Source organism: Alcaligenes sp. WGS1538, from assembly GCF_043187505.1.
Taxonomy (GTDB): domain Bacteria; phylum Pseudomonadota; class Gammaproteobacteria; order Burkholderiales; family Burkholderiaceae_B; genus Alcaligenes.
Genome location: NZ_CP171109.1, coordinates 3,092,334 through 3,205,608, shown reverse-complemented (window position 1 = coordinate 3,205,608; position 113,275 = coordinate 3,092,334). Strand labels below are relative to the sequence as shown.

Sequence of the window (113,275 nt, the reverse complement as noted above, 5' to 3'; positions counted from 1 at the left end):
CCGTGGCCTTCAAGGAAGCGCTGGCTCCCGAGTTCAAGACTTACGCCGCCCAGGTGGTCAAGAACGCCGATGTCCTGGCCCGCACCCTGGTGGAGCGCGGCCTGCGCATCGTCTCCGGCCGTACCGAAAGCCACGTGATGCTGGTCGACCTGCGCGCCAAGGGCATCACCGGCAAGGTGGCCGAGGAAGCCCTGGGCAAGGCCCACATCACGGTCAACAAGAACGCCATTCCGAACGACCCCGAAAAGCCTTTCGTCACCAGCGGCATCCGCCTGGGCACGCCTGCCATGACCACCCGCGGCTTCACCGAAGCCGAGGCCGAGCAGACGGCTCACCTGATCGCCGACGTGCTGGACAACCCGCATGACGAAACCGTGCTGGCCGACGTTCGCCGCCGCGTGCACGAGCTGACCTCCAAGCTGCCCGTGTATTCCAAGTAATCAGCCCGGAGCGGGCCGCAAGGCCCGCGATCTTGAATGAAGTGTCCGTTCTGTCATCATGTCGATACCCAGGTGATCGATTCCCGCATCACCGAAGAAGGCGACGCCATCCGGCGGCGGCGCAAGTGTTCGGCCTGTGAACGGCGTTTCACCACCTACGAACGCTCTGAACTGAGCCTGCCCGTGGTGGCCAAGCGCAACGGCACGCGCATGGATTTCGATCCCGCGCGCCTGCGCGCCAGCATGGGCGTGGCGCTGCGCAAGCGTCCCGTACCCATGCAGCAGGTCGATGCCGCCGTGCAGCGCATCGAAGAAAAACTCCAGCTGACCGGCGAACGGGAAGTCTCTTCCGAGACCATCGGCGAGCTGGTCATGGCCGAACTCAAGCAACTCGACCAGGTTGCCTATGTGCGTTTCGCCTCGGTCTACAAAAGTTTCAAGGACATCCGCGAGTTCGTGCAGGCCATCGACGAAATGAACGAGCCCAGTCGGTCCTGAACAGGATTGCCGCCATGCTGGATCAACATGACTACGACTGGATGCGGCAGGCCCTGGCGCTGGCTCGGCAGTCGCTGTACATCACCGCTCCCAATCCCCGCGTCGCCTGCCTGATCGTGCGCGACGGCCAATTGCTGGCCAGCGGCGCCACGCAGCAGGCGGGCGGTCCGCACGCGGAAGTCATGGCGTTGCGCCAGGCCCGCGAGCGCGGCGTGGATGTGCGCGGCGCGACCTTCTATGTCACTCTGGAACCGTGCAGTCATCACGGCCGCACGCCGCCTTGCGCCGAGGCGCTGGTCGCGGCCGCTCCGGCGCGGGTGGTCGTGGCCATGCTCGATCCCAATCCGCTGGTGGCGGGCCGGGGGCTGGCCCGCTTGCGACAGGCCGGCATCGCTGTGGACGGCCCCTTGTGCGTGGAGCAGGCGCTGGAAATCAACGCAGGCTTCTTCGCCCGCATGACCCGCTCCCGGCCCTGGTTGTGGCTGAAGATGGCGGCCTCGCTGGATGGTCGCAGCGCCCTGTCCGACGGCCGGTCCCAATGGATCACCGGGCCGCAGGCGCGCGATGACGGCCATCATTGGCGCGCGCGCAGCTGCGTGGTGCTGACCGGCATAGGCACGGTGCAGGCCGACAATCCGCGCCTGAACGTGCGGGCTGTCGACACGCCGCGTCCGCCCATCAAGGCGGTGCTGGACACGCAGTTGAAGCTGGCTCCGCAGGCCGCCTTGCTCGACGGTTCGGTCTGCTGGGTCTTCAGCCACCGCCGCGATCCGCAGCGCGAGGCGCAACTGGCCGAGCGCAACGCCCAAGTCATCCACATGCCCCTGCGCGACGGCCATGTGGATGTGCACGCCGTGCTGGACTGGATGGCGGGGCAGCAGGTCAATGAAGTGCACGCCGAGGCGGGGGCGACCTTGTCCGGCGCCTTGCTGGACGCCGGCGTGGTGGACCAGCTGCTGATGTACGTGGCGCCCAAGGTTCTGGGCCAGGGCAGGGGCGTGGCCGATATCGCCGCCCTGTCGGGGCTGGACGCCGTGCAACCGTTTGAATTCACCGATCTGCGCCTGCTGGGACAGGATGCCCGCCTGCTGGCGCGCCAGCGCGACCATTGGGCGGCCTTGCTGCAGTCCGTGGGCGGCGCAGGCCGGTCCGATTGATCACGCACCGCAAGGTGCGGGGCGGCGACGCCCATTTTTTTCTGCGAGAGGCTTGTTGTGTTTACAGGTATCGTGGCCGCCGTAGGCCGAATCACCAAAGTCACCCCCCTGCTGCAAGGCCAGGAGGACGCCGGCGTGCGTCTGGAAATCGATGCCGGCGGCCTGCCCCTGGGCGAGGCGCGCCTGGGCGATTCCATCGCCATCCAGGGCGCCTGCATGACGGCCGTCGAACTGGGCGACAATTCCTTCGTGGTCGATGTCTCGCGCGAAAGCCTGAACCGCACGGTGGGGCTGGACCAGCCCGGCGAAGTCAACCTGGAGCACGCGCTGCGCCTGGGCGACTCCCTGGACGGCCACATCGTCTCGGGCCACGTGGACGGCGTGGGCACGGTCAGCCATTTCGAGCCCGTCGGAGAGTCGTGGGACCTGCGCATCCAGGCGCCGGTGGATATGGCGCGCTATTTCGCCTACAAGGGCTCGGTCACCGTCAACGGCGTGAGCCTGACCGTGAATCAGGTCGAGGACAACGCGCAGGGCTGCGAGATCCGCATCAACCTGATCCCGCATACCGTTCAGGTCACGACCTTGAAGAATCTGCGCGCCGGCAGCCGAGTCAATCTGGAAGTGGACACCATCGCCCGTTACGTGGAGCGCATGTTCAGCCTGCAGCAACGCGGCTGACGCTCGCCGGCAGGAAGGCCGCTTTCCGCCCGGGGGCGGCTGTTCAGGCGCGGACGCGCCCTGTTATTTGCACCATGTTCTGCTGGAGCTCAAACTTGGGCTTGCAAAGCGGGAATGAATACTGCTAATATTATGGACTTGGCATCAGATGCTTTGAAAGCAGCGCGCCAAGTCAGAATTAGGACAGGTGGCCGAGTGGTTGAAGGCGCACGCCTGGAAAGCGTGTATACGTGAATAGCGTATCGGGGGTTCGAATCCCCCCCTGTCCGCCAAAAAACTCTCCATATAAAACAAAAAAACCAGGGTTTGATGCCCGTCACTTTAATGACACACTTCTTCCAGCCTGTTTGCACGGATCACGGTACGCTTGCCTAGTGTTGGCTGAATTAAAATCAGGCGTTTCAGAACATACAAAAACCCGGCTTATGGCCGGGTTTTTTGATTTTCACTTTTTGAATAGGAAGGCTTTGATCAGCTTCACGGTCAAATAGGGAGACTCATGCAGAAAATGTGCTCATCTATGCCGACCTTGGCACTATCAGGCTTGCTGGCGGATCTGCCTGAAATGACATCGCGCCAGACGGAATCGTGGCCGTGGACAGGAGAAGCGCCTGCAACCGGCGCTGCGCGGTGCTTATTGGGCGTGCAGTTGCTCGCAAAGCCAGTCGGCAAAAACCTGCGCCCGAGGATCCTCGCTGAGGGGCTGCGGAGACAGCAGGTAGTAAGCCGAGCCGTCGGCTACGAACCCGTGCGGAGCGATCAACTGACCGCTGCGGATCTCGTCCTGCACCATCAGGCGCGAGACGATGGCAATGCCCTGGCCGGTAAGCGCCGCCTGGATGCAGAGGTAGAAGTGATCCAGCTGCAGTTTCGTCGCGTGTCGCGTGGACAGGCGGCTTACCCTGGCCCACGTGGCCCATGCCTGCGGCCGTGAGCTGGTATGGATCAGGACCTGGCCTCGTTCACCGAACGCATGCGGATAGCTTGGCTGGCATACGGGACCGATCATTTCATCGCATAGCCTGAGGCCACATACCGAGTCGGCCCAGTGGAAATCGTCTCGCCGTATGGCCAGGTCTATCCCCATCTTGAGGAAGTTCACCGGTCCGCCCGCTGTCATGAGGTGGATCGTTACTGCGGGATGCTGGGCATGAAATTGCCCAAGCCGCGGAATCAGCCATTTCATCGCGATCGTGGGTTCGCAGGAGACGACCAGGGCGTGTTCACGCTGCGTCTGCTGTAGCTGGTAGATAACGTCCTGCAGCCTATCGAACATCGGTGTCGTGACCTGCATGAGCTGGCGACCAGCAGGCGTCAAGAAAATAGCCCGATTGCGCCGTTCAAACAATTCCACTCCTAACGACTCTTCCAGTGCGCGCACTTGCCGGCTTATCGCCCCGTGTGTCACGTGCAGTAATTCGGCTGCTCGCACGAAGCTACCTGCTTGCGCGGCAGCGTCAAAGTAGCGAAACGCCAGCAGGTTTGAAATCTGCATCATTGATGAATTCTCACAGAAAATCGATAGCAATCATCGTTTTTAAATTGCGACGGCAGCATCAATAATAAAGCAGCATGATTTTGCGTGCAGGTGAAAAGCCTATTGATTTTTGGAGTCTCCATGAATATCCATGCTGCGCCGTTAGAAAAGGAAGTCACCAGACGAACGAATATCAGTCTCTCAAACTTTTTGCAGAATGTGTGCGTGAGTATCGCTCAAAAGAACTTCATCTTTTTGACGCAACCCGCAACGCAAGCCCTTCTAAATGTTTCGGGGTCCGATTGGAAGGCGTTCCAAGACAGCTGGAACAACCTGGAACAAGATATGTACATGAAAGATGGCGGCACCTATCGGTACCGTCGGCATGCCACATACAGCGTGGAGCCCTATGGCGCCCCTCGCTTAGAGCCGAAACAACCGCATTTTCAGACCCTGGACTACAACCCATTGAATGGTGGGGTCGCTCGCCACTTCGCACACATCGAAGAGGGCACGTTAAGCAATCCTGCTTTCCTATCCACGTTGGGCCTGTGCGCGACCTTGTTTGCAAGCATGGCGCCGTTCTATGCCTGGCACATCGAGGTGCACCAGTTCCGCATCGAGGCGCAACCACAGGGCGCATCGCCCACCCCCGAAGGCATTCATCGAGACGGCGTTGATTTCGTGTTCATGATGCTGATCAACCGCGTCAATGTGTTGCAGGGCAGCACCCGAATCTTTGATCTGCGGCGAGAACCGCTGGGCGAGTTCACGCTGACTCATCCGATGGAGGCGGCCATTGTCAACGATCACCATGTGATGCACGGCGTCACCCCGATCCTGCCCGAAACCGAAGATAAACCAGGCTACCGCGATGTACTGGTGATCACGTTCCGCAAGAAATAATTTCAACCTCTCCGGACAAGAAAATGCACGAACTCATTGCCGTTGCCACCATCACTATCTTGGCTGTAATCAGTCCAGGGCCCGACTTTGCCATGGTCACCCGCAATGGCTACTCATTCGGTCGCAAGATCGGCCTCATTTCCGCCTTGGGCATCGCAGCCGGGGTTCAGGTGCATGTGTTCTATACAGTGCTGGGGATTGCGGTGCTGATCACTCGATCACCCAGCCTGTTCCTGGCCATGAAAGTGGCCGGAGCCGCGTACTTGATGTACTTGGGCTACAAGTCCTTCACGAATCGCGCCCCCATCAAGACCGATTCGGCGCCAGGCCATATGCCCACCAACCGGCAGGCATTCGGCATGGGGTTCTTCACCAATGCGCTCAATCCCAAGACCATGTTGTTCGTGGTGGCCACATTCACGCAGGTCGTGGAGCCGGGAGCGCCGTTCTGGCTGAATTTCTCCTATGGCTTTTTCATGTCGTTTGCGCATTGGGCATGGTTCAGCATTGTGGCCATCGTGTTTTCCGAGAAACGCCTACGCGCCGCCATGCTGGCCAAGCAAAGGGCAGTGGATGTACTTATTGGCGCGGCGTTGTTCGGGCTTGGCGGCTCGCTGCTTTTCGCGAACTCAACCGTCTGAAAGGAATTGTCCGCAAGCCATGGGGGAAGACGTTCAATCTCTGTACGAAGACCTGAAAACGCGCCTGTTCCAGACTACCGCGCTGCGCCGGCTTATTGAAGCCAACGCCTATTTCAGCGCGCACGTCGAATCTGCATCACCTCAATGAAATAGTCTTCTGAATGAAGGCCGCAACCACCGCTGCCTTCGAACGGCTCATTAATGGGGTAGAGCAACATATGCTGGGCATCCAGCGTATCGACGGGGCAGAAGGCCCCGCCAGGTTCATTGTGCATATAAAAATCGCCTTGCGCGGCATGACAGTGCTCGCAGTGATTCAAGAAATACCTTGTCCCGGCGGTCCGGCTGTAGGCCTGCCGGTAATTCCGGGTGTACCGTTTCATATGAGCCAAGACAGTGGGCGGTAAGGCATCGATCATCGACACGATGCAGACCCCGCCTGGAGAGAACCAATATCCGGGGCCGTCATCATCCGCGGGTTCATAGGCCTCATGTTCAGGCGGCAACAAAAACGAGAATACGCGAGTCAGTCCCTTGCAGCGCCAGCAATGCGTGTGTGATTGCACGATGAAGTAGTGCATCGCCCGAATGTCGAATCCGGGCGACTGAGAGGTATCAGCATACGGGGCGGCTTCGGGCGGCAGCCAGTGGGCGAAAGGGGCGGGATCCACGCCGTCTGGCACATACCAAACCTTGTTTGCAAAGTCCCAGCGGGCCCCCAGTTCTTTGGCCAAGTCCTTTTGCATGAATGGCACATTCAAGTTGATGCGCGGCACCTTGCTGCTGCTCCTTCAATGCGGTTTGATGATTTCCTTTATGCACCGCTGTGCAGAGCCATTAATAGCCATTCGATCTTCTTCGGTCAAGGCCACACCGTGTCTAGGCAGTGGCGCAGGCCTGCTTGGAAGCTGCGGAGCGTCGAGCGATGAGAATGCCCGCGGCCACCAACGCAATGCCGGCATAGGTGGTCAGATGAATGGCGTCGCCGAACATCCAGGCCGCCCAGATCAGGGTTACCGGCGGTTCCAGGTAGACCAGGGCCGCGACCTTGGTGGCGGACATATCTTTGAGCAGGCGCCACAGGCTCAGGTACGCCAGGAAGGTAGAGAACACGGTCAACCAGATGATGGACACCCATACCGATGGTGTTGAAGGGACATGCAGCATTCCTCCAAAACCGCCGATGGCCGTCAACAGAATCAAGCTGGTTGCCGACTGCAGGAACAGAGGAAAGAACATGCCATCCTGGCTATGGCTGGATTCCAGCAATGCCTGGCGGCGCTGATATAAGGTGGCGATCGACAAGGTGATGGCCGACACCAATGGCAAGGCGTACACCCACAGGCTTAGGTGCGTGCTCGATAAGGCATATTCACCCGAGATCACCACACCCACGCCGGCAAACCCGACCAGCAAACCCAGCCACTCGCGCCGGCCGCTCTGTTCCTGCTGACTGATGTTGGTCATGGCGGCCGTGATGAGCGGTTGAAGCGCGGCAATGATCGCGGCGATGCCGGCCGGCAGGCCGTGTCGAATCGCGATATAAAGGCTGACCAGGTAGGCAAATTGCGACAGGAAGCCGATGACAGCGTTATAGCGTACCCGCTCCCAGTTCAGTTTGGCCAACTGGCCATGGATGAAGGGGAGCAGGCACAGGCACACGAGCAAGAAGCGCCAGAAAAGCAGGTTGATGGCGCCGGAATCATCGGTGCCGAGTTTGGCGCCGATGAACCCCGAACTCCAAGAAAGAACGAAAACAAGTTGGATCAACAATAAGCGCATAATGGCCCGCCATTCCATGTTTGTCGAAAATGGGCCAACGCAGCCTAATAGACCCGATTGATTCAGGCTCTACCAGAAAATAAAGTTGAGCCTGTGCAACTGACACCACCATATGGTTCTCAAATAATTCAGTCAATTTGAATTAATTTAAACAGTAATTCTGTTTTTGTGGATTATGGCAAAAAGCTTGGACATCAATTTGCTGCGCACTTTCCATGCGGTTGCGCGCTTCGGACGGTTCAAGACAGCGGCGGCCCACGTTCACCGCAGCGCGTCAGCCGTTACCGCGCAGATTCAAAAGTTGGAGTCCCGGCTAGGGCGAACGCTGTTCATTCGCAATAACCAAGGCGTCGAATTGACAAGGGCCGGCCGGCATCTGCTGGCCGACACACGGGAGTTCTTGCTGCTTCACGACAAACTGCTGGCTTCGATGTCGCCCCAGCGGATCGCGGGCAACATTCGTGTCGGCGTGCCGGACGGTTATGCCGCGCAGTTCGTGTCCGAATTTCTGCCACAGCTAATTGAGGCAAACCCCCGCCTGGAAGTTGAAGTCGAGGCTCGCTCCAGCGCTGAGTTGTTGGATATGTTTGCGCGTCAGCAGCTGGACTTAACGCTCGCCGTCAGTCGCCAAAAGTTGGATCAAGGCGAACTGTTGTTCATGACTCAACCGCAATGGGTAGCGGCCGCCCGTTTTGAGCATGACAAGCGATTGCCCGTGCCTGTCGCTTTGCAATTGCAAGGATGCCCCTACCGCGAAAGCGCCCTGCACGAATTAAAGGCTCATGACATCGAGTATCGGATCTTGCTTGAAAGCAGCAATTGGCAAGCCGTGGAAGCATGCCTGCGCAGCGGACTGGCTGTAGGCATCATGGAGCAAGCGTCTGGCGATATGGCCCTGCCGGCGCCCGCCGGCGTTCGGTGGCCTGCTTTGCTTGCTCATGGGGTCTATCTCCTGACAGACAGCGCACACCCGCTGGTGTTGCCCATTCGGGATATTGTCAAGACCACCTTCCGGACTGATGGCTGGGTTCCTGCGCGTTGAGGGGGCGAGAGGCGCCTTGCCCTTGCGGCCAGGCGATCGTCTCTGAAGTTCGTTTATGATAAAGCTGCCAAGGCTATCGGTGTGGCGCGGAAAACCAAGGCATTGTATTTTTCGAAAATGGTTCTTGAAATTTGATTCTCAATCGCTTTCCATTTTGATGAGTTTTGATAAGGAAGGACTCTCATGCGACCATCAGTTGCGCTCGACATGAACCGAAGTGCGGTGCGTGAAGCGGTAGGCCGCTTCCGCACGGCTAACCCTCGTGTCTTCGGCTCGGTGCTGCATGGTACCGACCAGGATGGTAGCGACATTGATCTGCTGGTTGATGCGCTACCTGGTGCTACGTTGTTGGATTTGGGTGATTTGGAAGAAGAGCTGAAATCGCTGCTCGGCGTGGACGTCGATGTGCTGACACCTGGCGACCTGCCGCCGAAGTTCCGCGCCAAGGTGCTCGCAGAGGCGCAGCCGGTATGAACGAAAATCGCTTGTCCGATTACCTTGACCACATCCAGCAGGCTGCAACCGATGCGTACAGCTTTGTGGAAGGGATGGGCAAGGTCGACTTCCTGGCCGACAAACGCACCCAACAGGCCGTCATCATGAGCTTTATTATCATCGGCGAAGCTGCCACTAAGGTGATGGATGGCTATGCCGCATTCACCCAGATGCATGTCGAGGTGCCATGGCGCAGCATGCGCAATATGCGTAATCGAATGGCCCATGGCTATTTCGATATCAACCTCGATGTGGTGTGGGAGACGGTACAGGAATGGCTGCCAGCGTTACTCCAGCAATTGCCCGCCGTGCGTCAGGCTGCTGATGATGTCATGGAGGCCATGCAAGAACGCGCCGATCGAGCACAAAACAAGCCATGCTGATTGGATATGCGCGCTCGGCGAACTGCACAAGCAAGGTGTCCAGCTTAAAGGCCTTGCCCGATTCCATTGACACCGGCGCGCCGTCTGGGGGCTGCTTCTTTCACGCCATGGGCGGTCTGGCCGAGATGGAGCGCGAATTGATTGTCGAGCGCACCCGCGCTGGCCTGGAAGTAACCAGGCAACTTGGCCGCAAGGGCGGTCGCAAGCCAAAGATGACCTATAGCGAGAATATGATCAAGGCGTGATTGCCAGGTTCATGCGCAGCGGACAGAGTTTACAGACACAGGCGCGCGGCACCGCTTTAGTTGGTGCTAGACAGTGTACGTCCATAAGCTTGTCCGCTGAGGATCATGGTTTAGTCAATCTGGAGCAAGCGTCTGGCGATCCGGCCCTGCCAGCGCCCGCCGGCGTTCAGTGGCCTGCTTTGCCTGCTCATGGGGTCTATCTCCTGACAGACAGCGCACACCCGCTGGTGTTGCCCATTCGGGATATTGTCAAGACCACCTTCCGGGCTGATGGCTGGGTTCCTGCGCGTTGAGGGGGCGAGAGGCGCCTTGCCCTTGCGGCCAGGCGACCGTCTCTGAAACTTGATCGCTGCGCTCAGAACCGAATCTGCAAATTCGCTTTGATGCCGTGGTCTCGGGCCGAGTCGCTGATCCGGCCTGCATAGCTCAGACCGAAGCGCGTGTTGCGCGTCACCGCCAGGTCAACGCCGAGATCGACGACGGCGCTGTCTTTGGCAACGGGCACGCCCGCCACGGTAAAGGCGTTGCCGGCCGAGAACGCATGTTGTGCCCGGGGCGTGACATCGCCCGTGGCGTGGCGCCATCCCGCCATGGCGCGCACAGTGCCTTCCACGGCGCCGATGCTGAGCGCGTGTTCCGCGCGCACGCCCAGCGTGCTGAACGTGGATTCTGTATTGGCGCTGTTTGCCGACAGCGCGGCGGCGTCTCCGTTCTCGCCGTAGCCATCGGTATGTAGACGCACATGGGACAGACTGGCGAACGGCTCCAGGCGCGTGGTTGTGTTCAGATCGATGCCGTAACCGAGCTCGCCAAAGGCCTGGAATGTACCACCGCCATAGTCGGCGCGAAGGCTGTCGTGCAGACCGGGGACGGCTACCGAACGCCGGGTGCGCATATCATGCCAGGAGTAGGCCAGGCCTGTGCGCAGTCCCAGGGCGCCCCGTTGGGTGCCGCCGTACATGCTCAGATGATAGTTGTCGCTTCGGCCGGATGAAGCTCGGCCGAACGCCTTGAAATCCGAATGGCTGTACCCGGCCAGGGCGCCCACGCGCCAACTGCCCAGCGCCTGATCGGCGCCGATCAGCATCCCGCCGACCTTACGATCCAGGCTGGCGGCGTTGTCGTCACTGTCGGTCGAGCCCCAGGAACCGAAGGCCTGCGACCAGACTACCGGCCCGTCATGGGAGGCGGACACGGGTTGCGCGGCGCCGTCCGCGCCGCGCGCGCTCACTGGAGCCCTGAATGCCCCAGGGGCTGCGAATGCGGCCCGCATACGATCCGTCGCGGCGTCGCGCACGAAGCGGCTGTCTTCGATCAGCGCTGTCTTGGCCGAGGCGTGGATCTCTCCCGAGAGCGCGTCGAGACTGGCGCGCACCCGCGCCGCATCGTCGGGCAGTTGCGCGATCGCGTCATACACTGCGTGGCCGGCGGCCAGGCCGATACTTTCAATGCCGTCAGCCGTGGCGCTTTGATTCTTGGTCAGGGCCAAGGCAGCGAAGCGGCGGTCGTTGCGTGTCAGTTCAAGGCCAATCTTGCCCGCTTCGTAATCGTAGTGCAGCGCAGGCGTCAGGAAAGCGAAGTCGGAGGTGACCGTATCGAACTTGCCCGACAAGGCGCCGCCTGTCGTCAGCAGGGTGTACGTCGAGCGCAGGTCGTACTGGCCGGTCGCGCCGAGGTGCGCTACCGAGCCGCCATGGATACCGGTGTCGCCCGTGACCCTCACCTGATCGCTGTCCTTGCCCTGCGGATCGACTTCCACCTCGAATCGCGATCCGTTCTCAAAGACCAGGTCGCCGTTCACCGTCAGCGTGCCGATGGAGTTGCCCGGCGCCAGCACGCCGCCCGAGGCCACCGTCGCCCTTGACCCGGCGCCCGAGCCGACTGTGCCCGAGCCTCCCAGCGTGGCGCCGGCCAGCACGTCCAGCGAGCCGCCCAGCGCGCCGTTGCCGTCGTGATCGCCGACGAGCAGAGTACCCGCTTTGACCGTGGAGCGGCCGGCAAACCCGGCGCTGTCTCCAGTCAGCAGCAGCGTGCCTGTGCCCTGTTTATGGAATTGGCCCGTGCCGCTGATAGTTCCGGCGTATGAGGCTGCCTGTATGTCATCCAGTACGAAGCGTCCATCGGTTCCAATGGCCACATCCCCCGAAAACCGGACGCCGGAACTGTTCAGATGGCCGGCCTCAAGTGCCCAGTCCAAGGTGTTGCGTCCCTCCAGGGTGAGCATGCCGAAGCCGACTTTGCGCATCAGGCCCGAGCCCGAAATAGCGCCGGCAAAGGTGCCGTCCGTCTGCTGGTAGAACGCGACTTCGCCATCATTGACGATGTTGCCGCTGATCGAGGCCGCATCGCCGATCAGCCCGCCTTCGCGCACCATCGTGTCGCCGTAGCGGTTCGTGCCGGTCAAATGCAGTGTTCCCGAGCCGGTCTTGATCAGGCTGCCCGGGCCGCTGATGGTCCCGGTCGCCGCCAGCGTCGTACCGGCGGCCACATCGAAGCCGCCGCGGCCCGCCAGGGTGATGGCCCGGCCGGTCGTCATACCGGCTGTCGTGGCCAGCGTGCCGCCATTCAGCAAGACTTCGCCGGTCGCCGCGCCCAGGTTGCCGTCTGATGCGATGGACACCTCACCGTTCAGGATTTGGGTGCCGCCCTCATAGCTGTTGTGTCCCGAGAGCACCAGCGTGCCGGCCTGGGTCTTGACGATGCCGCCGCTGCCGCTGATTTCCGCCGCAATCTCGGCGCGGTCGGCCAGCACGCGGATTTCCGAGCCATCGGCTCCGGTTTCGAGCTTGCCACCGCCTTCGAGGCGATAGCCTTCGTCGACGAATTGCAGGCCCGCAAAGCGCTGCGAGCCCTCGACCGAGATCGTGCCGCCGTCGAATCCGCCCGGCTGGTTCTTGAACACGGCGTGATTGCCCGCCCACGCGGTCGGCATCTCGCCGTCGGCATTGCGCCATTGAGTGCTGGCCGCGTTCCAGGTGCCGTCGCCGCCTTGCCAGTGTTGCAGCGTATCGTCGCCGATGGCCCCGACGAACAAATCAATGCGCTGGTTCCCGCTTTGAACTTCGTAATCGGCACCCGGAAGGGCCGGGACGCTGCCGAAGGCGAGGCCATTGCCGGAAAGCGATCCGGAATAGGTGATCAGGCGGTAGTAGCCGGGGCCGAGCGTGCCATCGGCCGCGCTGTCGCTTTGCGACAGGTTCAGCGTGCCATTGAGAACGAGGTCGCCATTGACGGTGATGCGATCGCTGATGCCGAGCAGCGCATCGCCCGCGCCGGATTTGCCCAGCTCATAGTCCAGCCTGGCCGCATTCGCCAGGATAAGCTTGCCGTTCACGGCCAGAGTTCCGATGGAGCGGCCCGGCGCCAGCGTGCCGCCGTCGGAGACGATCACGCTTGAAGCTGCGCCGGAGCCAATAGAGCCGGAGCCGCCCAGCCGGGCATGGTCCTCGACCCGCACCGAGCCTCCGAGGGTGTTGTCGACGATCAGGGTGCCGCCGGTGACATGGGTAAGCCCGTCGAAGGAGGCATTGTTCGCGTCAAGCGTGGTTACTCCCGCCCGGTGCAGGATCCGGCCACCGCCGGGGTTGCCGCTCGTCAGCCTGGCGGTGAATCGGTAGTTGGCCGAGGCGTGATCGAACACGAGTGCTCCGTCCCCCATGCCAAAGGTGATGCCGGATGTCGCCAGTGACCCAGCGTCGGCGCCTTCGCCGATGTGCAGGCTGCCGCTCGATCCCGCTTGCTCGGCAAGGACAATGCCGGAAAAACCCGTGTCCAGCGTACCGCCTTCCGTGAGGCTTACCCGCCCCTCGCCGTTCTGCCCAATGGTCAAACCCCACGTCGTCCAGGTCGAGCCGCCGCCGTGGATGGCAACCGCGCCCTGACTGCCTGCCGCGGCTCCGACACTGGTTTCCCGACTGACGACAGCGCCGCCGTTGGTCACATCAAGCGTCCCCCGGCCTTGATGACCCACGTTCAGTTTCGCCATGGACCAGCGGCTGCCCGCGCCGTCTACGCTCACGCGGCCAGCGGCGTGTTCTTCATAGCCGATGAGGCCATGTTCGCGGGTATTGCCCGCCCCAACGGTGACAAGGCCCGCGTCACGGATGGTCAGGCTGCCTTGGCCGCCGTCGCCCACGAAAAGATTCCGGGCAGTGGTCCATTGGCCGTTTGAGACGACGACCGCGCCCGAGCCATCGGGGACCTGGCCGATGTGGGTCATGCCGCCGGTAGCCATCGAGCCGCCTGTCTCGATCTTGAGGCGGCCCGCGACCCCTGCCGCTCGACCCACGACGAGAGTCCCGCTCTGCTCCCAATGCGCGCCGTTAGAGACCGACGCTTCACCGTCGCTGCCATGGCCAATAAAGGCGGCTGTGGAGGTACGGGCTTGTGCATGCTCGTCGATGACAAGCTCGCCTGTGCCGTCCGTGCCCACGGCCAGCAGACCTGAGTGCCATCGCGTATCTCCGCCATGAATCCGGAGCTTTCCATCTGCACCGCCTATCGTGGTTTGTCCGCCATAACGCAGCGAGCCGCCTTGTTCGATCGAAAGCGTGCCTCCCAAGACTTCCAGGGAGAAGGAGCCAGCGTTGCCCCACGAGGAGAGGTCGCTGTCTCCAGTCAGGTGCAGCGTTCCAGCGCCTTGTTTGGTCAAGCTGCCAAAGCTGGTGCTGAAATAATTACGCAGGTCAAACGAGCCGGCGAAGGTGCCGTCCTGCGCCTGATCGATCGTCAGGGATGGCATGCCGGTAGGGCCAAAAAGGACCGAACCGTCACCCGATAATGACGTGATGGTTGCCGTGTGGCGGTCGAGATCGAGGACGCCTTGCGCGCCGATCGCATAGCCGCCCCGGATGGCCTGGCTGGAGCCCGCCAGGATTTTTCCTCCCTCGATGACTGTGCCGCCTCGATAGCTGTTGTCGCCCGATAACACCAGCGTGCCGGCCTGGGTCTTGACGATGCCGCCGCTGCCGGTGATACCCGCTGCAATCTCGGCGCGGTTGGCCAGCACGCGGATTTCCGAGCCGTCCGCTCCGGTTTCGAGCTTGCCACCGCCTTCGAGGCGATAGCCTTCGTCGACGAATTGCAGGCCCGCAAAGCGCTGCGAGCCCTCGACCGAGATCGTGCCGCCGTCGAATCCGCCCGGCTGGTTCTTGAACACGGCGTGATTGCCGGCCCAGGCCACGGCAGCGTTGCCATCCTTGTTGAGCCATTGCGCGCTGGTCGCGTTCCAGGCGCCGTCGCCGCCTTGCCAGTGCTGCAGCGTGTCGTCGCCGATGGCCCCGACGAACAAATCAACGCGCTGGTTACCGCTTTGTATTTCGTAGCCGGCATCCGGAAGGGCGGGCACGGCGCCCAGGGCAAGGCCATTGCCGGAAAGCGATCCGGAATAGGTGATCAGGCGATAGTAGCCGGGGCCGGCCGCGCCATCGGCCGGATCACCGCTTTGCGAGAGATTGAGCGTGCCGTCCAGCGTCAGATCGCCCGTGACGTCGATCCGGTCGCTTACGCCCGCGGCCGGGGTGCCGGCGGTTCCCGAGCGGCCCAGTTCGTAATCGAGAATGGAGCCCGACGAGAGCCTCAGATCGCCGGCGACCGTGAGCGTACCGATTCCGCCATTGCCCGGCGCCAGGACTCCGCCATCGGCCACTGCCGTGTCGCCGACTGTGCCTGAACCGCCAAGCGTCGCGCCGGGATTGATCGTGAGCTGTGAGGAGCGGGCGATCGACCCCTCGACGATCAATGTGCCCGCATCGACAACGGTGGCTCCGTCGTAACGGTTGTTTCCCGCAAGCGTCAGCGTGCCGGCGCCGGCTTTGAGGAGGGTGCCAGCGTTCGAAAGCGGATTAGTAGCGCCGATAGCGCCGGTCAATGTGAGATCATGGCCGCCTTCGATTGTGAGACTGCTTATGGCGCCGTCGAAGAGCAAGTCATTGGCAAGAGTCACGGTGGTGTTGGAACGCAGAGTGGCGTTCGTGCCCCTCAATAACACCGCGCCCGTCGAGAGGGCCTGATTGTGGCCTGCTTCAAGCACAGCGTTTCCGAGGACTGTGTACCCGGCATAGGTATTGACGCCGTTCAGCACCAGCGTGCCGCCCTCTGCATAGAGGCCGTGGTTGAGGCTGCTGATTTGACCGTTAAGGACGAGAGAACCAGTTCCCCGCTTGTACAGCCGCCCCGATGGCGCAGTAATGTCGCCTTCGTAGATCGTGTCGGCTGCCTGATCGACCCTGATGTAGGTGCCGCCCATATTCAGCATGCCGCCGCTTCCCGAGAGGGAAGACATGGAAAGGTCAATACCTGTATCCGGATTCTTGTAGTTGGAGAGATCGAGCGTACCGCCGTTGATGACATAGGCGCCATTGTTCACAAAGGCGCCATATCTATCCGCGCGCAAGATTCCAGCCTCGACCGTCGTGGCGCCGGCGTATGTATTGGCGCCGGACAGGGTCAGGGTGCCGTGGCCAAGTTTTGTCAGCCCGCCGACGCCTGCCAGCGGCGCGGCGATGCCGATGTCGTGACCGTTGGTATCGATAAAGGCGCCCCCGACGTCGAACGTAATGTCGCCGGCATTGAAATTCTTAAAGAAGTCCGTCTGGGCGGCCGTCGCTCGCAAGGTGCCGCCATTGAACGAGACGTTGGCGGATCCTAGTCCTTTGCTGATTTGACCGGTTTCCAGCACGCCGCGGGCGCTATCCGTGCCGAAGAGATTGAGCATCCCCGAGCCGGCATGGCCCGTGCCGGGAACACCGCCCATGAAGACTTCAGACGCGCTGACCATCCCTTCGTCAGCGATGGTCAGCATTGCGGTGCCCAAATGTCCAAGAGTCAAATGCCCTGCGGCGCTTAGCGTGGAGCCGGCGCCTGTCACCATTGCCGTCCCGATTGCATCGGCCGCATTCACGCCGAGCGACACATAGCTCTGCGCGGATACAATGCCGCCATCCTGCACAAGGAGGTTGCCGTTGCCAAATTGTCCGACGTGGAGAGCCTGCCCGATGCTCAGAGATGAACCTTCACCGGTGACCGTGACGGTGCCGGTGCCATCTACGTAGCCGATAGTCGAAGGGCCGTCAGTAGTGACGATCCCGCCGTTTCGGATGGTCAAGGCGCCCTCGGATCCGCCGCCAATATCCAAGGCGCCAGTTACCCATGGACTCGGTTTGGTACCAGAGCTGGGGTGGGAGCCATCGACGATCTCATGGGCGCCGTTGTTGATGGTTTCAGCAAAGGCGGGATGAACGGCGGCCATCAGCGCCAGGGCGGCGACACCGGCCTGCAGCGTCAGCCTGCCAGGGCTTGCGCGGACCAGGGCTTTACGCTTGCCTTGTCCTCTCGCATGTTCTGATGCCACGCGGTATTGGCCCAGCGTGCGGTTAAAGATGATGCGGTAGATTCGATTCACGAGCGGCCCCTGGATGCTGCGGTATTGCGGTATGCCCACCGCTGCACAATCTATGGACCAAGTCTTCAACCCGGATGCGGACCCGCGCCGAGAAGCGGGTCATGTTGCCGGGTATTGCTCCGCGCCATGCAACAAGTAAGCTCTTGTAACGCGCACTATACGATCGTTCGCCCGACCGGGACCGTCACTGCATATCGTGTTGATCGTCGTTGCGTCTCAAGCGGTTCGATGGTGCGTGGAAAGTGATCGTGCTTCGGCTGGCGTCATGCCGAAGCGGCGACGAAACAGGCGGCTCAGATTGGAGTAGTCGTACAGTCCGCAGCGCTCGGCCAGCACCCGGATGTGGATGGCCCTGTCCTCGGTCTGGAGCAGGTGCACGAAGGCCTGCAGGCGTAGTTCCCGGACGTACCCTTGCACCGTCCATTGATGGTCGGCAAACAGGCGGTACAGCGTGGCGCGCGAGCAGCCCAGCGCGGCGGCCACGGCTTCGGGGCACAGATCCGGGTCGGCCAAGTGGCGTCGAATGTAGCGCTGCGCCGCCGTGATCAGGCCGGAGCCAAATGGTTCGGCTGCGCCGCGCAGCGTCGCGCAGGCGGCTTCTATCGCCGCCAGGGCAAAGGATTCGGACGCATTGAGCCATGCCGCCTGCTCATGCGGCGCCATCGTCGTCACCTGTTGTGGAAAACGTCGCAAATGATCACGTAGGAGCGGGGCCAGTCGTGATCGCGCCAGCGCCGTGTTGATGAACGCGGGCGATGGCGCGGGACCGGAGAAAAGCGATTGCAGCAGAGGACGGGGCAAGTCGAGCTGGATGAAGGAATGCCGGGAAAAACGCAGCGTGGTCTCGCGTGTTCCGTCGACCAAGAAGAAATCCCCGCTTTTCAGGATTTTCGCGTCCGCGCCTTTATATTCACACTGGACTTGCCCTTGCAGCATCAGGATCAGGCATAGTTCGTCACATATCAGGTTTTGTACCGCATGCGTCGTCAAGAAGAGATCCAGCCCATCGGCTTCGGTGTAGTGCATCTCGCCGGTCGCCGTGGCAAGAGACGTGGCTTCTCCGCGGAAATCCCGGCGCCGGGAAAGGTCATGCGAATCGACGGTGAAGTTGCGCACGACTTCGCCCGCCCAGAAATCAAAACGTTGTGCGGGCGGCAATGAATCAGTCGAAGTCTTTTGGAGCAGGAGCCGCTTGGGCCTTCCTTTGGAAAATGAATGCTGTTCGATAACGGCCTCCTTCCGGTATCGATGACGCCTTGGATGGCGGATGACGGGCTGACCGCCTTTGGTCTCGTTCTTTTTTACCGCTTTTTTATTAAAAATATATGCACTGGTCAATCATGGACGTCGTATGGGCCGGCCAGCGCCGGCTCCTTATCCGGCATGTATCCGATAGATGCAAATTTGATCCCGTTCCGAGGCCGGCATTACGATTATTTCGATGACCATAGGGACAGTCGAGGCCGTCTGCAGGGACAAGCTGCAACTGGTGATCTGGTCTACGCGGGAATCACCGCCGCCCTGGCGCGCGAGTACGCCGTGGACTATGGGTTGGGAGGGTATTCCGCCTTGCCGCCTGGAATACGCATGAACCTGGCCAGAGGCAAACCATTGCCCCCTGGAATCGCCAAGAGGGCAGTGCCGGGCTCTCTCTTGGGGCGCTTGCCGAGCTATCCAGGCTATGAATGGCGTATCGCCGGCACGGACCTGATTCTGATCTCCCTAAGTACAGCCCTTATCGCCGATGTTCTTTATGACGTTTTTGATTGACGTCGTGAGTCAAGCACGGGTACGCGCCACCGGTCGGTTCAAGTGATCATCCGGCCGGTCTTGAATCCGAACGCTTGGGCTGCAGTTCTATCCGCATTTCGCTATAGCTGCACATATGCAGCGAATTCGCTTCCTGCTACGATGTTCCGGCTTTTCAGGCCGGACCGCTCCCGTATTTCCTGGCGGCCTGTCTTCTCCGGATGTTCATCCGGCGCTTTTTATCGCTGAATGTGGAGTGCTCCCCATGGATGTCATTGAACCGTCTTTTGCGCTTGGCGCCATCGTGCATGCCGGCAAGGGCAGCGCGGATGCCGTGTTGCTGGATTTTGCGCAGCGGCTGAGCGCACGGGGGCTGGTCGTGCGCGGACTGGTGCCCGGGCCGCAGGCCGACCTTGGCGATTGCGCCGCCCGCACGGTACGCGACCTGGAGACCGGCGACATCTATCCCATAGGCCAGAACCTGGGCAAGCAGTCCGGCGCCTGCTGCCTGGATCCAGGCGCCTTGCTGGCGGCGGGCGTCGTCCTGCGGCGTGCGCTGGAAGGGCCCGCCGACCTGGTCATCGTCAATCGTTTCGGCATCCAGGAGGCGGCGGGCGATGGATTCTGCGCTGAATTCCTTGAGCTGATCACCCGCGGCTATCCGCTGCTGACGGTGGTTTCCCATTCTTATCTGCCGGCCTGGCGCGAGTTCACAGGCGGCATGGCCACGGAGCTGAACCCCGATGCCGAGGCCTTGCTGGCCTGGTTCGAGCGGATCAGGAGCCGACCGCCGACCGCAGCGGCGCCCAGCGCCAGTGCGTGAAGCTGCGCAGCAGCCATTCGGCGGGGCCGTACTGGAAGCGCTGCAGCCACAGGCGGCTGAGCAGGCACTGGCTCAGGTACAGCGTCAGCGCGATGGCGTAGGCGACCGATGAGGACACCCGGCCGATGAGCCCCAGTCCCACGCCGTAGAACAGGAAGACGCAGGCCAGCGATTGCAGCAGGTAGTTGGACAGCGCCATGCGACCGGCGGGCGCAAGCAGGAACCGCATGAATCCGCCAGCCGCGCCCTGGTAAGCTTTCAGGGCCAGGACGCAGTACAGGCCGACCAGCAGCGGACCGGTCAGGATGGTCAGGATCAGCGCGCCGCCTTCCCAGATCGTGCCGACCAGGAAGGTGGCGGCGTAGCCGTACAGCAGGGCGGCGGGCGCGCCAACGAGCACGCCCCAGAACGCCATGCGCCGCAGCCAGGGACGATAGGCGTCCAGATGCAGGAACAATTGGCGGCGGCCGGCGATCAGGCCCAGGCAGAACATGGCGAAGGCCATTGGTCCTTGCAGCGTGGCCATGATAGGCCAGGCCTCGCGCACCACGCGCAGGTTTTCAGCAAGTACGGACGGCCAGCCGCCCTGGTAGCGGCGGGTCTGCTCCTGGATGCCGGCCAGCAGTTCAGCGGCATCGGCGGAGCCTGCGGCCTCGAACAGGATCAGGCAGGTCCACAGCAGGGCCGTTGCCGTGACCACGCCGGCTGACAGCCAGGCCAGGGTGCGGTCGCCGCAGCGTCGCACGCCCAGAAGCAGCAGGCCCGCCAGGGCGTAGATCATCAGGATGTCGCCGATGTACAGCAAGATGGCGTGCAGCAGGCCGATCAGCAGCAGGCCCAGCAGCCGGCGCAGGAAGCTGCTCGAAAAAGAGCGATTCCGGCGTTCGGCCGACATCATCTGGATGGTGAAGCTGTATCCGAACAGTAATGAGAACAGCAGGTAAAACTTGGTCTCGAAGGCGGCGCCGACGATGTAGTCCAGCGCGCGGTCCAGCACGCCGGCGCTCATGGGATGGGGCAGGCCGGAACCATAAAAGGGCGAGGAGAACACCTTGACGTTCACCAGCAGTATGCCCAGCAGGGCAAAACCGCGCAGGCAGTCCAGGAAATCTTGTCGTTGCAGGGAGAAAGCGGCGGGCGTCACGATGGAAAAATCCAGTATCTGCGGGGGAGGCGGGACCAAACTGTTTTATAGTGCTGATCAGCGGGCCTGTTGCACTGACCGACCGTGCATCGTAGAGGACAGCCTTGAGGCAGGCAAACGATAAATTTTGAGCGTAATTGATTAGTTCTTCTTACTTGTCATGCTGAAACATTGGCCGGCCTTGAGCGCCTTGCGCGGATTCGAAGCGGCTGCCCGCCTGGGCAGTTTCCACAAAGCGGCGCAGGAGCTGCACCTGACCCAATCGGCTGTCAGCCAGCAGATCCGCAGCCTGGAGCAGTACCTCGAGCAGCCGCTGTTCGAGCGCATCGGACGCCGCATCGCCTTGACGGACGCCGGCGCGGACCTGCTCAGCACCACGCAGCAGCTCCTGCAGCAATTGGCGACCGGCATACGCCGGCTGGAGCAGTATCGCAAGCCGCACCAGGTCATCGTGAACACCACGCCGGCCTTCGCGCGGCACTGGCTGCTGCCCCGGCTGGACGCTTTCCGGGCGCAGTTTCCCGAGATCGACCTGTGGCTGCTGACCACCGACGAGCCGCCGGACATGGCCGAGCAGACCATAGACCTGGCCATTCGTGATGACATCGACGAGCAGCCGGCCTGCCACTTCCTACCCCTGCTGCAGGACAGGCTGTATCCCGCCTGCCACCCCCGCCTGCTGCAGGTGCCGGCCGCGCAGCGCTTCACGTTGCACGGGGAGCGCATCATGGACTGGGCGCAATGGCAATTGCAGGGCGGCGAGGACGTGGGCCAGCGCAGCGCGGGCCTGAACTTCTCCGATCCCGGCTTGCTGCTGGACGCCGCCTGCCAGGGTCTGGGCATCGCACTGGTCAGCGAATTGCTGGCCGGGCAGGCCCGATTGGACGGGAAGCTGGCGCCCCTGTCCGAGACACTGGTGCCGGGGCCGGTATGGAATTGCCTGCTGCACGTGGACAGCGAGCGCATGGCTGATGTGCGCCGTTTCCACCAATGGCTGGAGCACGCGCTGGGCGCGGCCCAGGCCTAGCCGGACGACGCGTACGCCGGCGCCGCGCCCGGCGGGCGCGCAGGCGTCCAGGCTCGCTATTTGCTGGAGGCGCACAGCGGCCTTGCCGGTGAAGGGCGGCCTTGTTCTGCCGTCCGCTGAAGAGATGCGGCATGAGGAGTCCCTGCACGGGAAGGCCGGTTCGGGGGGCGTCGCACGGCTTGTCCGCGTCGAGGCTTCATTGTGATCACGCCGCGTTTGGAGCACCGCCATGCCGGATTTGAGCGCATTGGACCTGGCTCGCGTGCAGTTCGGGTTCACCATCTCTTTCCATATCATCTTCCCGGCCATCACCATCGGCCTGGCGGCCTATCTGGCGACGCTGGAGGGCTTGTGGCTCTGGACGGGCAAGATGGTCTACCGCAACCTCTATCACTTCTGGTCGCGCATCTTCGCGGTGAATTTCGGCATGGGCGTGGTCTCGGGCCTGGTGATGGCGTACCAGTTCGGCACCAACTGGAGCCGGTATTCCGAGTTCGCCGGCAGCATCACCGGTCCTTTGCTGACCTATGAAGTGCTGACGGCCTTTTTCCTGGAGGCCGGCTTTCTGGGCGTGATGCTGTTCGGCTGGAACAAGGTGGGTCCGCGCCTGCATTTCTTCGCCACCCTCATGGTGGCCCTGGGCACCCTGGTTTCGGCGACCTGGATACTGGCCTCGAACAGCTGGATGCAGACGCCGCAAGGGCATGAGGTCGTCAATGGCGTGGTCGTGCCGGTGGACTGGATCGCAGTCATCCTGAACCCGTCCTTTCCCTATCGCCTGGCGCACATGGTGATGGCGGCCTTCATCGCCACCGCCCTGATGGTGGGGGCGTCGGCCGCCTGGCATCTGCTGCGCGGCAACCGCCGGCTGGAGGTGCGTCGCATGTTCACCATGGCCATGGGATGCCTGCTGCTGGCCGCGCCGCTGCAGATCTTCATCGGCGATCTGCACGGCCTGAACACGCTGGAGCACCAGCCCGCCAAGCTGGCCGCGATGGAGGGGCACTGGGAGAACGAAGCGGGGAAGGGCGCGCCGCTGGTCCTGTTCGGCTGGCCGGACATGCGGGCCGAGACCACGCGCTACAAGATCGAGATCCCCCGTTTGGGCGGCCTGATCCTGAGGCACGACTGGGACGGGCAATATCCCGGCCTGAAGGATTTCCCGCCCCAGGACAGGCCCCACTCCCCCAGCGTGTTCTGGACGTTCCGCATCATGGTGGGACTGGGCCTGCTGATGCTGGCGCTGGCCGTCTGGAGCGCCGTGGCGCACTGGAGGGGGCGGGCGCACGACTCCCCCGCCCTGGCACGCTTTGCCCTGTACATGGGGCCGGCGGGGGTGATCGCCATGCTGGCAGGCTGGTTCACCACCGAGATCGGCCGCCAGCCGTGGGTGGTTTACGGTCTGATGCGAACCGCCGATGCCGTATCGGATCATTCGGCGCAGACCTTGTCGGCGTCCCTGCTGGTGTTCCTGGTCGTGTATGCGGCCGTGTTCGGCACGGGGGCGGCCTATGTGTTCAAGCTGATCCGCCAGGGCCCGGATGCGCACGAGGTCCCGCCCGGCGGCGAGGCGCTCGACCAGCGCCCGGCCCGCCCCCTGTCCGCGGCCACAAGGAGTTGACGCCATGGGTATCGATCTTGCTCTGATCTGGTTCTTGATCATCGGCTTCGGTGTGATGATGTACGTCGTCACGGACGGCTTCGACCTGGGCATAGGGATGCTGTTTCCTTTCGTTCGCGACGCCGCCCAACGCGATGCCATGGTCAACACGGTGGCGCCGGTCTGGGACGGCAACGAGACCTGGCTGGTGCTGGGCGGCGCCGGCCTGATGGCGGCGTTCCCCAAGGCCTACTCCATCCTGCTCAGCGCCCTGTATGCGCCCGCCATCCTGATGCTGGTGGGCCTGGTCTGGCGGGGCGTGTCCTTCGAATTCCGCTTCAAGGCCGATGAGTCGCACAAGCCGTTCTGGGACAAGGCGTTCATGCTCGGCTCGTTCGCGGCCTCTTTTTCCCAGGGCCTGATCCTGGGCGCCTTCATCGAAGGTGTGCAGCCGCGCGCGGGCGGCCAGGGGGTCATGGACTGGCTCAGCCCCTTCGCGGTCTTCACGGGCCTGGGCGTGTCGGCGGCCTATGCCCTGCTGGGAGCGACCTGGCTGGTGCTCAAGACCGAGGGCGAGCTGCAGCGGCGCATGCAGAAGCTGGCGCGGCCCATCACCTGGGGCGTGCTGCTGGCGATCGCCGTCGTCTCGGTCTGGACGCCGCTCATCAATCCGGACGTGGCCCGGCGCTGGTTCAGCCTGCCCAACATGCTGTATTTCGCGCCCGTGCCCGTGCTGGTCCTGGCATCGGCCTGGAGCTTGTCGCGCCGGCTGCGCGGCACGCCCCAGTCCGGCCCGTTCGGCTGGGCGCTGGTGCTGGTCTTCCTGGGGTACTCGGGCTTTGTGATCAGCGTCTGGCCGAACATCGTTCCGCCTTCGCTATCCATCTGGGATGCCGCCGCGCCGCCGCAGAGCCTGGGTTTCACGCTGGTGGGCGCCTTGTTCGTCATTCCCATGATCCTGACCTATTCGGCCTGGGCCTATTACGTGTTCCGCGGCAAGGTGAAGACGGGGGAGGGCTACCACTGATGGCGGCGGGCGGACCATCGCGGCGGGCGGGTTTGCTGCGCAGGCTGGGCTGGCTGGTGCTGATCTGGGCGTGCAGCGTCGCCGCGCTGGGCGCGGTCGCGCTGTTCATTCGACTGCTGATGGGCCTGGCGGGCATGAGCCCCGGCTAGGGACGGGCGGCGGCGTTCCGGCAGCTGTTCCAAATTCAGGAATAGTGTTTTATATTTTTTGCGTGGTTGATGTTTCCGTGCCGCGCGCATGCGCGACGGTTTCCATTGTTCGGCCGGACAGGATGGGAAGCAATCGATGAAGCGCGAATATACCGCCGCCCATTGGGGCATTTATGAAATAGACCGCCAGGCGCCCGGGGGGCCGGATGTGCGGCCTCTGGAACAGGATCCCAACCCTTCGCCCATCGGGCAGGGCATGGTGCGGGCCAGCCTGGACCCGGCGCTGCGCGTACTGCGCCCAGCCATCCGCGAAGGCTGGCTGGAAGGACGGCGTCCGGCGCGGCGCGGCGCCGAGCCTTTTGTGCAGGTCGGCTGGGATCAGGCCCTGGAGCTGACGGCGGGGGAACTGCGCCGGGTCATCGCCGCACACGGCAACCAGGCCATCTTCGGCGGTTCCTATGGCTGGTCCAGCGCCGGACGCTTTCATCATGCACAAAGCCAGATCCACCGTTTCCTGAACGCGCTGGGCGGCTACGTCGCCCACAAGGACAGCTACAGCCTGGGCGCGGGGCGGGTGATCATGCCGCACATCGTGGCCTCCATGGATGCCCTCATGGCCCAGCACAGTTCCTGGGACACGCTGGTGGAGCACACGCAATTGCTGCTGTGCTTTGGCGGCGCCTCGGAGAAGAATGCGCAGGTCAGCCCCGGCGGTCCGGGCCAGCATCATCTGCGCTCCAGCTTGCAGGCCATGGCGCGACGCGGCGTGGAAATGATCAACATCAGCCCGACCCGCGACGACCTGGATCCGCAGGGGGCGTTCGAATGGCTGCCGATACGGCCCGGCACGGATACGGCGCTGATCCTCGCCCTGATGCACACCCTGGTCGAGTCGGGCCTGCACGACCGCGCGTTCCTGGCCCGCTACACCGTCGGCTTCGAACGCCTGGAACCCTACCTGATGGGGCATGAGGACGGCCAAGCCAAGTCGGCGCGCTGGGCGGCGCCCATCACCGGCATCCCGGCCGAGCGCATCCGCGCCCTGGCGCTGCGCTTGGCGCAACGACGCAGCCTGATCAATATGGCCTGGTCGCTGCAGCGCGCGGATTACGGCGAGCAGCCCTTCTGGGGCCTGGTGACGCTGGCCTGCCTGCTGGGCCAGATAGGCCGGCCGGGGGGCGGCTTCGGGGTGGGTTACGGACCGGCCAACACCATGGGCAACAAGACCCGGCTGTTCTCGGGTCCCACGCTGGACCAGGGACGCAACGGCGTGACCTCTTTCATTCCCGTGGCGCGCATTGCCGACATGCTGTTGAATCCAGGCGGGCGCTTTCGCTACAACGGCGCCTGGCACGCCTATCCGGACATACGCCTGGTGTACTGGGCCGGGGGCAATCCCTTCCACCACCACCAGGACTTGAACCGTCTGGTCCAGGCCTGGCAGAAGCCCGACACCATCATCGTGCACGAACAGTACTGGACGCCCAGCGCCAAGATGGCCGACATCGTATTGCCCGCCAACACCACGTTCGAGCGCGACGACCTGGCGTATTCCAAGCGCGAGCGCTTCATGGTCTACATGAGCGCGATGGCGTCCTCTGTCGGGCAGTCGCGCAGCGACTATGACATCTTCGCCGATCTGGCGGGCAGGCTGGGCGTGCAGGCCGAATTCACGCGGGGGCTGGACAGCGCGGGCTGGCTGCGCCGCCTTTACGAGGACAGCCGGCAGCGCGCCGCCGCGCAGGGCGTGAGCTTGTGCGACTACGAACAGTTCCGCGAACAGGGCCTGATCGACCTGGACCAGTTGGCCGAACCCGCCCCGGTGACGATGCTGGCCGATTTCATCCGTGATCCGCAGGCCCATCCCCTGCAGACGCCCTCCGGCCGGATCGAGATCTACAGCGAGCGGATCGCGGCCATGGAGCTGCCCGACTGCGGCGGGCATGTGCGCTGGTATCCCGCCCGCGAAGGGCTGGGCATGCAAGAGGCGCCCGACGCCTTTCACCTGATCACCGACCAGCCGCAGACGCGGCTGCACAGCCAGCTGGACCACAGCCATTACAGCCGGCAGGACAAGATACAGGGCCGCGCGCCCGTCTGCGTGCATCCGGATGATGCGCGGCGCCTGGGCCTGGCGGACGGACAACTGGTCCGCCTGTACAACGAACGCGGCGCCTGCCTGGCAGCCGTGCGCCTGAGCGAGGCGCTGATGCCGGGCGTGCTGCGCCTGTCCACGGGCGCCTGGTTCGATCCGGGGCGGGACGCGCGGGGCCGCCCCCTGGAGCTGCACGGCAATCCCAATGTCCTGACGCGCGATGCTGGCGCTTCGGAACTGTCCCAGGGCTGCTCGGCGCAGTCCTGCCTGGTGCGGATCGAGCCTTACGCGGGCGACCCGCCGGCCCTGTCGGCCTTCGAGCCGCCGCCGCTGCGCTGAGGGCGCACGGTTCCATGCGACAATTCACCCACTTTTAGCAATAGGCGGGAAACACGATTGGACAAGACCTTTCTCAAGGGCCTGGTGCTGCTGGAGGCCATGGCCAAGCATGAGCGCGGCTCGGGCGTGACCGAGCTGGCCAACCAGCTGATGCTGAACAAGAGCAATGTGCATCGTCTGCTGCAGGCCCTGGTGCACCAGGGCTTTGCGCGCAAGAACGAGGACACCGGCCGCTACGAATTGACCATGAAGCTCTGGGAGCTGGGTTCGGGCGTGGCCAATCGCCTGGACGTGCGGCTGGAGTCCCTGCCGTTCATGAGGGAGCTGGCCGAGCAGACGCAGGAGACCGTGCACCTGTCCATCCTGGACGGCATCGAGGTGCTGTACATCGAGAAGATCGACAGCCCGCAGCCGGTGCGCGCCTACACCACCGTGGGCGGGCGCTCGCCGGCCCAGTGCGTGGCCACGGGCAAGGCCTTGCTGGCCTGGGCCCAGGAGGACACCCTGAACAGCATCAAGAATCGCCTCAAGCCCTATACGCCGCGCACGGTGGTGAAGTTTGGCGAGCTGCGCCGCGAACTGGAAGAGATCCGCGAGCGGGGCTTCGCATTGAATCGGGGCGAATGGCGCGAGCAGGTGGTGGGCGCGGCCGCGCCCATCCATGACGGGCGCGGCCAGGTGGTGGCGGCGGTCGGGATTTCAGGACCGGCCGAGCGCCTGGACGAGGCCCGGCTGATGCAGGCCGGCCAGACCCTGATGGCGGTGGCGGCGCAGATCTCGCGCCGCCTGGGCTACAGCGGTCGCTGACCGGCGGCCGCCTGCCGGAAGGCGGCGATGCGCTCCCTGATGCCCGGCGCCGAGGCCGAGCGCGCCAGCGCCGCCATGTCGCCGTCCGGATTGTCGCCCAGGCGGGTCAGGTCCTGCAGCAGGCGGCGGCTCTCCGGACTGAGCGCCCTGGCCTGCGCGCCGGCCTGCCCGATCAGCTCCGGCCAGTCCTGAGGTTCGCGGATTTCCTGCACGAATCCCATGTCCAGGGCCTGTTCGGCGGAAAAAGTCCGGCTGGCGGCCAGCAGGTCATGAGCCCGCTGGGCGCCCACCAGCGCCGCCAGGCGGCGGGTGCCCAGCGCCAGGCCGAACTGCAGGCCGGGCATGCGAAAGCGCGCGTCGACGCTGGCCACGCGGGTTCGGCAGGCCGCCAGCAGATCCGCGCCCGCGCCGAAGTTCTGGCCGTGCGCCAGCGCCAGGGTGGCGCACGGGCTGTAGGCCAGCTTCTGCAGCAGCGTCTCTATGCGCACGAAGCGCAGCAGCAGGTCGCCCTCGCTGTGCCGTTCGTAGTCCGTGAAATCGAAGCCGGCGCTGAAGTTGCGCCCTTCGCCGCGCAGCACCAGCAGATCGGCCTGCTCGTGCTCGGCCGCTCCCACGGCGGCGATCAAGGCTTCGACCAGGTCGGCGGACAGTGCATTGCGTTTGTCGGGGCGGTCCAGCGTCAGGATCCAGACGCCGTCCTGGCGCTCGATCCGCAGGCCGGCCGTCGCCGTGCCGAAAGGATCGTTCATGTCGGCACCTCGGCGAAGACGCTGTCGTTGTGTTCGCCCAGAGCGGGCGGGTTGAGCCGCACGGGCAGGCCCCGCCCATCGATGCGTATGGGCGATACGAAGGTGCGCGTCGGGGTGTCGCCGGGCAGGGTGATGGGCTGGATCCACTGCATATGTTCGACCTGGGGGTCGCGCAGCACGTCCGAGTAGCGATTGATGGGACTGCTGGGCACGCCGCGCGCGCGGAACTCGGCCAGCCAGTGCGATGCGTCCGCCTGCATGAAAACGGCTTCCAGCAGCTCGCGCAGCGCATCCTGGTGGCGGGCGCGCAGCGATGTGGACGTAAAGCGCTCGTCCCGGGCCAGCTCGGGTCGCCCGACGACCTCGCAGACCGACCGCCACAGGGCGTCGTTGCCCGCCGCCATGGCAAAGTAGCCGTCCTTGCAGCGGAACGCCTGATACGGAGCGTTGCGCGGGTGGGCCGAGCCCAGCTTGACCGGATCGCGCCCGCTGCCGAAGTATTCGGAAGTCTGCAGGGCGGCGATGGCCAGCGTGGTGCCCAGCATGGGCACGTCGATGTGCGCGCCCTGGCCGGTGGCGCGCGCCTGGGGCAGGGCGGCGCTGACGGCGAAGGCGGCATACAGGCCGGCGGCGAAGTCGGCCAGCGGCACGCCGCACTTGACGGGCGCGCCGTCCGGTTCGCCGGTGACGCTCATGACCCCGCTCATGGCCTGGATGGTCAGGTCGAACCCTCCTTCCTGGGAACGCGGCCCGGACTGGCCGTAGGCGGAGATGGAGCAGTACAGCAGGCGCGGGTTGAGGACCTTGAGACTGTCGTAGTCCAGCTCCAGTCGCCGCATGACGCCCGGGCGGTTGTTCTCCAGCAGCACGTCGGCCTCCAGCACCAGCCGGCGCGCCTTTTCCCTGTCCTCGGGACGCTTGAGGTCCAGCGTGACCGAGCGCTTGTTGCGGTTCAGGGACGCGAAGTTCTCGCTGAAGCCCTGGGTGATGGGCGGCCAGCTGCGCAGCGTGTCGCCTCCTTGCGGGTTCTCGATCTTGATGACGTCCGCCCCCATGTCGGCCAGCAGCATGCCGCAGTAGGGGCCGGCGGCCACGTTGCAGAATTCCAGTACCCGGACCCCATGCAGGGGCAATGTCTTGTCCATAGTCGGCTCCAGAGCGCTATCGGTGGGTGGGTCTGGCTTCAGGCGTTCACGTCGACCACGATGCGCCCGCGCACCCGGCCTTCCAGCAACTGGCCGGCCTGCTCGATGGCCTGGGCCAGCGGGATGGTGGTCGCGCCAATTCGCGCCAGGGCCTCGCGGGACAGGTGCCGGGCGAGCAGGTCCCAGGCGGCCAGGCGCTCAGGCTTGGGGCAATGCACGCTGTCCACGCCGATCAACTGCACCCCGCGCAGGATGAAGGGCGCGACCGTGGCAGGGAAGTCCATGCCCTGGGCCAGGCCGCAGGCCGCCACGGCGCCCCGATAGCGGGTGCCGGCGCAGACATTGGCCAGGGTGTGGCTGCCCACGCTGTCTATGGCTCCGGCCCAGCGCTCCTTGCCCAGCGGCTTGCCCGGTTCGCTCAGGGTCTGGCGGTCGATGATCTCGCTGGCGCCCAGGGACTTCAGGTAGCCCTCTTCCCGGGGGCGGCCCGTGCTGGCCATGACGGTGTAGCCCAGGGCGTGCAGCAGGGCCACGCTGACGCTGCCCACGCCGCCGGCCGCGCCGGTGACCAGCACCGGCCCCTGGTCGGGCGTCACGCCCTGGCGCTGCAAGGCCCGCACGCACAGCGCGGCGGTGTAGCCCGCCGTGCCTATCATCATGGCGTCGCGGGTGCTGAAGGCCTCGGGCAGGGGGATCAGCCAGTCGCCTTTGACGCGCGCCTGCTGGGCCAGTCCGCCCCAGTGGGTCTCGCCCACGCCCCAGCCGTTCAGGACGACTTTCTGGCCTTCACGGAAATCCGGATGAGTGCTGGCGGTGACGGCGCCGGCGAAGTCGATGCCGGGCACCATGGGGAACTGTCGCACCACGGGGGACTTGCCGGTCATGGCCAGCCCGTCCTTGAAGTTCAGCGTGGAATAGTCGATGCGCACGCTGACGTCGCCTTCGGGCAGCGCGGATTCGTCCAGGGTTTGCAGACTGGCCTGATAGGCGCCGTCGGGCTTGTCGATCACGATGGCAGAGAACATGGTGGAATTCCTATGATCAGTAAAGGTTGGTGTTCTGATATTTGGAACTGCGTTCTTCAATTTGACATGATGCTTGCGTTTTTATTTTATCCAGAAGCCTGGCCCGGTCAAGCGACTTTACATGCGCCCGGCGTGCTGGGGAAATCCCGAGGGCGCTTGATGGTTGACACCTGAAATCAAATTTCCCTATATTTGAACCGTTGTTCCGCGTAGCTTGTGTTTCTGCTGTTTGCCGTACAAGAGCCGTTTCGACGGCATTTTAAATATCAAAAAAAAGAACAGCGTTCCATTAAATGGAACATAAGGGTGGTTCCAAAGTAGCACTCACACAAGGAGGCAGGACCATGGCACGACGTTTTTCAGCTCGTCGGCGCGGTTTGAGCGCGCTGGCGTTCGCGGTACTGGCGGGCATCGGCTCCCTGGCGGGGCAGGCGGCTTTGGGGGCAGACGCTTATCCCAGCCGCGAAATCACGTTCATCGTTCCCTATCCGCCGGGCGGCAACAGCGACAATCTGGCGCGCCTGTATGCGGACCGCCTGCGGGTGAAGCTGGGCGTGCCCGTCGTGGTCGAGAACCGGCCCGGCGGCACGACCTCGCTGGGCACGGGGCTGGCGGCGCGCGCCAAGCCGGACGGCTACACCTTGCTGCTGGCCACCAGCACGGCGTTCACGGTGCTGCCCTTCCTGCGGGAGGTGCCCTACGATCCGGTCAAGAGCTTCGACTTCGTGGGCAGCCTGGCGGGCTATCTGCCCATCATGACGGTGCGCAAGGACCTGCCCGTCTCCAACCTGAAGGAGTTCGTGGAGCTGGCCCGCAAGGAGCCGGGCACCTTGACGTTCGGGTCGGCCGGCGTGGCCTCGGGCGGACACCTGGCCGGCGAGATCCTGAAGAATTCCGAGAAGCTGGACATGCTGCACGTGCCCTTCAAAGGCTCGGCGGACACCATGACGGCCTTGCTGGGCAATCACATCGATTTCTTCATCGACGGGGTGGGGCTGGAGCTGGTCAAGAGCGGCAAGGCCAAGGCGCTGGTCACCTTTGCCGGCGTGCGCCATCCCGAATTGCCGGACGTGCCCACGCCCAAGGAGGAAGGCTTTGATCTGGCGCTGCCCTTCGAGGGCTTCTGGGGCGTGGCCGCGCCGGCCGGCACCCCGGCGCCAGTGATGGAGAAGCTGGCCAGGGCGACGCAGGAAATCCTGGCCGAACCCCAGACGCAGGAACGCTTCCATCGCATCAGCGTGACCGCCAGCTGGAAGGACGGCGCGGCCTACGAAAAGGACCTGGACAAGAGCCGCGACTATTACCGCGAACTGCTCAAGACCATCAAGATGAGCAGCAACTGAGCGCATTGCGCTCGTCAATCAAGGAGACAGAATCGTGATGGATACCGCCGCTCGCGCCGCCTCGCTGGACAGCCTGCTCAGTCCGGCTTCCATCGCCCTGGTGGGCGCTTCGGAAGATCAGTCCAAGTTCGGGGGCCGGCTGTTGCGCATGCTGCTCAAGCATGGCTACGGCGGAGCCGTGCTGCCCGTCAATCCGGGCCGCGATCGCCTGTTCGGCCTGCCCACCGCGCCTGCGCTGCAAGACCTGGAGCAAGATCCCGATCTGGTCGTCTTCACCGTCGGCGCCGATACGGTGCTGGAGCAGGCCGAGGCGGCTGCGCGGCGCGGCGCCCGCGGGCTGCTCGTGATCTCCGCCGGGTTTTCGGATGCGGGCGAGCGCGGCCGGGAGCGGGAGCAGGCGCTGCTGCGGATCTGCCGCGACTCGGGCATGCGCCTGATCGGCCCGAACTGCCTGGGCGTGATCAGTCCCAGCCGCCGTCTGGCCTTGTGTTCTTCACCCATCCTGGACAGGGACAGCCTGCCTTCGCGTCCCATCGGCTTCGTCAGCCAGAGCGGCGCCTTGATGACCACGTATTTCGATCGGGCCTGGGCCATGGGAGGCGGTTTCACGCATGGCTTTTCCGTGGGCAACCAGGCTGACCTGGAGCTGTGCGACTTCGTCAATTTCCTGATCGAGGACCCGCAGACGAAGGTGATCTGCACATACATAGAGGGCGTCAAGGATGCGCAGGCCTTGCGGCGCACGGCGCGCCGGGCCCAGGAGGCGGGCAAGCCCTGGCTGGCGGTCAAGGCCGGGCGCTCCAGCGCCGGCAAGGCCGCGGCCTTTTCCCACACCGCCAGCGTGGCCGGCGACCATGATGTATTCGCCAGCGTCTGCCGCGACGAGGGCATCACCTTGATGAACGACATGGGCGCGATGCTGTTGCTGGCCAATGCCATGGTGCCGCATCCCGGTCATGCCGTGCGCAAGGTCGCCATCGTCACGCCGTCGGGCGGAGGCGGGGCGCTGGCGGCTGATGCCTTGGCCGACCATGGCGTCGGCCTGGCCGATTTTTCAGAATCCACCCGGGACGCATTGGCGCGTCACTACCCCAGCGGTCAGGCGGACAATCCGGTCGACCTGGGGGCGCGCCTGACCAACGATCCGGCCGAGGTCGCCCAGGCGACGCTGCAGGCCCTGGCGCAGGACGAGCAGACGGACGCCATCCTGGTGGCGGCTTCCATGTGTCCGCAGGAATGGATCGGGGCCCTGATCGACGTGTGCACGGCGCCGGACCAGGCGTTGGGCAAACCCGTGATGGTGGCTTTCGACGCCGGCGCGACCTCGCAGCCGCTGCGCCAGCGGCTGGCTGCGCATGGCCAGGCCTATGCCGGTTCCAGCCAGGAGGCCGCGCTGGCGCTGTCGGCCTGGAAGCGCAGCAGCGAGTTTCGTCCGCGCCAGCCCGCGCAGCGGCCCGGCGGCTGTCAGGCGCCCGCGATCATGCCGCGCGGAGTACTCAACGAAGACCAGTCCAAGCGCCTGCTGGCGCACTACGGCCTGCCGGTCAACCTGGGGCGGGTGTGCGCGGACGTGGAGCAGGCGGCCGCCCAGGCGGCGGCCATGGGCTATCCCGTGGTCATGAAGATCGTATCCGCGGACATCGTGCACAAGACCGAGGCGGGCGGCGTGGCCCTGGGCATCGCGGACGAGGCGGCCTTGCGTCGGGCCTATGAGCGCCTGCTGGCCAACGCCAGGGCCTACAAGGCGCAGGCGCGCATCGACGGCGTGCTGGTGCAGGCCATGGCGCAGGGCGAACTGGAATTGCTGATCGGCGCCCGCCAGGACCCGCAGTTCGGGCCGGTGGTCGTGTTCGGGGCCGGCGGCATCCTGGTCGAGCTGCTGGCCGACCGGGTGATCGCGGCCGCGCCGCTGTCCCTGGATGATGCGGACCGTCTGCTGGCCGGCCTGGGGGTGGACCGCCTGCTGCAGGGCTATCGAGGCCGGACGCTGGATCGGGCCGGCGTGCTGGAGGCCATCGTGCGCGTCAGCTGGCTGGCGCACGACCTGCGCGAGGCGCCGTTCGAGCTGGACATCAATCCCCTGATCGTGGCCGCCACGCGCTGCCATGCGGTCGACGCCCGCCTGTCCATCGGGCCGTGAGCGGACCGGGAACCGGATTTCATTGATCACCAAGAAGGAGCAGACCATGTCGGACTATCAGTGCATCACCGTGGACAATCAGGAAGACGGCGTATCCGTCATCACCATCAACCGGCCCGAGCGCCGCAACGCGCTCAGCGCCACGGTCGTGCGCGAGCTGCAGCAAGCCTTCGCGGCCTTCGATCAGGACCCGACGCGCCGCGTCGCGGTATTGACGGGCGCGGGCAACGATGCGTTCTCGGCCGGCGCCGACATCAATGAATGGCCCGAGCTGTGGCGCGCCATCCCCACGGTGGGCTTCGAGACGGACAAGCCCATCATTGGCGCGGTCAGCGGCTGGTGCGTGGGCGGCGCGCTGGTCATGGCCATGATGACGGACCTGCTGGTGGCCTCCGAGAGCGCCAAGTTCTCGTATCCCGAAGCCAAGCTCGGCTTTACCGGCGGGATCATCTCGGGGCTGGCTTCGCGCATTCCCCATCACGCGGCGATGGAGATCATCCTGCTGTGCCGCACCCTGGAGGCGCGCCGCGCCTACGATCTGGGCTTCGTCAACGAGGTGGTTCCGGTGGGCGAGCAGGTGCCCGCGGCGCTGCGCATGGCGCAGGACCTGGCCAGGATGTCGCCCATGGTGCTGCACACCCTCAAGCGTTTCATCAATAATGAAGTCCTGACGCGCGGTCCGTCCGAGCAGATGGCGCGCACGATGCGCCACCTGAAGGCCATCGAGGACAGCCACGATTCCAAGGAGGGCATGGCCGCCTTCAAGGAAAAACGCGCTCCCGTCTATCTGAACAAATAAGCCCGATGCGGCGGCCGGGCGCAGAGGCGGCCCGGCTTTTTCATTGGAGACCGACACCATGCATCCCCGTTTCGAGCGCTTCATCCAGGGCATGAGCGAGCTGACGGCGCGCGCCGGCGTGACCGAGCCGGACATTCTGCGCGACGGCGGCGAGCTGCTGCGTGAGCTGGTGGCCCGGGACGACTGGCTGGCCCGCGAATACGCCCAGGCGCACCCCCAGTACTACCAGCAGTATCTGCTGTACTGCTGTCCCGAGCAGCGATTTTCCGTCGTCAGCTTCGTCTGGGGGCCGGGGCAGAAGACCCCCATCCACGACCATACCGTCTGGGGCCTGATCGGCATGCTGCGCGGGGGCGAGCAGTCGCGCCCGTTCACGCGCGACGCCGCCAGCGGACGGCTGACGGAAGGGGCGACCCAGGTCCTGCAGCCGGGGGTGGTGGAGGCGGTCTCGCCCGCGGTGGGCGACATCCATGAGGTCTCCAACATCTACCAGGATCGCGTGTCCATCAGCATCCACGTCTATGGGGCGGACATCGGCCAGGTGCGCCGCCATGTCTACGATCCGCAGACCGGGGCGGCCAGGGAGTTCGTGTCCGGCTACGCCCGGCCTGCGGTCTGAGTTCCTGCCGGTTCAGTTGGCGTCCAGGGGCAGGTGTCCGATACGGGCGCCGATGATCATCTCCTGGATCCAGCGGTAGAGCAGCACCGAGTAATTGCGCTGCGCGGTCTTCTCGCTCAGGGCGTGATCGCAGTCCACCAGCACGCGATGGGTGACCGAATGAGCGACCGCGAAAGCCTGCCGGTAGCTCAGTATGGTCTGGCGCGGGATCAGCTCGTCGTTCTCGGCCTCGAACAGCATGACATCGCCCTTGAATTTCGAGCAGGCCTTGAGCACGCGGTTTTCCTTGGGCGTGTGGGCGTACAGTCGGTAGTCCTGCAGCAGGCTGCGGTTGAGCTGGTCCTTGGGCGCGAGCCAGTCCTCGTCGGGGTACAGGGCCGGGGTCAGCAGGCTGAGCCAGCGCACCGGGCGGAATTCGCTCAGCAGGCAGGCCAGGTAGGCGCCGTAGCTGTGGCCCACGATGGCGATGGACTCCGGATCCACCATGGGGTGGCTGCACAGCGTGTCGAAGGCGGCGCAGATGTCCTGGAAGTTCTGCTCGCGGGTGACGCTTTCCCGATCATAGGGCGAGGCGGTGTGGCCGGCCAGATCGAAAGTCAGACAGATACAGCCCATGCCGGCGATGGTATGGGCGCGTTTCAGGTCGAATTTCTGGTTTCCCCCCCAGCCGTGCACGAACAGGATTCCGGGTATGGGAGATTTGGGAACCAGTATTCGCGCATCGAGCTGCTGGTGGGGAACCTTGATCTTCGTATTGAAGATTTCCGTGGTCATGGCTACAGGGGGCCTCCAAATCGCGCCAGGTAGCCGCCGTCTTCCATACTCAGGCTGTACAGGTTGGGCGAGTCCTGGACCGACGCCGCGTCGGTGACATACCGTTCGCGCGTCCATGCATGGGTGTGGGTTCGTTCGGGATGGCGTTGCAAGGTGCGCAGCGCCAGGATCTCGGCGACGGAAGCGCCGCCGCAACGCCAGGAGTGCTCGAGCACGCCGGCCTTGTATTCGCCCCGGGCGTTCCTGCCCAGGATGACGTCGTAGTTGCGCCGCGAGGCGTAGAGTTGCGGATAGGCGGCGCCGATGCGTTTTTCGTAGTCCAGCGCCACATCGATCAGGTAGCGCGCGCGTTCCACGGCCTTTAGCTGGAACAGTTGGTCAAAGCCGCCGCGCGCCGCCAGCAGAGTCGTGCCGCCGTAGACGGACTCGCCCGCATGGTTGCGGGTCTGGTGCTGCTGGCCGATGTAGGACAGCACCAGATCTCCGATCTGTGTCTGGCCGACGCTGAAGGTGTGGCTCTGGGGCAGATTCTCCTCCAGCACCAGGCCGTGCGCGAGCTGGTCCTTCCAGGCAGGCAGCGCAAGCAGCTCCTCCAGCTCGTGCCGGCTGTAGACCACGCTCTGGCCCTTGCCGGCGTTGGCGACGGCCAGCTTCACCCGTATACCGGCCTGGCCCGCCTGGTCCAGCAGGCTCATGGTGCGCAGGGCGTCCTCCGCCGAGAAGACGCTGAAGCCGGGCAGCACGTCATGGCGCAGGGACAGGGAGAGTTCATCGTTCCAGCCTTGAGGACGGACCATGTCGGCTTGGGGAAGCGGGTGCGTCACGCATTTGTAGGCCAGGAATTCGTAGGGCACGACTCCGCCGTACAGGTCGGCGGGGCCCTCGATGCCCAGGCTGCGAGCCTGCTCCAGGGTCAAGGTCCTGACGGGCAGGTAGTAGGATTGGCCGTGCGCATCCTCCAACTGGTCCTCATAGGCAATGTAGACGCGGGAGAGCTCCAGCAACTGGGCCAGTTCCTTGGCCATGAATTCCAGTCCCTGCACGGTGCCATTGTCGCACCCGTTCAAGGGCAGGCTGATTTGCAGAGATGCTTCAGGTGGGAGGGCGAAGATCATGTTCATCAGTCCGTCCTAGGCTAGATAGAGGGCAGGCCAAGAGGCTCAGGGCGCCGCGACGTGCGCGGCGGGGCAGTGGTGCGAAACGGGGCGGGAAGGGGGAAGCTCGGCGGCCAGCCATTGCCGCAGCAGGGCCAGCAGGGCGGCCGGGTCGCGCAGATAGAATTGCGCGGCGCTGTCGGGCTCGCCCGGGCCGATGCGGATGCTGACTCCCTCCTGCTCGTTGACGAGCCGGAAGGCGGCCTCGTCGGTCAAGTCGTCGCCTATCATCACCGGCCTGCGGCCGGCAAAGGGCGCGTGCTGCTGCGCGCGCGCGATGGCCAGTCCTTTGTCGAAGCCGGCCAGCCGCAGCTCGATCACGCAATGGCCGCGTGTCAGGCTGAAGCCGGGGTGTTCAGAGCACAGGGTCGTGAGGCTCGCATGCAATTCATCGCCCAGTTCTGGGCGCTGGCGAAAGTGCACGGCCACGCCGTGGGCCTTGCGTTCCATCCACACCAGGGCGTGGGGGCGGATCAGGGCGGTCACGGCCTGTTCCAGACGGCGATGTCCGGCCGCATCCATTGCCGCATGCCAGTGAGGTTCGCCTTGCGGACCGTGCATGGCCGCGCCGTGGCTGCTGATCATGACCAGCGGCAAATCGTCGCAGGCCTGGCGCAGGCTGGCGCGGTCCCTGCCGGAAATCAAGGCTACCGCTCCATGACAGGCCTGGTGCAGGTGCAGGAGCAGGCGCGCCGTGCTTGCGGGCAGGCGGACCATCTCGGGCCGGGCTGCCAGAGGGACCAGCGTGCCGTCCAGGTCCAGGTACAGGGCCGTCTCGCCCAGGGCTGGAAGCATGTCCATGTCAGCTCCCGGGAGTGCCTGTGATGGGCAGCACGGCGCCGGTGATGTAGCTGGCCGTGACCGGGCTGGCCAGATAGACGTAGGCCGGGGAGAGTTCCTCGGGCTGGGCGGGGCGGCCGAACACGGTCTGTTTGCCGAACTCGGAGATTTCCTCGGGCGGCGAGTCGGCCGGATTGAGCGGCGTCCAGACCGGACCGGGAGCGACAGCGTTCACGCGTATGCCCTTGGATGCCAGGTTGGCCGCCAATGAATAGGTAAAGGCGATGATGGCGCCTTTGGTGCTCGAGTAGTCCAGCAGGTGGGCCGAGCCGCGCAGGGCCGTCACGGAACTGGTGTTGATGATGGCGTCGCCCGCATGCAGATGGGGCAGGCAGGCCTGGGCCATGTAGATGTAGCCGTAGATGTTCGTGCGAAAGGTCTCGTCCAGACGTTCGGGCGTCAAGTCCAGCAGGGACTGGGCATGCTCCTGGAAAGCGGCGTTGTTGACCAGGATGTTCAGGTGGCCGAAGCGGTCCAGCACGCGCTCGACGGCTTGCCGGCAGAATTCGGGATCCTTGACGTCGCCGCGCAGGCACAGGCATTCACGGCCTTCGTCGTGGACGGCCTGCCGGGTCTGCTCGGCATCCACATCTTCGTCCAGGTATACGATGGCCACGTCCGCGCCTTCGCGCGCATACAGCACGGCCACGGCCCGGCCTATGCCCGAGTCGCCCCCGGTGATCAGCGCCACTTTCCCTTCCAGCTTGCCGCTGCCCCGGTAACTGGACGCTTCATAGTGCGGAGCCTGCTCCATCTCACTTTCGCTGCCCGGCTTTTCCAGATGCTGCTGGGGCAGGGGCGGCGTGGGATAGTCGCTGCCGGGCTGGCTGCTGTCGTGGGTGACCGGTTCGGTCTGCCCACTGCCGTGCTTGTCTTTCTGGTCCTGTTGCTCCTGGATGTGGCGCTGCTGCTCCACGGTCTGGCGGGTTTGCGTCATACGGACTCCTGTTCAGCACAGTGGGAAAAAGAGGGGACGCGGCGGCCCTGTGGGTCGCCGCCGCGTCCGCGTGGGGGCAGGATCGGTCAGCGGCGCTGACCCTGGGTGGCCTGGCCTCCCTTGGAGCCGGCCTTGCGGGCTTCCTCCGAATCGAACTCATGGGCCGTGCCCTTTTCGTGGGCCGCCTTGCCGCCCTTGGAGCCGGCCTCGCGGGCTTCTTCAGAGGTGAACTCGTGCGCCGTGCCCTTTTCGTGGGCTGCCTTGCCGCCCTTGGAGCCGGCTTCGCGGGCTTCTTCAGAGGTGAACTCGTGCGCCGTGCCTTTCTCGTGAGCCGCCTTGCCACCCTTGGAGCCGGCCGCGCGCGCTTCTTCGGACGTGAACTCGTGCGCCGTGCCGCGTTCGTGGGCTATCTTGCCGCCCTTGGAGCCGGCTTCGCGCGCTTCTTCAGAGGTGAACTCGTGCGCCGTGCCTTTTTCGTGAGCGGCGCGGCCGCCTTCGGCAGCGATCTCACGTTGCTTCTTTTCATCCATGGAGGCGAAACCACGCTGGTCCTTGTGATCCTGATTGCGGTCATGGGCTTCAGTGTGCTTGGTCATGTGACTCTCCTTTAGAAAGAATGCCAACCTCGTGATTGGCGTTTTTCCTCCAGCAGAAAGTGTGCCCAAGGACTGCGGCCGAGGCCGCGGAACGCTATTTGCTATGGATGAGCATCGGTTTTCTTCTGGAGACGAGTCATGTCGGCAATGTCGTGGTGGATGTGGTTGCTGGTTCTGCTTCTGGGCTGGGCCGTGCTGCTGCTGGTCCATTACCTGGGCGGGGAACTGATCAAGCGCGTCGTGCCGCAGGGACATTTCCTGCGCTTCTTCACCCAGCGGATCCGGGTGCCGTCCAGGGTGTTCTTCCTGGCCTTCTTTCTGCGCTTCTGCATACCCCTGGCCCCCCTGGCCGGTCCGTGGCAGAGCTACCTGGCCATGGGAGACATGATGGTGCTGATCATCTGCACGATCTGGATGCTGATGGCCGCGGTCGAGGCCCTGTTCCAGGTGGTGGTGGCGCGCTATCCCTTGAATGTGGCGGACAATCTGCGCTCGCGGCGCATCCACACACAGGCGCGGGTGCTTGCGCGCAGCGCGCATTTCCTGCTCCTGCTGCTGGGCCTGGGTTTCGTGCTGATGATTCTGCCGGGCGCGCGCCAGCTCGGTACCAGCCTGCTGGCCTCGGCCGGGGTGGCGGGGCTGGTGGCCGGTCTTGCGGCCAAGCCGGTGCTGGGCAACCTCATCGCCGGCCTGCAGATCGCCTTTACCCAGCCCATTCGCATCGACGACGTGGTGATCGTGGAAGGCGAGTGGGGTCGGGTCGAAGCGATCACCGGCACATACGTGGTGGTGCGCGTCTGGGACGAGCGCCGCCTGATCGTCCCCTTGCAGTGGTTCGTGGAGAATGTCTTTCAGAACTGGACGTATCAAAGCGCGTCCCTGCTGGGCACGGTGTTCCTGTGGGTCGATTACCGCGTGGACCTCAAGGGGCTGAACGAGGCGTTCAAGGCCGTGTGCGAATCGACCGAACTGTGGGACAGGAGGGTCCAGGTGCTGCAGGTGACCGACACCAATGAATGGGGCATGCAGTTGCGCTTTCTGGTCAGCTCCACCGACTCGGGCCGCCTGTTCGATCTGCGCTGCCTGCTGCGCGAGCGGCTGGTGGCCTATCTGGGGCAGCACCAGCCCGATGCGTTCGTGCGGGTCAGGATACTGGAAGCGCAGTAAGGTCCCGGGGTTTTTCGGGGACCTGGAGCTCGGGCTTCAGGTCCTCCAGGAAGTGCGCGCACCACTGGGCCAGGTTCTGGCCGCGCAACTGGGCCATCAAGGTCTGGTGCCGGCTGCGGCGCTCGGCCAGGGGCATGTTCAAAGCCTGGTACAGCGCGCGGGCCGTGCCGTCCATGTCATAGGGGTTGACCGCCAGGTAGCCGCCTTCCAGGGATTGGGCCGCGCCGGTGAACGTGGACAGCACCAGTACGCCGGGGTTGTCGGGATCCTGCGCGGCCACATATTCCTTGGCCACCAGGTTCATGCCGTCGCGCAAGGGGGCAATGTAGCCGACCCTGGCCTGGCGCAGCATGCGCATCAGTTGCGGCGCCGGGAAGGCGCGATTCATGTAGACGATGGGCGTCCAGTCCAGCGTGGCGTACTGGCCGTTGATCTGGCCGGCCAGGCTTTCGAGCTCTTCGCGCATTAGCTGATAGTCCTGGATGTCGCTGCGGGTGGATGGGGCGATCTGCACGTAGGTGGCCCGGCCCCGCAGGGTGGGATAGCATCGCAGCAGGGTGTCGAAGGTGCGGAAGCGATGCGTCAGGCCCTTGGTGTAGTCCAGCCTGTCCACGCTGATGACGGTGGCGGCGCCGTGCGGGGGCTCGGCCTGCTGGCCGGTCTCCATCCAGGAAGGGGCGCCCGCCATGGACTGGATCAGGTCCACGTCGACCCCTATCGGGTAGACGCCGCTGCGCGTGGCCCGGGCTTGCTGCGAACTCGGTCGGGCCGGCAGGGTCTGCAGCGCGGCCTGCAGGGCGACGTGGTCGCCATGGCTCTGGACGCCGATCAGGTCGTAGTCCTGCAGCATGGGCAGCCAGTGGTCGTGGCGAGGGATGGCGCGCAGGATCTCGGGGCAAGGAAAGGGCGTGTGCAGGAACAGGCCGATGGCCTGCTCCATGCCTTGCGCGCGGCAGAAATGAGCCAGGGGGATCAGGTGGTAGTCCTGGATCCAGATCAGGTCGTCCTCCCGGGCGATCTGCTTGAGGTAGGCCGCGATCTGGCGATTGACCTCCAGGTACTGCTGGTAATGGTGGGCCTGGAAGTCCATCAGGTCCAGCCGATAGTGGAACGCCGGCCACAGGCAGGTATTGGCATAGCCGCAGTAGAACTGTTCATATTGTTCCTGGGTGAAGGAGAAGGTGACGGCCTGGTAGGTGCCCCGGTCTTCAGTCTGGAGCTCGCCGGCTTTTTCTTCGCACTGGCCGTTCCACCCCAGCCAGATCCCATTGATGTCCTGCTGCTTGAGCAGCAGGTCCACCGCAACCGCCAGCCCGCCGGTGGAAGGCTTGTTCGAGCTGGCTACGCGTACCGATACCATGATGATCTTGCCCATGCTGATCCTCGCTTAAGTGATTGAAAAAAACACACAGGCTGTATCAGCAAATTGCGTACCCGCTCAGTTGGGCCGGCTGCCGCGATCCTGTCCCGACAGGGCTCGCAGGCGTGCGCGCTGCAGGCGTTCGCGCGCGTTGGGAATGCCTAGCTGCAGGCGGTACTTGGTGACGGTGCGCTTGGACAGCTCCACGCTCTCATCGCGCAGCGCCTGGTGCAGCTCCACGTCCGACAGCGGCTTGTGCCGGCATTCCTGGGCCACCAGCCGGCGTATCTGCTCCTTGACCAGCGCCGTCGAGCAACTGCCGCCAAAGCCGGTTTCCAGCTCGCCTGAAAAGAAGTGACGGAAGCTCAGCGTGCCGAAGGGCGTGCTCATGTATTTGTTCATGGTGGCCCGCGAGATGGTGGACTCGTGCAGTTCCAGCTCCTTGGCCAGGTCGCAGATGCGCAGCGGCTGCAGGGCCTGCTGGCCCAGCTCGAAGAAAAGGGCCTGCCGCTGGACGATGAGCCGCGCGACGCGGCACACGGTGGCCCGGCGCATGGACAGGCTGTCGGACAGCCAGCGCGCCTGCGTCAGCGTATCGTGCAGCGCGCGGTCTTTTGCGCTGCGGGCCTGGGCTTCCAGCAGCTCGGCGTATTCATGGTGGATGCGCACGCGCGGCAGGCTGCGCGGGTCCGGGGCCACTTTCCATTGGCTGCCGTCGCGGTAGACGTAAACGTCGGGCACGATGGCCTGGCGCGCCGGCTGGAGGTAGGCCAGGCCGGGGTTGGGGTCCAACTGCTGCAGTTCGCGCAGGGCTTGCGCGAACAGGGGAGAGGGCAGAGACAGGCGCGTCTGCACGCCCGTCCAGTCGCCCTGGGCCAGGGCCGGCAGCTCGGTGGCGATCAGGTCCAGCAAGGCCTGGCGCACGGCTCCCGACAGGCGGCTGCGCGCCTGCACCTGCAGGCGCAGCGCTTCCTGCAGATTGCGCGCCCCGGTGCCCGGTATGGACAGGGACTGGACCAGCGCCAGCGCGGACTCCCATTCGGCCAGCGGCACTCTTTCGTAGTCGGGCGGCAGCAGGTCGGCAAAGTCCTCGCGCAGGTAGCCATTGTCGTCCAGCGCATTGACGAGCAATGCGCACAAGGCCCGGCAGCGTTCGTCCGCGCGACTCAGGCGCACGTTCTCCAGGATCAGCTCGTCGCGGCTGCGCGGCGCGCTGCCCAGATAATCCTGCGAGGACAGCCCGCCGTCGTCATGATGGGTCGAGCGCGTAAGGCCTTCGCGCACGGGCGGCGCAGGGTCGGGCTCGGGTTCAGGCTCCAGCAGGGGATTGTTCTGCAGGCTGTCCTGCAGCAGGGTCTGCAGTTCCTGGACGGACAACTGCAGAATGTGCGCGGACTGCTGCAGGCGCAAGGAAAGATTCTGTTGAATCTGCAACTGTGGAACCAGCTCAAGCTTCATGTTCTAGTCTCCTCTTTCAAAGGGCGGCATGCTGACTTTCTGTCCGGGCGGCGCGACGGAAAGATGGACCCGTCCGCGTCCGGCGCTGCTGTACCGGCAGTTACTAGCTAGCAGCAAATTCCGTGCCCGGGCGCGCTGTGTCGCTGCAGGAACGGTGTTTGCTGACGAGGGCTCAAGGTTTCCGCCGGATCGGCCGGCGGGCCCCAGTCCCCGTGGGGACGCCAATCATGGGTATTTCTATCCAAGGAGGCGATACATGCGTTTACGACATATGTTGTGTTTGGCGGCGGCCGCCACGGCGGTGGTGGGCTTCGGGCTGCGCAGCAGCCATGCGGCCGAACTGTTCTCTCCTGATGTAAGCTTCATGAAAGATGCCGCGCAAGCGGGGCATTACGAGATCCAGGCCGCAAAGATCGCACTGGCGCGCAGCTCCAATCCCCGCATCGCCGACTTTGCGCGCATGATGATCACCGACCACGAGCAACTGTCCCAGGAACTGAGTGCGCTGGCTCGCGCCCGTGACGTGGAGCTGCCTGCCGACCCCAGCCTGATGCAGCGCGGCAAGCTGACCTTGCTCAAGGGCAAGGAAGGCGAGGCCTTTGACGCGGACTATGCCGAGCAGGCGGCGGTGAAAGCCCATGAAGACACCATCAAGCTGTTCGAGGACTACCTGAAGAAGGGCAAGGACAAGGAAGTGATGGGTTTCGCCCAGGACGCCTTGCCCCTGTTGCGCAAGCACCTGCAGCATGCCCATACCCTGGCCGATTCGATGAAGTCAGCCATGGCGGCGGCATAGCCGGGCCCGGCGAGCGTCGGGCCTTCGTCAATCGATGCGCCCGGGCTCCAGGTTGATGTCGATCTGGTCCGTATTGCTCATGATGTAGCTGCGCAGCACCGCATTGCGCAGCTCGCGGATGTTGCCCGGCCAGCGGTAATGGGCGATTTTCTCCAGGCTGGCCACGCTCAGTTCCCTGTGGTGTCCGTGCTCCTTGTTCAGCTCGTCCACCAGGTGGCGGGCGATGAGGATGGCGTCCTCGCCCCGATCGCGTAGCGGCGGGATCTTGATGGGGAATACGCCCAGGCGGTAATAGAGGTCTTCACGCAGCTTGTTGTCCTTGATGGCGCGCGAGGGCGAGCGGTTGGTGGCGGCGATGATGCGCGTATTGCATTTGTGCAGCTCGCTGCCGCCCACCTTCATGTATTCGCCGTTCTCCAGCGCGCGCAGCAGCTTGGTCTGCGCTTCCACGGGCATTTCGGTGACCTCGTCCAGAAAGAGCGTGCCATTGTTGGCTTGTTCGAAGTAGCCCTGGCGCTGGCGGTCCGCTCCGGTGAAGCTGCCCTTTTCGTGGCCGAACAGCTCGCTTTCGATCAGTTGGCCCGAGATGGCCGAGCAGTTGATGGGCACATAGGCGTGTTCGCTGCGCGTGCTGCAGCGGTGGATGGCGCGGGCGGCCAGCTCCTTGCCGGTGCCGCTCTCGCCGATGAGCAGCACGGGCAGATCGGTGCGAGCCACTTTGCGGATTTCGTTGTAGAGCTTCTGCATGGCAGGCGAGCGACCAATGAACTCGGCAAAATCGCACGCCGCGTCGGGCGAGCAGTCGGAAGAGCAGGGGTGGCCGACGCGATGTCGGGCGCGCAGCCGCTCGAGCAGCTCGCGCAGTTGCGTCTGTGCCTGTGCGGCCGGCTCGCCGGGACGGGCCGCGGTGTAGATGGCCGGCGCCGCATCGCCTATCTTTTCCTTCAGTTCACGTTCTTGCAGCGGACCCGATCCGGGGCCGAGCACAATGGCGTCGGGGACCTTCTGGTGATAGCGGATCAGGGCGTCCTGCATGCTTTTGGCCGCAACGGCGGAGAAGCCCAGTTGCCGCGCCAGAGCAAGAAATGCGGTGATGAACTCCAGGTCCGTCTCCAGCAATAATAGATGGGGCATTCTATTTCCTCTGTTTATGGGTGGATGGGGATTTGAGCTCTATGTCTTATCCTAGCCACGAATGCACAGAGTCTTGTTACCAGATATGGCAACGATGAGTTGGTGTTATTCCCCTGGCGGACCTGCTGGGCGAAAGCCTTGCCTCGCGCTCCTATGGCAGCTTTTGTCGCGCTGTAATGTTTATATTCAAACTACAAGTCTGCTTACTTGGAAGGCGGCATACGCCTGTTAGGAAGCGCCCGCGGCACGCTGCGCATGGCGGGGCGATGCCGCAGGCGGCCGGACTCAGGACCCGTCCCAGTTCTTAAACATCTCCATGACCTGGGCCTCGGTCATGGTGGGGGTCTTGTTGGCCAGGGCGTAGTAGTCGGGCTTCTTGTCGATGAAGATCTGGCTGTGCAGCCGCAGGTTCGCGGCATCCTGGAACAGTCCGGCGGACACGGCGTAGAAGCCGCCGGTCTGCAGGCGGTAGTACAGGTGCGTGCCGCAATGCTGGCAGAAGCCGCGCTCGGCCCATTGCGAAGATCGGTAGTGGGCGATGTCTTTTTCGCCTTCGATCTCGATGGCCTTGCTTTCAATGGAAAAAAACGGCCCTCCGCCCCAGCGCCGGCACATGCTGCAATGGCAGACGCTCACATCGGTGTGATCAATGCAGCCGATGGCAATGCGGCCGCATAGGCAATGTCCTTTCATGGCTGTTCTCCGAAATGGTTTCCAGCCTTATGGTACACCGGCCTCGGGCGCCGTCGCCTGCCTTCGCTGCAGGCCTCAGGCCTGGGCGGCGGGCTGGGGAACCTGGGCGACGTCGATCCACTGCGCGCCGGTCAATTGCGCCAGGCGCTCGGGCGTGATGCGCACGGCCGAATTGATGGAGCCGGCCGCGGGCATCACGATGTCGTAATCCCGCAAGGAGACGTCGCAGTAGACCTGCAGCGGGGTGCTCAGACCGAAGGGGCAGACCCCGCCCACCGGATGTCCGGTCACGGCCTGGGTGCTTTCCAGGTCCATCATCTTGACCTTGACGCCAAAGGCGGCGCGCAGCTTCTTGTTGTCCAAGCGGGCGTCGCCGCGCGCCACCACCAGCACGGCGCGCTCGCCGACCTGCAGGCTGAGCGTCTTGGCGATCTGCCCGGGTTCGACCTGATGCACCTGCGCGGCCAGGGCGACGGTGGCGGTGCTTTCGGCGGTCTCGATGACGGTGATGTCGGGTGCGTGCTGAATGAAGAATTGTTTGACGGAATCGAGGCTCATGGGGGCGGGACCGGGGCTAGAATGACCCGGTAAACTTTTTGTCCAAAGACAAGTCTCAAACACTTGGACTTGTGTGTCAATCAAGGCGCCGCGGCGCCGTTCACTGGAATTCGATTGTGTTCAAACCTTTGTTGCTGACGGCCGGCCTGCTGGCGTTCAGTTCGCTGGCCCAGGCCGGCGACCATGCCCTGACGGTCTATCAGGATCCCAATTGCGGCTGTTGCGACGGCTGGGCGCAGCATATGCGCGACTCGGGCTTCGAAGTCACGGCCATCAAGACCCGCGACATGGCCCAGGTCAAGCAGCGCCTGGGCGTGCCGGCCGAACTGGCTTCCTGCCACACCGCCGTCCTCGAGAAGACCGGCCAGCGCGTGGAAGGCCACGTGCCCGCCAAGGTCGTGCGGCGCATGATGACCGACATGCGGGTACAGGGCGTGGCCGCGCCCGGCATGCCTCAGAACGCGCCCGGCATGGGCGAGCTGGACGGCAATCTGGTCACCGTGGATTTCAACGGCCGCCCTTACTCGCGGGACTGATCGCCTCCCGGGCAGGGGTGGCATGCTGATACATGAATCTACATAGCGAAACTTGTAAGGCATGCATGCCCTTGTCATCATGGGCATTCACTGATTCTGATTAGGAGGTTCCATCCATGCAGCAATCTGTCAAAGCTTTTCTGGCTGCTGCCGCGGTCGCGTTTGGCCTCTCCAGTCCCCTGGCCATGGCTCAGGGCAGTGCGGCAACGTCAGGCGCTGCCGCTCCGGCTGCCAACCAGGTCATTCATCCCACGGACTCCCAATTGCAACAGTACGTCAGCACCTATAAGAAGGTGGCTCAGACGGCTTCCGAATATCAGCCCCGCCTGGATGCGGCCAAGAGCGACGCCGAACGTCAGTCCATCGTCCAGGAAGCCGACCAGCGGCTGGTGGGCGTGGTGAAGGCCAATGGCATGGATCTGGCCGAATACAACGGCATCAGCCTGGCCATTCAACAGGACCCGGCGCTGCGTCAGCGCGTGGAAGGCATGTTGAAGTAACTCCGGCGGCGCGAGCGCCGCAGGGCATCGACTGCGTAGTGGCCGGTCTGCCGGTCAATTCCCCTGGATCGGTTTGCTGATCCAGGGGTTTTTTGTGCCTGCGCAATCTTCGAAAAAGCGCCCCCTCCGGAAGCAAGAAAGCCTTAGTCCTTGCGGCCGAACAGCCGTCCCACGGAGTAGCGGATCTGCGACCAGACGGCCTTCAGGCCGATGGAGAGCATGTTCAGTTCGCCGGCCCCGTCCTCGTTGCGGCGCGCCTGCAGGCGCAACAGGGTCTGCTGCATCTGCGCCTGCAGTTGCTGGGTCTGGGCCAGGACGGCCTGGGCCTGGTAGAGGATGGCCTGCGCCTCGGCAGACGAGACCGGCGCGCCGGTGGCGGACATGCCGGTGGCGGACATGCCGGTAGCGGACGTGCCGGTAGCGGACATGCCGCCTGCCGGGCCTGGGGCAGCCGGAACGCTGCCCAGGGGCGCCGGCGTTTCAGGCAGCCCGGCCGGATCGGACCCGCCCTGGACCAGCCGGGCCAGATTGCGTTCGAACTGGCCCAGGATCTGCGCGGCGACTTCCGCGATCATGCCGCTGCCCCGGCCGTATTGGGCCACGGCGCCGGACAGGGTCAGTTCGGTGCTGACTTCCACATCGGTGCCGCCCTCCGGCGCGGGCGTCAGCGCGAAGCTGAAGTCCGAGCTGGCCGATCCCCGCCCTTTGGGGTCCAGGCCGGCGCCGCGCAGGTAGGCGATGTGGTTTTCCTCGTCGGTGCGCAGCAGTTCGGCGGTTCCGTCGAAGGAGAGCTTGATAGGGCCGAGCTTGACCGATACCGAACCCTGGTACTTGTTGCCGTCCAGCACGTCGGTCAGTTTCGCGCCGGGCAGGCAGGGCATGATGCGCGGCACGTCCAGCATCAGCGTCCAGGCCTGCTCCAGCGGCAGGGGAATGTGAAACCTGTTCTTGAAATTCATGGCAGCGTTCCTGTTTTATTGTGTCTTTTGCGTGGCCTGATCGATCAGTTCCAGCAGCCGCATGGGGCTGAGCGGGAACTCGTTGATGCGCACCTGCAGCGGCGCCAGGGCGTGCTCCACGGCCGAGATCACGGCTGCCGCGACGGCGATGGTGGAACATTCGCCCACGCCCTTGACGCCCAGCGGATTCAGGCGCGTGGGCGACGGGCAGAACAGCACCTCGATGTCGGGCACCTCGGGAGCGGTGGGCAGCAGATATTCGGCGCAGGTCGTGGACAGCGGCTGCCCTTCGGCGTCGTAGGCCATGTGCTCGAACAGGGCGTTGCCCAGGCCGTGCACCACGCCGCCCACGACCTGGCCTTCCACGATCATGGGATTGATCAGGTTGCCGCAGTCCTGCACGGCCAGGTAGCGCTTGATCTCGATGGCGCCCGTGGCCGCATCCACCTCCACTTCGCAGGCATGGGTGGAGCCGGCGTAGGTCTGTTCGTCGCAGTGGAAATGGGCGGTGCACTCCAGGCCGGGATCGGTCTTGACCGGCAGGCTGTAGCCCGGCACGCCCTTGAGCACCATGGCCAGCCGCGCCAGGCTGACGGTCTCGTCCGTGGCGCTGCTGCTCACGATGCCGTAGGCGATGTCCAGGGACTCCTCGGGCGCCTTGAGCACGGCGGCCGCCGCCTGCAGCACTTTGCGGCGCAGCCGGACGGAGGCCTGTTCCACCGCCGTGCCGGCCATCAGGGCTTGCCGGCTGGCGAAACCGCCCATGCCGAAGCCGATGTGGCGCGTGTCCCCGGCATGGATATCCACGCCGCCCGGATCCACGCCGAAGTGCGCGGCGCAGATCTGCGCCAGCGAGGTCTTGATGCCCTGGCCCATGGCCAGGGCGCCCGTGAAGACGGCGATGCGTCCCGAAGGGAAGATCTTGACGGTGGCTGATTCATAAGGCCCGCGGCCGGTCGGCTTGACGGCGTTGGCCAGACCCAGGCCCCGGTACCGGCCCCGTTCCAGGGCGTCCAGGCGACGCTGTTCGAAGCCGGCGCGATCCATCGCGTCCTCGGCCGTGGCCTGCATGCGCGGAAAATCCCCGCTGTCGATGACCAACGGCACGCCGGCCCGCGACTTCAGGGGCTTGGTGTAGGGGATCTTGCCCGCGGGGATCAGGTTCAGTTCGCGGCAGCGGATGGCGTCCATGCCGGTGCGCTGCGCCAGCCTGTCCATGAGCCTGTCCATGACGAAGGCGGCCTGCGGATAGCCCGCGCCGCGCACGGTGGCCACCGGCACCTTGTTGGTGTAGACCACGTCGGCCGTCAGGCTGAAGGCGGGCACCACATAAGGCCCCGTCATGGACGAGGCGGCGTTGTAGGGCACGTTGGTGCCCTGCGGCGTGTAGGCGCCATGATCATGGATGAAGCGGCCGCGCAGGCCGCGGATGCGGCCGTCCTTGTCGGCTGCCAGTGACATGGTCCAGAACTGGTCGCGCTCCTGGATGGAGGTCAGGAAGTTCTCGCGCCTGTCCTCCACCCACTTGACGGGGCGGCGCAGCAGGCGGGCCACGGCCGGGATGACGACTTCCTCCGGATAGATCATGAACTTGGCGCCGAAACCCCCGCCCACGTCGGGCGTGATCACCCGCAGCTGATCTTCGCGGTGACCCAGCATCAGGGCCAGGGTGTAGTGCAGTTCGTGCGCCATCTGGGTGGACGACCAGACGGTCAGCTCGTTGCCGGCGGCGTCCAGGCGGGCCAGCACGCCGCGCCCCTCGATGGGATGGGCGCAGCCTCGATGCGCTGAAAACGTTTCTTCGATGACGATGTCGGCGCCCTCGAAAGCCTGGTCCACGTCGCCATAGGCCAGCGTGTAGTGCTGCAGGCCGTTGCTCTCCAGTTCGGTGCGCACCAGCGGGGCGCCGGGCTCGAGCGCGCGGCGCGCATCGGCCACGGCGGGCAGGACCTCGAAATCGATGTCGACCAGCGCGGCGGCGTCTTCGGCCAGATGGCGCGAGCGGGCCACGACCACGGCGATGGCCTCGCCTACGAAGGCCGTTTCGTCGCGCGCCAGCACGAAGGGAACGGTGTTCTCGGGCAGCACGGCGAAGGCGAAGCCCAGCGGCATGCGCCAGTGGGTCAGCTCGCCCATCAGGTCCTGCGCGGCGAACACGCCGTGCACGCCCGGCGCGGCGCGGGCGGCGGACAGGTCGATGGAGCGGATGCGCGCATGCGCATGCGGGCTGCGCACGAAGCAGGCGTGCAGCACGCCGTCCATGGGCACGTCATCCAGGAACCGGGCCTGGCCGGTCAGCAGCGCCTCGTCCTCCAGTCGCGGGACGGAGCGGCCCATGCCGGGGGCGGCCCGGGCCAGAACGGATTGCTCCAGCTCGCGCGTGTCATTCATGTGCATGGCTGCTGGCCCTCATGAGCGCGGCGGCTTTCTGCACGGCTCGCACGATGTTCTGATAGCCGGTGCAGCGGCACAGGTGGCCGGACAGCACGTCACGGATCTGTTCTTCATTGGGATCGGCGTTGTTCTCCAGCAGTTCCACCACGGACATCAGCACGCCGGGCGTGCAGAAGCCGCATTGCAGGGCGTGCAGTTCGCGGAACGCTTCCTGCACGGGATGCCAGCGGCCTTGTTCGTCGGCCAGGCCTTCGATGGTGCGGATGCGCTTGCCCTGGGCCTGGACGGCCAGCATCAGGCAGCTGCGCGCGGAGTGGCCGTCGATCTGGACGGTGCAGGCGCCGCACACGCCGTGCTCGCAGCCCACGTGCGTGCCGGTCAGGCCCAGCTCGTGGCGCAGGAAGTCGGCCAGGTTGACGCGCGGTTCGGCGCATGCGCTCAGGTTGCGGCCGTTGACGCACAGCGTGATGGGGCGGCTGGCCGAAGGGGATGGGTCACTCATGCCGTTTTCCTGTACGGGAGAGCGCGAGCCGCAGGGCGCGCGCCGTGTATTCTTTGGCCAGTCGCTGGCGGTACCAGCCCTGGACATAACTGTCGCTGGATGCTTCCACCTGGCCGCACAGGTCGGCGGCGCGGGCGATGTCCTCGGGGCCGGCGGGCGTGCCCAGCAAGGCGGCTTCCGCCTGGCTCATGCGCAGCGGGAAAGCGCCCACTCCGCCCAGCGTGATGCTGGCGCGGCTGACCAGGCCGTCCTCGTCCAGCAGCAGCAGGACGGCGCAGGACACGATCGCGAAGTCGCCGTGGCGACGGGAAAATTCCAGAAAGGCCCAGCCGTGGCTGGCGGGCCAGGGCTGGACCTGCACGCGGGTCAGCAACTCGTCGGCCTGCATGCTGGGGGTCATGTAGGCCGCCGGAAACTCGGCCATTGGAATGGCTCGTTCCCCGCGCACACTGGAAACGGTCAGCACGGCGTCCATGGCCATGCAGACAGTGGGTATTTCGGCCGAAGGATCCAGCTGGCAAAGACTGCCGCCCACTGTGCCCCGATTGCGGGTCTGCCTGTGTCCGACGTTCAGGACGGCCTCCTTCCAGAGCGGCAGCCGCGCGGCCACCAGCTCGGAGAATTCCACCTCGCGCTGGCGGGTCATGGCGCCTATGCCTATGCCGCCCTCGTCCTCGCGGATGTAGGCCAGCTCGGGCAGCTGGTTGATGTCCACCAGCGTGTCCGGGAAGGCGAAGCGCATGTTCAGCATGGCCAGCAGGGACTGGCCGCCGGCCAGCACGCGGGCGTTGTCCTGGGTGGACAAGAGCTCCAGCGCCTGGGCCAGCGTGGCGGGGGCGTGGTAATTGAAAACAGGAGCCTTCATGCCGGCATCGCCTCAGATCTTGGAAAGGTCCAGCGAGGAGGCCGCGAACAGTTCCTCGGGCCTGACCAGGCGTTGCGACATGCCCTGGTCGTGGTGGTACTGGGCGAACGTCTCTATGGTGTGGCGATTGGCTTGCAGCCCGTACGGCCAGTAGTCCTCGCCCATCAGGGCCTTGGCTTCGTTGTGGTGGTGCACCATCCAGGGCAGGGTCACGGCCAGGTGGCACAGCTCGTTCAGTTCGTGCACGGCCAGTTCCTTGGCCTTCAGGAAGGCCTTGTAGACGCTCACCGGCAGCCAGGGGTTCTCCTGCACCAGGGACTTGCGTATGCCCACCATGTGCATGATGGGGAAGATGCCGGTGCGGCGGAAATAGTCCTTTTCCACTTCCAGGTATTCATCCCCGAACAGGCGGCCCACGTTGGGCGCGCCGCGCAGAAAGCATGAGGGCGCGCGCGCGCCGATGTAGCCGTCGATCTCGCCTTTCTCGATCATGTCCGACAGGGTGCGGTCGTCGGGGATCTGCTCCAGGCTGATGTCGGCCGGCAGATCGATGGGCGCGCGCTCGCCCCGGCCCGGCTCCTCGATGCCGCCCCGCACCCATTTGATCTGGCTGGGGCGGATGCCGAACTCATCCTGCAGGATGCCGCGGATCCAGACGTTGGCGGTGATCTGATATTCGGGCACGCCGATGATCTTGCCTTTCAGGTCCTCGGGCTTGCGGATGCGGTCGGTGCGCACGTAGATGCCGGAATGGCGGAACACGCGCGACAGGAAGGCCGGAATGCCGACGTACTGATTGTCGCCGCGCGCCGTGGTCATCATGTGGCTGCTCATGGAGATTTCCGTGACATCGAATTCCTCATAGCGGAATGCACGATGAAACGCTTCCTCCGGTTCCAGCGACACGACATTGACATCGCAGCCTTCAATGCCGACGCGCCCGTCCTTCAAGGCCAGGGTGCGGTCGTAATTGCCAATCGATACGCTCAGCTTCAGTTTGCTCATGGTGGGTCCTTAGTTGATTTTCAGTCCAATCTTCTGCGCCAGTTCCCGGAATCGATCGATGTCGGCATTGATCATCGTCTGGAACTGCGCCGGTCCGTCGTGGGCGACCGTGTAGCCCAGGCTGGCCAGCTTGGCTTTCACGTCGTCGCGCGCAATGATTTTTTCCACGGCCTCGTGCAGTTTCTGCACCACGGGCTCGGGCGTGCCGGCGGGAGCGAGCAGGCCGTGCCACTGGTTCAATTCGTAGCCGGGGTAGCCCAATTCGGCCACGGAGGGCACGTCGGGCATCAGCGGGCTGCGCTGCGCCGAGGTCACGGCCAGGGCGCGCACCTTGCCGCTCTCGATGAAGGGCAGGGTGCTGGAGGCGGTGACGAAAGCCGCCCCGACCTGGTCGCCCATCACGTCATTGAGGGCGCCGCCGCAGCCCTTGTAGGGAATGTGGGCCATTTCCACGCCTGCCGCCTCGTTGAGCATCTCGCCGGCCAGGTGCTGCGGAGTGCCGTTGCCGCAGGAACCGAAGAACACGTCGCCGGGCTTGGCCTTGGCGGTGGCTATCATGTCCTTGAGCGTCTTGTAGGGCGAGTTGGCCGGCACGATGATGACCGAGGGCACGAAGGCGAAGTTCGAGACCGCGGTGAAGTCCTTCTTGGGGTCGAAGGGCAGCTTGTCGAACACCGCCGGATTCACCGCGAAGGAGCTGTTGACCATCAGCAGCGATTGGCCGTCGGCCGGGCGCTGGGCCACCAGGCGCGCGCCGATGTTGCCGCTGGCCCCCGGGCGATTGTCCACGATGGCGGGTTGGCCCAGCTGCTCATTGAAGTAATTGCCGATCAGACGCGCCAGCAGATCGGTGCCCCCGCCCGGCGGGAAGGTGACGATGATTTCGATGGGTTTGTCGGGGAAGGTGTTGGCGCTGGCTGCCACGGGGTTCAGCAGTGAACAGCCCAGCAGCAGGCCGGCCAGGGCCAGCAGACGCGGTTGGCGTTTGAACATGGTGTCTCCTCGGTGTTCGAGTTCTGTGGTTGGTTTTTTTGCCTATTTAGTCAGTGTACTGACATAAATATTATTCACACATATTAAGCAACATCCTACTAGGGAAAACGAGAAAAGTCAGTCTGTTTATAGTTATAGTTTTTTGAGCTTTTCCTATCTGAAATATTTTTTGTGATTTAAATTCACATAAAAGGTTGCGCTTTCCTATGAAGGCAGGCTAGGCATAGGCAGGCGGCGTGCTGTCTCGCGGGCGTTTGAAAATCGAACGCCCCTGGAGCAGGCAAAAAAAACCCGCCGGTCGCGGCGGGTTTGCTTGCGGGCGCTCAGGGCGCAGGGCGCGGTATGGGCACCCCTTCGGTAATGCGCCGGGCCCAGTTTTCCAGCGGCAGCGCGGGGACGGGGTCCCAGATGCGGCGTATCGCGGGCTCAAGCTCGCTCATGTCGCGTCCGCTGATCCAACGGTAGGGGATCACAGGCAGCCAGGTGTCTTCCAGGGCGCGCTCGGCCACCACGAAACGGAACGAATATTGTCCCGGCCCGATGCCCATGCGTATGTCGCTGACCACCATCAGGTCGTCGACCAGGTCATAGCGCAGCCAGTCGCCGGAGAACCAGCGCAAATGGTCCAGTTGCGGCGCGACCGGCAGCACTTCGGTGTACTGGCTGTTGACGGGCAGGCAGAGGGATTCGTAGCGGTGGCCTGCCGGCGCGCGCCAGCGGTCCAGCAGGCCGACGATCACTTCGCACTCCCTGTCGTGGTCGTCGCGGGCCACCACGCGCCAGAGCAGGATGTTCAGCGGCTGGGCGGCGGAATAGATACGCTGGATGCGGACCTGGTCCTGGCGCAGCTGCATCGCGGCCAGGTGTTCGGCCCAGAACTTGGCGCCCACCGAGGCCGTCAGGTACAGGCTGCTGAGCAGCAGCGCCCAATTGCAGGCCCGCACGGTGGTGGCGTTCGCGCCGCGCGCAAAGCCCGTCAGGGTCGCCAGCAGCAGGGGCAGGGTGTAGAGCGGGTCGATGATGAAGATGCTGGACCAGGTGGCCGGCGTGGGACGCAGCGGCCATAGCAGCTGCGTGCCGTAGCTGGTGAAGGCGTCCAGCAGGGGGTGGGTGATCAGGGTCAGCCAGACGGCCAGGCCCAGGCGTGCCGCCGAGGCGCGCGCATCGGGCCGCAGCAGCTTCCAGAGCAGGGCGGCCAGCAAGGCCAGCGCGCTGAGCACGAACAGGGAATGGGAAAAGCCGCGGTGGCTGACCATGGCGGTGATGGGATCCGGATACTGGATGAAAACATCCAGGTCCGGCAGTGTGGCCAGCACGGCTCCGGCCAGCAGCGCCTTGCGGCCGTACTGGCGGCCCAGCAAGGAGCCGCAGATGCTGGCGCCCAGTACGGCTTGTGTTACGGAATCCATAAACCTCGCACGATAAAAAAACAGCGCCCGTCCCTCAAGATGCGGCGCGCCGGCTTTGGCGTTATCATTTTAAAATCGAACCCAGGCTCTAGTATCGCCTTTTTTGACAGGCGTCAAAGGCGCCAGATCGTCTTTGGCTTATAGTTTTCGCCTGCCTGTGCCGGCCCCGGCGCCGTTCCGGCGCGCCGCCGCCTCTTCCAGAGAACCCGTTTTTGCTATGTCTACCTATCTGATCGCGGCTTTGTACAAGTTCGTGGAGCTGCCCGATTTCGCTCAATTGCGCGACCCTCTGTTCGAATTCTGCGAGCAGCACGATATCAAGGGAACCTTGCTGCTGGCGCGTGAAGGCATCAACGGCACCATCGCCGGCCCGGAGGCGGGCATACGCGCCGTGCTGGCCTATCTGAATTCGGATCCGCGCATCGTCGGCCTGGTGCACAAGGAGTCCTGGGCGGACAAGGCGCCGTTCTATCGGCTCAAGGTCAAGCTTAAGAAAGAGATCGTCACGCTGGGCGTGCCCGATCTCAAGACCGCGGAAATGGTGGGCGAGTACGTCAAGCCCGAGGACTGGAACGCCTTGATCAGCGATCCTGACGTGGTGGTCGTGGACACCCGCAACGATTACGAAGTGGGCATAGGCACGTTCAGCCGCGCCATCAACCCCAAGACGCAAAGCTTCACCGAATTTCCCCAGTGGGTGGCCGAGCAGTCCAAGGAGGGCGGCGTGCTGCACGGCAAGCCGCGCGTGGCCATGTTCTGCACGGGCGGCATACGCTGCGAAAAATCCACCGCCTTCATGCGTTCCCAGGGCTTCGATCAGGTCTATCACCTGCAGGGCGGCATACTCAAGTACCTGGAGGACATTCCCGAGCAGGACAGCCTGTGGGAAGGGGACTGTTTCGTCTTTGACGAGCGCGTCTCCGTGCGTCACGGGCTGGAGCCGGGCGACTATGACTTCTGCCGCGCCTGCCGCATGCCCATCGGTGATGCCGAGAAGGCCTCGCCCCAGTTCGAGGAAGGCGTGACCTGCCCCTACTGCCACGGCATGCACACTCCCGAGCAGGAAGAACGCTTTCGCGAACGCCAGAAACAGGTGGTCCTGGCGCGCGAGCGCGAAGAGCGTCATATCGGCGTGAGCATGGACGAGCTGCAGGAGCGCCGCGAGGCCGCGCGGCGCAAGGCCGAAGAGCAGCGCCGACTGGTCCAGCAGGCCAAGGACGCCTAGCCGGGCATCGCGGGCTGTGGTACATCTAGTGAAGCGCTGAGCGCATCCATGCGGCGCCCCTTGCCGGGCGCATCCGGCATGGGGTTGCGTCCGGCGCTTCCCTGTTTTTGTGCCGCTGCTCGCAGGCGGCTTCTTGCTGGTGCCGCATATGTCCTTGTCCGATCTGCCCGTCCTGTATTCCTTCCGCCGCTGCCCCTATGCCATGCGGGCGCGCCTGGCCATTGCCGCCAGCGGCACGGTCTGCCAACTGCGTGAAGTCGTGTTGCGCGACAAGCCCGAGGCCCTGCTTCAGGCTTCGCCCAAGGGCACCGTGCCGGTCGTGGTCACGGTCGACGGCGAGGTCATCGACGAGAGTCTGGACATCATGCGCTGGGCCCTGGCCCGCAATGATCCCGGGCGCTGGCTGCAGCCCGAGCGAGGCGAGGTCAGCGAGATGCTGGAGCTGATCGGACGCAACGACAGCGACTTCAAGCATGACCTGGATTGCTACAAGTATCCCGACCGCCATCAGCATTGCGAGGATTTCACCGACGCGGCCGACTATGCCGCCCGGCATCGCGCCCAGGCGGCCCGGTGGCTGCAGGAGCTCGATGCGCGCATTGCCGCCCAGGGCTACTTGATGGGTTCGCGGCCATGCCTGGCCGACATGGCCATCGCGCCTTTCGTGCGCCAGTTCGCCCAGGTGGACCGCGACTGGTTCGACGCCCAGCCCTGGCCGGCCCTGTCCAGATGGCTGGCCGATTGGCTGGCCTCCCCTCTGCTGGCCAGCATCATGCACAAATACCCCGCCTGGACGCCGGAGGCAGAGCCGGTGCGCTTTCCGCCTCAACAGTGAGGGCGCGGTGTCGCGTCGGCTTTGTCGTGGCGCCATTTAGAGCGCCTCATCGATCTGTGGGGGGCATTGCAGCATCGTCAGGGCCTTCTTGGGCCAAGCCGGGGAAAGTCTCGATTTTCTTGGCCCAAACGGCGCTGTGTCAGCATCATCCTAGGTATCGAGCGCGGTGATCCAAGGCGATGATGCGGCAGGTCTTGCCTGCCGGCGCACTTTCATCGGCTGGTCGATAAGGTGGCCATTGTGAGCCGTTCGGGAAGTGGGCGGACCCGTCAGGGCGGGTCAGATGGCTTGCCGCAGGCGGGGGAGCGATCCGGGAGGCAAGCGCCTTGCTGTTTGAGCCGCACGCTTGTGGTTCGGCACGAACCACGCGGCGAGTTCAAGGCGCGCCCGGAGCGATTCACCGACAAGGGCACCGGTGCGCAGCACCGGCAAGCCATCAGCCCAGATGGGTCCGCCCACTTCCTGAACGGCGTCTTTACAAAGGCCGGCTTGGCTATCGGCCAGCTGAATCGTGCTTTGCAAGTCGACCTGGAACCAAAAAAAAGAGGAACAAGGCCAAAACCCTGTTCCTCTTTTGTCGTCCCGGCGTTCAGCGCCTGGCGGCGATGCTTATTCCTGCATGCCGGGGACGATGCAGTTGAAACCGCCGTCCACGTGGGTGATCTCGCCGGTCACGCCCGCGGCCAGGTCCGACAGCAGGAAAGCGGCCACGTTGCCCACGTCCTCGATGGTGACGTTGCGGTGCAGGGGGGCGTGGGTCTCCACGAACTTCAGGATGGTGGAGAAGTCCTTAATGCCGCTGGCGGCCAGGGTCTTGATGGGGCCGGCGGAAATGCCGTTGGCGCGGATGCCATGCTCGCCCAGGGCCACGGCCAGGTAACGCACCGACGCTTCCAGCGAGGCCTTGGCCAGGCCCATGGTGTTGTAGTTGGGGATGGCTTTTTCGGCGCCCAGGTAGGTCAGGGTCAGCACCGAGCTCTTGCGGCCCTTGAGCAGGGGCAGGGCGGCCTTGGCCAGCGCCGGGAAGCTGTAGGCGGAGATGTCGTGCGCCACGCGGAAGGCTTCGCGCGACAGGCCGTCCAGGAAGTTGCCGGCGATGGCTTCACGCGGCGCGAAACCGATGGAGTGCACCAGGCCGTCCAGACCGTCCCACTGCTCGCCCAGGGACTGGACGGCTTGTTCGATCTGCGCGTCTTCGGACACATCGCAGGGCAGCACGATGCTGCAGCCCAGTTCCTGGGCAAAGCCTTCGACGCGTTCCTTGAAGCGCTCGCCCACGTAGGTCAGGGCGATCTCGGCGCCTTGCTGGCGACAGGCCTGGGCAATGCCGTAGGCGATGGAGCGATTCGAGATGACACCTGTGACCAGGATGCGTTTTCCCTGCAGGAAACCCATGCTGAAGATCCTTTAATCAATATTTTGTGGTCTAGCCACGAATGTTGGTACCGGGGACGCGCAGGCGCGTTCCCTTGGAAAGAGTGTTGCCTTTGATATTGTTCAGGCGGCGCAGCTCGGCCACCGAGGTGTCGTAGCGCTTGGCCAGGGCGTACAGCGTATCGCCGTTCTTGACCGTGTGGGTGCGCACGTTGGCGCCGCGCCGCAGCACGGTGACGTCGCGACCGCCCTTGCGGTTCAGGCTGACCTGCTGCGAGCGCGAGGCCTTGCGGGCCGATTCGGCCACGGGCGCAGCCGGGGTGTTGGTGAGCGAGGCCAGCTGCACGCTGCCTTCGCCCAAGGTGGAGTTGGGCACCAGCAGGGTCTGGGCCACGGCCTTGCTGCGCTTGCTGCCCAGGCCGTTGATGGAGCGCAGCTGCGAGAGCGTGATGCCGTGGCGCTGGGCGATGGACAGGTAGCTTTCGCCACGCTTGGCCTGGTAGGTCTTCCAGTTGCTCAGGCGACCCTGGTAGGCGGCCAGGTTGGCCTTGAAGATGTCGACCTTGTCGGCCGGCAGCAGCAGCGTGGAATTGTGGGCCGGGATGGTGGGCCGGTTGTGCGAGGCGTTCAGGGCCTTGAATTCGTCGATGGAGATCTCGGCCAGCTCGGCGGCCACGGCCACGTCGATGTCCTTGTTCTTGCGCACCGCCGTGAAGTATGGCGTGTTGCTGACGGGCGGCAGGGTGATGCCGTAGCGCGCCGGATTGGCCACGATGTTCTTGATGGCCTGCAGCTTGGGCACGTAGTTGCGCGTCTCTTCAGGCATGTTCAGCGACAGGTAGTCCACGTCCAGGTCGGCCTGCTCGTTGCGTTCCATGGCGCGGCGGACCGAGCCTTCGCCCCAGTTGTAGGAGGCGAGCGCCAGGTACCAGTCGCCCTGGAACTCATACAGGTAGGACAGATAGTCCAGGGCGGCGTTGGTGGAGGCGATGGGGTCGCGGCGCTCGTCCGTCCACCAGTCCTGCTGCAGCTTGTAGTGCAGGCCGGTGCTGGGGATGAACTGCCACAGGCCCGAGGCGTGCGAGCGCGAGTAGGCCGTGGGGTTGTAGGCGCTTTCCACGAAAGGCAGCAGGGCCAGCTCGGAGGGCAGGCCGCGGCGGTCCAGTTCGTCCATGATGTGGTACAGGTAGCGCGAGGCTCGCTGGCTCATGGTGCGGATGGATTCGGGGTGCGAGGCGTAGTAGTTGGTCCAGTAATCGACCAGGTCGGTGTGCAGATTGGGGATGGCGAAACCGCGGCGGACCCGATCCCACATGTCCTTGGGGGGATGCGTGAGATCGATGGTGCGAGACGTGTCTGCGGCGACGCTGGTGGTGGTCTTGGCGGCTTTCTGGGGGCTGACTTTGGGGCCCGTGGCGCAGCCTGCCAGCACGAAGGCGCACAGCAGCGCAAAGAGTCTCAGTAAGTTCATTGCGGAATCATCAGACGTTGTTCTTCCAGTTGCGCAAGCTGGCAAAGACATCCACCGATGTGGCCAGGGGATGGCCGGCGTGGCGATGGGCGGCTTGCATGACCGATGCCTTGTCCGTGCGCAGGAATGGGTTGGTGGCGAGTTCGGTTTCCAGGGTCGATGGCACCGTGGGCACGTGCTGCTTGCGCCGCTGGCTGTCCTGTTCCCAGCGCTGGAGCAAGGCTGGATTGTCCGGTTCCACCTGCAGCGCCCAGCGCAGATTGGACAGCGTGTACTCGTGGGCACAGCAGACCAGGGTCTCGGGCGGCAGGGATGCCAGCTTGTCCAGCGATGCCAGCATCTGCTCCGGGGTGCCTTCGAAGAGGCGACCGCAACCGGCGGCAAACAGGGTATCGCCACAGAAAACAAAGGGCTGTTTTACCTCATTTTGGCCGAAGTACGCAACGTGCCCGGCCGTGTGGCCCGGGATGTCCAGCACCTGCAGCGTCAGTTCCAGCGCGGGCAGCACGACGCGGTCGCCCTGTGCTACGCGCACGTCGCAGGCCGGCAGAGTCTCGCGGGCCGGGCCCCAGACCCGGGCCGGGCGGCGCGCCAGGATCTCGCGCACGCCGCCCACGTGGTCGCCATGATGATGAGTCAGTAAAATGGCATCCAGTTGTAAGGATTCGCGTTGCAGCCAGTCCAGCACCGGAGCGGCCTGGCCGGGATCCACGACCAGCGCATGTCCCTGACGGGCCAGCGCCCATATATAGTTGTCGTTCAGGGCGGGCAGGGGGATCAGGCGAACGTCGCTTGGCGCAGGCCAGGTAAATGCATTCTTCATGGTAGACGGGGGGTGAGTGTCAGTGGAGCAGGCTTTGAATGATCAATTTGCCCAGTGGCTGGAAACCGTGCCGGGACGTTATGTCCGTTCCTGGGAACAGGCCCAGGTCGATGCCGTCGTGGCCAACACCTTCGGTTATCATGCCATACAAATTGGATTGCCGCATTGGAACCTGCTGCAGGCCAGCCGGGTCTGCTTCAATGCCTGCACGGCGCAGGCCGGCGTGCAGGCAGGCGGGCGCGACAACCTGGTGCGCGCGGAACCGGAACAGATGCCCTTCGACACGCAGAGCATCGATCTGCTGGTGCTGCCGCACGTGCTGGAGAGCGCCTGCGATCCGCACCAGGTGCTGCGCGAGGCCGAACGCGTGCTGGTGCCCGAAGGGCGCATCGTGTTCACCGGCTTCAATCCCTGGAGCCTGTGGGGCCTGCACGAACGCATCCCCGGCCTGGAGCGCGGCACGCCCATCCTGCCGGGGGACCTCATCTCCGCCACGCGCCTGCGCGACTGGCTCAAGCTGCTGTCCTTCGACGTCGAGGACACCCGATTGGGCTGTTATGCGCCCTTGTGCCGCCAGCAGGCCTGGCTGCAGCGCTGGGCCTGGATGGAGGACAGCGGCGCGCGCTGGTGGGGGTTCGCCGGCGCGGTCTACGTGGTCAGCGCCGTCAAACGCATGCCGGCGCTGCGCCTGGTGGGACCCAATTGGAAGAAAAGCCGTCGGCGGATGCGGCGCGCCGTGGTGGTCACGGGGCGGGCCGCCGATCAAGGAATGACAAGTGTTAACAGGCCCTGAAACATGACAACTGTGGTTGATATCTGGACCGATGGCGCCTGCAAGGGCAATCCCGGCCCTGGCGGCTGGGGAGCCTTGCTCAGGCATGGCGGGCACGAGAAGGCCATCTGCGGCGGGGAGGCCGAGACCACCAACAACCGCATGGAGCTGATGGCCGTGATCCAGGCCCTGCGCCTGCTCAAGCGCCCCTGCCAGGTGCGCGTGCACACGGATTCGCAATATGTGCAGAAAGGCATGAAGGAATGGCTGCCGGGCTGGAAGGCCCGCGGCTGGCGCACGGCCGACAAGAAGCCGGTCAAGAACGCCGATCTGTGGCAGGAGCTGGAGGGTCTGGCGGCCCAGCACGAGCTGAGCTGGCTGTGGGTGCGCGGCCATGCCGGCGACCCCGGCAACGAGCGGGCCGACCAGCTGGCCAACGAAGGGGTGGAAATTGCCCGTCAACTGCAGAGCGCCTGATAGTACTATTAGAGCTTGGGCAGGTTACGACTTGCTTCAACGTTCAACCAGACTGCAGCGCCGGCCGAGCCGGTCGAGACGACCAGAACAATGATATCGAAGATCCGCCACGCCCTTGCGCCAGCCCTTGTGCTGGCATTTCTCGTCAATACCGCGGCCTGGTCCCAGGGTGCAGGAGGAACGAGGGTCGAGGTGGCCGCCGTGCAGCAGCGCGAATTGACGCGCGATGTGGCCGCCGTGGGTTCGCTGGTGGCCCGCGATTCAGTCATGCTGCGCGCCGAGATCAGCGGCCGCATCGCGGCCATCAGCTTCGAGGAAGGCCGTCCCGTCAAGAAAGGGCAGGTCCTGGTGCAGCTGGACGATGCCATGGCGCGGGCCCAGCTGCAGCAGGCCCAGGCCAACCTGAACCTGATCGGCAGCCAGCACAGGCGCTCGTCCGAACTGAGCCGGCAGGGCTTCATCAGCCAGCAGGCGCGCGACGAATCGGGCAGCCGCCTGGCGGTGCAGCAGGCCGAGCTGGACCTGGCCCGCGTGCAATTGGACAAGACCCGCATCCGCGCGCCCTTCGACGGGGTGACGGGCCTGCGCAACGTGTCCGTGGGCGACTACGTGGGGCCCGGCGCCGACCTCGTGCAAGTGGAGGCCATAGCGAGCCTGAACGTCGATTTCCGCATTCCCGAGCAATACCTGGCCGACGTGCGCGCCGGCATGCCGGTGGAGCTGCGCTTTGACGCCTTCCCGGGCCAGCCGCGGCGCGGCACGGTGCTGGCCGTCAGCCCGGTCGTGGATGCGGCGGGGCGCTCCATCCTGCTGCGGGCCCAGGTGCCCAACGAAGACGGGGCGCTGCGCCCGGGGCTGTTCGCGCGCGTGCGCCTGGAACTGTCGCGCCAGCGGGCCCTGATGGTGCCCGAGACCGCCCTGGCCCCGGCCGGGCAGGCGCAGTACGTCTACGTGGTCAAGGACGGCCGGGCGGTTCGCCGCCAGGTGGACGTGGGCTTGCGCCAGGATGGCTGGGTGCAGGTCAGCGGCGAACTGAAGGCGGGCGAGAACGTGCTGGTCGCGGGCCTGCAGAAGGTGGCCGACGGCGTGCCCGTGGACATCCAGGAGATCGTCGACACCCAGAAGCAGCCCCAGCAGTAGGACAGGATCATGGTGCTATCCGATATCTGCATCCGCCGCCCGGTCTTTGCCACCGTCCTGTCGCTGGTCATCGTCCTGGTGGGGCTGATCTCCTACGAACGGCTGACGGTGCGCGAGTACCCGGCCATCGACGAGCCGGTGGTGTCCGTCATCACGAACTACAAGGGAGCATCGCCCGAGGTCATCGAATCCCAGGTGACCAAGCCGCTGGAGGACCAGCTCTCGGGCATCGAAGGCGTGGACGTGATGACTTCGCGCAGCCGCTCCGAGCGCAGCCTGATCAACATCAAGTTCAATCTGGACCGTTCGCCCGATGCGGCGGCCGCCGACGTGCGCGACAAGGTCTCGCGGGCGCGCCGCTTCCTGCCCGACGAGGTGGACGAGCCCATCATCAACAAGGTGGAGGCCGACTCCACGCCCATCATCTATATCGGCGTGGACACCGGCGACTACAGCCAGCTGGAGGCCTCGGACTACATCAACCGCTACCTGAAGACGCGCCTGTCCGTGCTGCCGGGCGCGGCCGAGATCCGGGTATTCGGCGAGCGCCTGCCCTCCATGCGCATCGATGTGGACCGCACCCGCCTGGGCGCCTACCAGTTGACCGTGCAGGACGTGGAGGACGCGCTGCGCAAACAGAACGTGCTGATCCCGGCCGGGCGCATCGAGTCCGAGGCGCGCGAGTTCTCGGTGGTGTCCTCCACCAACCTGGAGACGCCCGAGCAGTTCCGCGACATCATCGTCAGTCAGGCGGGCGGCTATCCGGTGCGCATCGCGGACGTGGCGCAAGTGCGCATCGCGCCGGCCGAGGAGCGCGTGCTGGCGCGCTTCAATGGGCAGAACAGCCTGAACATCGGCGTGACCAAGCAGTCCACCGCCAACCCGCTGGACCTGTCCAAGGCGGTGCGCGCCGAAGTCGCGCTGATCAACGAGAACCTGCCGGGCAACATGAAGCTGAACATTGCCTACGACAGTTCCATCTTCATCCAGAAATCCATCGATTCGGTGTACGCCACCATCCTGGAGGCCATCGTGCTGGTGGTGCTGGTCATCGTGTTCTTCCTGCGCAGCCTGCGCGCCAGCATCATTCCCATCGTGACCATACCGGTGTCGCTGATCGGCGCCTTCGCCATCATGTACATGCTGGGCTTCTCGGTGAATACGCTGACCCTGCTGGCCATGGTGCTGGCCATCGGCCTGGTGGTGGACGACGCCATCGTGGTGCTGGAGAACGTCTACCGCCACATCGAGGAGGGCAAGACGCCGCTGCAGGCTTCCTTCCTGGGCGTGCGCGAGATCGCCTTCGCGGTGATCGCCATGACCTTGACGCTGGTGGCGGTGTACGCGCCGCTGGCCTTCGCCACGGGCCGCACCGGCCGCCTGTTCATCGAGTTCGCCCTGACCCTGGCCGCCGCCGTGCTGGTGTCCGGCTTCGTGGCCCTGACGCTCACGCCCATGATGTGCTCCAAGCTGCTGCGTCCCCATGGCAAGCCGGGACGCATCAGCCAGGCGATCGAGGACTTCCTGGTGTGGCTGACGCGCGCCTACCGGCGCCTGCTGCTGCGCGCCCTGCGCTGGCGCGCCGTGGTGCTGCTGCTGGGGCTGGCCGTGGCCGGCGCCAGCGCCGTGCTGTTCACCGTGATCAAGAGCGAGCTGGCGCCCGTCGAGGACCGCGGCGTGATCTTCGGCATCGTGAACGCTCCGGAGGGCGCCACGCTGGACTACACCTTGAAGAGCGTGCAGCGGGTGGAGGACCTGTACCGCGGCATTCCGGAGATGGAAGGCTACCAGTCCATCATCGGCTTTCCGACCGTGACCGACTCTTTCGCCATCCTGCGCCTGAAGCCATGGGAAGAGCGCAGCCGCAACCAGCAGTCCATCGCGCGCGAGCTGCAGCCCGGCTTTTCGGCCATCCCGGGGGCGCGAGCCTTCCCGACCAATCCGCCCTCGCTGGGGCAGCGCGCCACCTCCAAGCCGGTGGAGTTCGTCATCATGAGCCAGGCGCCCTATGCCGAGCTGGCCCGGATCGTCGACACCTTCCTGCAGGGCTTGAAGGACTACCCGGGCCTGCAGAACATCGACACCGACCTGCGCCTGAACACGCCCGAGATCCGCATCGACGTGGACCGCGACAAGCTGGCGGACACCGGCGTGTCCGTGGACACGGTGGGGCGCACGCTGGAGACCATGCTGGGCGGGCGCCAGGTGACGCGCTACGAGAGCGACGGCGAGCAGTACGACGTGATCGTGCAGGTGGACAAGCAGGCGCGCTCCAGCCCGCAGAACATCCTGGACATCTATGTGCGCACCAAGGAAGGCGGCATGGTGCAGGCGTCCAATTTCCTGACCGTGCGCGAGAGCGTTTCGCCGCAGTCGCTGAACCACTTCAACCGGCTGCGCGCCGTTATCGTGCAGGCTTCCATCGCGCCCGGCTATGCCTTGGGCGAGGTCCTGGACCACATGAACGAGGTGGCGCGCCAGACCCTGCCCGACACCGTGCAGACCGACCTGGACGGACAGTCGCGTGAATTCCGCGACTCCTCGGGCAGCATCTACCTGGTGTTCATGATGGCGCTGGCCTTCATCTATCTGGTGCTGGCGGCGCAGTTCGAGAGCTGGCGCAATCCGCTCATCATCATGCTGTCCGTGCCCCTGTCCATGACCGGCGCGCTGCTGGCCCTGTGGCTGTCGGGCGGCACGCTGTCCATCTACAGCCAGATCGGCCTGATCACCCTGGTGGGCCTGATCACCAAGCACGGCATCCTGATCGTGGAATTCGCCACCCAGCAGCGCGAGGCCGGCGCCAGTTTGTACAATGCGGTGGTGCGCGCCTGCGAAATGCGCCTGCGGCCCATCCTGATGACCACCGGCGCCATGGTGCTGGGCGTGCTGCCTCTGGCCTATGCGGGCGGCGCGGGCGCCGAGTCGCGCCAGCAGATAGGCTGGGTGCTGGTGGGCGGCCTGTCCCTGGGTACGCTGCTGACCCTGTTCGTGGTGCCGGTCGCCTACACGCTGATCGCCTCCAGGCAGCTTGCGCAGGACAAGCAGCTGGAGCTGGACGACGAGCCCTAGCGGCAATGAACTTGTATGGGAAACCTGATGCGTCAAATTATTCTGGATACTGAAACCACCGGCCTGGAGCCTCGCGAGGGGCATCGCATCGTCGAGGTGGGCGGCGTGGAGCTGATCAATCGCAAGCTGACCGGACGCCATCTGCACCTGTACCTGAACCCGGACCGCGATTCCGACCCCGAAGCGCTGGCCGTGCACGGCTTGACCACGGAGTTCCTGTCCCAGCACCCGCGCTTCAAGGACGTGGTCCAGGAGATCCTGGACTTCGTGCAGGACGCTGAAGTCATCATCCACAACGCGTCCTTCGACACGCGCTTCCTGGACGCCGAGCTGGAGCGTATCGGCATGAAGCCCTTTGCCGAGTATTGCGGCTCCATCACCGACTCCCTGCTGGTGGCCCGCGAGATGCACCCCGGCAAGCGCAACTCCCTGGATTCGCTGTGCGAGCGCTACGGCATCTCCAACGCCCACCGCACCTTGCACGGCGCCTTGCTGGACTCGGAGCTGCTGGCGGACGTCTGGCTGGCCATGACGCGCGGCCAGGACGCCTTGCTGATGGATTTCGAGGAAAGCGAAGACCAGGGCGAGGGCGGCGCGGGGCTGGCCCTGGGCAAGTTCGATCCCGGCGTGCTCAAGGTGCTGCGGGCCTCGGATGCGGATCTGGCCGAGCACGAAAAATACCTGGCCCAGCTGGAGAAAGAAAACAAGAAGCCGCCCATGTGGACGGCGGCGCCGGCGAGCGAGACAGTCGCCTGATCCGGCAGGGCTGGCGGGATTTTTCGCCAACCCTTGTATTTTTACTTTGACGGTGCTATAGTTTCTTTCTTCGCAGTTTGCTCTTCTTGCAAGCTACGGGCGGTTAACTCAGTGGTAGAGTGCCACCTTCACACGGTGGAAGTCACAAGTTCGAACCTTGTACCGCCCACCATCCCCTTCTGCCATATCCCCCGCTCCCTTTTCCGGCCTGTGCCCTGGCGCATCATTCAGCCTGGCTCAAAAAAGCATGTCCGCGTCGTTCATCCGGGTGGCAGGAAAGCCGTCCAGTTCGAGCAAAACATTGCACAAGACGTTTCGACTCCGTAACACCGGCCCTGTAAAGACTTCTATAACATGGTGAGACGCCGCTCGCAGGCGTTCAAGCATCGTGCCCGTCCCCCGGCGCGCAGGCTCCGGGAACTGGCCGGGCTCTTCCCCCAGAATGGAGTCATCATGCGTACCAGCAAAACACTTTTCCTGTTGTTCCTGGGTGCCGTATTGTCCGGCCCGGTCCTGGCCGAAGCTCCCAAGACTCAAAACGGCCACTTCATCGACGACAATGGCGCCACCCTTTACATGTTCGACAAAGACAAGGGCGGCAAGAGCGCCTGTGTCGACAAATGCGCCAAGAACTGGCCGCCCGCGCTTGCCGGGCAAGAGGACGTGGCCAGCGGCGACTGGACCTTTGTGGAAAGCCATGACGGCAGACGGCAATGGGCTTACAAGGGCAAGCCTTTGTACCGCTTCGCCAAAGACGCGAAGCCGGGCGATACCTCCGGGGACGGCGTCGGCGGCGTATGGCATCTGGCCAAGCCCTGACAGCCGGTATCGCCGCTTCACGACGGCATGATCAGTCCAGGGCCAGATTCAGGTCGGTGATGATGCGTCCGTAGCGCTCGTAATCGGCGCGCATGGCGTCGGACAGCTCCTGCGGCGTGCTGCCTATGCCTACGGTGCCCGAGCCGGCCAGCACCTGTTTCAGATCCGTGCTGTCCATGACCTGGCGTATGTCGTGCGCAATTTTCTCGCGCACGGCCATGGGCGTGCCCGCGGGAGCCATGAAGCCTGACCAGGATACGAAGTCCCCGTAATGTTCGCCTGTGGATTCGGTCAGGGTGGGCGCATTGGGCAGCAAGGGGCTGCGCTGTCCGGCGGCCATGCCCAGCAGCGTCACCGTCTTGCCCTGGATGAAGGGCAGGGCGCTGGGCAACTGAGCGAACATCAGGTCCACATGGCCTCCGGCGACGTCGGTGATGGCGGCCGATACGCTGTTGTAGGGGATGTGGGTCAGGGCCAGGGCATGCTTGCGGGCGAAGGCTTCGGCCGCCAGGTGCGCCTGGCTGCCCACGCCCGGCGAGCCGTAGGTCAGGCTGCGCTCGGGTTGCCGGGCCAGTTCCAGCAGTTCGGCGGCGGTCTGCACGCCCAGGGCCGGATTGACGATCAGCACATTGGGCACCGAGCCCACCTGGCTGACCGGGTCCAGGTCCTTGAACACGTCGAAGGGCCGCTTCTTGTACAGGTGCGGATTGACGGCCAGGTCCGAGACGGGCACGGACACCAGCGTGTAGCCGTCGGCCTTGGACTTGACCGCCGTCATGATGCCTATGGTGCCGATGCCGCCGGGCTTGTTTTCCACAATGACGCTCTGGCCCCACAGCTGGGTCAGCTTGTCGCTGACGGCGCGGGCCAGGATGTCGGCCGAGCCGCCGGCGCCATAGGGCACGATGATGCGCACGGGCGCCGAAGGAAAGTCCGCCGCCTGCTGCGCGTGCGCCGGGGGCAGGCCGGCCAGCAGGACGGCGCCGGCCAGGATGCGGGCTAGTTTTTTGATCATGGCTTGTCTCCTCGGGGGATGTGTTTCTTATTCATGCGTGCAGCGGCTGATCGGACACATGTCCTGCGCGCTGCGCTTGAGCGGGTCCCAGTCCTGCAGGCTGGGCCAGATGTCCTCGGCGAACTCCTGCACCTGGCGGCGCAACGCGGGCAGATCCACGCCTGGAATGATGCCGTCACGCATGCTGATGCGGCCGTTGCAGATGACGGTGTCCACGTCGTCGCCGATGCCGCACTCCACCATGCTGCGGATCGGGTCCCAGACCGGACCGTAGCGCAGCACGTCGCCGCGGCCGATGCGCACCAGGCACATGTCGGCGCGCGTGTCCGGCGCCAGGCGTCCCAGGTCGTCGCGGCCCAGCGAGCGGGCCCCGGCAAGCGTGGCGGCCTCGAAGACCTCGGCGGCGCTGGCGGCGGTCAGGTCGTGGCTCATGACCTTGCCGTGGTAGGAGGCGGTGCGCATGTTCATGAACATATCGCGCGGGTAGGTGTCGCTGCCCAGGGTGATGTTCACGCCGGCCTGGCGATAGGCCTTCCAGTTGTCCAGCGTGCGCGCCCGGCGCACGATGTTGATGGGGCAGTGGGAGATGGATACCCGCCGGCGGCCCATCAGGCCCAGGTCGTCGCCGCCGGAGTAGTTCATCCTGGGGTGGTTGGAGATCAGGTTGGCATGGCCTATGTTCAGGGTGGGGCGCAGCATGCCCACGTGGTTCAGCAGTTCGATGGGCGTCATGCCATGATCGCGCACGGTTTCCATGAATTCGATGACGTTGTAGCCGGCATGGGTGGCCATGGGCAGATTGAGCTCGTCGGCGGCGCGCACTGTCTGGCGCAGCAGCTCCAGGCTGCAGTTCTCGATCTCGCGGGGCACCAGGATGCCGTGGACCAGGTCGGAGTCGTGCGCCTGGGCGCGGCGTATGAAGGCCAGGGCGTCCTCGAACAGTTGCTGGCCCTTGTCGGGGTAGGGGATGCGCTCCAGGCGGCCATCCTCATCGGACTGCCAGCGTCCGCTGTCATAGCCCGGCCCCAGGTATCCACGGATACCGCGCGCTTCGCATTGCGCCCACAATGCTTCCTGCACCAGCACGTGCCCGCCCAGTTCCACGAATGTGGTCACGCCGTTGCGCAGCAGTTCGGCCACGGTGAAGGCCGCGTGCAGGGCGATGCCCGGGTCGCGCGCCGCCTGCTCCTTGTCCAGGTAGTTGGGATAGCCGCGTATCTGCGTGCCCTTGCGGGCAATGGTCACGTCCATGTAGGGCTGGCCGAACAGCGAGGGCCGGCCGCCGTCGGCCAGCAGCTTGTGCAGGGCGCGGTGGCCGGAATGCACGTGGGTGTCGATGAAGCCGGGGGCCAGGACGCTGTCGGGGGCCTCGATGACGCGGTCCGCCTGGCCTTCGTAGCGCGGGCCGACGTAGACAATGCGCTCGCCTTCGTAGACGAGCTGGCCGTGATCGATCACGCCGTGGCGTCCGTCCTGGAAGGCAATGACCCAGCGCGCCTTGATCAGCGTTTTCATGTTGTCTCCTGTGGTGATGATCATGGTCACCAGTGTCGGAGAAGCGGGGGAGCGGCGGCAATTCCGTAGCGGAATGATTGATTAGGCCGGATTGGAAAGAGCCGGCCGGGAGAAGAGGATGAAGAACCTGGATCTGGACCAGCTGCGCGTCTTCCTGGCCGTATTCCGGGAGGGCAACGTGAGCCGCGCCGCCCTGGCGCTGGACTCCAACCAGTCCACCGTCAGCAAGGAATTGTCCAAGCTGCGCCTGCATTTCGATGACGCCCTGTTCCTGCGTAGCGCTCAGGGCGTGGCGCCCACGCACAAGGCGCGGGCGCTGGCGCCGCGCATCGAGCAGGCGCTCGCGCTGCTCGATGATTTGTTGCTCATCGACAGCGGCCAGGACGATCCCGACCGATTGTCGGTCCGTTTCCGCGTGGCCACGACCGAATACCTGTCCTACCTGCTGATCCCCGCGCTGACGGCGCACCTGCAGCAGACCGCGCCGGCCTGCAGCCTGGAGGTGCTGGACATGGCCGATCTGGGAGCCGAAGACTGGCTGCTGGGCGGCAAGGCGGACCTGGTGCTGTCTTCCTCGACGGCGGTGTCGTATCCCCTGTTCCGCCAGGAACTGTTCCAGGATCGCTACGTGGTGTTGATGCGCGCCTGCGGCCGCGACGGCCAGCGCATGGGCCTGGAGGAATTCTGCCGGCGCAGCCATATCGGCGTGCCAGGCCACAATGGCAGCCGGGAACGCCGCCTGGCCGACGCCTTGCAGATGCGGCAGCTGGAGCGCCGCGTACAAGCGAGCCTGCCGCATTTCCTGGCAGTGCCCGGCCTGCTGGAGCGCACCGACCTGGTCATCAGCCTGGCCGAACGCATGGCCCGCTCGCTATGCGCCGGCCACGACCTGGATGTGCTGGAGCATCCCCTGGCCCTGGAGCCGTTCACCGTCTACCAGGTCTGGCACGAACGGACCCGCGCCAGCGGCGCCTATGCCTGGTTTCGCGAGCAGGTCCGGCAAGTGTGCGACGGCATCCAGGCCGTTGCGCAGCCCGCCGCAGGCGGGCGCGCTTGAATCACATCCAGGTCAGGCCGATGGAGATCACGACGCCGGACACGAACAGCTGGATCAGGCAGAAGCCCATGATGTCCTTGGCCTTCAGGCCGGCGATGGCCAGCACGGGCAGCGCCCAGAAGGGCTGCAGCATATTGGTCCAGGAATCGCCCCAGGCCACGGCCATGGCGGTGCGAGCCATGTCGGCGTCCAGCGCCTGGGCGGCGGCGATGACCACCGGGCTCTGCACGGCCCACTGGCCGCCGCCCGAGGGCACGAAGATGTTGACCAGCCCGGCGCTCATGAAGGTCCAGAAAGGCAGGGTCGTGGCCGTGGCGAAGGAGACCATCCATTCGGACAGGGTGGCGGCCAGTCCCGAGTCCAGCATGATGGCCATGATGCCGGCGTAGAAGGGGAACTGGATCACGATGCCGGCGCCGCCGCGTATGGCCTCGTCCAGGCTCTTGAGCAAACGCCTGGGCGTGCCGTGCAGGATGATGGCCAGGATCAGGAAGGTGAAGTTGATCACGTTCAGGTTCAGGTCGGCCCCGCGCAGCACGTAATAGTCGAACAGATAGGCCAGGCCGGCAAAGCCGATGAGCAGCGAGATCCAGCGGCTGTTCTCCAGGCGGTCGGCGGGGCGGTCGCTGCCGCCTTGCGCGTCTTCGGAGCTGTCCTGCAGCAGTTGCGGATCGACGTAGATGCTTTCCTTGTCGCTGGGCAGCATCAGGCGGTTGACCAGGGGCACCAGCACGAACAGCGCGATCACGATGGCCAGGTTGAACACGGCGAAGATGGTGTCCGAGGTGCTGATGATGCCTATCTTGCCTTCGGCGAAATGGCCCGGGGTGGCGATGGTGAGCGGCACCGAGCCGGCCAGCCCGCCGTGCCAGACCAGGAAGCCCGAGTAGGCGCTGGCCACCAGCAGGCGGTAGTCCACCCGCACCTGGCGCGCCAGCTCCTTGGCGAACAGCGCGCCCACCACCAGGCCGAAGCCCCAGTTGATCCAGCTGGCCGCCAGCGACACCAGCGTCACCAGGATGATGGCCGAGCCGGCCGAGCGCGCCAGCGAGGCCAGGCCGCGCAGCCAGCGCTTGACCAGCGGGGTGCTGGCCAGCATGTGGCCGGTCAGCAGCACCAGCAGCATCTGCATGGCGAAGGTCAGCAGGCCCCAGAAGCCGTTGCCCCAGTAGCGGACGATGTCCATGGGCGTGCGCTGCTCGATCGCCATGGCGGCGATGCCGGCGATCAGGGTCAGCAGGATGACGAAGATGTAGGGGTCGGGCAGATAGCGTTCGACCAGGCGGACCGAGCCGCGCGTCAAGGCTTTGAACATAGGGTGATTGCTCCTTTTTGCAACAGGCGCCGGTGCTGTCGTTGATCATGATTCTGAGGGGCGCCCGGGATGGGGCGCATCGGCGCGCGCGCCGCGCCGCCCGAGTGGGACGGCGCAGCCGGCCCAGTGTACAGGCAGGCACGCATCAGGTAGAAGCGGGCGCGGGGGAACGGCCATCCGATGGGCGTACCCCCGCGCCCGCAGGAACATCACCCGGACTGAATAAGGCTTATGCCTTGATTTTATCTGGCTATGTACCTTACTATATAGCGGTGTTTTCGAAAGAACCATCACTCATCGCTCGATGATGGGTTCTGTTTACGGGCCCTTCGGGCCCGTTTTTTTTGAGGAGGCGCCGGCTGCAGGGCCGGAGTTCTTCGCCACGCGCCGCCGCGCGAATCAGAAAAATCGCCACATAGGGGAAAGAGGATGACGCAGCTTGTACCGCATGCCGGATCACGCCGGAACCATGGCGCCCTGGCCAGGAGGGGGGCACGGATTTTTATGGTCAGTACGATCAGTATGCTGACTATTAAAGCGGCCTGCGCGCAGGAGGGCGAGCAGGTATTCCAGTTGGGCAAGGTGGTGGTGCGCTCGGGAGCCGACCGGCAGGCGCCGCTGGGCGAGAGCTCCGTCAGCCAGGCGCAGATGCGGGCCTACGACCTGCGCGACGTGGGCGCCGCCGTCAGCGTGCAGCCCGGCGTGAATGTGTCGGCGGGCGGGCCGCGCAACGAACAGACCGTGTTCGTGCGCGGTTTCGACTCCCGCCAGGTGCCGCTGTTCCTGGACGGCATCCCGCAGTACGTGCCCTATGACGGCTACGTGGACTTCTCCCGCTTCACCACTTTCGACCTGGGCGAGATCCGGGTGGCCAAGGGGGCGGCATCCTTGCTGTACGGTCCCAACATCATGGGCGGAGCCATCAATCTGGTGACCCGCAAGCCGGTCAAGGAATTCGAGGGCGAGGTGCGCGCCGGCTACGCCACGGGCGACCAGCGTTATACCGCGCTGAACGTGGGCGCCAAGCAGGGCGCGTGGTATCTGCAGGCCGGGCTGTCCTGGGCCGACGCCCGCAGCTTCCCGCTGGGGCGCGGCTTCCAGGATCAGAAGGCGCGGCCGACGGATACCGGCGACATGCGCAGCAATGCCTCGCAGATGGACAAGAAGGCTTCCTTCAAGCTGGGCTTCACGCCCAATGCCACGGATGAATACGTGATCGGCTACGTGAACCAGAAAGGGCGGAAGGACAATCCCGTCTACACCGGCGTCAAGGACGCCAAGCTGGGCAATCGCTACTGGCGCTGGCCCTACTGGGACAAGGAAAGCCTGTATTTCCTGAGCACCACGGACATAGGCGCGAACGACACCCTGAAGTTCCGCCTGTACGAGGACAAGTACAGCAACGGGCTGGACATGTACAGCGACGCCACCTATTCCGCCCTGACCGGGCCGACCAGCGAATACACGGACAAGACCCGCGGCGGAGCGGTGGAGTGGGTCAACCGCAGCCTGCGCAATCATGAACTGCACGTCGCCTTCCACTACAAGGAAGATTCGCACCGTGATCCCAAGACCACGGGCGCGGAACACTACAAGGACGTGACGACCTCGCTGGCCTTCGAGGACCGTATCGCGCTGGGCGATGCCTGGCGCCTGCGCGCAGGCGCCAGCCACGAACGGCGCAAGGCCAAGGAGGCGCATGATTATGAAACGGGCGCGGCCGACGCCGCCAATGGCTTGCTGGAGCTGGCCTATGACTGGAGCGAACAGATGGAGATCTACGGCAGCGTGGCCTACAAGACGCGCTTCCCGACCATCAAGGACCGTTATTCCAGCCGCCTGGGCTATGCCAAGCCCAACCCGGACCTGAAGCCCGAGCACGCCGTCCATTATGAGCTGGGCCTGCGCGGCCAGCCCTGGGAAGGGGCGCAGCTGGAATCGGCCCTGTTCCTCAGCCAGGTGCGCGACATGATCCAGAGCACGGTGATCCAGTCCCCCGGCTGCGACAAGTTCCGTCCCGCGGGTTTCTGCGACCAGGCCGCCAACGTGGGCAAGGCGCGCCAGATGGGGCTGGAGCTGTCCCTGCAGCAGCGTTTTTCCGAACAATGGTCGGGCGGCCTGGCCTACACCTACCTGAACCGCCGCAACCAGTCCGATCCGGACGTGAAGCTGGTCGACACGCCCGCGCATCGGCTGTTCGCCCACCTGAGCTGGTCGCCCTCGGCGCAGTGGGAAGTCATGGGCACGGTGGAAACCGAGAGCGGCCGCTACTATTCCTATGCCGATGCGCGCGGCGAGCCGGTCTTCGAGAAAACCGCCGGTTTTGCGGTACTGGGCCTGAAGGGCATATGGCGGCCCAGCTCCGCCGTCACGCTGGAGGCCGGCGTGCGCAACCTGGGCGACAAGCTGTATGAATACAAGGAAGGCTATCCCATGCCCGGACGCGTCTGGTTCGTGGGCGGCAGCTACCGTTTCTGATCCGCTGCAAGGCGGGCTTGCTCAAGGAGGCGACGGGATGCATCGTCGACATTTGCTGCGTACCCTGGCGGTCCTGCCAGCGCTGGCGCCCGTCCTGAAGGCCTGGGCGGGCGGGGCTGCGGATCGCGAAGAAACCGGATCTTTGCACATGACGGTGGCGGGCCGCCTGCCCGAACCCGCGCAGGTGCGCACCGTGGTCGCGGCCGGGCCGCCGGCCTCGGTGCTGGTGTATTGCCTGGCGCCCCAGACCCTGGCGGGCTGGCCTTTTCAGCTCGCGCCGCCGGCCCAGGCCCTGCTGCGGCGGGCCGGATCGGACCGTCCCTGCCTCGGCCGCCTGGCCGGCCGGGGCAGCACCTTGTCCCTGGAGCGCTTGCTGGCCTTGCGGCCCGACCTGGTGCTGGACATCGGCGACGTGAACCCGTTCTACGAATCGGCCGCGCGTTCCATCCAGGAGCAGACCGGCATTCCCTACGTTCTCATGGGCGGACGATTGCAGGACAGCCCGGCCCAGCTGGAGCAGGCCGGCCTGCTGCTGGGGCGGGCGGCGCGGGGCCGGCGACTGGCCGAGCAAGCCCGGATGGCGCTGGACCGCGCCCGGCAGGCCGCCTCGGGGCGGGCCGGCGGCTTGAAGGCCTACCTGGCGCGGGGCCATGACGGGCTGGAGACGGGGTTGGGGCAATCCATCCATACCGAAGTGCTGCGCCTGTGCGGCCTGACCGTCATGGGCGATGCGCGCCAGGACAATCGGCTCGGGCGGATTTCCCATGAGCAGTTGCTGGCCTGGGAGCCCGACATCCTGTTCGCTCAGGATGAGGCTTTCTTCCAGCTCGCGCGCAGCCAGGCGCCGTGGAACCGATTGAAGGCTGTACGCGAAGGGCGGCTGTATCGCGTCCCCGCCTGGCCCTTCGGCTGGCTGGACGGCCCGCCCGGCATCAACCGCCTGGCTGGCCTGATCTGGCTGAGCGCCTTGCTGGACGGCCCGGCCGCCGTGCCGGGCATGATCCGGGACCTGCGCGCCTTCCATGCCTCCTTTTACGGCATGGCCCTGACGCAGGCGCAGATGGAACGCCTGTTGCAGGGTCAGGACCCCGCGCAGGAGGGCGCATGATGGAGCGCCTTTCCTATGCCGCCTTGCTGTCGGGCCTGATGCTCGTCCTGGCGGTCCTGGTCGTTCTGGCCCTGGGGCAGGGCGCCTATCCGCTGGATGGCGGGCAGGTGCTGCACGCCCTGGCGGCGGGCGCGGGAGCGCGGGAGACGGACGACGGCGCGCGGGTGGTATGGGAGCTGCGCCTGCCCCGCATCGCGGCGGCCCTGCTGGTGGGCGCGGCCCTGTCGGCGGCGGGCGCCGCCTACCAGACCATGTTCCGCAATCCCCTGGTGTCGCCCGACATCCTGGGCGTATCGTCCGGTGCGGGCCTGGGCGCGATGCTGGGCATCTTCTTGAACGCCACCTTGCTGGGCGTGCAGCTGGCCGCTTTCGCAGGCGGGCTGCTGGCGGTGGGCGGCGTACTCGCGCTGGCGCGCCGGCTGCGCCGGCATCCGCCCGTCCTTGTCCTGGTGCTGGCCGGCATGGCCGCCGCCACCTTGCTGGGCGCCGGCATCTCCCTGATCAAGATACTGGCCGATCCGTATTCGCAGCTGCCGTCCATGACCTTCTGGCTGCTGGGCGGGCTGAGCGCGGTGCGCTCGCACGAAACCCTGCCGGCCGCGCTGATGGTGCTGTGCAGCCTGCTGCCGGTCTGGCTGCTGCGCTGGCGCATCAATGTGCTGGCCCTTCAGGACGACGAGGCGCGCTCGCTGGGCATGCCGGTATCCGCGCTGCGCCTGGGCCTGATCGTCTGCGCCACCCTGATGACGGCCGTCTCCGTTGCCCTGGCCGGCATCATAGGCTGGGTGGGCCTGCTGGTGCCGCACATGGCGCGTCTGCTGGTGGGCCCTGATTTTTCCCGTCTCCTGCCGGTCTGCATCGTGCTGGGAGCGGCTTTTCTGCTCCTGGCCGATACGCTGGCGCGCAGCCTGGGCACGCTGGAACTGCCGCTGGGCGTGCTCACCGCGCTGGTGGGCGCGCCGGGTTTCCTGCTCCTGCTGGCGCGCAGCGGGAGGCCGGCATGAACAGGGAGGCGATACAGACCATGGGCCTGGCCGTGGGCTACGGTCGGCGGGTCGTGGCCAGCGGCCTGGACCTGGAGGTCCGGGCCGGCCAGGTCGTATGCCTGCTCGGGCCCAATGGCAGCGGCAAGTCCACTCTGCTGCGCACCTTGCTGGGCTTGCAGCCGCCGCTGGGCGGGACGGTGCGGGTCGGTGGGCGGGCGCTGGACGCCTGGGGAAGGGCGGCCCTGGCGCGCCAATTGGCCTATGTGCCGCAGGCGCAGGATCCGCCTTTCTCCTTCACGGTCGAGCAATGGGTATTGCTGGGCTGCGCCAGCGGACTGCCCTGGTTTGCGCAACCCGGCGCGCCCGAGCGTCAATGGGCCATGGCCTGCCTGGAGCGCCTGGGCATCGAGTCTCTGGCGCGCAGCCGCCTGGACCGCATCAGCGGCGGCGAGCGCCAACTGGCCTTGATCGCGCGGGCGCTGGCCCAGCGTTCCCGCTTCCTGATCATGGACGAGCCGGCTTCCAGCCTGGATTTCGCCAATCAGGTGCGTGTGCTGGAGCAGGTCGCGCATCTGCGCGGCGAAGGGCTGGGCGTGCTCATGTGCACTCATCAGCCCGAGCATGCCGCGCGCGCGGCCGACTGGGTGGTGTTGTACAGGGATGGGGGGATACTGGCGCAGGGCGAACCGCGTGCGATGTTGAGCCGCGGGCGTCTGCGCCAGCTGTACCAGTTGCCGGAGCGCGCCTTCGAGCTGCCCGACTGGTACGGACAGGCTTCGCAGAACGCTTGAGCCGCCTCAGGCGGCCCGGCCCTGCGCTGGTTTCTTACATGTTCTTCAGCGCGGCGCGGCCGTATTGATTGTTGTGTTCCACGACCTTGGTCAGCATGGCCATGAAAGTCTGGCGCTGCTTGCCGGTCAGGGGATCGAGCAGGCGTTCCTGGGCGCGGTTCATGCCGGCGCTCAGTTCCTGCATGACGGCCAGGCCCGCTTCGGTGATGTAGGTCTGGCGCGAACGGCGGTCGTCCGGGTTGACGCGCCGGGCCAGCAGTCCTTTTTCTTCCAGCCGGCGTATGACGTCGGCCGAGGTGGTGCGGTCCAGGCCCAGTTCATAGCCTATGGTGGTCTGGTCCAGCCAGGGCGAGCCCATGAGCACCGACAGCACGCCGTGCTGCACGGGCGTGATGTCGCTCTTGCACTCTTCGTAGAACATGGCGTAGTGGATCTGGTTCAGCCGGCGCACCAGGAACCCCGGACGCGACCACAGCTTGCGCCGGTACAGTTCGGCGTTCTCTTCTTCCACCGGACCCAGGATCTCGGCCTCGTTGGCCTCCAGTCGTTCTTCTTGCTTTAACTCGGCGTGATTCTTCATGGATAAGTCAGTCATCGATTGAGTGGCCAGCCGTTGTGCGGGACGGCGGGCGGGACGACCTGCGAAGGGTAAGGCTGCAAGGTCGGCGGCTACAAGGAAAGCGGGGCTACGGCTGCGGCGGCAGGCCCCGGATTTCAACTTTGTATTCGTTTCCAAGGGCGCTGTCCATGCTCCGAAGTATATGTGATTTCCCGACTTGCTGAAAACAAAAATAATCAGCATACTGATAGATATTGTTGGGGGGTCAAGGCATTGACCTTATGTAAATCAATAATTTAGGGAAGATATACGGTGAAACGTATTCCAAAAATAGCACTGGAGGAGCACTTCAACGCCGTCGGTTTCGAGGATTACTCGAAGGCGTTCGTCAAGCACATCGACAGCGCCGATGCGCGTGAGCTGATGGCCCGGCTGCACGACTTCGACGCCCAGCGCCTGGAGATCATGGACAAGGCCGGCATCGAATATGTGGTGCTGTCCCAGACCGGTCCCGGCGTGCAGGCGGAGAAGGATGTTTCGGTCGCCATCGAGCGCTCCCGCCAGAACAATGATTTCCTGGCGCAGCAGATCGCCCGCCATCCGGATCGTCTGGGCGGCTTCGCCACGCTGCCCATGCAGGACCCGGCCGCCGCCGCGCAGGAACTGACCCGCGCCGTCCAGGACCTGGGCCTGAAAGGCGCCCTGGTCAACGGCCACACGCATGGCGTGTATTACGACGATCGCGCCTACGACGGGTTCTGGGAAACCGTCCAGAAGCTGGACGTGCCGTTCTACCTGCATCCCTTCGATTCCTACCAGATGCCGCATGCCTATTCGGGCCATCCCGAGCTGGCCGGCGCGACCTGGGGCTGGGGCGTGGAGACCGGCACGCATGCGCTGCGCATGTTGTTCGGCGGCGTGTTCGACCGCTGCCCGGAGGTCAAGCTGATCCTGGGCCACATGGGCGAGGGCCTGCCTTTCCAGCGCTGGCGCTATGACAGCCGCTTCGCCGTCTATCCGCACGGCGTCACCCTGAAGCGCAAGCCGTCCGAATACATAGGCAGCAATATCCTGATCACGACCTCGGGCGTCTGCTCCGCTCCGACGCTGATGGGCGCCATCGGCGAGATGGGCGCCGAGGCCGTGCTGTTCTCGGTGGACTACCCGTACGAATCCACCGAGATCGCCGCGGATTTCATCGAAGCCGCTCCCATGGACGACAAGACGCGCGAGCTGGTCTGCTATGGCAACGCCGCGCGCCTGTTCAAGCTGGACCGGAGCTGAGCATGAGCCATTACCTGTACGGCGGCCATGTCCAGGCCAACGGCATACGCCAGCATTATCTGCGCTATGGGGGCGCGGGCGGGGGGCGCGACCAGCGTCCGGCCGTCATCATCGTGCCCGGCATCACCAGTCCGGCCGTGACCTGGGGCTTTGTCGGCGAGCAGTTCGGCTGGCACTTCGACACCTATATCCAGGACGTGCGCGGCCGGGGCCTGAGCGAGGCGGCCGAGGGCATGGACTACAGCCTGGACGCCCAGGCCGACGACCTGATCGCCCTGGCGCAGGCGCTGGGCCTGAAGCGCTACATCGTGGTCGGGCACTCCATGGGAGCGCGCATCGGATTGCGCGCCGCGCGCAAGAACAGCCGGGGCCTGGAGCGCCTGGTCATGGTGGACCCGCCCGTATCGGGCCCGGGACGCCGCGCCTATCCCGCCAAGCTGCCCTGGTACGTGGATTCCATGGCCATGGCCCGCAAGGGCTGCACGGCCGAAGACATGCGCGCCTTCTGCCCGACCTGGACCGAAGAGCAGCTGCAGCTGCGCGCCCAGTGGCTGCACACCTGCCACGAGCCGGCCATCCTGGCCAGCTTCGAGGGCTTCCATACGGACGACGTCCATGCGGATCTGCCGCATCTGACCGTGCCCGCCTTGCTGATGACCGCCGAGCGCGGCGACGTGGTGCGCGACGAGGACGTGGCCGAGATCCAGCAACTGGCAAAAGGCATGCAGCATGTGCGCGTGCCCAATGCGGGCCACATGATCCCCTGGGACAACGAGGCCGGCTTCTATGCCGCCTTCGGCGATTTCCTGGGCCGGCCGCTGGCGTGACGGATACCGGGCCGCTGCGGCGGCCCATCATGGCCTCGCGCTCTAGGCGCCTCCGCATGGTGACGGGGCCGCGCGGGCCTAGGGCCGGATTACTTCACAAGGAGACAGAGTATGGCAGTCAGTGATTATCAACTTATCGAAGCCTGGCAGGAGGTGCTGCGCCTGTCCAAGCTGGAGCGCGGGCAGACGGTGACGCTGCTGACCAGCTCGAGCACGCATCCGCAGACGCTGCAGTGTGCCCAGATCGCGGCCCAGTCCATGGGGGCGGTGGTCAACCGGCTGGACCTGCTGCCGGTCAACGCCGACAAGGCGCTCAGCCGCGACTCGCTGGCCTACCTGGGCACCACGCCGCTGACCGGCAACGAGGCGGCCATTGCCGCGCTCAAGGCCAGCGACCTGGTGCTGGACCTGATGACGCTGCTGTTCTCGCCCGAGCAGATCGACATTCTGAAGTCGGGCACCAAGATCCTGCTGGCGGTCGAGCCGCCCGAGATCCTGGTGCGCACGGTGCCCACCGAAGCGGACCGGGCGCGGGTGACGGCGGCCGCGCAGCTGATCAAGGCGGCCAAGGAAATGAGCATCACCTCGCCGGCGGGCACGGACCTGCGCTGCGCGCTGGGCGAGTTCCCGGCGATTCGCGAGTACGGCTTCGTGGACGAGCCGGGTCGCTGGGACCACTGGCCCAGCGGCTTCGTGCTGACCTGGCCCAACGAGGGCGGCTCGAACGGCACGATCGTGATCGACAAGGGCGACATCCTGCTGCCGCAGAAGAAGTACTCGACCGAGCCGATCATCCTGACGGTGGAGAACGGCTACGCGACCCGGATCGAGGGCGGGGTGGAGGCCGAGCTGCTGGACGAGTACATGAAGTCCTTCAACGATCCGGAAGGCTACGCGATCTCGCACATCGGCTGGGGCCTGCAGCCGCGCTGCCACTGGTCCACGCTGGGGCTGTACTCGCGCGAGAACACGATCGGGATGGATGCGCGGGCCTTCGAGGGCAACTTCCTGTTCTCCCTGGGGCCGAACAACGAGGCCGGGGGCACGCGCACCACGGCCTGCCACATTGATATTCCGCTGCGCCACTGCACGGTGAGCCTGGACGGGCGCGCCGTGGTGCGCGATGGCAAGGTACTGGACGGAGGCGTGGGTGAGTACGAATGAAGGGGCGGTGTACGCCCAGCAGGGTTTTGGGGCGCAGCTGGAGCCGCAGGCGCCGTACGGGCTGCTGATCATCGACCTGGTCAACGGCTTTGCGGACCCGGCGGTGTTCGGGGGCGGGAACATCCCGCAGGCGATCGAGAACACGCGGCATCTGCTGGCCACGGCGCGCGCGCAGGGCTGGCCGGTGGCGCACTCGCGCATCGTGTACGCGGACGACGGGGCGGATCACAACATCTTCAGCATCAAGGTGCCGGGGATGCTGGGGTTGCTGGAGAACGAGCCCAACAGCCAGATCGTGCCGGCGTTGACGCCGGCGCCGGGCGAGCTGGTGGTGCGCAAGAACGTGCCCTCGGCGTTCTTCGGCACGTCGCTGGCGGCGTGGCTGACCCAGCGCGGGGTCAAGACGCTGCTGGTGGCCGGGGCGGTGACCAGCGGCTGCGTGCGCGCCAGCGTGGTCGATGCGATGCAGCTGGGCTTTCGCCCGCTGGTGGTGTCGGACTGCGTGGGCGATCGGGCGCTGGGCCCGCACGAGGCGAACCTGTTCGACATGCGCCAGAAGTACGCGACGGTGGCCACGCGCCAGGAGGCGATGGCGCTGCTGGGCCTGTGAGGGCGGCGGCCGCGTGACGGTTTCGACGGCCTGCCGCTTGGGGGCGGGCCGTCGGACACGTACCCCCGGGGGCTGGACGGCTTCCGGGGGTTTTTTTAGGTTTATTGATGGCTTGTGAGGGCGTTTGCTTCGTCCTTTTGGTCGAAGCGGGGAAACCGTGGCTTCCTTGAGGGGCGCCTTTTCAAGTTTCTGGCAAACAGGGTGCGGGTTGCGCCGAGTGCTCGATACAGGGTATGACGAGCCGTCCAGGATCCATGGCAGGCAGGGCAAACCGTATCAGGCGATCGCTACAGTAGCCCTTGAACGGCGTCCTCACAAAGACCAGCTCTGCTATCGATCAGTCGATTCCTTCCCTGGGGGCAATGCTGAAAAAAAGCGCCTCCTGGAGGCGCTTGGGAAGGGGATGGCCGGGCGAAGCTCATCGCCAGGAACGATTGGTGTGCCTTGTTGCCTCAGACCTGTTCAGGACTGGATCGGCCTGTTTTCCAACAGGCCCGCCGGATATGCCGACAGGCCTGCGCACGGCTTCAGACCGGGAAGACCAGGTCGTTGGCCAGGATGGAGGTGTCGAAGATCACCTGGCGTTCCTTGATCATCAAGCGGCCGTCCACGCGGGTGAAGGTGTCGAAGTAGTTGCCTACCAGGTGCACGGTGGAGGGGCCTTCGACCAGCGTCTGCATCAGCATGAAGTTTGCCTCGGCCTCGACGTCGCCGTTGGCCGCTTCACTGATGACGCGCACGTCCGTCACCAGGTGCAGCATGTAGCGCGGCGCGTACATCTGGGTGCGGGCGATGGCCACGGCGCGGTCATGCATCATGTCGCGGCCTTCGGCATAGACCAGGCCCACGGGCAGGTTCAGGTCGCTGTTCTCGCGCGAGGTCACCCGGTACAGGGCGTCCTCCACGAAGAACATCGGCCAGTCTTCGATGTTGCCGCGGTCCAGGGTGGCGCAGTACTCGGCGTTGAACAGCTCGATTTCCGCTTTCAGGGCCAGGGCGCGCTGCGTGGCGACCTGGGCGGGTTTGAAGGAAAAATCCATTTTCATAATCAGCTCGTCTTACAGGTCCATGACTTGGCGGTAGTACTGGTACATGGAGCGGATGGCCGCTTCGGAGATCAGGGTGTTGGACGTGCCGACCTTGTTCTCCTCCAGCTTGATGATGTTCACGTCGGTGCTGGAGCGGCGCACGCCTTCCTGCACGAACTTCATGGCTTCGTTGTCTTCCAGGCCCAGGAAACCGGCCGGCCCCATCAGGTTGCCCTGGCGCAGCCGGTGACGGGTCATCTCCTCGGTGTCGTCCTCGTAGCCGAACATGGTCCATTGCATGATCAGGCTGTTGGGGCCGTTGGGAACGATCTGGCGCACGCCCAGCGTGTTCATCTCGCGCTGCACGATCAGGTTGGGCCAGATGGTCTGCATGGTGACCGACCAGGGCGAATCGAATTCCTTGATGTAGTCCAGGAAGCGCTCGTCGCGCAGGCGCAGGTCGTCCACGAAGGAGCGCATTTCCTTCTTGTTGTCCTCGCTGACCTCGGCGTACTTGTCCTCGGACTTGGCCGAGGCCATGTAGCCATGGCGGCCGTGCACGGGATCCACGTACATCTGCGACTTGTTGCCCGCCACCAGCAGGCCGAACACCACCAGGAAGGAGTGCAGCAGCGTGGCGTGGTAGGGGTCCTTCAGGTTCTCGTGGTACATCTTCCAGTTGCAGGGCAGCTCGTTGCGGTAGTAGCCCAGGATCTTGAGCTTCTTGCCCGTGAAGACGGCCTCGAAGTCCTTCAGGATCTCGGGGGTCAGGTACTCCTGGATAGGCTCGACCTTGTCGCTGTACGAGGCGAAGATGACGCCGTTGTGCGTGGTGACGTGCAGCTTCTTCAGGCCGTGGTCGGCATTCTTGAAGCTGCGCGGCATGCCGCCTTCCTTGTTGACGCCGCGCTTGAAGGGAATGCCCTGCAGGTCGCCCTTCAGGCTGTAGGACCACTGGTGGTAGGGGCAGACGAATTCATTCGTGTTGCCCTGGTTGTGGCGGCAGAATTCGGCGCCGCGGTGGGCGCAGCGATTCTCGAACACGTTGATGCTGCCGTCCTCGGCGCGCGCCACCACCACGGGCGTGGAGCCTACATAGGAGCGCTTGTAGTCGCCCGAATCGGGAATCTCGGCCTCCAGGGCGACGAAGTTCCAGGTGTCGCCATGGAAGATGCGTTCCATCTCGCGGTTGTAGACGTCGTTGCTGGTGTAGACCCAGTCCGGAATCGCGTTGAGCGCGTCTTCGGGCCAGCTGCATTCGTCGACGGGACGGTCCTTGGACCCGACCGTCTGGCCTATCACCGTTTGTGCCTGATACATAGGGATCTCCTCTGATAACTCTTTGATGAAGCGTGTTGAATGCCGTGCGGCGCGGGGCCGCCGGCGTGATCGGTGCGCAAATGCCGGGGGCCGGCGCATCAAGCGTGGGCGGCGCGCGCGGCCTCCTTGACGTACTGGCGCAGGTTCGTCGCCGGGTCCAGCAGGGCGGCCGGATCCACGGGCAGGTCCTGCTCCATGAGCGTGCGCAGGGCGCGCAGGTCCGCGCCCGCGTTGACGGCGATGGCATGGCGCAGGCGCCGGCCCTCGAAGGCCAGCAGCATGAACTTGACGGCCTCGCCCGCGCTGTCCATGACGCCGCGCACCTGGTAGTCCAGGTCGGGCGAGCCCTGGCCCAGCATCTGGATGTTGCAGCCCAGCACGTCGGTCCAGAACCAGCTGACCGGATGATCGGGCGCATCCTGCCCGGCGATGGCATGCGCCACCTGGCGCGCCTGTTCGTTGGCGTTCTGCCAGGATTCGATGCGGCGGCGCGCGGCGGTGTCGGGACAGATCTGGGTGGCGCAGTCGCCGGCGGCGTAGATCCCGGCCACGCTGGTGCGGCCCTGGCGATCCACGATGATGCCGGCGGTCAGCTCGTCCACGGCGATGCCGCTGGCGCGCGCCAGCGTCGAATTAGCCTGCAGGCCCGCAGCCACGATGGCCAGGTCGCCGTTCAGGATCTGGCCATCGTCCAGCTCCAGCTGCACGGGATGCTCGTCGTCCGGCGTGAAGCGGGCCTGGCGCACGCCATGGCCCAGGCGTACCGTAATGCCATGCGCCTGGAAGCGCTCCAGCAGCCATTGCGACAGCGGCGCGGGTGCATTGCGCGACAACAGGCGGGTGTTGGCCTCGATGACGGTGACCTGCGCGCCGGTTTCGCTGGCCGTGGAAGCCAGCTCCAGCCCCATGAAACCGCCGCCCACCACCAGGGCGCGCAGGCCGGGACGCAGCCGGGCCTGCAGGGCCAGCGCGTCGTCCAGGGTGCGCAGGTACAGGGCGTCGGCCTGCGCGGCGGGCAGCAGCGCCAGTTCGCGCGCCGCGCCGCCCGTGGCCAGCACGGCATGCTCGAAGCTCCAGACCTGGCCATTGCTGAGCGTGGCCTGGCGGGCGGCGCAGTCCAGCGCCTGCACGGCGGTGCCCAGCAGCAGCGTGATGTCCTGTTCCTGGTAGAACTCGGCTTTCTGCAGGAACACGCTGTCGGCGGCGGCGCTGGCCTTGAGCACGTCCTTGGACAGGGGCGGGCGCTCGTAGGGCAGGTGCGCCTCTTCACCCACCAGGGTGATGCTGCCGGCGTAGCCCAGGCTGCGCAGTTCGCGCGCCAGCACCGAGGCGGCCTGGCCGGCGCCGATGATCAGTACGGAAGTGTGGTGTGCCATGATGTCGCGGGTCTCGTGGGCAAGAATGGCCTCAGGCCTGGCTCAGGTCGGCCAGGATGTCGCTGCCTTCGATGCGCAGCGGATAGACCTTGATGTCCACGGTGGCGGGCGCGTTCATGGCCTTGCCGGTGCGCAGACAGAACTTGGCCTGGTGCAGGGGGCACTCCACGCAGCCGTCTTCCAGATAGCCGTCCGACAGCAGGGCGTACTGGTGGGTGCAGATGTTGTCGGTCAGGAAGAACTCGTCGTCCAGTTTGTGCAGGGCCAGCTTCTTGCCCTGCAGGTCGATGGCCAGGGACTCTTCATTGTCGATGGCGTCGGTTTCGGAAATTTTGATCCAGTTCACAGCAGTCTCCGCGTAGTGCTCATAATTACTCAGTATACTGTATAAATTGGAAAGTCAAATATCGTTTTTCTTAGGGATTTTGCTAGTTCAAGCTTAAGCTATTGATAGTGCTTTCCTTTAGTCCATCAATGACATGCGTCAGTAGTTTCCCTGCTTGACCTAAATTTAATTAATCAGCACACTTACTATTATCGGAGCTGCCGAAGTGAAATTTTGACGCGAAAAAGCAGCTCTGAACGTCGGTCCGGCCCCTGGGGGGGAAGGTCTGGAACCCACAGGCAGGCTCATGCCTGATCGGAGCGCCAGACTGGCGGCGAATACCTAGGCCCCTGCCGAGCAAGGGGTGTGAAGACGTTAAAAAATACAAAGAGGTGAGTGATGGAGCGTCGTAGTTTTCTGCTGAAGTCGGCTTCCGTGGCCGGCGCAGGCCTGGCGGCGGTGGCGGCCCCCGCGATTGCGCAAAACAGCCCCACGGTGCGCTGGCGCATGTCCACGGGCTGGCCCAAGAGTCTGGACACGATTTACGGTTCGGCCGAAGCCCTGTGCAAGCGCGTCAGCGAGCTGACCGAAGGAAAGTTCGAGATCCGCGCCTTTCCGGGCGGCGAACTGGTGCCGTATGCCCAGAACATGGATGCCATCAGCAATGGCACCGTGGAGTGCAACCACGTGCTGAGCACGGCCTTCGTGGGCAAGAATACGGCCGTGACCTTCGACACCGGGCTGTCCTTCGGCATGAACGCCCGCCAGCACAATTCCTGGGTGCATTTCGGCGGCGGCCTGAAGCTGCTGCGCGAGATGTACAGCCAGTACAACATCGTCAACTTCGTGGCCGGCAACGTGGGCGTGCAGATGGGCGGCTGGTTCCGCAAGGAAATCAAGGGCCTGGAAGACCTGCAGGGCCTGAAGATGCGCATCGGCGGCATCGGCGGCATGGTGCTGTCCAAGCTGGGCGCCGTGCCCCAGCAGATCCCGCCCAGCGACATCTATTCCTCGCTGGAGAAGGGCACCATCGACGCGGCCGAGTGGATCGGCCCCTACGACGACGAGAAGCTGGGCCTGAACAAGGTGGCTCCATTCTACTATTCGCCCGGCTGGTTCGAGGGCAGCGCCTCGTTGACCACCATGGTCAACAAAGACGCGTGGGAAGCCTTGCCCGCCAACTTCAAGGCGGCGTTCGAGACGGCCTGCAATGAACAGACCATGCTCAGCCTGGCCAAGTACGACGCCTTGAATCCGGGCGCGCTGCGCAAGCTGGTCGCCGACGGCGCCAAGCTGCGCTACTTCCCCAAGGACGTCATGAAGGCGGCCTACGACAAGTCCCAGGAGCTGTGGAAGGAACTGTCCGACAGCAACGCGGACTTCGCCAAGATCTATCCGAGCTGGAAGGCCTTCCAGGAGCAGGAAGCCAGCTGGTTCCGCGTGGCCGAGAGCGCGCTGGACAACTTCACGTTCAGCGAGCTGGGCAAGCGCGGTTGAGCAGGTCATCGTTAAGGTAGTGAAATGAGTCAGCACAGTCACCCGTCAAGCCCGGGTGGCCAGGGAGTCGGCGCGCGCATCCTTCGCAAGGAGGATGTGCGCCATCTCAATGGCCGGGGCAACTTCATCGGCAACATGACCATGCCGGGCCTGCAGGAAGTGGCCTTCCTGCGCAGCCCCATGGCCCATGCCCGCATCCGTCAGATCCAGGTCGGCCAGACCGTGCGCGAGCAGGTCATCACCCGCGCCGACATGCCGGACTGCCAGGACATCTACGCGGCCTCCACGCTGCCCAGCTACCAGGCTTCCAGCATGCCTGCGCTGGCCAGCGGCAGCGTGCGCTACGTGGGCGAGCCGGTGGCGCTGGCCTTTGGCCAGAGCCGCGCGCTGGCCGAGGACGCCCTGGAGGAAATCGAGGCCGTCTACGACGAACTGCCGGTCTACGGCAGCGTCCAGGCTTCGCTGCAGGCGCAGGGGGACCTGCTGCACGAAGGCTGGCAGGACAATGTGTTCGTCACGCTGCGTTCGGACATCGCCTTCGAGGAACACGCCGCCCGCGCCGACCGCGTGGTGGAGCACTCGGTCAGCCTGTCGCGCCAGTGCATGCTGCCCATGGAAGGCAAGGCCGTGCTGGCCTATTGGGATTTCCAGGCCGACCAGCTGGTGGTGTATTGCGGCAGCCAGATCCCGCACATGCACCGCACCGGCATCGCCCAGTTCCTGGGCATGGACCAGGCCCAGGTGCGGGTGATCTCGCCCGACGTGGGCGGGGCGTTCGGCTACAAGTGCGTGCTGCACCAGGAAGAATTGTGCGTGGCCTGGCTGGCCAAGACGTTCCGCAAGCCGTTCCGCTACATGGAGGACCGCCGCGAACATCTGATCGCCGGCGCCAACACCCGCGAGCACCAGTACCGCCTGAAGGCGCACATCACCAATGAAGGCCGGCTGCTGGCCCTGGATGCGGAAATCGACATCGACGGCGGCGCCTATTCGGTCTGGCCTTTCACGGTCGGCCTGGAAGTGGGGCAGGCGCTGGGCAATCTGCCCGGTCCCTACGACTTCCGCGGCTACCGCTGCCGTACCCGCGGCGTGGGCACCAACAAGCCCGGCTTCATGCCGTATCGCGGCGTGGCCCGCACCGGCGTATGCCTGGCCATCGAGCAGATGATGGACCAGATCGCCCTGGCCGTGGGCAAGACGGCCTGGGAGGTCCGCCTGTTGAATCTGGTGCAGGGCGAGCAGATGCCCTACGTCAATGTGGCCAACAAACACTACGATTCCGGCAACTATCCGGAAAGCCTGCGCCGCGCGCTGGCGGCCGTGGACGTGGACGCCGTGCTGGCGCGCCAGGCCCGGGGCGAGCCGGACGGGCGCCTGATCGGCCTGGGCGTGGCCACGTATACGGAGCAGTCGGCGCACGGCACTTCGGTGTTCGCCAGCTGGGGAACGGCCGTCATCCCGGGATTCGACCAGGCTTTCGTGCGCATGACGCCCGATGGCGGGCTGGAAGTGCGCGTGGGCGTGCACTCGCACGGCCAGGGCATGGAAACGTCCTTTGCGCAGATCGCCAGCGAAATCCTGGGCATAGATGTGGCCAGCATCAAGGTGGTGCACGGCGATACCGGCCGCACGCCTTTCTCCACGGGCACCTACGCCTCGCGCTCGCTGGTCATGTCGGGCGGCGCGGTCTCGCGCGCCTGCAAGGAACTGCTGCCGCGCCTGCGCAAGATCGCGGCGCACATGCTGCAGGCCCAGGAGGCCGACCTGGTTCACGAAGGCGCCGCGTTCAGCGCGGGCGGGCGCACCGTGACCCTGGCCCAGGTGGCCGACGCCTGGTACATCAATCCGCAGCATCTGCCTGCCGATGTGGACCCGCAAGGCCTGGAGCTGTCCGTGGGCTACAAGCCCAAGGTCGATACCGGCAGCTTCACCTATGCCAGCAATGCCGTGGTGGTGGCGGTGGATCCGCGCACCGGCGGCGTGGAAGTGCTCAAGTACGTGGTGGTCGAGGATTGCGGCGTCATGATCAATCCCATGATCGTCGAAGGCCAGACCATAGGCGGCATCGCCCAGGGCATAGGCACCGCCCTGTACGAGGAGATGCCCTACGACGAATACGGCCAGCCGCTGGCCTCCACGCTGGCGGACTACGTCATGCCGGGCGCCTGCGAAGTGCCCAATATCCATATCGAGCATATGGAAAGCCCCTCGCCCAATACGGAATTCGGCGCCAAGGGCATGGGCGAGGGCGGCGCCATCGCTCCGCCGGCGGCCATCATGTCCGCCATCAACAACGCGTTGAGGTCGACCGGCGCGCAAGTGTCCCACACGCCCGTCACCCCGCATCGCCTGCTCAGCGCCATTCGCGCGGCAGCACAGCAACACGCCACGCCCGTGTCGGAGGTCCAGGCATGAAGGCCGCCAAGTTTGAATACGAAAAGGCCTCGAGCCTGAAACAGGTCCAGGATGCATTGAGGGGCGATTGCGCCGGCGTGCGCCTGATGGGCGGCAGCCAATCCCTGGGGCCGATGCTGAATCTGCGCCTGGTGCGTCCGGGACGCGTGCTGGACCTGTCCGCCGTGCCTGAGCTGCGCCAGGTGAGCGCCGCCGAAGGCCGGGTGCGCATCGGCGCGGCCGTGACCCACGCCCAGATCGAGGACGGCGTGTACGAGCCGCTGCGCGGCCACATGATGCAGAAGGTGGCCGGCCGCATCGCCTATCGGGGCGTGCGCAACCGCGGCACGCTGGGCGGCAGCCTGGCCCACGCCGATCCGGCCGCCGACTGGGTGCTGACCTGCGCCGCCCTGGGCGCGCGCGTGAACGTGCGCGGCGCTCAAGGCCTGCGGCCGGTGCCCATGGGCGAATTCATGCTGGCCGCCTACACCACGGTGCTGGAGGCCGGCGAATTCATCGAGTCGGTGGACGTGCCGTGGGTGTCGGCCACGGCCCGCTGGGGATATTACAAATTCACCCGCAAGGTGGGCGAGTTCGCCGACGCCAGTTGCGCCTGTTACTTCGACCCGGCCACGCGCACGGCGCGCGTGGTGATCGGCGCCATGGAGGGCGCGCCCCGTTCCCTGCCCGAACTGGCGGTGAAGGTGGCGGCGCAAGGCGCCGCGGCGCTGGAGGGCGAGGCGATCGCTTCGGCCTTGAAACCGTATCTGGAGCAGCGTGACGAGGCCCATCAGGTGCTGTTCCGCACGGTGGTGGAACGCAGCCTGCAGCAGGCGCTGGGCGTGAAAGGTTGAGACATGGCAGAGATTTCGATTCAAGTAAATGGCCGCACGCAGACGCACGAGGCCGAACCGCGCACCCACCTGGGTGACTTCATCCGTGAAAAAGGCCGGCTGACGGGCACCAACCTGAGCTGCGAGCATGGCGTGTGCGGAGCCTGCACGGTGCTGGTGGACGGCCGTCCGGTGCGCTCCTGCATCACGTTTGCCGGCGCCTGCGACGGGCATGAAGTCACCACGGTGGAAGGCTACGAGGGCGACCCCATCATGACCCGCCTGCGCAAGGCCTTCTCCGAGCACCACGCCCTGCAGTGCGGATTCTGCACGCCGGGCATGCTCGCCACCAGCCGCGACATCGTGCTGCGTCTGCCGGACGCCGACGAGGCGCGGGTGCGCATCGAGCTTTCCGGCAATATCTGCCGCTGTACGGGTTACCAGGGCATCACCGCCGCCATCCTGTCCGTGCTCAAGGCCTTGCGCGAGCAGCCTGACGAACAGGTTCAGGCCTTGCGGGCCATGGTGGTGCAGCATGTGCCCGATGACTGGTCCCAGGGCGGCTTCGCCACGTTCGAGGCCGTGCAGGAAGAAGCGGCGGCCGTCGCGCCTGCGCCCGCCGCGGCGCCGGCATCGGCCGGCAGCGCGGACAAAGGCAAGGGCCAGGCCATCCAGGGCGGTTTCGAGGCGCGCTTCCCGGCCGATCAGGTCTGGGCATTCATGAAGGACCTGCCCAAGGTGGCCGGCTGCCTGCCCGGCGCCGTCATCGAGTCCCAGGACGGGGCGACCGTGCAGGGCAAGATCGCCATCAAGTTCGGCCCCATGTCGGCGGCCTTCAAGGGCCAGGCCACGCTGGAACAGGACGATGCGCGGCGCGCCGCCGTGCTGCGCGGCGAAGGCGTGGATTCGCTCAGCCAGTCGCGCGCCCGGGGCGATGTCAGCTATCAGGTCGCGCCGGAGGGGGAATCGCGCAGCCGCGTGGACGTGGAGCTGGTGTATTCCCTGCAGGGGCCGCTGGCGCAGTTCTCGCGCTCCGGGCTGGTCCAGGACTTCGTGCGCCGCATGATCGCCGAATTCGGCAAGAACGTGAATCTGCGTCTGGAAAAGCCGCTGGCCGAGGGCGAGGCGCCCGTGGCGGCGGAGTTCAATCCGGTCAAGATGTTCTTCAGCATTCTCTGGGATCGTTTCAAGGGATTTTTCCGGCGCCGCTGAGCGCATAGATCATAAGAAAAGGGGGTAAGGAGATGACAGAGCAGAACGCTTTGGGGGGACGCGTGCGCCTCGCCATGGGAGCCGCCATGCTGATCGCCAGCTGGGGCGCGGCCGCCGAGCCGCTGAATGTGAAGCTGGACTGGACCCCCTGGGCCGTCCATGCCCCTTTCCACCTGGCCATGCAGAAGGGCTGGTTCAAGCAGGCCGGCCTGGATGTGCGGCTGGAAGACGGCAATGGTTCGGTGACCACGGTGCAGATCGTGGGCGGCAGCGACCGTTTCGATGTGGGCCATGCCGCGCTGGCCTCCATGGTGATCGCGCGCAGCAAGGGCCTGCCGGTGAAGGGGCTGGCGCCGTTCGCCACCTCCAGCGACATAGGCGTGCTGGTGCCCGCGGATTCGGGCATCGCCGGGCCGGACGGTCTGAAGGGCCGCAAGATCGCCTATACGGCCGGTTCCCTGGAGGCGCCTTTCGTGGACGCGTTCCTGGCGGCCGGCGGCCTGCGCCGCAGCGACGTGGACCTGCTCAGCGTGGATGCGGCCGGCAAGGCGGCGACCTACGCCGTGGGCCGCGCCGACGCCGTCATCTCCACCATTCCTTTCGTGCTGCCCTCGGTGTCGCGCCAGCGCCCTTCGGCGGCCATCCCCTTTGCCCGGCACGGACTGGACATGGTCAGCTTCGGCCTGTTCGCCAGCGAGCAGAAGCTGGCCAGCCGCGAGCAGGACATCCGTACTTTTTCCAATGTGGTGGCCAAGTCCTGGAACTACATCTACGACGGCCATGAGCAGGAAGCGGTGGACGCCATCGTGGCGCAGCGCCCCAATGCGCGCCTGGACAAGGCCATCCTGCTGGACCAGCTCAACACGCTCAAGACCTATTTCGGCCCGGCCGTGGCGGGCGGCTCCATCGGCGTCAGCCAGCCGGCCGACTGGGACAAGACCATCGCCACGCTGGAGCGGGTGGAGCTGATCCCGGCCGGCCAGAAGGCGGCGGACTACTACCAGCCCGGCGTGGTCAGCAGCGAATCGCTGGCGGGCCTGGAGCTCAAGTGATGGCGGCGCGCGTCCTCTCCCAAGACGTGCGCAAGCGCTTCGAAGGCGCGCGCGACGTGCTGGCGCTCGACGGCATCAGCGTGGACATCCAGCCCGGCCGGTTCATCAGCATCCTGGGCCCCAGCGGCTGCGGCAAGAGCACCTTCCTGCGCTGCGTGGCCGGTCTGGAGAGCATCAGCAGCGGCTCGCTGACGGTGGACAACCAGCCCGTGAAGGGGCCGCCCGACCAGGTGGGCATGGTGTTCCAGCGCGACGCCCTGCTGGAGTGGCGCACCATACGCGAGAACATCCTGCTGCCGCTGGAATTCGCCGGCAAGCGCCGCGCCGACTACCGCGACAAGGTGGACGAACTGCTGGCGCTGACCGGCCTGTCTCAGTTCGCCGACAGCTACCCGCGCCAGCTGTCGGGCGGCATGCGCCAGCGCGCCTCGATCTGCCGGGCTCTGGTGGACGATCCGCGCCTGCTGCTGATGGACGAGCCCTTCGGGGCGCTGGACGCCCTGACGCGCGACAACATGAACGCGGAGCTGCAGCGCATCTGGCTCAAGACGGGCAACACGACGCTGTTCGTGACGCACGGCATCGCCGAGGCCGTCTTCCTGGCGGACACCGTGCTGGTGTTCTCGCCCCGGCCGGGTCGCATCCTGGAGCAGATCCACATCGATTTTCCCCGTCCTCGTCCCCTGTCCTTGCGGGAGACGCCGGAATTCGGGCGGCATGTGGCGCATATCCGTCAATTGTTCGGCATCGCCGACGGCGCGGGAGACAGCCATGAATAAAGCCTTGCGTTCCTTGCCCTCCTGGCTGGCGGGCCTGATTTCCGTGGTGGTGGTCCTGCTGGTCTGGGAGGCCGTCTGCCGCTTCGGCCAGGTGCGCGAGGTCATCCTGCCCCGGCCCACGCTGATCCTCAAGGACCTGTACGGCGAGCTGGGCTGGTACCTGAGCCAAGCCCTGTACACGCTGGGCGTGACGCTGGCCGGCTTTGCCCTGGCGGCGGTCGGCGGCGTGCTGATCGCCGTGGCCCTGGTCAGCTCTCCGCTCTTTGAGCGCTTCTGCTATCCGCTGATCGTGGGCTTCAACAGCATTCCAAAAGTGGCCCTGGCTCCGCTGTTCGTGGTCTGGATGGGGACCGGCTACGAGCCCAAGGTGGCCATCGCCTTCATGATCGCCGTGTTCGCCGTCATCGTGGATACGGTGCAGGGATTGCGCTCGGTCTCGCCCGACATCCTGGACCTGGGCCGGGTGCTCAAGGGCGGACCGGTGGCCATGTTCTTCAAGGTGCGCCTGCCCTCGGCCCTGCCATCCATCATGGCCGGGCTGAAGGTGGCCCTGTCGCTGGCGCTGGTGGGCGCCATCGTGGGCGAGTTCGTGTCCTCGCAGCGCGGGCTGGGCTTCGTGATCATGAGCGCCCAGGGGGTGTTCGACACGGTGCGGGTGTTCTCGGCGCTGATCATCCTGGCGGTGATGGGGCTGGCGCTGTACTTCCTGCTCGATGCCGTGGAAAAGCGCGCGACGCGTTTCCGGGCTGACTAGTTTCCAACAACTTCAATGCAGAAAATCTGGGGGATTGATGCAATTTCTACTCAAACTGTCTCGGGCGATCGACTGCCTGAACCGACTATGCGGCCGTTCGGTCATGTGGCTGGTTCTGCTGGTGGTGGTGATCAGTTCGTTCAACGCGATTTCACGCAAGTTCTTTGATTCCAGCTCCAACGCCTGGCTGGAGGTGCAGTGGTATCTGTTCGGCGCCCTGTTCCTTTTGACCGGCGGCTACACATTCCTGCGCAACGAGCACGTGCGCGTGGACGTGCTGGCCTCGCGCCTGTCCGAGCGCAAGCAGATCGTGATCGAGATCGTCGGCGTGCTGCTGTTCATGCTGCCGGCCTGCATCGCCATCATGGCGCTGTCCTGGCCCGTGTTCATGGATTCCTACCTCAGCAATGAAGTCTCTTCCAATTCGGGAGGCCTGATCCGCTGGCCGGCCAAGCTCATCGTGCCCATCGGCTTCGCCCTGATTTCCCTGCAGGGGATCTCCCACCTGATCAAGTGCATCGGCTTTCTGCGCGGCGCCTGCCCGAATCCCAACCGGCGGCTGCAGGAGAAGACGCCGGAAGAACTGCTGGCCGAGGAAATCGCGCGCCAGGCCCAAGCCAAATTCGAGCATCAACAGAAAGGCTGAACTTCATGATGGATTTATTTGTCGCCAATATGGCGCCGGTGATGTTCGCGTCACTGATCATCTTCCTGCTGCTGGGCTTCCCGGTGGCCTTCGCCCTGGCCGCCAACGGCATGGTGTTCGGGCTGATCGGCGTGGAACTGGGCCTGTTCAACTGGTCGCTGTTCCAGGCCCTGCCGCTGCGCGTGTTCGGCATCATGGCCAATGACACGCTGCTGGCCATTCCCTTCTTCACCTTCATGGGCCTGATCCTGGAGCGCTCGGGCATGGCCGAGGACCTGCTGGACACGGTGGGCCAGCTGTTCGGCTCCATGCCGGGCGGCCTGGCCATCGCCGTGGTGGCCGTGGGCGCCATGCTGGCGGCCACCACCGGCGTGGTGTCGGCCTCGGTGATCTCCATGGGCCTGATCTCCCTGCCCATCATGCTGCGCTACGGCTACAGCCGGCGCCTGGCCACGGGGGTGATCGCCGCCTCGGGAACCCTGTCGCAGATCATTCCGCCGTCCCTGGTGCTGATCGTGCTGGCCGACCAGCTGGGCCGCTCCGTGGGCGACATGTATCGCGGCGCCATGGTGCCGGGCCTGCTGCTGACCGGCGCCTACATCGCCTACGTCCTGATCCTGGCGGTACTGCGTCCCAAGGACGTGCCGCCCATCCCGGCCGAGCATCGCACGTATTCGCAGGCCAATGGCCGCTCGGGCGCCCGCTCCTTGTGCGTGCTGCTGGCGATCTCGCTGGTGTCGGCCTACCTGCTCGATGAGTACGTGGTCGATCCCAACGGGCCCATCGACGAGAAAGTCATCATCGGCATCCTGCTGGTGGGCGGCGTGGCCTTCGTCCTGGCGCTGCTGAACAAGTGGCTCAAGCTGGGCATGCTGTCCACGCTGGCCGAACGCGTGACCTTCGTGATGATTCCGCCCTTGGCGCTGATCTTCCTGGTGCTGGGCACCATCTTCCTGGGCATCGCCACGCCCACGGAAGGCGGCGCGATGGGCGCGGTGGGCGCCATCCTGATGGCGGTCAGCCGTCGCCGCCTGAGCCTGGACCTGCTCAAGCAGGCCATGGACACGACCGCCAAGCTGTCCTGCTTCGTGATGTTCATCCTGATCGGCTCCACCATCTTCTCGCTGACCTTCCGCGGCGTGGACGGCGACCTGTGGGTCGAGCACCTGCTGATCGACCTGCCCGGCGGCGAATATGGCTTCCTGATCCTGGTAAGCGTACTGGTCTTCGTGCTGGCCTTCTTCCTGGACTTCTTCGAGCTGGCCTTCATCATCGTGCCCCTGCTGGGACCGGTGGCCGACAAGATGGGGATAGACCTGATCTGGTTCGGCGTGCTGTTAGCCGTTAATATGCAGACATCCTTTATGCATCCACCATTTGGCTTCTCATTATTCTACTTGCGCTCGGTGGCTCCCAAGGATGACTATATCGACAAGGTGACCAAGAAGAAGATTCCGGGCGTGGCCACGGGCGACATCTACTGGGGCTCGGTGCCGTTCATCGGCATCCAGATCCTGATGATCGCCGTCGTGCTGCTGTTCCCCGGCCTGGTGACGCATTACAAGGGCAGCGGGCCGCAGGTGGATCCCAACACGGTCAAGATAGAAATGCAGGACGAGTACGGCGTGGATGCCAATCCGTTCGATTCATCGGACAACGACATGCCCGTATTCAAATGAACCAGTAGAAAGGAGACGGCCATGGAGAGCCTGGATGTCAGGGTATTGCGCCAGTTGCACGACTGGCGCGCGCAGGGGCGCGAGGCCATTCTCGTGACCGTGGTGCAGACCTGGGGTTCGTCCCCGCGTCCGGAAGGCTCCATCATGGCCCTGGAAAAGGGCGGGGCGGTGGTCGGCTCGGTCTCGGGCGGCTGCATCGAGGATGACCTGATCCGTTCCTACCACGACACGCAGGCCGCGGACAGCCGCCTGCAGGCAGGCGGCCGGCCCCAGTTGCTGACGTATGGCGTCAGCGCCGACGAGGCGCACCGCTTCGGTCTGCCATGCGGAGGCACCATCCGTCTGCTGGTGGAGTTCAATCCCTGTCCGTCGGCGCTGGCCGAGGTACTGGAGCTGCTGGAGCAGCGCCACCTGGTGCAACGCCATGTGGACCTGCACAGCGGCCGCGCCTGGAGCAGCGCCACGCGCGTGCCTGCGGCCTTGAGCCTGAGCCAGGACTGTCTGTCCGTCACCTTCGGGCCGGCCTATCGCCTGCTGCTCATCGGCGGCGGTCAGTTGTCCGAGTACGTGGCCACCATTGCCTTGTTCAATGGCTTCGACGTGACGGTCTGCGATCCGCGCAGCGAGCATATCGAGGGCTGGAGCGTGGCCGGGGCCCGCGTGGTGCGCGGCATGCCTGACGACGAAGTGATCGCCTGCGTGCCGGACCGCAGGACGGCGGTGGTCGCCCTGACGCACGATCCCAAGCTGGACGACCTGGCCTTGCTGGAAGCGCTCAAGAGCAGCGCCTTCTATGTGGGCGCCATCGGCTCGCGGCGCAACAACCAGAGCCGGCGCGAGCGCCTGGCGGAGTACTTCGACCTGACCGCCGAGGAAATCGACCGCCTCAAGGGGCCCATCGGCCTGTACGTCGGCAGCAAGACGCCGGCCGAGATCGCCGTCAGCATCATGGCCGAGATCATCGCCGTCAAGAATGGCGTGGACGTGCCGCGCGAGCTGTCGGTGGCCTCGGTCAAGAACAGGCAGGAGCAGCAGTCGGCCTGATTGCCTGCCTGCGCGCCAGTCCCGCTGTTCATGGCGCCGATTCGCATTAAGATAGGAGAACGGGCTGCGGTCCGTTCTCTTTTTTTTGCCGTCTGCGAGCCTGCGATGACTTTGTCTGCTATTTACGGCTATATGCCCGTCAGCGCCCCGCAGGGGCGCCAAGCCTTGTATACCCCCAGCCAGTGCGCCCGCATGGATGCGGCGGCGCCCGCCCTGGGCGCGCCCGTCGAGCAATTGATGCAGGCGGCGGGCCAGGCCGTGGCGCAGGCCGTGCAGCAGCATTGGCCGCGCGGCGCGGTGCTGTTCCTGTGCGGGGCGGGCAACAATGGGGGCGACGCCCTGGTGGCCGCGAGCATCCTGCGTGACCAGGGACGGGACGTGTCGGTCTACAGCCTGGTCGATCCGTCGGCGCGCCGCGGAGCGGCGGCCTGGGCGCAGGCGCAGTGGAACGGGCCCTGGGAGCCGCGTTGTCCCGATTTTGCCGGTTTTGCCGTCGTGGTGGACGGCTTGCTGGGGGCGGGCCTGGACAGGCCCGTGCAGGGCGAGGCGGCCGACCTGATCCGGGCGCTGGCCGCCTCGGGCGCGCCCGTGTGCGCGATCGACGTACCCTCGGGCCTGGACGGCGCCACCGGGCTGGTGCGCGGCGTTGCCGCCCGGGCGTGCGTCACGGTCACTTTTGTGCGCTACAAACCCGGCCACCTGTTGTATCCGGGCCGGGACTTGTGCGGGCGCCTGGAGCTGGTGGGCATAGGCATGCCCGCGGCCGCCCTGGAGCCGCCCGACACCTGGCTGAACGAGCCCGCTCTGTGGAGCGCCCGTCTGCCCCGGCTGGCGGCGGACAGCCACAAGTACACGCGCGGCCATGCTCTGGTGATAGGCGGGGCGCGCATGACGGGAGCCGGCCGGCTGGCCGCCCGGGCGGCGCAGCGCGCCGGAGCCGGGCTGGTCAGCATGGCCGTGCCCGAGGCGGTCTGGAGCATTTACGCCGCCGCGCTGGAGAGCATCATGGTTGCGCCGCTGGAGGCGTCCGTCAGTCGCGACGAGCGTATCCGCGCCTGGCTGATCGGTCCCGGCGCGGGCCTGGGAGAGGACACCCGCAAGCTTGCGCTGGAGCTGCTGGCCACGGGCAGGCCCTGCGTGCTGGACGCCGATGCGATCAGCTGTTTCGCCGGCCGTCCGCAGGAACTGTTCCAGGCCCTGCATGGGCAGTGCGTGCTGACGCCGCACGCCGGCGAGTTTGCGCGTCTGTTCGACCCCGCCGAGGATCGTCTGCAGTCGGCCCGCGGCGCCGCCCGACGATGCGGCGCGATAGTGGTCCTGAAAGGCGCCGATACGGTGATCGCCGCTCCGGACGGCCGCGCCTTGATCAACGCCTGCGCGCCGCCCTGGCTGGCAACGGGGGGCAGCGGCGACGTGCTGGCTGGGCTGGTGTGCGGATTGCTGGCGCAGGGCATGCCGGCCTTCGAGGCTGCGGGCGCTGCCGTGTGGCTGCATTCCCAGGCGGCGCTGCACTGCGGGCCGGGCCTGATCCCCGAGGACCTGCTGCAGGCCATGCCTGCCATCTGGCGGCTTCTGCCGCAAGCGCCATCTCAGGGATAGTCCGCAGGGGTGGCCGGCCCGATTGGTTTTAAGATCAGCCTTTCAGGTTTCATGTTTATGCAAGCTCGCCGAGCCCGCGTACGCGATAGGCGCGTCATGAGCCGGGACGGTCAGGGGAGGAGGAGCGCGCGACGCGTTTCGCCATTTGCGGCGGCGTCGGCGGCGGTTCCGGATCGGCCGGAGCCGCACCCCTATCAGGAGAGCATGATGAAATACGTGGAAGGTTTCGTCTTGGCCGTTCCCAAGGCCAACAAGGAGCAGTATCTGCAGCATGCCAGGCAGGCCCTGCCCATCTTCAAGGAGATGGGCATCAGTCGAGTCGTGGAGTGCTGGGGCGACGACGTGCCCGAGGGCAAGGTGACGGATTTCCGGCGCGCCGTCCAGGCGGCGCCTGACGAGGAGGTGGTGTTCAGCTGGTTCGAATATTCATCCAAGGAGGTGCGCGACGCGGTCTACCAGAAGATGATGGACGATCCGCGCATGCAGGCCATGAGCAAGAACATGCCCTTTGACGGCAAGCGCATGATCTTCGGGGGCTTCGTGCCCATCCTGGACGCTTGAGCGGGTTCAGGCGCCCTGGCGCTGGTAGGCCAGCAGCACGATCCCGCTGAGCACCACGGCGCCGCCCAGAAGCTGGGTCGGGTTCAGGGTCTGCTGCAGGATGAACCAGCCCAGCAGCAGCGAAGCTACCGGCTCGATGTTCAGGAAGGGGGCGTTGCGCGACAGATTCAGCCGGGGCGCCATCACGAACAAGGTGACGAAGCCCGCCGTGTACAGCAGGCAGACGACGGCCAGGGCCAGCCAGCCCATGGGACTTTGCGGCAGGGACGAGCCGCCGGGCAGCAGGCCCAGCGGGCTCAGGACGATCAGCAGCACCAGCGTTTGGCTGATGGTGCAGAAGCTGCGCACCGCTCCGGGCAGGGACGAGAGCTTGTTTTCGGTCACCCACAGTCCGATGGCGAAGACCAGCGCCGTGCTCAGTCCGCAAGCCACCCCCAGCAGCCAGTCGGCGTCCAGCGTGGCGCCGGCCAGCAGGCTGGGCGCGTCCAGCGCCAGCAGCAGCCCCGCCAGGATGACGAGCATGATGATCAGGGTCTTGCGGCCGGGCCGGTGGCCGCCCAGCACCCAGGTCAGCAGGGCAAGCAGGATGGGGTACATATTGGCCACCAGCAGGGCCAGGGCCACGGGAATGCGCGCGATGGAGGAATAGATCAGCATGCACTGCGTGGTGATCAGCGCGCCCAGCAGCAGTTGCCAGCCCAGATAGCGGCGCGGCACGCGCAGGGCCTGGCGCTGCCAGATCAGGAGCAGGCCCAGGGCCAGCGTGGCCGAAGCCGAACGGGAAATCACGGTGATGATCAGGCCCGCGCCGTGGTCCAGCGCGACCTTGGCGGCGATGTGATTGCCGGCGAAGGAGCTGCCCAGCAGGAGCAGCAGGGCGATGGCCAGGTGGCGGGGCAGCAGGGAAGGCGCAGACGCGGGGGGCATGCCAATTATTTCAAATTTAAAGTATCAGCTTGTACCCAATTGTTGTCTGCGGCCGGTTTTGCTGCAAGCGCTATTTGCGGGAAAGCGCCCGTTTGTGGCTGGTGAGGCGCCAAACCAGGCGCACCGGCATGATGCGGCGCCGCCATGCAGGGCGGCGTCGCGCTTCAGTGCGTGCTGTCGCTGGGGTTGACGCGCGGGATCTGGTAGGTGATGGACTGGTATTTGGGCGTGGACTGGTGGCCCACGATCTCGCCGCCCAGACTCTCGGCGATCTTGCGGCTGGCGATGTTTTCCTCGGCCACCGGATAGCAGAATCCGGCGGCCTCGCTCACGCTGGACGCCCATTCAAGGACGGCTTGCACGGCTTCGCGGCCGAAGGCCATGCCCTGCTTGTCCTCGCGAATCCAGATGCCCAGCTCGGGCGTGGCGGTGCGCAGCCGGTGCAGGCCCGCCAGTCCCAGGAACTGGTCGGTGGTGCGGTGACGCACCGCAAAGACGAATTCGGTGCCGTCTGCCGCTCCGGTCAGCCATTCGCCCCAGATGCTGTCGAATTGCTGGCGGCTTTCAGGCGGATCCCAGGTCATGAAGCGGGTCAGGGAAGGAGTGATGCAGGAAAAAGCTTCGTCCGCGTCGCGCAGGCTGAAGGGTTTCAGGGACAGCCGGGCCGTCTTGAGAGTCAGGTTTTCTGTGTCGAGTGGCATAGGATCTCCTCGGTACAGGCGGACTGGCCCGGTGGGCAGCCGGCCGCGATTGCAAAACAGAGGGCGGCTAGCCCGGCCCTCGCTTTTTTTAGCGTAACAGCGTCGCCCTTCCGAAGGCCAGTTAAAAAACTGTTGTTCCCGGGGAAAAGGCCAGTGCGGGCGGACCTATGGATGGCGGCGCGCCTGCAGCGGCGGGCGCAGCGCTGCCGGTTGCAGTGCTACTATGATGGCCGACGTCCCCGCTGACAGAGATTCCACCATGAATTCCGATTCCGCCCAGGCGCCGATTGCAGACAACAAGCGGGCGCAGTCCTTGTTCCGGCGCTGGCGCGCCATGCTGGCCGGCAGCCTGCTGCTGGCTGTCCTGGCAGGCTGTGCGCTGCCCTCACTGGAGGGGCGCACCCAGTCCGTCTCCCTGGACAAGGAGCAGGCCGAGCAGACGGCCCTGGGCCGGGCCATCGTCCCCCTGGCGCAGGCTCATCCGGGCCTGTCGGGCATTTATCCTTTGTACGACCCCTACAATGCCTATGCGGCGCGGGCTCTGCTGGCGCACGCCGCCCAGAAGACGCTGGACGTCCAGTATTACATCTGGCGAGGGGACACCACCGGCATGCTGCTGCTGGGAGCGCTGCTGTCCGCGGCCGAGCGCGGCGTACGGGTGCGCCTGCTGATCGACGACAACGGCATTACGGGCCTGGACAGCACGCTGGCGGCGCTCAACGCTCACCCCAACATCGAGGTGCGGCTGTTCAATCCCTTCGTGCTGCGCTGGCCCAAGTCGCTGGGCTACCTGACCGATTTCTCGCGCTTGAACCGGCGCATGCACAACAAGTCCTTCACGGTGGACAATCAGGCCACCATCATAGGCGGGCGCAATGTGGGCGACGAATATTTCGGCGCCACCCAGGACGTGCTGTTCGCCGATCTGGACGTGCTGGCCATCGGAGCCGTCGTCCAGGACGTCTCGGACGATTTCGACCGCTATTGGGCCAGCCAGTCCTCCTATCCCGTGGACCGGCTGGTGTCGGCGGACGGGCCGCAGGCGCTGGAGTCCTTCCGGGAAGAACTGGCCGAAGCCGAGCGCCAGCCCCGCGCCCAGGGTTACCGCGCCGTGCTGACGGGCTCCAAGCTGGTGGGCAGCCTGATGCGCGGCGAGATGGAATTCCACTGGGCGCGCACCACCATGATCAGCGACGATCCGGCCAAGGCGCTGGGCGAGGTCAACCCGGAACAGCTGCTGGTCTGGCAGATGGACAGGCTGCTGGGCGAACCCAGGCGCAAGGTGGACCTGGTCTCGTCCTATTTCGTGCCCACGCGCACCGGCGTGCGTTCCTTCCAGTCCCTGATGGCCCGGCCGGGCATGCGGGTGCGGGTGCTGACCAATTCGCTGGCCGCCACGGACGTGGCCGCCGTGCACGCCGGCTATGCCAAACGGCGTCGCGCGCTGCTGCAGGCCGGCGTGGAGTTGTGGGAACTGCGTCCAACCGGGGACAGGCCCACGCGGCATGGCTCGGCGCCCTTCGGCAGTTCGGGTTCGGCGCTGCACGCCAAGACCTTCGCCATCGACGAGCAGCGGCTGTTCGTGGGCTCGTTCAACTTCGATCCGCGCTCGGTCAATCTGAATACGGAGCTGGGCTTCATCATCGAAAGTCCCGTCATGGCCCAGGCGCTGTCCAGGGCCTTCGACCAGGCCATCCCCTATCGCAGCTATCGCGTCGAACTGGACGACAAGGGCGAACTCATGTGGGTACAGTTGAACGAAGACGGCAGCCGTCGCGTCTTCCATACGGAGCCCGAGGCCGGCCTGTGGCGGCGCCTGAACGTCGGCGTGCTGTCGGTGCTGCCCATCGAGTGGCTGCTGTAGCGGCCCGGCTTGGGAACAAGCCGAGGCGGCCTTTATACCTTCAGGCGCTCCAGGGCGACGCGCCGGGCGCTGATCCAGCCTGCATACAGGTACAGCCCGTATTTTTCCATTTCCTGCTCGGCCAGGTTCCATTCGTGCAGGGCGCGTCCCGGTTCGCCCAGCGCGAGCCATGCATCGCCCCGGACGCAGTGCAGCTCGGCGGACAGGCTGTTCGAGGCGTAGCGCAAGCCTTGCGCCGCGGCCTTGTCCAGCCAGGGCATGGCCTCGTTGCTGCGCCCCAGGCGCACCAGCGCGCGCGCAATTCGCGCCATGAGCCCGTCGGCGCAGATGGGCAGGCCGTGCAGCACGGTCGGCACGCAGTCCAGCATGGGCTGCAGGCTGGATTGGCGGCCATGCAGCATGATCTGGCAGTAATGAAGAAAGGAACGGGCCAGAGCCGACCAGGGTTCCGGACTGCTCAGCTCCTTGAGTTCCTTCAGGGACTGATCGGCCAGCTGGCGGCATTGTTCCAGCTGATCGCTCAGGTACAGGGTCTGCAGCGCGAACAGCCGGGTGATGGCGCGCATGGTGAAGGACGTCTCGGGACGCAGGCTCTGCAGCGCCTGCTGGGCATGCTGCCGTGCGGCGGCCGGGTCGCCCTTGAGCGCTAGCGTCACGGCCAGGGTGCCCAGCGTCAGGTTTTGCGGAAACTGATCGGCGATCGCCAGCCGGCTCTTCGTGGCGGGCAGATCCTCCAGCACGGCCAGGCTGAGGTTCAGGGTCTGCTCGGCGGCGCGCACGTCGCCTTTCCATAATTCGTGCTGGCCGATGGCGTACAGCGCCCAGCTGCGGTTCTGATCGTGGCCGGTCTCGCTGGCCAGGGCCAGAAGCTGGCGGGCCACCTGCAGGGCCTGCTCGAAATTGCCCTGGGCCTGCAGGGCCGACCAGGTGGTCCACAGCGACACCATCACCTGGTCGCTGTCGTGATGATCCTGGACGTGGCGGCCCAGCTCATAGGCCATGGCCGTCGAGGCGGCGGCCGGGCCGTAGAGCGCGGTTTCGATGGCCCCTTGCAGCATGCGGCATTCGAACTGCAGAGTCTGGCGCACCTGCAGGTCGCTGATGAGCTCGCTGCGGTTCAGGGAGCGCTGCAACAGTTGGCTGGCCTGGCGCAACTGAGTCTGCGCCAGCGCTTCGCGCGCGGCGCGCTGCCACCAGAATGCGGCCTCGGCGCTGTCGGCCTCGCACAGGTGCCGGGCGATCAGTTCGGGCGCATGGCGACGGCGTATGCCATGGCGGGCGATGGCCCGGTGCGCGTCCTGCTGTTCGCGGCGCAGGGCGATTTGGCCCACGGCCTGGGCCACCAGCGGCTGGCAGCTTATCTCGCGGCCATGGCGCTCGATCAGGTCCAGCGTGACCAGCGTATCCAGCCCGCTGTCCAGCGTGTCGACGTCCATGTTCAGCATCAGGGCCAGTTCGTTCGTCTCGATGGCATGGTCGTTGAGCGCGACGGTGGTCAGTATGCAGCGCGTGGCCGGCAGCAGGCAATGGTACTGGGTGCAGACCAGGTCGTTCAGGCGGGGCGCGCAGTCGGGTGCGCCGCCCAGTTCGATCTGGCGCAGCAGATCGTGGGCATGCCCCGGGTTGCCGGCGCTCAGCCGGGCCAGGCGCGCACGGTGGTCCCTGGAGAGCCGCTGCCCGCGGCTCAGAAGATTGTTGATGCTGGAGCGGTCCAGGGGGCGCAGCGCCAGGCGCTCGGCGCGTTCCAGCCCATGGCTGGGATTGCGGCTGGTGGTCAGCAGCAGCGTGGGGTGCCGCGGCGCGGAGTGCGCCAGCAGCCGGATCAGCTTGTGTGTGGGCGGATCGGCCCATTGCATGTTCTCGATGATCAGCAGGCGACGGCGGGTCGAGCCCCGCGGACCGCTGAGCAGGTTGAAGAGCATGTCCATGTGTGCGGCGCAGGGCTCGTTCAGTTCCAGCTCATCGGGCGGCGACTGCAGCCATGAGCTCAGCGCACGGGCCTGCTGCGGCGTGATCTCCAGGGCGGCCTGCACAGCCTGCGGAGAAAACGGGTCCTGCAGGCCGGCCGGCTGCTGCGCCATCTGGCCGGCCAGCCGCTCGTACAGCCACAGGCGCACCGGGTGCCAGGCCAGGCGGCGCATGTCTTCGCGGCACTGCAGGGCGATGCAGGCGTGATCGGTCTTTTGCACGTAGTCGGCCAGGGACTGGACCAGCAGGCTCTTGCCGATGTGCGCGCGGCCGTGGATCGCAAGATGTTGCAGCGGACGGTCCGGACCTACCAGGGACCAGGCTTGCACCAGCTGGTCGAACTCCTGGGATCGACCGTAGACGCGGCTGGCGAGGCGCCCGGCGTCCGCGCCCGCTGTGCGCAGGTTGAGCGCCAGCGCCTCGTCCTGGCCCGGGTTGGGCGCCAGCGCGTCCTCGGGCGCCAGGCGCAGCGCAGCCTGCAGCGTGACTTGGGGCGAGCCGGGCGGTGCCTGCCAGCTCAGCGGCAGGACGACCTGCGCCAGTTGTCCCCAGGGGTCGGGCCGGCCGGACTGGTCGTCTATGGCCAGGTCCGCATGCACGGCGATGCTCATCTGGATGCGTTCGTCCAGCCGCCGGGCGGCCGCGGCGCGGGCCAGTCCGGCGGCCAGCGCCACCGGCGACTCCAGCAGTTCGGGATAGCCGAAATACGCCAGCACCTGATTGGAGCCGGCGGAACAGAACCAGCCCCCGTGCTGCTGAATCAAGAAGGCCAGCAATTGACGGCTCTGGTCCAGGACGGCCCCGCTGTGTTCGCGGTCGTGGCGCTTGTCCGGCTGGAAGCGCAGGCAGAAGCCGACCACGGCCAGCGGGCGCAGGCGCAGGTTGCTCTGCGAAGCCTGGACGGGATCAGCCAGCCGTCCGGACGCGTCGATCAGGTCGCGGGTCTGGGCGCTGGGCTCGCAGCCCAGCCGGTCGGCCAGCAGCACGGAGCACTGCTCGAAGGCCTGCATGGCGGCGTCGTGCTGGCCTTCCTGCTTGAGCAGGCGGATCAGGCGTTGATGCAGCTGTTCTTCCTCGGGCCAGATGAGCAGCCACCGCTTGAGGTGGGCGATGGCCTGCGCGGACGGCACGGCGTCCAGGCCCGACTCCATGTAGCGGTCGCGGCACTGCGCCAGGGCCCGGCGAATCTGCGCATGGGCGTCCTGCAACCAGTCCTGGAGCTGTTCGCCGTGGTGCAGCTTGACCTGTTCAAGCAAGGGCCCCTGGTACAGCTCCAGGCGTTCCAGATCGCTCAGCTCCGGCTGGCTGGGGTGCTGGAGCAGCGCCAGCACGTCGATGCGGATCCGGGCGGGGTCCAAGGCCAGGGTTTCATTGCTGATGCGCAGGACCTCGCCGCAGCCGTCCAAGGCGCGGCGCAGGGCGTGCAGGGCGTGGCGCAGGCGTGCGCGGCCTACGCTGACCGGATCCTCGTGCCAGATGATCTCCGCCAGGTGGCTGCGGCCCAGCGGCTTGCCGTGGGCCAGCGCCAGCAAGGAGAGCAGGATGCGGGCCTTGTCGTAATTGATGATCTGGGTGCGCGGCTGGCCGCCGACCAGCAGTCGGTACGGCCCCAGCAGATGGAGCTGGGCCTCGGGCGGGGCAGGTGAAGACAAGGCAGCCATGGGCTTGTTCACGTATCAAGAGTTAAGCAATGACGTCTAGAATGTATCCAATGCGTTTAATTGTGCTTCAAGTATTTCTTCGAGGATAAACGTTTTTTGTTCGGAGCCTCCGACATCATGAAATTTTCGATCGGCTTTTCAGGGTTTTCCCCTCTTTCACCGTTCTGGCCGGCAGTCGGGACGGTCAGGCATGAAGCTTTAAAAAAGGGGTTCCTGAAATGATTAAACGGAGCCGGCGAGCGCTTGAGCCCGTCCGGAGCGCGGCCTTGAAAGGCTGAGGCGCGCCGACGCGACCGGCGGCATGCCCGGCGGCGGCCTCTCATGTGATCCGGCGGTTGAATCAGGGCTGAAACGGCGTGACCGGCGGACAATGCGTCAGGCTATGATGTGGCTTTCTGAATAAAAATTACCAGCCGCTATCCTGTCATGGTCGACCCAACTCGTTCCTCGCTGCGCAAGCAGTCCCGATTGCCCCTGTCGCTCAAGGTCAAGTACACCTTGCGGGCGCGCCTGGAGCGGGGAGAATGGCCCGTGGGCACGCGCATCCCCACGCTGGAGGAGCTGATGCAGGAGTACGGGGTGTCGCGCGCGACGGTGCGCGCCGCTCTGGACGAGCTGGAGGGCGAAGGGCTGATCGAGCGCACGCGCGGCAAGGGGACTTTCGTCATCGGCGACGTGGCCCAGGATCACTGGCTGATGCTGCCTACCGACTGGGATTCCCTGATCGAGCACCTGAACCGACTGCACACCGTGATGGTGGAGCTGGGCAGCGGCAAGGGCGCGCTGCCGGTGGAGATCACCGGCGAATCCCTGCCGGGCTCGTACTGGTGGACCACGCGCGTCAACCACACGGACGGACTGGCCTACAGCCTGAATACGGTCTACGTGCTGGATGAGCTGGCCCGGAAGCTGCAGCCCCACCTGAGCCGCGAACCTGTGCTGCTGGTGCTCAACCGGCTGGGGCGAGACCAGATCCATTCCATCCGCCAGACGCTGACCGTGCGGGTGGCGGACGCGGACCTGGCGCGGCATCTGAACATGGACATCGGCATGCCGGTGGTGCGGGTGGTCCGCATCATCCGCAACCAGCAGGACCAGGTGGTGTATGCCGCGCATGTGTTCTATCCGGCCAAGTACCTGAGCATCGAGAACGAGCTGACGCCGGCGCCCGTGCCGGCCGCGCGACGCTCCGCCTGAGCGCGCGCCTTTGCGCCAGATCCGTCGTGCGCGGCGGGATCAGGCGCGGCCGGATGGATGCGGCGCGCAAGGCGCCTGCGCATGGCGACGAAAAATCCCTGGCCGCAAGACCGGAGTCCTTCATTTCTCTTTCTAGGTAGAAACACGGTGTTAACGCCTGCCGCGGCTTGGTGTACAGTCTGTTTTCCATAAAGTTCTAAAAATAGAACTTTAAGACTTATCGGAATTCAGCTCGCCCTTGCGGCGATCGTTTTCATCTGCTTTGAGGAGTACCACGTGAAGATAACCATGCTTGGCACCGGCGCCGCCTTGCCCGATCCGGACCGCGCACAATCGTCCATTCTGGTGACGCTGGACAACGGCAAGAACTACCTGTTCGATTGCGGCGAGGGCTCCACCCGCCAGATGGTCAAGGCCAACATCAACCCGGCCGACGTGCCCTGGGTGTTCCTGAGCCACCTGCACTACGACCATGTCTGCGGCCTGCCTTTCTTCGTGCTGTCCAGCTGGGTGTTCAACCGCGAGGGCCGGCTCAAGGTCTTCGGTCCCAAAGGCACGCAGGACTTCGTGGATCACTCCTTCGAGAACGGCGCCTTTCGCGTGGACATCCAGGCGCGCGCCGCCTATCCGGCCCGCCAGAAGAACATCGAGGCCGTGCGCCCTGAAGTGTTCGAAGTCGAACCCGGGCTGATGTACGAGGACGAGGACGTGAAGATCCATATCGACCTGGTCGATCACATCCCCACCGAGATCACCGACTGTTTCGGCATCCGCATGGAAGCCGAGGGCAAGGTCGTGGCCTTCAGCGGCGACACCGCGCCATGTGAATCCATGATCCGCCTGGCCCAGGACGCCGATCTGCTGATCCACGAATGCACCTTTCCCGAATCCTTCCTGGAGCACCGCGCCAGGTCCGGGGTGGGCACCTTCGCGCACACCAGCCCGTTGCAGCTGGGCGAGATCGCCCGCCGCGCCAACGTCAAGAGCCTGGTGGCCACCCATTTCGGCCATTACGACTCGACCAGCCCCGTCATCAAGCGCGCCGCCCGCAACCACCTGCCGGTGGATCTGATGGGGCCCGAGCGCCTGGACGAGGTCGCGCGCGACATCCGCAAGAGCTACAAGGGCGAGCTGCGCCTGGCCACCGACCTGATGCGCATAGACCTGTAGACAGGCGCGGGGGAGACAAGATGCGAGTATTCGAGAAAAGCGGAGCGGCCCTGCTGGCGGCCCTCCTGCTGGGCGCCGCGGGGGCGGCCCCGGCGGCCTATCCGGAGCAACCGCTGCGGGTGATCCTGCCCTACGCGCCCGGCGCGGCCGGCGACATCATCTTTCGCATGATCCAGCCCGAGCTGTCGCGCGAGCTGGGCCAGACGGTCGTCATCGACTACAAGACCGGCGCGGGCGGCAATATCGGCACGCAGATGGTGGCGCGCGCCAAGCCGGATGGCTACACGCTGCTGTTCTCGGCCACGAACAACTTCGTGATCAATCAGTTCCTGTACAAGAAGATGGGCTACGACCCGCTCAAGGACTTGCACGTGATCAACAAGGTGGCCGATGCGGCGGCGTTCGTCTATGTGAATGCGCAGGTGCCGGTCAAGACCATGGCGCAGTTCCGCGACTATGTGCAGCAGCATCGCGGGCAGGTGAATTATGGTACGCCGGGCGCGGGCACCACGCCCGATCTGTCGGGCTGGATGCTGTCCGAGGCGCTGGACGGCGACATGCTGGGCATCCAGTATCGCGGCTCGGCGCCGGGCGTGCAGGCGCTGATCGGCAATGAGGTGCAGATGTTCATCGGCGGCTACGGACTGGGCGCGGCCTTTCTGCCCGAAGGCAAGATACGCGCCCTGGCCGTGGCGCTGCCCGAGCGCTTCCCGGCCCTGCCGGACGTGCCCACCATAGACGAGCTGGGCTACAAGGACGTGGTGGTGAGCAACTGGTGGGCCCTGGCCGCGCCGGCCGGCACCGACGCCCGGATCCTGGACCAGGTGGAGAAGGCGCTGGACAAGGTGCTGGCCGACCCTGCCGTCCGCGACAAGCTGATGGCCCAGGGCTATGTGGCGTCTTCCACCCCGGCCGCCCGGTTCCGCGCCGATCTGCCCGCCCAGGCCCGCTATTGGCAGGACGTGGTGCGCAAGTCAGGCATCAGCATCGAATAAGACGTGAACCATCCTCGGGGCCGGGTCGGCTTCATAGCTGGGCCAGCCCGGTCCTTTTTGCAGCGCCTCCTTCCGGTGGCGCTGTTTTTTTTTGCTCATGACAACGGCTCCGTTGCTGGGGCCGCGTGCCGGCCGTCCTCAACCGTCCGACCGGATTCCTGCTTCGCGCACTACGTTTTCCCAGCGCCGGCTGCGCTGGTCTATCCATTGCACGGCGTCGGCCTTGGACGATTCATAGGGCCGGATGTCCAGGGTGCGCAGCATCTGCGCCGTGGAAGGGCGTTTCATGATGTCGGCCAGCAGCGTGTTCCAGGCCTGCACCTGGTCGGGAGGCGTGCCTTTAGGGGTGAAGACCAGATAGGCGAAGCGCTCGTCGAAGTTCTCCAGGCCGGGCAGCTTGGCTTCGGCCACGGTGGGCACGTCGGGCATCAGGGGATTGCGTGTGTCGCCCGAGACCGCCAGCGGCGTGAGCTTGCCTTCCTGCACGGCGCCCAGCACCCCCGCGATCACCAGGAATCCGCTGTCGATGCGGCCGCCGTACATGTCGTTGACCACGGCGGGATTGCTCTTGTAGGGGATGTGGTCGAGCTTGACGCCGCTGTCCTGGGTCAGGGCGGACATCATCAGGTGGCCGGGCGAGCCTATGCCCGCCGAGCCGTAGTTCATCTGTCCCGTGCGCGCCTTGTCCAGGAACTGCGCCGTGGTCTTGATGCCCGAGCCGGACGGCACGACCAGCACCTGGTCGAAGGTGCCCAGAAGGGACACCAGCTCCAGCGAATCCTTCAGCCGGAAACGATTGTTCACGTAGACGTGCGGGTTGGCCGTGGCCACGGTGTCCAGGGTCAGCAGCAGGGTGTTGCC

At 65.3% G+C, this 113,275-nt stretch carries 99 protein-coding genes, 2 tRNA genes and 1 pseudogene (2 of these 102 only partly in view); 61 read left to right on the top strand and 41 right to left on the bottom strand.

Annotation, left to right across the window (positions count from 1 at the left end; all coding sequences use genetic code 11):
- The 5 genes from glyA to ACF3ND_RS14875 all read left to right on the top strand — a co-directional run.
- Nucleotides 1-440: the end of a serine hydroxymethyltransferase gene (gene glyA / locus ACF3ND_RS14895; protein WP_394061774.1), read on the top strand. The gene continues 808 nt to the left of window position 1, outside the view; 440 of the gene's 1,248 nt are visible here — the last part of the coding sequence; its start codon lies beyond the left edge, outside the window; its stop codon occupies nt 438-440.
- A 36-nt stretch (nt 441-476) separates the two neighbouring features.
- Nucleotides 477-938, top strand: a complete 462-nt coding sequence (nrdR, locus tag ACF3ND_RS14890; protein WP_394061772.1) for a transcriptional regulator NrdR — start codon at nt 477-479, stop codon at nt 936-938.
- Between the two features lie 14 nt (nt 939-952).
- Nucleotides 953-2,095: a bifunctional diaminohydroxyphosphoribosylaminopyrimidine deaminase/5-amino-6-(5-phosphoribosylamino)uracil reductase RibD gene (gene ribD, locus ACF3ND_RS14885; RefSeq protein ID WP_394061770.1), complete on the top strand. Its 1,143-nt coding sequence runs from the start codon at nt 953-955 to the stop codon at nt 2,093-2,095.
- 57 nt (nt 2,096-2,152) lie between these two features.
- The gene (locus ACF3ND_RS14880; RefSeq protein ID WP_394061768.1) at nt 2,153-2,776 is read left to right on the top strand and encodes a riboflavin synthase; all 624 of its coding nucleotides are present in this window, start codon (nt 2,153-2,155) and stop codon (nt 2,774-2,776) included.
- A gap of 181 nt (nt 2,777-2,957) precedes the next feature.
- A tRNA-Ser gene (locus ACF3ND_RS14875) sits at nt 2,958-3,048 on the top strand.
- Nucleotides 3,049-3,410: 362 nt separating this feature from the next.
- Here the strand turns inward: ACF3ND_RS14875 and ACF3ND_RS14870 are convergent.
- Nucleotides 3,411-4,274 carry a LysR substrate-binding domain-containing protein gene (locus ACF3ND_RS14870; RefSeq protein WP_394061766.1) on the bottom strand — a complete coding sequence of 288 codons (864 nt, stop codon included), beginning with the start codon at nt 4,272-4,274 and terminating at the stop codon, nt 3,411-3,413.
- A gap of 120 nt (nt 4,275-4,394) precedes the next feature.
- Here ACF3ND_RS14870 and ACF3ND_RS14865 point away from each other — a divergent pair, with 120 nt between their 5' ends.
- Both ACF3ND_RS14865 and ACF3ND_RS14860 read left to right on the top strand, forming a co-directional pair.
- Complete coding sequence (locus tag ACF3ND_RS14865; RefSeq protein WP_394061764.1) at nt 4,395-5,159, top strand: 2OG-Fe dioxygenase family protein; 765 nt, start codon at nt 4,395-4,397, stop codon at nt 5,157-5,159.
- A gap of 23 nt (nt 5,160-5,182) precedes the next feature.
- Nucleotides 5,183-5,800, top strand: a complete 618-nt coding sequence (locus ACF3ND_RS14860; RefSeq protein ID WP_394061762.1) for a LysE family translocator — start codon at nt 5,183-5,185, stop codon at nt 5,798-5,800.
- Between the two features lie 113 nt (nt 5,801-5,913).
- Here ACF3ND_RS14860 and ACF3ND_RS14855 read toward each other — a convergent pair whose 3' ends face one another.
- Nucleotides 5,914-6,576: a DUF5710 domain-containing protein gene (locus tag ACF3ND_RS14855; protein WP_394061760.1), complete on the bottom strand. Its 663-nt coding sequence runs from the start codon at nt 6,574-6,576 to the stop codon at nt 5,914-5,916.
- A 103-nt stretch (nt 6,577-6,679) separates the two neighbouring features.
- Complete coding sequence (locus ACF3ND_RS14850; protein ID WP_394061758.1) at nt 6,680-7,582, bottom strand: DMT family transporter; 903 nt, start codon at nt 7,580-7,582, stop codon at nt 6,680-6,682.
- 187 nt (nt 7,583-7,769) lie between these two features.
- On the opposite strand from ACF3ND_RS14850, the gene ACF3ND_RS14845 reads away from it, so the two are divergent.
- From ACF3ND_RS14845 to ACF3ND_RS14830, 4 genes and pseudogenes are all read left to right on the top strand, one after another.
- Nucleotides 7,770-8,624 (top strand): LysR family transcriptional regulator, encoded by an 855-nt coding sequence (locus ACF3ND_RS14845; RefSeq protein WP_394061756.1) that lies wholly within the window; start codon nt 7,770-7,772, stop codon nt 8,622-8,624.
- 183 nt (nt 8,625-8,807) lie between these two features.
- Entirely contained in the window at nt 8,808-9,098 is a 291-nt protein-coding gene (locus ACF3ND_RS14840) for a nucleotidyltransferase family protein (RefSeq protein WP_394061754.1), read from the top strand.
- A complete protein-coding gene (locus ACF3ND_RS14835) occupies nt 9,095-9,502 on the top strand; it encodes a DUF86 domain-containing protein (RefSeq protein ID WP_394061752.1) in 408 nt (135 codons plus the stop codon). The genes ACF3ND_RS14840 and ACF3ND_RS14835 overlap by 4 nt, the downstream gene beginning before the upstream one ends.
- A gap of 13 nt (nt 9,503-9,515) precedes the next feature.
- Nucleotides 9,516-9,729, top strand: a pseudogene (locus ACF3ND_RS14830) (recombinase family protein); the annotation flags it as partial.
- A 373-nt stretch (nt 9,730-10,102) separates the two neighbouring features.
- Here the strand turns inward: ACF3ND_RS14830 and ACF3ND_RS14825 are convergent.
- Nucleotides 10,103-17,149, bottom strand: coding sequence for an autotransporter domain-containing protein (locus ACF3ND_RS14825; RefSeq protein WP_394061750.1), 7,047 nt, complete (start codon nt 17,147-17,149; stop codon nt 10,103-10,105).
- Nucleotides 17,150-17,365: 216 nt separating this feature from the next.
- Entirely contained in the window at nt 17,366-18,265 is a 900-nt protein-coding gene (locus ACF3ND_RS14820; protein WP_394061748.1) for a helix-turn-helix domain-containing protein, read from the bottom strand.
- 99 nt (nt 18,266-18,364) lie between these two features.
- Between ACF3ND_RS14820 and ACF3ND_RS14815 the strand changes: the two genes are divergently transcribed.
- Together ACF3ND_RS14815 and ACF3ND_RS14810 are read left to right on the top strand one after the other, a co-directional pair.
- Complete coding sequence (locus tag ACF3ND_RS14815) at nt 18,365-18,919, top strand: anti-virulence regulator CigR family protein (protein ID WP_394061746.1); 555 nt, start codon at nt 18,365-18,367, stop codon at nt 18,917-18,919.
- 244 nt (nt 18,920-19,163) lie between these two features.
- A complete protein-coding gene (locus ACF3ND_RS14810) occupies nt 19,164-19,721 on the top strand; it encodes a DUF2478 domain-containing protein (RefSeq protein WP_394061744.1) in 558 nt (185 codons plus the stop codon).
- On the opposite strand, the gene ACF3ND_RS14805 is transcribed toward ACF3ND_RS14810, so the two are convergent.
- Nucleotides 19,675-20,865, bottom strand: coding sequence for a DUF418 domain-containing protein (locus tag ACF3ND_RS14805; protein ID WP_394061742.1), 1,191 nt, complete (start codon nt 20,863-20,865; stop codon nt 19,675-19,677). The two genes, ACF3ND_RS14810 and ACF3ND_RS14805, sit on opposite strands and share 47 nt — an antisense overlap.
- Nucleotides 20,866-21,025: 160 nt before the next feature.
- On the opposite strand from ACF3ND_RS14805, the gene ACF3ND_RS14800 reads away from it, so the two are divergent.
- The 6 genes from ACF3ND_RS14800 (at nt 21,026) to ACF3ND_RS14775 (ending at nt 27,909) form a co-directional block, all read left to right on the top strand.
- Nucleotides 21,026-21,892: a LysR family transcriptional regulator gene (locus ACF3ND_RS14800; protein WP_394061740.1), complete on the top strand. Its 867-nt coding sequence runs from the start codon at nt 21,026-21,028 to the stop codon at nt 21,890-21,892.
- A gap of 229 nt (nt 21,893-22,121) precedes the next feature.
- Nucleotides 22,122-23,513 carry a cytochrome ubiquinol oxidase subunit I gene (locus tag ACF3ND_RS14795; protein ID WP_394061738.1) on the top strand — a complete coding sequence of 464 codons (1,392 nt, stop codon included), beginning with the start codon at nt 22,122-22,124 and terminating at the stop codon, nt 23,511-23,513.
- 4 nt (nt 23,514-23,517) lie between these two features.
- Nucleotides 23,518-24,519, top strand: a complete 1,002-nt coding sequence (gene cydB / locus ACF3ND_RS14790) for a cytochrome d ubiquinol oxidase subunit II (RefSeq protein WP_394061736.1) — start codon at nt 23,518-23,520, stop codon at nt 24,517-24,519.
- Between the two features lie 32 nt (nt 24,520-24,551).
- A complete protein-coding gene (locus ACF3ND_RS14785; RefSeq protein WP_394061734.1) occupies nt 24,552-24,668 on the top strand; it encodes a DUF2474 domain-containing protein in 117 nt (38 codons plus the stop codon).
- Between the two features lie 136 nt (nt 24,669-24,804).
- Nucleotides 24,805-27,102, top strand: coding sequence for a molybdopterin-dependent oxidoreductase (locus tag ACF3ND_RS14780; RefSeq protein ID WP_394061732.1), 2,298 nt, complete (start codon nt 24,805-24,807; stop codon nt 27,100-27,102).
- Between the two features lie 57 nt (nt 27,103-27,159).
- Entirely contained in the window at nt 27,160-27,909 is a 750-nt protein-coding gene (locus tag ACF3ND_RS14775; protein WP_394061730.1) for an IclR family transcriptional regulator, read from the top strand.
- Here the strand turns inward: ACF3ND_RS14775 and ACF3ND_RS14770 are convergent.
- The 3 genes from ACF3ND_RS14770 to ACF3ND_RS14760 are packed head-to-tail and all read right to left on the bottom strand — an operon-like array spanning nt 27,894 to nt 30,828.
- The gene (locus tag ACF3ND_RS14770) at nt 27,894-28,658 is read right to left on the bottom strand and encodes an enoyl-CoA hydratase/isomerase family protein (RefSeq protein ID WP_394061728.1); all 765 of its coding nucleotides are present in this window, start codon (nt 28,656-28,658) and stop codon (nt 27,894-27,896) included. The two genes, ACF3ND_RS14775 and ACF3ND_RS14770, sit on opposite strands and share 16 nt — an antisense overlap.
- Nucleotides 28,655-29,803 (bottom strand): CaiB/BaiF CoA transferase family protein, encoded by a 1,149-nt coding sequence (locus ACF3ND_RS14765; RefSeq protein WP_394061726.1) that lies wholly within the window; start codon nt 29,801-29,803, stop codon nt 28,655-28,657. Before ACF3ND_RS14765 ends, ACF3ND_RS14770 begins: the two co-directional genes overlap by 4 nt.
- A gap of 38 nt (nt 29,804-29,841) precedes the next feature.
- Nucleotides 29,842-30,828, bottom strand: coding sequence for an MDR family oxidoreductase (locus ACF3ND_RS14760; protein ID WP_394061724.1), 987 nt, complete (start codon nt 30,826-30,828; stop codon nt 29,842-29,844).
- A gap of 344 nt (nt 30,829-31,172) precedes the next feature.
- Here ACF3ND_RS14760 and ACF3ND_RS14755 point away from each other — a divergent pair, with 344 nt between their 5' ends.
- From ACF3ND_RS14755 to ACF3ND_RS14740, 4 genes are read left to right on the top strand one after another with little or no spacing between them, the layout of a single operon-like run.
- Nucleotides 31,173-32,171, top strand: coding sequence for a Bug family tripartite tricarboxylate transporter substrate binding protein (locus tag ACF3ND_RS14755; protein ID WP_394061722.1), 999 nt, complete (start codon nt 31,173-31,175; stop codon nt 32,169-32,171).
- Between the two features lie 37 nt (nt 32,172-32,208).
- Nucleotides 32,209-34,311, top strand: coding sequence for an acetate--CoA ligase family protein (locus ACF3ND_RS14750; protein ID WP_394065849.1), 2,103 nt, complete (start codon nt 32,209-32,211; stop codon nt 34,309-34,311).
- Between the two features lie 46 nt (nt 34,312-34,357).
- Nucleotides 34,358-35,110 carry an enoyl-CoA hydratase/isomerase family protein gene (locus tag ACF3ND_RS14745; RefSeq protein WP_394061720.1) on the top strand — a complete coding sequence of 251 codons (753 nt, stop codon included), beginning with the start codon at nt 34,358-34,360 and terminating at the stop codon, nt 35,108-35,110.
- 58 nt (nt 35,111-35,168) lie between these two features.
- A complete protein-coding gene (locus ACF3ND_RS14740; RefSeq protein ID WP_394061718.1) occupies nt 35,169-35,729 on the top strand; it encodes a cysteine dioxygenase in 561 nt (186 codons plus the stop codon).
- A gap of 12 nt (nt 35,730-35,741) precedes the next feature.
- On the opposite strand, the gene ACF3ND_RS14735 is transcribed toward ACF3ND_RS14740, so the two are convergent.
- The 5 genes from ACF3ND_RS14735 to ACF3ND_RS14715 form a co-directional block, all read right to left on the bottom strand.
- Nucleotides 35,742-36,503: an alpha/beta hydrolase family protein gene (locus tag ACF3ND_RS14735; protein ID WP_394061716.1), complete on the bottom strand. Its 762-nt coding sequence runs from the start codon at nt 36,501-36,503 to the stop codon at nt 35,742-35,744.
- A 2-nt stretch (nt 36,504-36,505) separates the two neighbouring features.
- Nucleotides 36,506-37,618, bottom strand: a complete 1,113-nt coding sequence (locus ACF3ND_RS14730; protein WP_394061714.1) for a DUF3182 family protein — start codon at nt 37,616-37,618, stop codon at nt 36,506-36,508.
- A gap of 45 nt (nt 37,619-37,663) precedes the next feature.
- Nucleotides 37,664-38,458 carry a trehalose-phosphatase gene (gene otsB, locus ACF3ND_RS14725; protein ID WP_394061712.1) on the bottom strand — a complete coding sequence of 265 codons (795 nt, stop codon included), beginning with the start codon at nt 38,456-38,458 and terminating at the stop codon, nt 37,664-37,666.
- 1 nt (nt 38,459) lies between these two features.
- Nucleotides 38,460-39,434, bottom strand: a complete 975-nt coding sequence (locus ACF3ND_RS14720) for an SDR family oxidoreductase (RefSeq protein ID WP_394061710.1) — start codon at nt 39,432-39,434, stop codon at nt 38,460-38,462.
- Nucleotides 39,435-39,520: 86 nt separating this feature from the next.
- Nucleotides 39,521-40,030 (bottom strand): KGG domain-containing protein, encoded by a 510-nt coding sequence (locus tag ACF3ND_RS14715; RefSeq protein ID WP_394061708.1) that lies wholly within the window; start codon nt 40,028-40,030, stop codon nt 39,521-39,523.
- Nucleotides 40,031-40,168: 138 nt separating this feature from the next.
- On the opposite strand from ACF3ND_RS14715, the gene ACF3ND_RS14710 reads away from it, so the two are divergent.
- Nucleotides 40,169-41,197, top strand: coding sequence for a mechanosensitive ion channel family protein (locus ACF3ND_RS14710; RefSeq protein WP_394061706.1), 1,029 nt, complete (start codon nt 40,169-40,171; stop codon nt 41,195-41,197).
- Here the strand turns inward: ACF3ND_RS14710 and ACF3ND_RS14705 are convergent.
- Both ACF3ND_RS14705 and rpoN read right to left on the bottom strand, forming a co-directional pair.
- Nucleotides 41,175-42,572 carry a trehalose-6-phosphate synthase gene (locus ACF3ND_RS14705; protein WP_394061704.1) on the bottom strand — a complete coding sequence of 466 codons (1,398 nt, stop codon included), beginning with the start codon at nt 42,570-42,572 and terminating at the stop codon, nt 41,175-41,177. The genes ACF3ND_RS14710 and ACF3ND_RS14705 overlap by 23 nt on opposite strands.
- A 63-nt stretch (nt 42,573-42,635) precedes the next feature.
- On the bottom strand, nt 42,636-44,015 hold the full coding sequence (gene rpoN / locus ACF3ND_RS14700) for an RNA polymerase factor sigma-54 (protein ID WP_394061702.1): 1,380 nt from the start codon (nt 44,013-44,015) through the stop codon (nt 42,636-42,638).
- A 256-nt stretch (nt 44,016-44,271) separates the two neighbouring features.
- On the opposite strand from rpoN, the gene ACF3ND_RS14695 reads away from it, so the two are divergent.
- Nucleotides 44,272-44,811 (top strand): DUF4142 domain-containing protein, encoded by a 540-nt coding sequence (locus ACF3ND_RS14695; RefSeq protein WP_394061700.1) that lies wholly within the window; start codon nt 44,272-44,274, stop codon nt 44,809-44,811.
- A gap of 27 nt (nt 44,812-44,838) precedes the next feature.
- Here the strand turns inward: ACF3ND_RS14695 and ACF3ND_RS14690 are convergent, their stop codons facing one another.
- From ACF3ND_RS14690 to ACF3ND_RS14680, 3 genes are all read right to left on the bottom strand, one after another.
- Nucleotides 44,839-45,945, bottom strand: coding sequence for a sigma-54 interaction domain-containing protein (locus ACF3ND_RS14690; protein ID WP_394061698.1), 1,107 nt, complete (start codon nt 45,943-45,945; stop codon nt 44,839-44,841).
- A 285-nt stretch (nt 45,946-46,230) separates the two neighbouring features.
- Nucleotides 46,231-46,638, bottom strand: a complete 408-nt coding sequence (locus tag ACF3ND_RS14685) for a GFA family protein (RefSeq protein ID WP_394061696.1) — start codon at nt 46,636-46,638, stop codon at nt 46,231-46,233.
- Nucleotides 46,639-46,713: 75 nt separating this feature from the next.
- On the bottom strand, nt 46,714-47,196 hold the full coding sequence (locus ACF3ND_RS14680) for a YbaK/EbsC family protein (protein WP_394061694.1): 483 nt from the start codon (nt 47,194-47,196) through the stop codon (nt 46,714-46,716).
- A 116-nt stretch (nt 47,197-47,312) separates the two neighbouring features.
- On the opposite strand from ACF3ND_RS14680, the gene ACF3ND_RS14675 reads away from it, so the two are divergent.
- Both ACF3ND_RS14675 and ACF3ND_RS14670 read left to right on the top strand, forming a co-directional pair.
- A complete protein-coding gene (locus ACF3ND_RS14675; RefSeq protein WP_394061692.1) occupies nt 47,313-47,732 on the top strand; it encodes a DUF411 domain-containing protein in 420 nt (139 codons plus the stop codon).
- A 116-nt stretch (nt 47,733-47,848) separates the two neighbouring features.
- Complete coding sequence (locus ACF3ND_RS14670) at nt 47,849-48,232, top strand: DUF4168 domain-containing protein (RefSeq protein WP_394061690.1); 384 nt, start codon at nt 47,849-47,851, stop codon at nt 48,230-48,232.
- A 143-nt stretch (nt 48,233-48,375) separates the two neighbouring features.
- On the opposite strand, the gene ACF3ND_RS14665 is transcribed toward ACF3ND_RS14670, so the two are convergent.
- The 7 genes from ACF3ND_RS14665 to ACF3ND_RS14635 form a co-directional block, all read right to left on the bottom strand.
- Entirely contained in the window at nt 48,376-49,191 is an 816-nt protein-coding gene (locus ACF3ND_RS14665) for an SRPBCC family protein (RefSeq protein ID WP_394061688.1), read from the bottom strand.
- Nucleotides 49,192-49,206: 15 nt separating this feature from the next.
- Nucleotides 49,207-51,582 (bottom strand): xanthine dehydrogenase family protein molybdopterin-binding subunit, encoded by a 2,376-nt coding sequence (locus ACF3ND_RS14660; protein ID WP_394061686.1) that lies wholly within the window; start codon nt 51,580-51,582, stop codon nt 49,207-49,209.
- Entirely contained in the window at nt 51,575-52,087 is a 513-nt protein-coding gene (locus tag ACF3ND_RS14655) for a (2Fe-2S)-binding protein (protein ID WP_394061684.1), read from the bottom strand. The genes ACF3ND_RS14660 and ACF3ND_RS14655 overlap by 8 nt, the downstream gene beginning before the upstream one ends.
- Entirely contained in the window at nt 52,080-52,952 is an 873-nt protein-coding gene (locus ACF3ND_RS14650) for an FAD binding domain-containing protein (RefSeq protein ID WP_394061682.1), read from the bottom strand. The genes ACF3ND_RS14655 and ACF3ND_RS14650 overlap by 8 nt, the downstream gene beginning before the upstream one ends.
- A 12-nt stretch (nt 52,953-52,964) precedes the next feature.
- Nucleotides 52,965-53,957, bottom strand: a complete 993-nt coding sequence (locus ACF3ND_RS14645) for an ABC transporter substrate-binding protein (protein ID WP_394061680.1) — start codon at nt 53,955-53,957, stop codon at nt 52,965-52,967.
- 9 nt (nt 53,958-53,966) lie between these two features.
- Nucleotides 53,967-54,950, bottom strand: a complete 984-nt coding sequence (locus ACF3ND_RS14640) for a Bug family tripartite tricarboxylate transporter substrate binding protein (RefSeq protein ID WP_394061678.1) — start codon at nt 54,948-54,950, stop codon at nt 53,967-53,969.
- Nucleotides 54,951-55,273: 323 nt separating this feature from the next.
- A complete protein-coding gene (locus ACF3ND_RS14635) occupies nt 55,274-56,359 on the bottom strand; it encodes a metal-dependent hydrolase (protein ID WP_394061676.1) in 1,086 nt (361 codons plus the stop codon).
- A gap of 217 nt (nt 56,360-56,576) precedes the next feature.
- Here ACF3ND_RS14635 and ACF3ND_RS14630 point away from each other — a divergent pair, with 217 nt between their 5' ends.
- Nucleotides 56,577-57,584: a rhodanese-related sulfurtransferase gene (locus ACF3ND_RS14630; RefSeq protein ID WP_394061674.1), complete on the top strand. Its 1,008-nt coding sequence runs from the start codon at nt 56,577-56,579 to the stop codon at nt 57,582-57,584.
- 148 nt (nt 57,585-57,732) lie between these two features.
- A complete protein-coding gene (locus ACF3ND_RS14625; protein ID WP_394061672.1) occupies nt 57,733-58,419 on the top strand; it encodes a glutathione S-transferase in 687 nt (228 codons plus the stop codon).
- A 609-nt stretch (nt 58,420-59,028) separates the two neighbouring features.
- Here ACF3ND_RS14625 and fabI read toward each other — a convergent pair.
- The 3 genes from fabI to gloB are packed head-to-tail and all read right to left on the bottom strand — an operon-like array spanning nt 59,029 to nt 62,087.
- Nucleotides 59,029-59,814 carry an enoyl-ACP reductase FabI gene (gene fabI / locus ACF3ND_RS14620; protein ID WP_394061670.1) on the bottom strand — a complete coding sequence of 262 codons (786 nt, stop codon included), beginning with the start codon at nt 59,812-59,814 and terminating at the stop codon, nt 59,029-59,031.
- Nucleotides 59,815-59,845: 31 nt separating this feature from the next.
- Nucleotides 59,846-61,264 carry a transglycosylase SLT domain-containing protein gene (locus ACF3ND_RS14615; RefSeq protein WP_394061668.1) on the bottom strand — a complete coding sequence of 473 codons (1,419 nt, stop codon included), beginning with the start codon at nt 61,262-61,264 and terminating at the stop codon, nt 59,846-59,848.
- A 10-nt stretch (nt 61,265-61,274) separates the two neighbouring features.
- Nucleotides 61,275-62,087, bottom strand: coding sequence for a hydroxyacylglutathione hydrolase (gene gloB, locus ACF3ND_RS14610; protein WP_394061666.1), 813 nt, complete (start codon nt 62,085-62,087; stop codon nt 61,275-61,277).
- A gap of 22 nt (nt 62,088-62,109) precedes the next feature.
- Here gloB and ACF3ND_RS14605 point away from each other — a divergent pair, with 22 nt between their 5' ends.
- From ACF3ND_RS14605 to ACF3ND_RS14575, 7 genes are all read left to right on the top strand, one after another.
- Entirely contained in the window at nt 62,110-62,880 is a 771-nt protein-coding gene (locus ACF3ND_RS14605) for a class I SAM-dependent methyltransferase (RefSeq protein ID WP_394061664.1), read from the top strand.
- A 3-nt stretch (nt 62,881-62,883) separates the two neighbouring features.
- Nucleotides 62,884-63,336, top strand: a complete 453-nt coding sequence (rnhA, locus tag ACF3ND_RS14600; RefSeq protein WP_394061662.1) for a ribonuclease HI — start codon at nt 62,884-62,886, stop codon at nt 63,334-63,336.
- Between the two features lie 90 nt (nt 63,337-63,426).
- Complete coding sequence (locus ACF3ND_RS14595) at nt 63,427-64,476, top strand: efflux RND transporter periplasmic adaptor subunit (RefSeq protein ID WP_394061660.1); 1,050 nt, start codon at nt 63,427-63,429, stop codon at nt 64,474-64,476.
- Nucleotides 64,477-64,485: 9 nt separating this feature from the next.
- Nucleotides 64,486-67,548, top strand: a complete 3,063-nt coding sequence (locus ACF3ND_RS14590) for an efflux RND transporter permease subunit (protein WP_394061658.1) — start codon at nt 64,486-64,488, stop codon at nt 67,546-67,548.
- A gap of 27 nt (nt 67,549-67,575) precedes the next feature.
- Entirely contained in the window at nt 67,576-68,304 is a 729-nt protein-coding gene (dnaQ, locus tag ACF3ND_RS14585) for a DNA polymerase III subunit epsilon (protein WP_394061656.1), read from the top strand.
- A gap of 97 nt (nt 68,305-68,401) precedes the next feature.
- Nucleotides 68,402-68,476 (top strand) — tRNA-Val (locus ACF3ND_RS14580).
- A gap of 281 nt (nt 68,477-68,757) precedes the next feature.
- Entirely contained in the window at nt 68,758-69,123 is a 366-nt protein-coding gene (locus tag ACF3ND_RS14575; RefSeq protein WP_394061654.1) for a hypothetical protein, read from the top strand.
- A 31-nt stretch (nt 69,124-69,154) separates the two neighbouring features.
- Here ACF3ND_RS14575 and ACF3ND_RS14570 read toward each other — a convergent pair whose 3' ends face one another.
- Both ACF3ND_RS14570 and ACF3ND_RS14565 read right to left on the bottom strand, forming a co-directional pair.
- Nucleotides 69,155-70,138, bottom strand: a complete 984-nt coding sequence (locus ACF3ND_RS14570; protein WP_394061652.1) for a Bug family tripartite tricarboxylate transporter substrate binding protein — start codon at nt 70,136-70,138, stop codon at nt 69,155-69,157.
- 27 nt (nt 70,139-70,165) lie between these two features.
- A complete protein-coding gene (locus ACF3ND_RS14565) occupies nt 70,166-71,653 on the bottom strand; it encodes a chlorohydrolase family protein (RefSeq protein WP_394061650.1) in 1,488 nt (495 codons plus the stop codon).
- A 118-nt stretch (nt 71,654-71,771) separates the two neighbouring features.
- Between ACF3ND_RS14565 and ACF3ND_RS14560 the strand changes: the two genes are divergently transcribed.
- A complete protein-coding gene (locus tag ACF3ND_RS14560) occupies nt 71,772-72,710 on the top strand; it encodes a LysR substrate-binding domain-containing protein (RefSeq protein ID WP_394061648.1) in 939 nt (312 codons plus the stop codon).
- 1 nt (nt 72,711) lies between these two features.
- On the opposite strand, the gene ACF3ND_RS14555 is transcribed toward ACF3ND_RS14560, so the two are convergent.
- On the bottom strand, nt 72,712-74,025 hold the full coding sequence (locus tag ACF3ND_RS14555; RefSeq protein WP_394061646.1) for a short-chain fatty acid transporter: 1,314 nt from the start codon (nt 74,023-74,025) through the stop codon (nt 72,712-72,714).
- 522 nt (nt 74,026-74,547) lie between these two features.
- Here ACF3ND_RS14555 and ACF3ND_RS14550 point away from each other — a divergent pair.
- Genes ACF3ND_RS14550 through ACF3ND_RS14535 form a run of 4 tightly spaced genes read left to right on the top strand, consistent with a single transcriptional unit; the run spans nt 74,548 to nt 79,388 of the window.
- On the top strand, nt 74,548-76,503 hold the full coding sequence (locus tag ACF3ND_RS14550; protein ID WP_394061644.1) for a TonB-dependent receptor plug domain-containing protein: 1,956 nt from the start codon (nt 74,548-74,550) through the stop codon (nt 76,501-76,503).
- Nucleotides 76,504-76,540: 37 nt separating this feature from the next.
- Entirely contained in the window at nt 76,541-77,611 is a 1,071-nt protein-coding gene (locus ACF3ND_RS14545) for an ABC transporter substrate-binding protein (RefSeq protein WP_394061642.1), read from the top strand.
- Nucleotides 77,608-78,615, top strand: a complete 1,008-nt coding sequence (locus ACF3ND_RS14540) for a FecCD family ABC transporter permease (RefSeq protein WP_394061640.1) — start codon at nt 77,608-77,610, stop codon at nt 78,613-78,615. Before ACF3ND_RS14545 ends, ACF3ND_RS14540 begins: the two co-directional genes overlap by 4 nt.
- Nucleotides 78,612-79,388: an ABC transporter ATP-binding protein gene (locus ACF3ND_RS14535; protein ID WP_394061638.1), complete on the top strand. Its 777-nt coding sequence runs from the start codon at nt 78,612-78,614 to the stop codon at nt 79,386-79,388. Before ACF3ND_RS14540 ends, ACF3ND_RS14535 begins: the two co-directional genes overlap by 4 nt.
- Nucleotides 79,389-79,422: 34 nt before the next feature.
- Here ACF3ND_RS14535 and ACF3ND_RS14530 read toward each other — a convergent pair whose 3' ends face one another.
- Nucleotides 79,423-79,983: a MarR family winged helix-turn-helix transcriptional regulator gene (locus ACF3ND_RS14530; RefSeq protein ID WP_394061636.1), complete on the bottom strand. Its 561-nt coding sequence runs from the start codon at nt 79,981-79,983 to the stop codon at nt 79,423-79,425.
- Between the two features lie 276 nt (nt 79,984-80,259).
- Between ACF3ND_RS14530 and ACF3ND_RS14525 the strand changes: the two genes are divergently transcribed.
- From ACF3ND_RS14525 to ACF3ND_RS14510, 4 genes are all read left to right on the top strand, one after another.
- Complete coding sequence (locus ACF3ND_RS14525) at nt 80,260-81,231, top strand: amidohydrolase family protein (protein WP_394061634.1); 972 nt, start codon at nt 80,260-80,262, stop codon at nt 81,229-81,231.
- 2 nt (nt 81,232-81,233) lie between these two features.
- Nucleotides 81,234-82,058 carry an alpha/beta fold hydrolase gene (locus ACF3ND_RS14520; RefSeq protein WP_394061632.1) on the top strand — a complete coding sequence of 275 codons (825 nt, stop codon included), beginning with the start codon at nt 81,234-81,236 and terminating at the stop codon, nt 82,056-82,058.
- A gap of 111 nt (nt 82,059-82,169) precedes the next feature.
- Entirely contained in the window at nt 82,170-83,222 is a 1,053-nt protein-coding gene (locus ACF3ND_RS14515; RefSeq protein ID WP_394061630.1) for a 2,5-dihydroxypyridine 5,6-dioxygenase, read from the top strand.
- Nucleotides 83,209-83,832, top strand: coding sequence for an N-carbamoylsarcosine amidohydrolase (locus tag ACF3ND_RS14510; RefSeq protein WP_394061539.1), 624 nt, complete (start codon nt 83,209-83,211; stop codon nt 83,830-83,832). The genes ACF3ND_RS14515 and ACF3ND_RS14510 overlap by 14 nt, the downstream gene beginning before the upstream one ends.
- A 527-nt stretch (nt 83,833-84,359) precedes the next feature.
- On the opposite strand, the gene ACF3ND_RS14505 is transcribed toward ACF3ND_RS14510, so the two are convergent.
- The 4 genes from ACF3ND_RS14505 to ACF3ND_RS14490 all read right to left on the bottom strand — a co-directional run bounded on the left by ACF3ND_RS14505 (nt 84,360) and on the right by ACF3ND_RS14490 (nt 87,902).
- Nucleotides 84,360-84,878, bottom strand: a complete 519-nt coding sequence (locus ACF3ND_RS14505) for an aromatic-ring-hydroxylating dioxygenase subunit beta (protein ID WP_394061628.1) — start codon at nt 84,876-84,878, stop codon at nt 84,360-84,362.
- A gap of 12 nt (nt 84,879-84,890) precedes the next feature.
- Nucleotides 84,891-86,180 carry an aromatic ring-hydroxylating dioxygenase subunit alpha gene (locus ACF3ND_RS14500; RefSeq protein WP_394061627.1) on the bottom strand — a complete coding sequence of 430 codons (1,290 nt, stop codon included), beginning with the start codon at nt 86,178-86,180 and terminating at the stop codon, nt 84,891-84,893.
- Nucleotides 86,181-86,278: 98 nt separating this feature from the next.
- On the bottom strand, nt 86,279-87,556 hold the full coding sequence (locus tag ACF3ND_RS14495; protein WP_394061626.1) for an NAD(P)/FAD-dependent oxidoreductase: 1,278 nt from the start codon (nt 87,554-87,556) through the stop codon (nt 86,279-86,281).
- A 31-nt stretch (nt 87,557-87,587) separates the two neighbouring features.
- On the bottom strand, nt 87,588-87,902 hold the full coding sequence (locus ACF3ND_RS14490; RefSeq protein WP_394061624.1) for a non-heme iron oxygenase ferredoxin subunit: 315 nt from the start codon (nt 87,900-87,902) through the stop codon (nt 87,588-87,590).
- Between the two features lie 378 nt (nt 87,903-88,280).
- Here ACF3ND_RS14490 and ACF3ND_RS14485 point away from each other — a divergent pair, with 378 nt between their 5' ends.
- From ACF3ND_RS14485 to ACF3ND_RS14430, 12 genes are all read left to right on the top strand, one after another.
- The gene (locus ACF3ND_RS14485; protein ID WP_394061622.1) at nt 88,281-89,378 is read left to right on the top strand and encodes a TRAP transporter substrate-binding protein; all 1,098 of its coding nucleotides are present in this window, start codon (nt 88,281-88,283) and stop codon (nt 89,376-89,378) included.
- 24 nt (nt 89,379-89,402) lie between these two features.
- On the top strand, nt 89,403-91,793 hold the full coding sequence (locus ACF3ND_RS14480; RefSeq protein ID WP_394061620.1) for a xanthine dehydrogenase family protein molybdopterin-binding subunit: 2,391 nt from the start codon (nt 89,403-89,405) through the stop codon (nt 91,791-91,793).
- Nucleotides 91,790-92,626: an FAD binding domain-containing protein gene (locus tag ACF3ND_RS14475; RefSeq protein WP_394061618.1), complete on the top strand. Its 837-nt coding sequence runs from the start codon at nt 91,790-91,792 to the stop codon at nt 92,624-92,626. The genes ACF3ND_RS14480 and ACF3ND_RS14475 overlap by 4 nt, the downstream gene beginning before the upstream one ends.
- A gap of 3 nt (nt 92,627-92,629) precedes the next feature.
- Complete coding sequence (locus ACF3ND_RS14470; protein WP_394061616.1) at nt 92,630-93,817, top strand: 2Fe-2S iron-sulfur cluster-binding protein; 1,188 nt, start codon at nt 92,630-92,632, stop codon at nt 93,815-93,817.
- A 32-nt stretch (nt 93,818-93,849) separates the two neighbouring features.
- Entirely contained in the window at nt 93,850-94,869 is a 1,020-nt protein-coding gene (locus ACF3ND_RS14465; RefSeq protein ID WP_394061614.1) for an ABC transporter substrate-binding protein, read from the top strand.
- Complete coding sequence (locus ACF3ND_RS14460) at nt 94,869-95,648, top strand: ABC transporter ATP-binding protein (RefSeq protein WP_394061612.1); 780 nt, start codon at nt 94,869-94,871, stop codon at nt 95,646-95,648. Before ACF3ND_RS14465 ends, ACF3ND_RS14460 begins: the two co-directional genes overlap by 1 nt.
- Nucleotides 95,641-96,402 carry an ABC transporter permease gene (locus ACF3ND_RS14455; RefSeq protein ID WP_394061610.1) on the top strand — a complete coding sequence of 254 codons (762 nt, stop codon included), beginning with the start codon at nt 95,641-95,643 and terminating at the stop codon, nt 96,400-96,402. Before ACF3ND_RS14460 ends, ACF3ND_RS14455 begins: the two co-directional genes overlap by 8 nt.
- Before the next feature lie 37 nt (nt 96,403-96,439).
- Nucleotides 96,440-97,048 carry a TRAP transporter small permease subunit gene (locus tag ACF3ND_RS14450; protein ID WP_394061608.1) on the top strand — a complete coding sequence of 203 codons (609 nt, stop codon included), beginning with the start codon at nt 96,440-96,442 and terminating at the stop codon, nt 97,046-97,048.
- Nucleotides 97,049-97,056: 8 nt separating this feature from the next.
- On the top strand, nt 97,057-98,727 hold the full coding sequence (locus tag ACF3ND_RS14445) for a TRAP transporter large permease subunit (protein WP_394065848.1): 1,671 nt from the start codon (nt 97,057-97,059) through the stop codon (nt 98,725-98,727).
- 21 nt (nt 98,728-98,748) lie between these two features.
- Nucleotides 98,749-99,771 (top strand): XdhC family protein, encoded by a 1,023-nt coding sequence (locus ACF3ND_RS14440; protein WP_394061606.1) that lies wholly within the window; start codon nt 98,749-98,751, stop codon nt 99,769-99,771.
- Between the two features lie 105 nt (nt 99,772-99,876).
- Nucleotides 99,877-101,370 (top strand): NAD(P)H-hydrate dehydratase, encoded by a 1,494-nt coding sequence (locus tag ACF3ND_RS14435; protein ID WP_394061604.1) that lies wholly within the window; start codon nt 99,877-99,879, stop codon nt 101,368-101,370.
- Nucleotides 101,371-101,577: 207 nt separating this feature from the next.
- The gene (locus tag ACF3ND_RS14430; protein WP_394065847.1) at nt 101,578-101,931 is read left to right on the top strand and encodes a DUF1428 domain-containing protein; all 354 of its coding nucleotides are present in this window, start codon (nt 101,578-101,580) and stop codon (nt 101,929-101,931) included.
- Nucleotides 101,932-101,937: 6 nt separating this feature from the next.
- On the opposite strand, the gene ACF3ND_RS14425 is transcribed toward ACF3ND_RS14430, so the two are convergent.
- A complete protein-coding gene (locus ACF3ND_RS14425) occupies nt 101,938-102,858 on the bottom strand; it encodes an EamA family transporter (protein ID WP_394061602.1) in 921 nt (306 codons plus the stop codon).
- Nucleotides 102,859-103,022: 164 nt separating this feature from the next.
- Nucleotides 103,023-103,559 (bottom strand): GNAT family N-acetyltransferase, encoded by a 537-nt coding sequence (locus ACF3ND_RS14420; RefSeq protein WP_394061600.1) that lies wholly within the window; start codon nt 103,557-103,559, stop codon nt 103,023-103,025.
- 259 nt (nt 103,560-103,818) lie between these two features.
- Here ACF3ND_RS14420 and ACF3ND_RS14415 point away from each other — a divergent pair, with 259 nt between their 5' ends.
- Nucleotides 103,819-105,423, top strand: coding sequence for a phospholipase D family protein (locus ACF3ND_RS14415; RefSeq protein WP_394061598.1), 1,605 nt, complete (start codon nt 103,819-103,821; stop codon nt 105,421-105,423).
- A 32-nt stretch (nt 105,424-105,455) separates the two neighbouring features.
- Here the strand turns inward: ACF3ND_RS14415 and ACF3ND_RS14410 are convergent, their stop codons facing one another.
- Nucleotides 105,456-109,052, bottom strand: coding sequence for an AAA family ATPase (locus tag ACF3ND_RS14410; protein ID WP_394061596.1), 3,597 nt, complete (start codon nt 109,050-109,052; stop codon nt 105,456-105,458).
- Between the two features lie 426 nt (nt 109,053-109,478).
- On the opposite strand from ACF3ND_RS14410, the gene ACF3ND_RS14405 reads away from it, so the two are divergent.
- From ACF3ND_RS14405 to ACF3ND_RS14395, 3 genes are all read left to right on the top strand, one after another.
- The gene (locus ACF3ND_RS14405) at nt 109,479-110,249 is read left to right on the top strand and encodes a GntR family transcriptional regulator (RefSeq protein ID WP_394061594.1); all 771 of its coding nucleotides are present in this window, start codon (nt 109,479-109,481) and stop codon (nt 110,247-110,249) included.
- A gap of 276 nt (nt 110,250-110,525) precedes the next feature.
- Nucleotides 110,526-111,419, top strand: coding sequence for an MBL fold metallo-hydrolase (locus tag ACF3ND_RS14400; protein WP_394061592.1), 894 nt, complete (start codon nt 110,526-110,528; stop codon nt 111,417-111,419).
- Nucleotides 111,420-111,439: 20 nt separating this feature from the next.
- The gene (locus ACF3ND_RS14395) at nt 111,440-112,414 is read left to right on the top strand and encodes a Bug family tripartite tricarboxylate transporter substrate binding protein (RefSeq protein WP_394061590.1); all 975 of its coding nucleotides are present in this window, start codon (nt 111,440-111,442) and stop codon (nt 112,412-112,414) included.
- Between the two features lie 138 nt (nt 112,415-112,552).
- Here ACF3ND_RS14395 and ACF3ND_RS14390 read toward each other — a convergent pair whose 3' ends face one another.
- Nucleotides 112,553-113,275, bottom strand: partial view of a Bug family tripartite tricarboxylate transporter substrate binding protein gene (locus ACF3ND_RS14390; protein ID WP_394061588.1) — the 3' portion only. Its footprint extends 249 nt past the window's final position; the window shows 723 of its 972 coding nt (coding positions 250-972); its start codon lies beyond the right edge, outside the window; its stop codon occupies nt 112,553-112,555.

Excerpts from the sequence above, each read along its gene's own strand:
- nrdR (WP_394061772.1), top strand. The coding sequence starts at position 477 with ATGAAGTGTCCGTTCTGTCATCATGTCGATACCCAGGTGATCGATTCC.
- ribD (WP_394061770.1), top strand. The coding sequence starts at position 953 with ATGCTGGATCAACATGACTACGACTGGATGCGGCAGGCCCTGGCGCTG.
- ACF3ND_RS14870 (WP_394061766.1), bottom strand. The coding sequence starts at position 4,274 with ATGATGCAGATTTCAAACCTGCTGGCGTTTCGCTACTTTGACGCTGCC.
- ACF3ND_RS14865 (WP_394061764.1), top strand. The coding sequence starts at position 4,395 with ATGAATATCCATGCTGCGCCGTTAGAAAAGGAAGTCACCAGACGAACG.
- ACF3ND_RS14860 (WP_394061762.1), top strand. The coding sequence starts at position 5,183 with ATGCACGAACTCATTGCCGTTGCCACCATCACTATCTTGGCTGTAATC.
- ACF3ND_RS14850 (WP_394061758.1), bottom strand. The coding sequence starts at position 7,582 with ATGCGCTTATTGTTGATCCAACTTGTTTTCGTTCTTTCTTGGAGTTCG.
- ACF3ND_RS14840 (WP_394061754.1), top strand. The coding sequence starts at position 8,808 with ATGCGACCATCAGTTGCGCTCGACATGAACCGAAGTGCGGTGCGTGAA.
- ACF3ND_RS14835 (WP_394061752.1), top strand. The coding sequence starts at position 9,095 with ATGAACGAAAATCGCTTGTCCGATTACCTTGACCACATCCAGCAGGCT.
- ACF3ND_RS14815 (WP_394061746.1), top strand. The coding sequence starts at position 18,365 with ATGCTGTTCGATAACGGCCTCCTTCCGGTATCGATGACGCCTTGGATG.
- ACF3ND_RS14810 (WP_394061744.1), top strand. The coding sequence starts at position 19,164 with ATGGATGTCATTGAACCGTCTTTTGCGCTTGGCGCCATCGTGCATGCC.
- ACF3ND_RS14800 (WP_394061740.1), top strand. The coding sequence starts at position 21,026 with ATGCTGAAACATTGGCCGGCCTTGAGCGCCTTGCGCGGATTCGAAGCG.
- ACF3ND_RS14795 (WP_394061738.1), top strand. The coding sequence starts at position 22,122 with ATGCCGGATTTGAGCGCATTGGACCTGGCTCGCGTGCAGTTCGGGTTC.
- cydB (WP_394061736.1), top strand. The coding sequence starts at position 23,518 with ATGGGTATCGATCTTGCTCTGATCTGGTTCTTGATCATCGGCTTCGGT.
- ACF3ND_RS14780 (WP_394061732.1), top strand. The coding sequence starts at position 24,805 with ATGAAGCGCGAATATACCGCCGCCCATTGGGGCATTTATGAAATAGAC.
- ACF3ND_RS14770 (WP_394061728.1), bottom strand. The coding sequence starts at position 28,658 with ATGAACGATCCTTTCGGCACGGCGACGGCCGGCCTGCGGATCGAGCGC.
- ACF3ND_RS14765 (WP_394061726.1), bottom strand. The coding sequence starts at position 29,803 with ATGGACAAGACATTGCCCCTGCATGGGGTCCGGGTACTGGAATTCTGC.
- ACF3ND_RS14760 (WP_394061724.1), bottom strand. The coding sequence starts at position 30,828 with ATGTTCTCTGCCATCGTGATCGACAAGCCCGACGGCGCCTATCAGGCC.
- ACF3ND_RS14755 (WP_394061722.1), top strand. The coding sequence starts at position 31,173 with ATGGCACGACGTTTTTCAGCTCGTCGGCGCGGTTTGAGCGCGCTGGCG.
- ACF3ND_RS14750 (WP_394065849.1), top strand. The coding sequence starts at position 32,209 with ATGGATACCGCCGCTCGCGCCGCCTCGCTGGACAGCCTGCTCAGTCCG.
- ACF3ND_RS14745 (WP_394061720.1), top strand. The coding sequence starts at position 34,358 with ATGTCGGACTATCAGTGCATCACCGTGGACAATCAGGAAGACGGCGTA.
- ACF3ND_RS14740 (WP_394061718.1), top strand. The coding sequence starts at position 35,169 with ATGCATCCCCGTTTCGAGCGCTTCATCCAGGGCATGAGCGAGCTGACG.
- ACF3ND_RS14735 (WP_394061716.1), bottom strand. The coding sequence starts at position 36,503 with ATGACCACGGAAATCTTCAATACGAAGATCAAGGTTCCCCACCAGCAG.
- ACF3ND_RS14730 (WP_394061714.1), bottom strand. The coding sequence starts at position 37,618 with ATGATCTTCGCCCTCCCACCTGAAGCATCTCTGCAAATCAGCCTGCCC.
- otsB (WP_394061712.1), bottom strand. The coding sequence starts at position 38,458 with ATGGACATGCTTCCAGCCCTGGGCGAGACGGCCCTGTACCTGGACCTG.
- ACF3ND_RS14720 (WP_394061710.1), bottom strand. The coding sequence starts at position 39,434 with ATGACGCAAACCCGCCAGACCGTGGAGCAGCAGCGCCACATCCAGGAG.
- ACF3ND_RS14715 (WP_394061708.1), bottom strand. The coding sequence starts at position 40,030 with ATGACCAAGCACACTGAAGCCCATGACCGCAATCAGGATCACAAGGAC.
- ACF3ND_RS14710 (WP_394061706.1), top strand. The coding sequence starts at position 40,169 with ATGTCGGCAATGTCGTGGTGGATGTGGTTGCTGGTTCTGCTTCTGGGC.
- ACF3ND_RS14705 (WP_394061704.1), bottom strand. The coding sequence starts at position 42,572 with ATGGGCAAGATCATCATGGTATCGGTACGCGTAGCCAGCTCGAACAAG.
- rpoN (WP_394061702.1), bottom strand. The coding sequence starts at position 44,015 with ATGAAGCTTGAGCTGGTTCCACAGTTGCAGATTCAACAGAATCTTTCC.
- ACF3ND_RS14695 (WP_394061700.1), top strand. The coding sequence starts at position 44,272 with ATGCGTTTACGACATATGTTGTGTTTGGCGGCGGCCGCCACGGCGGTG.
- ACF3ND_RS14690 (WP_394061698.1), bottom strand. The coding sequence starts at position 45,945 with ATGCCCCATCTATTATTGCTGGAGACGGACCTGGAGTTCATCACCGCA.
- ACF3ND_RS14685 (WP_394061696.1), bottom strand. The coding sequence starts at position 46,638 with ATGAAAGGACATTGCCTATGCGGCCGCATTGCCATCGGCTGCATTGAT.
- ACF3ND_RS14680 (WP_394061694.1), bottom strand. The coding sequence starts at position 47,196 with ATGAGCCTCGATTCCGTCAAACAATTCTTCATTCAGCACGCACCCGAC.
- ACF3ND_RS14670 (WP_394061690.1), top strand. The coding sequence starts at position 47,849 with ATGCAGCAATCTGTCAAAGCTTTTCTGGCTGCTGCCGCGGTCGCGTTT.
- ACF3ND_RS14665 (WP_394061688.1), bottom strand. The coding sequence starts at position 49,191 with ATGAATTTCAAGAACAGGTTTCACATTCCCCTGCCGCTGGAGCAGGCC.
- ACF3ND_RS14660 (WP_394061686.1), bottom strand. The coding sequence starts at position 51,582 with ATGAATGACACGCGCGAGCTGGAGCAATCCGTTCTGGCCCGGGCCGCC.
- ACF3ND_RS14655 (WP_394061684.1), bottom strand. The coding sequence starts at position 52,087 with ATGAGTGACCCATCCCCTTCGGCCAGCCGCCCCATCACGCTGTGCGTC.
- ACF3ND_RS14650 (WP_394061682.1), bottom strand. The coding sequence starts at position 52,952 with ATGAAGGCTCCTGTTTTCAATTACCACGCCCCCGCCACGCTGGCCCAG.
- ACF3ND_RS14645 (WP_394061680.1), bottom strand. The coding sequence starts at position 53,957 with ATGAGCAAACTGAAGCTGAGCGTATCGATTGGCAATTACGACCGCACC.
- ACF3ND_RS14640 (WP_394061678.1), bottom strand. The coding sequence starts at position 54,950 with ATGTTCAAACGCCAACCGCGTCTGCTGGCCCTGGCCGGCCTGCTGCTG.
- ACF3ND_RS14635 (WP_394061676.1), bottom strand. The coding sequence starts at position 56,359 with ATGGATTCCGTAACACAAGCCGTACTGGGCGCCAGCATCTGCGGCTCC.
- ACF3ND_RS14630 (WP_394061674.1), top strand. The coding sequence starts at position 56,577 with ATGTCTACCTATCTGATCGCGGCTTTGTACAAGTTCGTGGAGCTGCCC.
- ACF3ND_RS14625 (WP_394061672.1), top strand. The coding sequence starts at position 57,733 with ATGTCCTTGTCCGATCTGCCCGTCCTGTATTCCTTCCGCCGCTGCCCC.
- fabI (WP_394061670.1), bottom strand. The coding sequence starts at position 59,814 with ATGGGTTTCCTGCAGGGAAAACGCATCCTGGTCACAGGTGTCATCTCG.
- ACF3ND_RS14615 (WP_394061668.1), bottom strand. The coding sequence starts at position 61,264 with ATGAACTTACTGAGACTCTTTGCGCTGCTGTGCGCCTTCGTGCTGGCA.
- gloB (WP_394061666.1), bottom strand. The coding sequence starts at position 62,087 with ATGAAGAATGCATTTACCTGGCCTGCGCCAAGCGACGTTCGCCTGATC.
- rnhA (WP_394061662.1), top strand. The coding sequence starts at position 62,884 with ATGACAACTGTGGTTGATATCTGGACCGATGGCGCCTGCAAGGGCAAT.
- ACF3ND_RS14595 (WP_394061660.1), top strand. The coding sequence starts at position 63,427 with ATGATATCGAAGATCCGCCACGCCCTTGCGCCAGCCCTTGTGCTGGCA.
- ACF3ND_RS14590 (WP_394061658.1), top strand. The coding sequence starts at position 64,486 with ATGGTGCTATCCGATATCTGCATCCGCCGCCCGGTCTTTGCCACCGTC.
- dnaQ (WP_394061656.1), top strand. The coding sequence starts at position 67,576 with ATGCGTCAAATTATTCTGGATACTGAAACCACCGGCCTGGAGCCTCGC.
- ACF3ND_RS14575 (WP_394061654.1), top strand. The coding sequence starts at position 68,758 with ATGCGTACCAGCAAAACACTTTTCCTGTTGTTCCTGGGTGCCGTATTG.
- ACF3ND_RS14570 (WP_394061652.1), bottom strand. The coding sequence starts at position 70,138 with ATGATCAAAAAACTAGCCCGCATCCTGGCCGGCGCCGTCCTGCTGGCC.
- ACF3ND_RS14565 (WP_394061650.1), bottom strand. The coding sequence starts at position 71,653 with ATGAAAACGCTGATCAAGGCGCGCTGGGTCATTGCCTTCCAGGACGGA.
- ACF3ND_RS14560 (WP_394061648.1), top strand. The coding sequence starts at position 71,772 with ATGAAGAACCTGGATCTGGACCAGCTGCGCGTCTTCCTGGCCGTATTC.
- ACF3ND_RS14555 (WP_394061646.1), bottom strand. The coding sequence starts at position 74,025 with ATGTTCAAAGCCTTGACGCGCGGCTCGGTCCGCCTGGTCGAACGCTAT.
- ACF3ND_RS14550 (WP_394061644.1), top strand. The coding sequence starts at position 74,548 with ATGCTGACTATTAAAGCGGCCTGCGCGCAGGAGGGCGAGCAGGTATTC.
- ACF3ND_RS14545 (WP_394061642.1), top strand. The coding sequence starts at position 76,541 with ATGCATCGTCGACATTTGCTGCGTACCCTGGCGGTCCTGCCAGCGCTG.
- ACF3ND_RS14540 (WP_394061640.1), top strand. The coding sequence starts at position 77,608 with ATGATGGAGCGCCTTTCCTATGCCGCCTTGCTGTCGGGCCTGATGCTC.
- ACF3ND_RS14535 (WP_394061638.1), top strand. The coding sequence starts at position 78,612 with ATGAACAGGGAGGCGATACAGACCATGGGCCTGGCCGTGGGCTACGGT.
- ACF3ND_RS14530 (WP_394061636.1), bottom strand. The coding sequence starts at position 79,983 with ATGACTGACTTATCCATGAAGAATCACGCCGAGTTAAAGCAAGAAGAA.
- ACF3ND_RS14520 (WP_394061632.1), top strand. The coding sequence starts at position 81,234 with ATGAGCCATTACCTGTACGGCGGCCATGTCCAGGCCAACGGCATACGC.
- ACF3ND_RS14515 (WP_394061630.1), top strand. The coding sequence starts at position 82,170 with ATGGCAGTCAGTGATTATCAACTTATCGAAGCCTGGCAGGAGGTGCTG.
- ACF3ND_RS14505 (WP_394061628.1), bottom strand. The coding sequence starts at position 84,878 with ATGAAAATGGATTTTTCCTTCAAACCCGCCCAGGTCGCCACGCAGCGC.
- ACF3ND_RS14500 (WP_394061627.1), bottom strand. The coding sequence starts at position 86,180 with ATGTATCAGGCACAAACGGTGATAGGCCAGACGGTCGGGTCCAAGGAC.
- ACF3ND_RS14495 (WP_394061626.1), bottom strand. The coding sequence starts at position 87,556 with ATGGCACACCACACTTCCGTACTGATCATCGGCGCCGGCCAGGCCGCC.
- ACF3ND_RS14485 (WP_394061622.1), top strand. The coding sequence starts at position 88,281 with ATGGAGCGTCGTAGTTTTCTGCTGAAGTCGGCTTCCGTGGCCGGCGCA.
- ACF3ND_RS14480 (WP_394061620.1), top strand. The coding sequence starts at position 89,403 with ATGAGTCAGCACAGTCACCCGTCAAGCCCGGGTGGCCAGGGAGTCGGC.
- ACF3ND_RS14475 (WP_394061618.1), top strand. The coding sequence starts at position 91,790 with ATGAAGGCCGCCAAGTTTGAATACGAAAAGGCCTCGAGCCTGAAACAG.
- ACF3ND_RS14470 (WP_394061616.1), top strand. The coding sequence starts at position 92,630 with ATGGCAGAGATTTCGATTCAAGTAAATGGCCGCACGCAGACGCACGAG.
- ACF3ND_RS14465 (WP_394061614.1), top strand. The coding sequence starts at position 93,850 with ATGACAGAGCAGAACGCTTTGGGGGGACGCGTGCGCCTCGCCATGGGA.
- ACF3ND_RS14460 (WP_394061612.1), top strand. The coding sequence starts at position 94,869 with ATGGCGGCGCGCGTCCTCTCCCAAGACGTGCGCAAGCGCTTCGAAGGC.
- ACF3ND_RS14455 (WP_394061610.1), top strand. The coding sequence starts at position 95,641 with ATGAATAAAGCCTTGCGTTCCTTGCCCTCCTGGCTGGCGGGCCTGATT.
- ACF3ND_RS14450 (WP_394061608.1), top strand. The coding sequence starts at position 96,440 with ATGCAATTTCTACTCAAACTGTCTCGGGCGATCGACTGCCTGAACCGA.
- ACF3ND_RS14445 (WP_394065848.1), top strand. The coding sequence starts at position 97,057 with ATGGATTTATTTGTCGCCAATATGGCGCCGGTGATGTTCGCGTCACTG.
- ACF3ND_RS14440 (WP_394061606.1), top strand. The coding sequence starts at position 98,749 with ATGGAGAGCCTGGATGTCAGGGTATTGCGCCAGTTGCACGACTGGCGC.
- ACF3ND_RS14435 (WP_394061604.1), top strand. The coding sequence starts at position 99,877 with ATGACTTTGTCTGCTATTTACGGCTATATGCCCGTCAGCGCCCCGCAG.
- ACF3ND_RS14430 (WP_394065847.1), top strand. The coding sequence starts at position 101,578 with ATGAAATACGTGGAAGGTTTCGTCTTGGCCGTTCCCAAGGCCAACAAG.
- ACF3ND_RS14425 (WP_394061602.1), bottom strand. The coding sequence starts at position 102,858 with ATGCCCCCCGCGTCTGCGCCTTCCCTGCTGCCCCGCCACCTGGCCATC.
- ACF3ND_RS14420 (WP_394061600.1), bottom strand. The coding sequence starts at position 103,559 with ATGCCACTCGACACAGAAAACCTGACTCTCAAGACGGCCCGGCTGTCC.
- ACF3ND_RS14415 (WP_394061598.1), top strand. The coding sequence starts at position 103,819 with ATGAATTCCGATTCCGCCCAGGCGCCGATTGCAGACAACAAGCGGGCG.
- ACF3ND_RS14410 (WP_394061596.1), bottom strand. The coding sequence starts at position 109,052 with ATGGCTGCCTTGTCTTCACCTGCCCCGCCCGAGGCCCAGCTCCATCTG.
- ACF3ND_RS14405 (WP_394061594.1), top strand. The coding sequence starts at position 109,479 with ATGGTCGACCCAACTCGTTCCTCGCTGCGCAAGCAGTCCCGATTGCCC.
- ACF3ND_RS14395 (WP_394061590.1), top strand. The coding sequence starts at position 111,440 with ATGCGAGTATTCGAGAAAAGCGGAGCGGCCCTGCTGGCGGCCCTCCTG.